Origin of the sequence: Pseudoxanthomonas sp. SGNA-20 (genome assembly GCF_003931635.1) — a bacterium.
Classification (GTDB): domain Bacteria; phylum Pseudomonadota; class Gammaproteobacteria; order Xanthomonadales; family Xanthomonadaceae; genus Pseudoxanthomonas.
On record NZ_RRYK01000002.1, the window covers coordinates 170,350 to 283,747 of the forward strand.

The following is a 113,398-nucleotide window of genomic DNA, read 5'->3' on the forward strand; positions in this document are numbered from 1 at the left end:
GCTGGTCCTGCACCGTCGCCACGTCCTGCTTGCGCGCCTCCAGCAGCTCGTTGAGCCCGTCCAGCTCGGTCTTGCGGGTCTCGTGCTCGATCTGCGCCTGCTCGAAGGCTTCGGCCAGCGATTCGACGTCCAGCCCGGCGCGTTCGGCCTGCAGGGCCTCGCGGCGGCGCTCGGCTTCCAGTGCCTGGCGGTCCAGGTAGTCGACGCGGGTGCGCTCGACCTCGCCTGCGCGCGACGCCTCGGCGGCCTGGCGGCCATGCACTTCCCAGCGCTGCTGCCAGTCGGCCAGCGCCGCCTCGGCCTCGCGCAGGGCCTCCTGGCGGAACACGTCGTCCTCGCGCAGCTGCTCCAGGCGCGGCTCGGCCTCCTCGACCGAGGCCTGCAGCGCCTCCAGCTTCTCGCGGTCGCCGCCGATGTGGCGGTCCAGCTCCTCCAGCGCGGTGGCGGTCTCGTCGCGGGCCTGGTTCAGGCGGTTGGCCAGCTCGCGCTGGTGCTGGATCTGCTGCTCGATCCGGGCCAGCACGCCGCCGACCTTGTAGACCTCGGCCTGGGCGGCGTTGAGCGCCTCGGCAGCCTCCTCGCGACGCACGCGGCCGGTCTCGATCTCGCGCTCGGCCTCGCGCTGGCCGGCGATGATCCGCTCCAGCCTGGTCTCTTCCTGCGCCAGCTTCTCGCGCAGGGCCTGCAGCTGCTGGTCCAGCAGCCGGTACTGCAGCGCCTTCCACTGCGCGTCCTTGACCTTCCGCTCCGCGGCCAGGGCCTGGTACTGCTCGGCCTGGCGCGCCTGGCGGCGCAGGTGTTCGAGCTGCTTGTCGACCTCCTCGCGCAGGTCGTTGAGGCGGTCCAGGTTCTCGCGGGTGTGGCGGATGCGGGTCTCGGTCTCCTTGCGCCGTTCCTTGTACTTGGAGATGCCGGCGGCCTCCTCCAGGTAGACGCGCAGGTCCTCGGGCCGGGCCTCGATGATCTGGCTGATCATGCCCTGCTCGATGATCGAATAGCTGCGCGGGCCCAGGCCGGTGCCGAGGAACAGGTCGGTGATGTCGCGGCGGCGGCACTTGGTGCCGTTGAGGTAGTAGCTGCTCTGGCCGTCGCGGCTGACCGTGCGCTTGACCGAGATCTCGTTGTAGGCGGCGTACTCGCCGGAGATGGTGTGGTCGGAGTTGTCGAAGATCAGCTCGACCGTGGCCTGCGACACCGGCTTGCGCGCGGCCGAGCCGGAGAAGATCACGTCGGTCAGCGAGTCGCCGCGCAGGCGGCTGGCCGAGCTCTCGCCCATCACCCAGCGCACCGCGTCGATGATGTTGGACTTGCCGCACCCGTTGGGACCGACGATGCCGGTCATGTTGGTGGGCAGGTGCAGCGTGGTCGGATCGACGAACGACTTGAATCCGGACAGCTTGATGGTGGACAGGCGCATGCGGCAGTCGCTTCCCGTGGTGGAACCGGGCGCCGCCCTGGCCCCACCGATTGATGTGGTTTATCCGGAACTTCCCCCAAATGGCTGATCCACAATGGCGGAAACGCCGGGAAACCGGCGCCGGACGGGGCAGTATAGCCGCCGCGGCCGGGATCCCTGCAGGCCCTGCGCCCGGTTTGACCAGGATCAGGGCCGGGGCCGCCGGGCCCACCTAGACTCGCGCACGGTCCCTGGCAGGAGAAGCGCATGCAGTACGACGTGGTGATCGTGGGTGCCGGCCCGGTCGGGCTGAGCCTGGCGCGGGCGTTGGCACCGCTGGGCCTGGGCGTGGCCCTGGTCGAGCGCCAGCCGCGGGCGGCGCTGGCCGAGCCGGCCTTCGACGGCCGCGAGATCGCCCTGACCCACGCCTCCATGCGCCTGCTGGGCGAGCTCGGCATCTGGGAGCGGATCCCGGCCGGGCACGTCCACCCGCTGCGCCAGGCCCGGATCATGGACCGCGACCTGGCCGAAGCCATGGTGGTCGACCCCGATCCCGGCCACGACCGCCTCGGCAACCTGGTGGCCAACCACCTGATCCGGCGCGCGGCCTGGGACGCGGTCCAGGCCACGCCGGGCATCGCGCTGCACGACCAGGCCCGGATCGCCGCCCTGCACGCCGGCCCCGACGCGGCCTGGGTGCAGCTGCAGGACGGCCCGCGCCTGCATGCACGCCTGCTGGTGGCGGCCGACAGCCGCTTCTCCGAGACCCGTCGCGCGCTGGGCATCGACGCCGACCTGCACGACTTCGGCAAGAGCATGCTGGTGTGCCGGATGCGGCACGAGCACCCGCACCACCACGCTGCCTGGGAATGGTTCGGCACCGGCGCCACCCGCGCCCTGCTGCCGCTGGACGAGCACCTGGCCTCTGCCGTGCTGACCCTGCCCGGCGAGCAGGCCCGGGCCCTGGCGGCGATGGACGAGGCCGGCTTCAACGCTGCGGTGGAGCGGCTTTACGACGGCCGCCTGGGCAGGATGGAACTGGCCGGCAGCCGCCACGTCTATCCCCTGGTGGCGACCTGGGCACGGCGCTTCGTGGGCCCGCGCCTGGCCCTGGCCGGCGACGCCGCTGTGGGCATGCACCCGGTCACCGCGCACGGCTTCAACCTGGGCCTGGCCGGGGTCGAGCGCCTGGCCGGGGTGCTGCGCACCGCCGTCCGCCAGGGCCGCGACCCGGGCGACCCGGCCCTGCTGGCGTTGTACCAGCGCCGCCATCGCCAGGGCTGCTGGCCGCTGTTCCAGGCCACCCGCGCCGTGGTCGGGCTGTACACCAACGACCGCCCGGCCGCGCGCGTGCTGCGCACCGCAACCCTGCGCGCCGGCGCCGCGCTGGCGCCGTTCCGGCGCCTGGTCGCGGCCTCGCTCACCGACGCCGGCCCGGTGGACGCCAGCCCGCTGCAACGCCTGCGCTCGGGCCTGGCGCAGTTGCTGCCGGGCTGAGCCTCAGCCCTCGCGCTGGCGGTCGATCCAGGCCACGAAGCGGTCGACGAAGTCCTCGAGGAACTCACGGGTATCCGCGCTGGACACCCGGCCGTCTTCCTCGACCAGGCCCTCCTGGAACTGGATGAAGGCCTCCGGCTGCGGCAGCACCGCCATGTCCAGGTAGGAAAGGATGTTGCGCAGGTGCTGCTGCGCCAGCGCGGTGCCGATCGCGCCCGGCGAGGCGCCTATCACCGCCGCCGGCAACCCGGCGAAGGCGCTGTCGCCATAGGGACGCGAGGCCAGGTCGATCGCATTCTTGAGCACCCCCGGCACCGAGCGGTTGTACTCGGGGGTGACGAACAGCACCGCGTCGGCGCCGCGGATCTGCTGCTTGAGCGCGTTGCCCTCGGCCGGGTAGTCGCCGTCGAAGTCCTGGTTGTACAGCGGCAGGTTGCCGATCTGCACATGGTCGAACTGCAGCCGGTCCCCGCCCAGCCGCTCCAGCGCCCGGGCCAGCTTGCGGTTGATCGAATCCTTGCGGAGGCTGCCGACGATGACCGCCACCTTGCGCCTGTTCATGGGCCTGCTCCTGGAAGGGAAGGTCCGATCCTAGGAAGCGCCATGCGTGGCCGGGGTGAAGGCCCGGCGCGGCCTGCCTCAGCCGCCGCGGCTGGCCCGCCAGCAGGCGTGCCAGGCCTGGAACATCAGCACGTTCCACAGGTGCGTGTGCCACTTGCGCTGGCCGCGGCGGAAGCCGCGCCAGATCGCGTCCACCCGCGCCGCGTCGAACAGGCCTTCGCGACGCATCGCCACCGGATCCAGCAGGTCGCCAGCCCATTGCGCCAGGTCCCCGCGCAGCCATTGCCCGACCGGCGCGCCGAAGCCGCGCTTGGGGCGGTCGACCATGGCATCCGGCAGGTAGCCGCGCAGCACCCGCTTGAGCAGGTACTTGCTGGTGTCCCCGCGCAGCTTCATGTGCTGCGGCAGCGACCAGGCCAGCTCCACCACCCGCCAGTCCAGCAGCGGCGCGCGCGCCTCCAGGCCCACCGCCATGCTCGTGCGGTCGACCTTGCACAGCAGGTCGTCAGGCAGGTAGGCCATGAAGTCGGCCAGCATCATCGCCTCGGCCTCGCGCCCGGGCAGGCCCAGCGGATCGGCCTCGTGGTAGATGGTCTGCGGCTCGCGCGCGCCGGTCACCACCGCGGCCGGGTTGCGCCAGCGCGAGACGCGGTTGCGGTAGACGTCGCCGATGCCCTGCACGCCGGACTCGGCCAGCAGGGTCGCCACGCCGCCGGTGCGCGCCGATTCGCCGCGCGCCCCGGGGAGGCGGGCCAGGCCGTGGCGCAGCAGGCGTGGCAGGGTCCGCGCCATGCGCCAGTTGCGCAGCGCGCGCTGGTAGCGGCCATAGCCGAAGAACAGCTCGTCGCCGCCGTCGCCGGAAAGCACCACCGTCACCTCCTGGCGCGCCAGGCGGCTGACCATCGCGGTGGGGATCTGCGAGGCATCGGCGAACGGCTCGTCGAACATCGCCGGCAGCTGCGGCACCACCGCCAGCGCGTCGGCGCCGTCGACCTCGAACTCGGTGTGCGCCGTGCCCAGGTAGTCGGCCACCTCGCGCGCCAGCGGCGCCTCGTCGTGGTCCGAGCCGCGGAAGCCGATGGTGAAGCTGCGCACCGGCTCCGCGCTCTGCGCCTGCATCAGCGCGGCCACGGTGGACGAATCGGTGCCGCCGGACAGGAACACGCCCACCGGCACGTCGGCGACCATGCGCAGGCCCACCGCGTCGCGCAGCACCGCATCCAGCGCCGCGGCGGCTTCGTCGTCGCCGCCGACGAACGGGGTAGCGATGGCCTTGCGCATGCGTTCGCGCGGGTCCCACCAGCGCTGCTGCGCGCGCTGCGGGTCGTGCGCGGCGGCGCCGGCGGCCGCCGCCGCCGCGTCCAGCCGCAGCAGGCTGCCGGGCATCAGCTTGAACGCGCGCTCGTGGATGCAGTACGGCGCCGGGATGTAGTTGAAGCGCAGCAGCAGGGCCAGCGCGTCGCGGTCCACGCCGTTGTCGAAATCCGGGTGTCGCCACAACGCCTTCAGCTCGGAGCCGAACACCAGGGCGTCGCCGGCCCAGCCGTAGTACAGCGGCTTCTTGCCGACCCGGTCGCGGGCCAGCCACAGGCAGCGTTCGCGGCGGTCCCACAGGGCGATGGCGAACATGCCGTTGCAGCGCTGCAGGGCGTCCTCGATGCCCCACTCGGCCACCGCCGCCAGCAGCACCTCGGTGTCCGAGTGACCGCGGAAGCGGTGCCCCACCGCCGCCAGCGCGGCGCGCAGCGGGGCGAAGTTGTAGACCTCGCCGTTGTAGGCCAGCACGTAGCGGCCGTCGGCCGATTCCATCGGCTGGTGGCCCAGCGGCGACAGGTCGAGGATGCTCAGGCGCTGGTGCGCCAGGGCGATGCCGGCCTGGGCATCGACCCAGGTACCGGCGTCGTCCGGTCCGCGGTGCACCAGCGCGCCGCCCATCTCCCGGGCGCGCGCGGCCAGCACGTCGCCGTGCAGCCGCGGCTGCGCCATCAGGAATCCTGCAAGTCCACACATCTCAGCTGTCCAGCTCCGCGGCCGCGGCGACGATGTCGTCCTTGCCCGGGATGACCAGGAACGCGGCGCCTGCCAGCGGAGTGTACGTGTCCGCGCCCACCACGCGGCGGAACGGGCGCGCGCCGAAGCCGCCCTCGATGATCGCGGTGACCACGCCTTCGCCCACGCCGGCGCTGCGCCGGCCCTCGTCCACGACCAGCAGGCGCCTGGCGCTGGCCGCCTGCTCGCGGATGAACTCCTCGTTCAGCGGCACCAGCCAGCGCAGGTCGACCACCCGCACCTTCCAGCCCTGGCGTTCCTCGATCCGGCGCGCGGCGCGCAGGCTCATGGGCACGCCGTTGCCGTAGGTGATGATCACCAGGTCGTCGTTGCCCTCGCCGTAGACCCTGCCCTCGCCCAGCGGCATGGCCCGGCCCTGCTCCGGGTACGGGAACAGCCACTGGCCGTCGCCGGCCTCGTGCAGGTCCTTGGCCATGTACAGCGCGATCGGCTCCAGGAACACGGCCACGCGGCCGTCGACCTTCGCCAGCGCGGCCAGGGTGCGCAGCATCTCCACCGCGTCGTCGCCGCGGCTGGGGCAGCCGACCACCAGGCCGGGGATGTCGCGCAGGGCGGTGATCGAGTTGTCGTTGTGGAAGTGGCCGCCGAAGCCGCGCTGGTAGCCCAGGCCGGCGATGCGCACCAGCATCGGGTTGGCGTACTGGCCGTTGCTGAAGAACTGCAGCGAGCAGGCCTCGCCGCGGACCTGGTCGCAGGCGTTGTGGAAATACGCCAGGTACTGGATCTCCGGGATCGGCAGCATGCCCATGTTGGCGTAGCCCTGGGCCAGGCCGAGGATCATGGTCTCGTCCAGCAGGGTGTTGAACACGCGGTTGCCGCGGAAGGCCTTGTACAGGCCCTTGGTCACCGTGTACACGCCGCCCTTCTGCGCCACGTCCTCGCCGAACAGCAGGCTTTCCGGGTACTTGGCCAGCAGCTCGTGCAGGGCCTGGTTGATCTGGACCGCCAGGTGGCGCGGCGCCTGCTTCTCCGGCAGCCTGTCGGCGCCGCCGTAGGCGGCGATGCGCGCATCTTCCGGCGCCGGGCGCGTGGCCTCGGCCGCCACCGCGTCGGGCGAGTATGGCGCCAGCGGCGCCATCACCTGCTCCAGGCTGGCGAGCTTGGGCCGGCGGTCGGCTTCCTCCGCGGCGGCGAAGCAGCGGCGGCGGATGGACTCGTACAGCTCCAGCAGTTCGTCCTTCGAGTAAAGCCCCGACTCCAGGGCGATGGCCGCGCTGCGCAGCAGCGGATCGCTGGCCTCCACCGCGCAAAGCTCTTCGATGCTGCGCCACTCGATCTCGAAGTCGGTGCCGGCGTGGCCCATGATCCGGGTGGTGCGCAGGTGCAGGAAGGTCGGCCGGCGGGTGCTGCGGCAGTGCTCCACCGCCGCCTGCACCTGGGCGTAGCCTGCGGCCAGGTCGAGGCCGTCGGCGTGGAAGTAGTCCAGGCCCGGCATGTTGCGGAAGCGGTTGCCGATCCAGCCGTCAGGGGTCTTCACCGAGATGCCGATGCCGTTGTCCTCGCACACGAACAGCACCGGCGCCGGCAGCTTCTGGTAGGCGGTCCAGGCCGCGGCGTTGAATGCGGTCTGCGCGGTGGCGTGGTTGGCCGATGCGTCGCCGAAGGAACAGATGGCGATGCTGTCGGCCGGCACCGGCAGGGCGTGGCCGATGCGCCGCGCCTGCTCGATGGCGATGGCCGTGCCCAGCGCCTTGGGCAGGTGCGAGGCGATGGTCGAGGTCTGCGGCAGCACCCACAGTGGCTTGCTGCCCCAGACCTTGTGGCGGCCGCCGGAGGCCGGGTCCTCGGCGCTGGCGGCGAAGCTCAGCGCCGAATCCATCACCGGGTCCATGCCCGGCAGCTTGCGGAAGCGCTCGGCCATGAAGCCGCCGCTGCGGTAGTGCAGGAACGCCGGATCGGTATGGCGGGCCAGCCGCGCGACCATGGCGTTGCCCTCGTGGCCGCTGGAGCCGATGGTGTAGAAGACCTTGTTCTGCACCCGCAGCACGCGCGCCATCAGGTCCAGGTGGCGGCTGACCAGCTGCGACTCGAACAGTTCGCGGAAGCCGCGCGCGTCCAGCGCGCTGCCCGGCAACACCGGTTCGTCGTCGCGCGGGCGCGGCCGCGGGCTGCCCTCCCAGGCGCGCACGGCCTCGGTGAAGTTGCGGTCGCAGATCTCGGCGCGGTTGATGCCCTTCTTCCAGGCGGGAATGGCGGCTGCGTTCATGCGTCGGCGGGTCGGTGTCCTGTGCGGGGCGGCGTGCGCCCCGGTGTTGTCGGGATCCAGCGGCGGCCAGTCCGCGCCCGCGCATGCGCGCGCCGGTGCCGGATGGCCTGGGTAGTGTGGACCGCCTGGGCGCCGGGGGCGGCATCGCGGCGGCGTTCGGGCAAGGCGCGCAAGGGATTCACCCGCGCGCGGCGCGGAACGCGCGCCATTCGTCGCGGGTCTGGCCCCAGATCTCGGCGGTGGCATCCAGCGGCGGCGGCAGCTGCCCCATGCGCAGGTAGCGCGAGCCGAGCTTGGTGGCCACCACCTTCGACCTTTCGTTGGCCGGTTCGATGGTGTGGATCACCTCCTCCCAGCCCAGCACGTCGAATACCCAGTCCATGCACGCGGCCGCCGCTTCCGGCGCATAGCCACGGCCCCAGTGGCTGCGGACGATGCTCCAGCCCACCTCCGGGCCCGGCCAGCCCTCCGGCTGCCACGGGCCGACGCGGCCGATCCACTGCCCGCTGGCCTTCTCGATCACCGAGAACATGGCATGGCCCTGCAGGTGCCAGCAGCCGAGCATCGCCGCCAGCCCGCGCCGGGCCACCGGGCGCGGCTGCACGCCGCCGATATGGCGGGTGGCTTCCTCGTCGGCCACGAACGCCGCCCAGGCCTCGAAGTCTTCCCTGCGCGGCACCCGCAGCAGCAGGCGCGGGGTTTCCAGTTGCAGCCGTTCCAGGTCCATCAGCCAGGCTCCTGTGCGATCGTTCGGGTGGCGGTCCGCGGCGGCCGGGCTCAGGCGACGGCTGCGCGCCGCGCCAGCCATTGCGCGCGGGTCTGGCCCCAGATGTCGATCCGCGCTCCGGCGAAGGGCTCGGGCAACCGGCCGGGTCCCTGGTTGCGCGAACCCAGGCGCTGGGCCACCCGCTGCGAGGGGAGGTTCTCCGGGTCGATGCAATGGATGACATGGTCCCAGCCCAGTTCCGCGAACGCCCAGTCGATCGCCGCGGTGGCCGCCTCGGTGGCGTAGCCCCGGCCCCAGGCCTGGGGATGGAAGCTCCAGCCGACCTCGTTGCCCGGCCAGCCCTCCGGCCGCCACGGGCCGGACTGGCCCAGCCACAGGCCGGTGGCCCTGTCGATCACCGAGAACATGGCGAAACCCTGCACCATCCACGCGCCGGGCATCTGCAGGAACTTGCGCCAGGCCGCGGCGCGGCTGGCGCTGCCGCCGATGAAGCGGCAGGCATGTTCGTCGGCCAGCAGCTCGGCGTAGCGCTCGAAGTCGGCCGCCTGCGGCGGACGCAGGACCAGCCGCTCGGTCTCGATGACGGGGCCCTGCGGCATGCCGGTCAGAACGCGTTGATGCCGGTCAGCTCGCGCCCGATCACCAGCTGGTGCACGGTCTCGGTGCCCTCGTAGGTGATCACCGATTCCAGGTTCAGGGCGTGGCGGATCGCGGCGTGCTCGGTGGTGATGCCGGCGCCGCCCAGCAGGTCGCGGCACTCGCGGGCGATGTCGATGGCCATGCGGCAGTTGTTCCACTTGGCCAGCGAGACCTGCTGCGGCTGCATCCGGCCGGCGTCCTTCAGCCGCCCCAGCTGCAGCACCAGCAGCTGCGCCAGGGTGATGCGGCGGGCCATGTCGGCCAGCTTGATCTGCGCGCTCTGGGTCGCCGCGACCGGGCGGCCGAACAGGATGCGTTCCTTGCTGTAGTTCAGCGCCTCGTCCAGGCAGGCGATGGCGGCGCCGATCGGACCCCAGGTGATGCCGTAGCGGGCCTGGGTCAGGCAGCCCAGCGGACCCTTGAGGCCCTTGACGTTGGGCAGGCGGTTGGCCTCGGGCACGCGCACGTTGTCGAAGTACAGGGCGCTGGTCACCGAGGCGCGCAGGCTCATCTTGTGCTTGATCTCCTGGGCGGTGAAGCCGGGCGTGCCCTTCTCCACGATGAAGCCCTGGATGCCCTCGTCGGTCTGCGCCCAGACGATGGCGATGTCGGCCAGGTTGCCGTTGGTGATCCACATCTTGGAGCCGTTGATCACCCAGTCGCCGCCGTCCTTGCGGGCGTGCGTCTTCATGTTGGCCGGGTCGGAACCACCGTGCGGCTCGGTCAGGCCGAAGCAGCCGATCACCTCGCCGGCGGCCATGCGCGGCAGCCACTGCCGCCGCTGCTCCTCCGAGCCGTAGGCGTAGATCGGGTACATGCACAGCGAGGACTGCACGCTGACGAAGCTGCGCAGGCCGCTGTCGCCGCGCTCCAGCTCCTGGCAGATCAGGCCGTAGCTGACCGCGTTGAGGCCGGCGCAGCCGTACTCCTCAGGCAGCGAGGAACCCAGCAGGCCCAGCGAGGCGATCTCCGGGACCAGCTCCTTCGGGAAGCGGCCCTGGTCGAAGCACTCGCCGATGATCGGCAGCACCCGCTCGTCGGTGAACCGGGCTACCGCCTCCTGCACGGCACGCTCCTCTTCGCTGAGCATGGAACGCACGTCGTACAGGTCGTAGGCGGAAAGGGCCATGGCGGATACCGGTTGGGGAAATGGTTGCGATTGTATCCACCGCCCCCGGTGCGCGGGCAATGCGCAGCGCGGCAAAAAAGAAGGCCGCCCCCGGGGGAGCGGCCTTCGGTGCTGGCAACGGGCCCGCGCTTACTGGCGGTTGGCGCCCTGCGCGCCGACGTCCACGCCGGCGGTGACGATCTTGCCGTCGACCACCGGCAGGCGGTCGGACTGCGGCTCCTGGTCCAGGCGCAGGGTGCCTTCCTGGCCCTGGTAGCGGTAGGTCACGTCGTAGCCGACCACCTTGTCCTCGGTGCCCAGGGCGATGCGCTCGCCGGGCTTCTTGTCCATGCGCTTGGTGCCGGTGGTGCCGTCCGGGTTGCGGAAGGTCACGGTGTAGCCGATCACCCGGCTGGACTCGGAGGTGGCGTACTCGGTGCGGCACTGGCGCTCGGTGCGGCTGACGACCTTGCCGCCGACGTGGCGCTTGTCGACCTGGTTGCCGATCACGCCGCCGGCCACGGCGCCGGCCGCGGTGGCGACCTTCTTGCCCTTGCCGCCGCCGACCTGGTTGCCGATCAGGCCACCGATGACCGCGCCGGCCACGGTGCCGCCGACGTTGCCGTCGCGCTCGGGCAGGCGCTCCTGCACCACCACGTCCTCGCACACTTCATGCGGGACCGACTGGGTGGTGGACTCGCGCACCGGCTCGGTGCCGATCACGGTGGCGTAGCGCTGTTCCTTCTCGGTCACCGGGGTGACGGAAAGGATCTCGGCAAACTCCAGCGCCGGGGTCTCCGGCAGCGCATCGCTGGCGGCGACATCGCCGTCCTGGGCCGGAGCGGTGATGGCAGCGACGTCGGAGCCGCCGTCACGGTTGTTCATGTAGGCGGCAGTGGCGATGCCGCCGACCAGCAGGGCACCTGCTGCGATGAGAACGGTGGTGGCTTGTTTCATGGCCGTTGGCTCCTGCGGGACCCATCCCGCTGTTTGACGGGCGCATTCCATCACGGCGAAGCTGAACAGGACCCCGAACAATTTTCCAACATCGCCACGAGCCGGCGCGGACGCGGCATGCTGGTATCCGGATCTTCCCCACGGAGCCGCCGCCATGGCCAACCCCCTGTTGCTGCCCCTGCTGGAATGGGCGCGCCGGTTGCGCTTCCCGACCCTGTTCAAGCTGACCGCCGCGGTGTTCGTGCTCAGCGTGCTGCTGCCCGATCCGGTGCCGTTCATCGACGAGGTCGCGCTGGGCCTGGGCACCCTGCTGCTGGCCAACTGGAAGCGCCGCAAGGATCCGCTGCCGGCGCGATCGCAGGTGCTGCCACCCGGACGCTGATGGACCTGGTCGACAGCCACTGCCACCTGGACGTACCCGAGTTCGACCCCGACCGCGCGCAGGTGGTCGCGCGCGCGCGCGATGCCGGCGTGCGCCGCCAGGTGGTGCCTGCGATCCATGCCGCCGGCTGGCCCGGCCTGCGCGACACCTGCCGCGCCGCGCCGGGACTGTTCCCGGCCTACGGCCTGCATCCGCTGTTCCTGGCCGAACACCAGCCCGCGCACCTGGAACGCCTGCGCGAATGGGTCGAGCGCGAGCAGCCGGTGGCGGTCGGCGAATGCGGGCTGGATTTCTTCGTCGAGGACCTGGACCGCCAGGCCCAGGCCGGCTACTTCGAGGCGCAGCTGCGCCTGGCGCGCGATGCCGGCCTGCCGGTGATCGTGCACGCGCGGCGCGCGGTGGACGCGGTGATCGCCGCGATCCGCCGCATCGGCGGCGCCAAGTCGGGCCAGCCTTCGCGCCTGCGCGGCGTGATGCACAGCTTCGCCGGCAGCCCCGAGCAGGCGCGCCAGCTGTGGGACCTGGGCTTCCTGGTCGGCCTCGGCGGCCCGGTCACCTACGAGCGCGCGCAGCGCCTGCGCCGGCTGGTGGCGGAGATGCCGCTGGAATTCCTGCTGCTGGAAACCGATGCGCCGGACCAGCCCGATGCCGCGCACCGCGGCCAGCGCAACGAACCGGCGCGGCTGCGCACGGTGCTGGACACCATCGCCATGCTGCGCGACGAGGACCCGGCCGCGATCGCCGCGGCCACCACCGCCAACGCCGAACGCCTGTTCGGCCTGCCGCCGGCCTAGCCGGCCACGGCGCAGGCGAAGCCGGCCGCATCCGCCGACGGCGCCGGCCGCCCCTTGAGCAACATCTCCAGCGCCTTGCCGGCGGCGGCGAAGGCGAACGCGCCGGTGACATGGGTGGCCGCGCCCAGGCCGGTGCCGCAGTCCAGCTTCAGCGCTGCGTCGGCGCCCAGCTTCGGGCGTACGCCGCTGACGCTGCCGTCGAACTGCGGGTACTTCACGTTCTCCAGCGAGTACACCGCCGGCACGCCGAAGAAGCGCTGCGGATTGCGCGGGAAACCGAACTCGGCGCGCAGCTTCTTGCGCACCAGGGCAAGCATGGCGTCGTGCTCGGTGCGCGACAGGTCGCGCACCCGCACCAGGGTCGGGTCGGTGCGGCCGCCGGCCGAACCGACCGTCAGCACCGGCTGCTTGCGCCGCCGGCACCAGGCGATCGCCTCGACCTTGGTGCGGAAGCTGTCACAGGCGTCGACCACCAGGTCGAAGCCCTCGCCCAACAGGCTTTCCAGGTTGCCTGCGGTGAGGAACTGCGCCACCGGGCGCGCCTCCACCCGCGGATTGATCGCGCGGCAGCGCTCGGCCAGGACCTGGGCCTTGCCGCGGCCGTACTGGCCCTCCAGCGCCGGCAGCTGGCGGTTGGTGTTGGACACGCACAGGTCGTCGGCGTCGACCAGCACCAGGGTGCCCACCGCCGAGCGCGCCAGCGCTTCGACCAGCCACGAGCCCACCCCGCCGAGCCCGACCACCGCCACCCGGCGCCCGGCCAGCCATTGCGCCGCGCCCACGCCGTACAGCCGGTCGATGCCGGCAAACCGTTCCTGCAGGAATGCGTCCATGGGCGCGCATTCTACCGGTGCGGCTGCAAGCGTCGCCGCCGGCGCCTTATGATGTGCGCCCTTCCAACGGAGCCCGCCGCATGGCCAGCCAGCCGAACCGCCCCTCGCCCGCCGCCCGCTACCTCGTCGTGTTTGCCATCGGCCTGCTGGCGGGCGTGGTCGCCGCGGTGATGGCGCTGCGCGCGCTGAAGGAGCGGCAGGATCCGTTCCCGGACGCGCTGATGAACGTGATGGCGCGCCAGACCCAGGAACTGAAGGCCACCGCCGCGGCCAACCGCTGCGCCGTGCACGATGCATTGCCGCGCCTGCAGTCGCTGCGGGCGATGGCCAACGACCTGGAAACCGCCTTCCCGGGGCTGCGCGACGACCAGCGCTTCGCCGGTGCGGCCTCCAGCCTGCGCGCCAACCTCGACCAGGCGCTGGCCGCGCCGCCGTCGGACTGCGCGCAGATCACCGCCACGCTGGAGAAGATCGGCGGCGATTGCCGCGCCTGCCACCAGGATTTCCGCTGAACCGCGGCTGATGCCAGCCGCCGGCGTCATGCGCGGGCGGGCGCCGGGTTGCCGCGCCGTTCACGAGCATGGCGCAAGGATGCAGCCACGGAAGCGGCCCGGCCGCATCCGCCGGACCACACTTCAGGAGATGCACGATGAAGTCCCGCCTGCTCTGCGCCGCCGTCCTCGGCTCCCTGGCCCTGGCCGCCTGCAGCACCACCTCGCCCAACTACGGCTATGGCTCGTCCTATCCGTCCGGCGGCAGCTATCCGGCCCCGCAATCGTGCCTGGACTGCGGCATCGTCACCCGTATCGACGTGATCGGCTCCAACCGCAGCGCGCCCGCCGCGACCGGCGCGATCCTGGGCGGCATCGTCGGCGCGGTCGCCGGCCATGAGATCTCCGACAAGACCGGTGGCAGCAAGGGCAACCAGAACGTCTCCGCCGTGGCGGGCGCGGCCGCCGGCGCGATGGCCGGCAACGCCATCCAGGGCCGCGTCACCGGCGATACCTACAACATCCACGTGCGCATGGACGACGGCCGCACCGTGGTGATCAACCAGCGCGACCTCGGCGGCATCCGCGAGAACACCTACGTGCGCGTGGTCAACGGCAAGGTCGTGATCCGCTGATCGCCGCCACGACCGGCAAAAAGAAACGGCCCGCATCGCGGGCCGTTTCCGTTTGTAGCCGATGGCTCTGGATCAGGCGGTCTGCACCGCGTCGGCCTGCAGGCCCTTCTGGCCCTGGACGACGGTGAAGGTGACCTTCTGGCCTTCCTTCAGGCTCTTGAAGCCCTGCATCTGGATGGCGCGGAAGTGGACGAACACGTCCTCGCCATTCTCACGGCTGATGAAGCCAAAGCCCTTGGCATCGTTGAACCATTTGACGGTCCCGGTCTCGCGCTCTGCCATTACTGCTTACTCCTGGAACTTTGCTGGGTGGTGGTTACGCCGTGGCCAACGGCGGCTGGTTGCAAGGAGTACGCGAGGTGTAACGATGTAGCAGACCATCACCAAGGACCTACCGCATCAGGTCACGGTTCACGGTGACCTTGCCAAGCGCAGCGGCCCAAACTTACCGCCGGCCCATGGCGAATGCAATCATGCCCGGGCCGCCCCCAGGAGCCCCCCGCCCCCGATGGATACGACCACCCTGTGGTACCTGCTCGCCGGCCTGCTGATGCTGGTCGGCCTGGCCGGCGTGGTGCTCCCGGCCCTGCCTGGCCTGCCCCTGGTGTTCGCCGGCATGGCGCTGGCCGCCTGGGCGGATGGTTTCATCCGGATCAGTGGCTGGACCCTGGCCGCCCTCGGCCTGCTCACGCTGCTTTCCATCGCGATCGACATCATGGCCGGCGCCTTCGGTGCGCGCCGCTTCGGCGCCGGGCGGATGGCCGTGGCCGGTGCCACCCTGGGCACCATCGTCGGCCTGTTGTTCGGCCTGCCCGGACTGTTGCTGGGCCCGTTCATCGGCGCGATGCTGGGCGAGCTGTGGCATACCCGGCACCCGCCACAAGCCGCGCGGGTGGGCGCGGCCACCTGGGTAGGCCTGCTGCTGGGCGCCGCCTTGAAGCTGGCCCTGGCCTTCGCCATGCTCGGCCTATTCGTGCTGGCGTGGTTTTTCTGAATACGCACCGCCTCCCTGGAGCTCGACTTGAACCGGATGCCCCCCCTGCCCCTGGCGCTGTGCGCCGCGCTCGCCGCCACCGCCCCGGCGCTGGCGGCGCAGGAAATCACCGCGCGCCCGGCCAGCGCCGACGCCTGCCTGGCCATCGCCTCCAACGCCCAGCGCCTGGCCTGCTACGACGCAGCCCTGGGCTATGTCGCGCCCTCGCCGCAGGAAGCGGACCTGGCCGCCGACGTCGCCGAGCGCGCCGCGGAGGAGGCCGCGGGCGAACAGCCCGCCACCGGGCTGTTCCAGCGCGACCTGCAACCGGCCGCGCGCGCGGCGATCGCCAACGCCGGCCGCGGCTCGCTGCTGGACAACCGCTGGGAACTGGCCAAGGACTCCAAGCTGGGCATCTTCCAGCTGCGCGCCTACAAGCCGGTGTACGTGCTGCCTGGCTTCTGGACCAGCCGGACCAACACCGCCCCCAGCTCGCCCAACCCCAACAACACCGTCACCACGCCCGAGCAGCTGGACAGCATCGAGGCCAAGTTCCAGCTGAGCTTCAAGACCAAGGTCGCCGAGGACCTGTTCGGCGACAACGGCGACGTCTGGGTCGGCTACACCCAGAGCTCGCGCTGGCAGGCCTACGCCTCGGAGACCTCGCGCCCGTTCCGCGAGACCAACTACGAGCCGGAGGTGATGCTGGTGTTCCGCAACAACTACAGCCTGTTCGGCTGGAAGGGGCGGATGACCGGGATCAGCCTCAACCACCAGTCCAACGGCCGCAGCGATCCGTTCTCGCGCAGCTGGAACCGGGTGATCCTCAACCTCGGCCTGGACCGCGACAACTGGGCCTTCGTGCTGCGCCCCTGGTACCGGGTCGGCGAAAGCGCGCGCGACGACAACAACCCGGACATCGAGGACTACATCGGCCGCGCTGACGCGCTGCTGGTATACAACCGCAACGGCCACGAGCTGAGCCTGACCGCGCGCCACTCGCTGCGCGGCGGCGACCGCGCGCACGGCTCGCTGCAGCTGGACTGGGGCTTCCCGATCAACAACCTGCTGCGCGGCCACGTCCAGGTGTTCGACGGCTACGGCGAGAGCATGATCGACTACAACCACAAGGCCACCTACATCGGCGTCGGCTTTGCCCTGCTGGAGTGGTTCTGATGCAGCGCGCGACGATCTGGCACAACCCGCGCTGCTCGAAGTCCCGCGCGGTGCTGGAGATCCTGCGCGAACGCGGGATCGAGCCGGTGATGTTCAACTACCTGGCCCATCCACCCGATCGCCAGAGCCTGCGCCGCGTCGCCGAGTCCTGCGGCGGCGTGCGCGTCCTGGTCCGCAGCAGCGAACCGCTCTACGCCGAACTGGGCCTGGATTCGGCCGACGACGAGGCCCTGCTGGACGCGATGATCGCCAACCCGCAGCTGATCAACCGCCCGGTGGTGATCACCCGCCGCGGCGCGCGCCTGTGCCGGCCGCCGGAGGAAGTGGTCGCCCTGCTCGACTGAGCGGCGCCTCAGGTCCAGTCGGTGATGCCCTCGCGGCGGTAGACCTCGGCGAAGCTGGGCAGCGACTTCATCCGCCTGGCGTAGTCCTGCAGCACCGGCCAGCTGTCGGTGGGCCTGGGCATGTTGCGCGACCAGCGCATCAGCATGGTCAGGACGAAATCCACCGCCGTGCGCTGCCCGCCGAGCATGTACGGGCCGCCGTTGCGCTGCAGGTGGTCGGCCACCTGCTGCCACGCCGCCTCCAGCGCGGCGCGGGCGCGTTCCTTCACCGCCTCCACGTGCTCCGGCCCGGCCGGTTCGTCCGGGTAGAACCAGGCGCGGTACTGCGGCATCAGCGTGTACACGCAGAAGCACATCCAGCGGTAGTAGTCGCCGCGCGCCGGCGTGCCCGGCGCCGGCGCCAGCCCGGCCTGCGGATGCAGGTCGGCCAGGTGCATGGCGATGGCGGCCGACTCGGTCAGCACCTGCCCGTCGATCACCAGGGTGGGCACGCGCCCGGCCGGATTGAGCGCCAGGTACTCCGGCGACTTCTGCTCGCGCCGGTCGAAGTCCAGCTGGCGCAGCTCGTGCCCGATGCCCAGCTCGATCAGCAGCCAGTGCACCACCAGCGACGCGGTGCTTTGCGAACCATAGAGGACGACGGACATCGCGCGGCTCCCTGGAATGGACGTGGCGATTATCGCCCTGGCGCGGGGGCAAAAAGAACGGGCCGGCATCGCTGCCGGCCCGCCCGTGTGCCGCGATGGCGCCTGGCTCAGGCTACGACCACCGGGATCTTGCCGATCCGGGCCTGCCACTGCTTCGGGCCGGTCCTGTGCACCGACTCGCCGGTGGAGTCCACGGCGACGGTCACCGGCATGTCCTTGACCTCGAACTCGTAGATCGCCTCCATGCCCAGGTCCTCGAAGGCGACCACGCGGCTGGCCTTGATCGCCTTGGACACCAGGTAGGCCGAACCGCCGACCGCCATCAGGTACACGGCCTTGTTGTCGCGGATGGCCTCGATCGCCGCGTCGCCGCGCTCGGCCTTGCCGACCATGCCCAGCAGGCCGGTCTGCTCCAGCATCTGCCGGGTGAACTTGTCCATGCGGGTGGCGGTGGTCGGACCGGCCGGGCCGACCACCTCGTCGCGCACCGGATCGACCGGACCGACGTAGTAGATGAAGCGGTTGGTGAAGTCCACCGGCAGCTTCTCGCCGCGGCCCAGCATGTCGACCATGCGCTTGTGCGCGGCGTCGCGGCCGGTCAGCAGCTTGCCGTTGAGCAGCAGCACCTCGCCCGGCTTCCAGCTGGCCACTTCCTCGCGGGTGACCGTGTCCAGGTCCACGCGGCGGGCGTTGTGCGGGCTGTAGGTCAGCTTCGGCCAGTCCTCCAGCGAGGGCGGGTCGAGGGCGACCGGGCCGCTGCCGTCCAGGGTGAAGTGCGCGTGGCGGGTGGCGGCGCAGTTGGGGATCATCGCCACCGGCAGGTTGGCGGCGTGGGTCGGATAGTCCTTGATCTTGATGTCCAGCACCGTGGTCAGGCCGCCCAGGCCCTGGGCGCCGATGCCCAGCGCGTTGACCTTCTCGTACAGCTCCAGGCGCAGTTCCTCGATGCGGTTGGACGGGCCGCGGGCGACCAGGTCCTGGATGTCGATCGGCTCCATCAGCGCTTCCTTGGCCAGCAGCATCGCCTTCTCGGCGGTGCCGCCGATGCCGATGCCGAGCATGCCCGGCGGGCACCAGCCGGCGCCCATGGTCGGCACGGTCTTGAGCACCCAGTCGACGATGGAGTCGGAGGGATTGAGCATCACGAACTTGCTCTTGGCCTCCGAGCCGCCGCCCTTGGCCGCGACGATCACGTCCACCTTGTTGCCCGGCACGACCTTGACGTTGACCACGGCCGGGGTGTTGTCGCGGGTGTTCAGGCGCTTGCCGGCCGGGTCGGCCAGGACCGAGGCGCGCAGCTTGTTGTCCGGGTGGTTGTAGGCGCGGCGCACGCCCTCGTTGACCATGTCCTCCACGCCCATGGTCGCGTCGTCCCAGCGCACGTTCATGCCGATCTGCAGGAACACGGTGACGATGCCGGTGTCCTGGCAGATCGGGCGGTGGCCTTCGGCGCACATGCGCGAGTTGATCAGGATCTGCGCCATCGCGTCCTTGGCCGCGGGCGATTCCTCGCGCTCCCAGGCGGCGGCGAGGGTGCGGATGTAGTCGACCGGGTGGTAGTAGCTGATGTACTGCAGCGCGTCGGCGACGGACTGGATCAGGTCCTCCTGGCGGATGGACACCGGGATGTTCGACGGGCTGGACGAAGCGGAAGCGGTCACGGCTGGCTCATGGCAGGCGGAAAACCCGCCCATTTTAGGCCAAAGTGGCGGCGCGGCCGGGGCCCCTGTCACACCGGCAAGCGCTGTTCCGTCCTGGAATCCATGGAACCTGTTGATCATTTCCATCGACACCAGCCGCGCCTGCTGGCCCTGGCCTACCGGCTGCTGGGCAGCCGCGCCGACGCCGAGGACGTGGTCCAGGACACCTGGCTGCGCTGGCACCGGGCGGACCGGGCCGCCATCGCCGACCCGGAGGCCTGGCTGGTGACCACCGCCACCCGGCTGGGCATCGACCGCCTGCGCGCCGCCCGGCGCCGGCGCGAAACCTATCCGGGGCCCTGGCTGCCGGAACCGGCCCGGGTCGATCCCGACGCCCCCACCGCGGCCGCGTCCGAGCCGGCCGACGAGGCGCCCGGACCGGCGCGGGCGCTGGAACGGGCCGAGGAAGTCTCGCTCGCGTTCCTGGCGGTGCTGGAACGGCTCGGGCCCGAGGAGCGCGCGGCGTTCCTGCTGCGGGAAGTGTTCGACCACGACTACGCCGCGATCGCCCGGCTGCTGGAACGCAGCGAGGCGGCCTGCCGGCAGATGGTGCACCGCGCCCGCACGCGCATCGCCGGGGCACGGCCGCGCTTCGGGGTCGATCCGCGCCACCACCGGATCCTGCTGGAGAAGTTCATGCACGCCGCGCGCGAGGGCGACCGCGAGGCGGTGCAAGCCCTGCTGCACGCCGATGCACAGCTGGTTTCCGACGGCGGTGGCAAGGCACTGGCGGCGATCCGCCCGTTGCACGGGGCCGAGCGCATCGCCCGCCTGTTCTGGGCGGTGGCGCGGCGGCGCGATCCGGCGGTGCGCTGGCAGCTTGGCCTGGCCAACGGCGAGCCGGCGATCCTGCGCTACCGCGACGGGCGGCTGGTGGGGGTCACCGTGGCCGCCAGCGCGGACGGCCGCATCACCGCGCTGTACACCGTCGCCAATCCGGACAAGCTGGCTGTCACGGATGCGTCGCCCGGGACGTCCTGGTGGTGAAGGCGGCCATGGTGGCCCGCCGGAGCAGACCCGCATGGACTACCGTCGCGTCGAATATCCCAGGCACGTCCCGGATGCCTTCAAGGCGCTCTACACCGCCAGCAACGCCGTGCACGACGGCGTGCTGGAGCCCCCCCTGGTCGAGCTGGTGTTCCTGCGGGTGTCGCAGATCAACGGTTGCGCGTTCTGCATGGACATGCACGCCACCGCCCTGCGCCAGGCCGGGGTCGACCCGCGCAAGCTCGACACCCTGCCCGGCTGGCGCGACAGCCGCTTCTTCGATGCCCGCGAGCGCGCCGCCCTGGACTGGGCCGAGGCCCTGGCCAGGCTGCCCTCCGGCGCCCCGGCCGACGCCACCTACGAGGCGCTGAAGGCGCACTTCGACGATGCCGGCATCGCCACCCTGACCATGGCCGTGGCCCTGATCAGCGCCTGGAACCGGCTGGGCGTGGGCCTGCAGCCGGAACTGCCCTGAGCGCCGCTCAGGCCCCCGGCGTCGAAGCGCTCGCGCAGGGCCTGGCGGTAGCGCCGGCTGCACGGCAGCACGCTGCCGTCCTTCAGGTGCACGCGGGCATCGCCGCTGTCCAGCGGCTCGATCGAGGCGACCTGGGCCAGGGCGACCATGTAGCTGCGGTGGATCCGCGCGAAGGCGCGCGGGTCCAGCTGCTCCTCCACCCGCGCCAGGGTGCTGCGCAGCGGATAGTCGCGGCCGCCCACGCGCAGGTTCACGTAGTTGCCGGAGGCCTGCAGCCACTCGATCTCGCCGGTCGGGACCAGGAACTCGCGCCCCAGTTTGCGCACCAGGAAGCGCTCCGGGCGCGCGGGCTCGGCGTCCGCCGGCCCGGCGTCCGGCGCCGGCGGCGCCGCTTCCGGCAGGCTGGCCTCGCCCTGCCAGCGGCGCAGCAGGGCGCGGTAGCCCTCCATCACCACCACGATCAGGAAGAAGGCACGGACGTCCTTCAGGTACTCGTACACCAGCCCGCGCAGCCAAGGGCCGAACTGGTAGTCGCTGCCCAGGGCGCGGTAGAGCAGTTCGCGCAGGGCCACCATGGCCAGCACGTGGACCACGCACAGCACCACGCTGGCGGCCGCGTACAGGGCCAGGCGCCGGCGCCACAGGTGCCAGTACAGCGGGAAGCGGCCCGTGAACCAGGCCAGCACCGGCACCAGCAGCAGCAGGACCAGCGCGCTGCTGCCTTCCCACACCAGCGGTTCCCAGGTCGGGATCCCGGCCCCCCGCCGCCACAGCTCCATCAGCTCGGTCAGGCTGTTGCCTGCGAAGTTGCCCAGGATCAGGAGGGTCCACAGGCCAGCTTCGACCCAGGTCTTCCAGGGGGCGTAGCGCTGGTAGGGAAACGGTTCCGGCGGAGTCATCGACGCATTCTAGCCAACGCCACCGTCGCACCGCCCCATCCGTCCCCGCGTGCCCGCGGTTCGTCCCCGCCGGCGTGCCGGTCGTCATCCGGAGCCCCACCGGCGCGGCGTGCCGTGCCAGTTTCCCGGGCCACCGACACGTCCGGAATACGCCATGCCGCGCGACGCCAGCCTACCGCCCGCCTCCACCGCCACCCGCCGCCACGACCTGGACTGGGTCCGGGTCTGCGCCTTCGGCCTGCTGGTCCTGTACCACGTGGGCATGTATTACGTGAGCTGGGACTGGCACGTGAAAAGCCCGCACGCCGGCCCCCTGCTGGAGCCGGCGATGCTGCTCACCGGTCCCTGGCGGCTGTCGCTGCTGTTCCTGGTATCCGGTGTGGCCACCGCGTTCCTGCTGGCGCAGGCCCAGCGCCAGGCCGCGGCCGGGGACGGCCGGGTACGCTTCCTCGGCAACCGCTCCTGGCGGCTGCTGCTGCCGCTGCTGTTCGGCATGGCGGTGGTGGTGCCGCCGCAGTCCTACTATGAGGTGGTCGAGCAGCTGCCCGGCGGCTACCACGACGGCTTCCTGGCTTTCTGGGCGCGCTACCTGCGCGCGGACGGTTCGTTCTGCGATGCCGGTGGCTGCCTGATCCTGCCGACCTGGAACCACCTGTGGTTCGTGGCCTACCTGTAGGTCTACACGGTGGCGCTGTGGCTGCTGTGGCGGCTGGCGCGGCCGCTCCTGGACCGCGCCGGCGGCGCGCTGGAACGCGCCCTGTGCGGCTGGGGGCTGCTGCTGTGGCCGGCGCTGGCCCTGGCCCTGGCGCGGCTGCTGCTGATCGGCCGCTACGGTTCGACCCACGTCCTGGTCGGCGACTGGTACAACCACGTCCAGTACTTCGGGGTGTTCCTGCTCGGCTTCCTGGCCGCGCGCCGCGACGGGTTCTGGGACGCGGCCGTGCGCCTGCGCTGGCCGGCCCTGCTGCTGTGGCTGGGCAGCTGGGCCGTGCTGGCCGGCTACACCGTTTCCTACGCCGGCAGCGAGCCGCCCCAGGCCCTGCGCCTGGCCATGCGCGCGGTGTGGGGCGTGGACCAGTGGTGCGCGATCATCGCCGTGCTCGGCTTTGCCCGGCGGCTGTCGCCGGGCGACGGCCCGCTGCTGCGCTACCTGGTGCCGGCGGTTTTCCCGGTCTACATCCTGCACCAGACCGTCACCGTGGTCGCCGCGCACAACCTGCAACCGCTGGACCTGCATCCGGCGCTGGAGGGGCCGCTGCTGGTGCTGCTGACCTTCGCCACCTGCTTCGCCGCCTATGAGGTGGTCCGGCGGGTGCCACTGCTGCGGCCGCTGTTCGGACTGCAGTACCGCGAGCGGTCCGCGCCGGCCGCCGCTCAGGCCGGGACGGCGTGCTCGACCACCAGCTGCACCGCCGAGCCGCCACGGTAATCGTCCGGCTGCAGGCGGTAGGCCAGATGCAGGTGCGGGGCCGGCGCACTGCCCTGCCAGCCGCCGAAGTGGATTGCCGCCAGCGGCTCACGCCGGTCCGGGTGGCGCAGCCGCAGGCGCAGGTGGCGCTCGCCGACCGGGCGGTAGTCCAGGACCTCGAAGCAACCGTCGAACAGCGGCTCCGGGAAGCCCTGCCCCCACGGCCCGCCGTCGCGCAGCGCCTCGGCGTGGAAGCGGTCGAACTCCTGCGGCAGCAGCTCGCCGTCGCTGAGCAGTTCGGCCTGCAGCAGTGCATCGTCCAGGGTGGCGCGGGCGTGTTCCTGCCAGGCCTGCTCGAACGCCGGCAGCTTGGCCAGTTCCAGGGTCAGGCCGGCGGCCATGGCATGGCCGCCGAAGCGCTGCACCAGTCCCGGATGGCGCGCGTCCACCGCGGCCAGGGCGTCGCGGATGTGGAAGCCGGCGATCGAGCGCGCCGAGCCGCGCAACACCTGCGCGCCGGGCTCGGCCGGAGCGAAGGCCAGCACCGGCCGGTACAGGCGCTCCTTCATCTTCGAGGCCACCAGCCCGACCACGCCCGGATGCCACTCCGGGTCGAACAGGCACGGCGCCAGCGGCGGCGCGCCGTGGTCGACCTGCGCGCGCGCCAGGGCCGCCTCGGCGTCGTCGGTCATCGCCTGCTGCACGGCGCGGCGCTCGGCGTTGATCTCGTTGAGGATGCCGGCCAGTTCGCGCGCGCGCTGCGGGTCGTCGGTGAGCAGGCATTCGATGCCCAGGGCCATGTCCTCCAGGCGCCCGGCGGCGTTGAGCCGCGGGCCCACGGCAAAGCCGATGTCGGCCGCGGTCAGGCAGGCCAGGTCGCGGCCGCAGACCTCGACCAGGGCGCGCAGCCCGGCGCAGGCCTGGCCGGCGCGCAGGCGGCGCAGGCCGGCCGCGGCCAGGGCGCGGTTGTTGGCGTCCAGCGGCACCAGGTCGGCGATGGTGCCGACCGCGACCAGGTCCAGCAGGCTGGACAGGTCCGGTTCGCCGGCCGGGAACGCGCCGGACTGGCGCAGGTGCCGGCGCAGCGCGAGCAGGACGTAGAAGATTACGCCCACGCCGGCCAGGCACTTGCTCGGGAAGGCGTCGCCGGCGCAGTTCGGGTTGACGATGGCGTCGGCCGGCGGCAGCTGCTGGCCCGGCAGGTGGTGGTCGGTGACCAGTACCTGCCAGCCGCGCGCGCGCGCGGCGGCGACGCCGGCATGGCAGGCGATGCCGTGGTCCACGGTGACCAGCAGTTCCGGCTGCAGCGCCGCCAGTTCCTCCACCAGCGCAGGCGACAGGCCGTAGCCGTGGACCATGCGGTTGGGCACCGCGTGCGAGACCCTGCGCGCGCCGAGCATGCGCAGGCCGCGCACGCCCACCGCGCAGGCGGTCGCGCCGTCGCAGTCGAAGTCGCCGACCACCACGATGTGGCGGTCGTCGCGGATGGCCGAGGCCAGCAGTGCGACCGCCGCCGGCAGGCCGCCCAGCGCGTCCGGCGGCAGCAGGTCGGACAGGCGCGGCCGCGCCAGTTCGAAGCGGTCGGCGCCGCGCGCGGCGTACACCCGGCGCAGCAGCGGCGGCACGTGGCCGGGCCAGGCGCCGCCCACTACCACGGGCTCGCGGCGGCGGATCCGGGGAGCGGCGGGACTCATGCGCGCGGCGCGGGAGAGTTCATGCGTCCAGCGAACGCAGCGGGCTGCGCCAGAAGCGCCAGCGCTGGCCGCGGCGCAGGTGCAGGCGGGTGCCGTCCTCGAAGTCCAGCAGCAAGGTGTCGAACTCGTCGCGTGCCATCGAAGCCAGCAGCGGCGGCAGCACCTGGTTGCCCAGCACCTCCAGCGAACGCAGGTGGCGCAGGTCGACCAGGCTGTCGCCCACCGCGCCCGGCGGCGTGTCGGCGGCGGTGGCCGGGGTCGCGGTGGCGGCGCCGGCCTCGCCGGCCAGGGCCTGCACCAGCGGATCGGGGCTGCGCACGTTCATGTAGCTCGACTGCACGCTGTCCGGGGCCACGCCGGCGCCCCAGAACCACAGCGAGTTGACCGCGGGCCGGCCATGGTCGGTGCGCGCGCGGTTCCAGGGGTGGTGGTGCAGCGCGACCTGGACCTCGGTGATCAGCGCGCGCCAGCGCCGCGACACCGGGTCCTCGCCCAGCGGCAGCGCGTTGAACAGGTCGTCGCCGAGCGCGTCCTCGGGCGCGGTGAACTCCGGCAGCGGGGTGCCGGCAGGCAGGCGCAGGTACCAGCGTGCCGGATGCGGCGCATCCAGCTGGTAGCCGGCGTCGCCGAACAGCGGTTTGAGCACCGGCAGCAGCGCCTGCGCGTCCAGGGTGTCCAGGCCCAGGCCTTCGCCCCAGCCGAGCAGGCGCGCGCCGTTGAGGTCCGGCGCCACGTGCGCCGGATCGGCGCGCAGCCACAGTGCGTCGCCGGCATCGCTGCCGGCATCGGCGCGGCGGGTGAGCGCGGCCACCGGCCAGTGGTCCGGGGTCAGGCGGAAGTGGCGGCGCAGCTGGGCGCGGCCGCCGGGCTCGAGCTGCTCGCGGTCGGCGCGCCCGAAGGCGCGCGCGGCCGCCTGCGGCAGGGGCCCGGGCAATCTGTCCCGGGCCGGCAGCAGCAGCGCGATGGCGGTCATCGCCGGCCTCTCAGCCCACGTACTCGACGCTGACGATCTCGTATTCGCGCTTGCCGGCGGGGGCCTCGATCACGATGGTGTCGCCCTCCTCCTTGCCGATCAGCGCGCGGGCCACGGGCGAGGAGATCGCGATCAGGCCCTGCTTGATGTCCGCCTCCAGGTCGCCAACGATCTGGTAGCGGACCTCCTCGTCGGTCTCCACGTCGGCCAGGGTCACGGTGGCGCCGAACACCACCTTGCTGCCGGCATTGAGCTTGGTCACGTCGATAAGGTCGGCGTGCGACAGCTCGCTCTCCAGCTGCTTGATCCGGCCTTCGATGAAGCCCTGCTGCTCGCGCGCGGCGTGGTACTCGGCGTTCTCCTTCAGGTCGCCGTGGCCGCGCGCTTCGGCGATGGCGGCGATCACTTCCGGACGCTTCACCGTCTTGAGGTGCTCCAGCTCCTCGCGCAGGCGCTGGGCGCCTTTAAGGGTCAGGGGGGCTCTCACGATTGCAGCTCCTTGTGCAGCTCCTGCAGGGACCAGACCGGGCCGGTCCCGCGGTATTCAAGCGAATGCACCAGCGCCTTGGCGCCGGCGACGGTAGTCGAGTAGGTCACGCGCTGCTGCAGCGCCTCGCGCCGGATGGAGAACGAGTCGGCGATGGCGGCGCGGCCCTCGGTGGTGTTGACGATGTAGGCGATCTCGCCGTTCTTGATCGCGTCGACGATGTGCGGGCGGCCCTCGGCGACCTTGTTGACCACGGTGCACTCCACGCCGTGGTCCTGCAACCACTGCGCGGTGCCGCGGGTGGCGACGATGCTGAAGCCGCGCTCGACCAGGGCCTTGGCCACCGGCACCACGCGCTTCTTGTCCGGGTCGCGCACCGACACGAACGCCTTGCCCGGCTGCGGCGCGCGGATGCCGCCGGCCTCCTGGGCGCGCGCCATGGCCGCGCCGAAGCTGCGGCCCACGCCCATCACCTCGCCGGTGGAGCGCATCTCCGGGCCGAGGATCGGGTCCACGCCCTGGAACTTGGCGAACGGGAAGATCGCTTCCTTGACCGAGTAGTAGCTGGGCACGACCTCGCGGGTCGCGCCCTGCTCGGCCAGGGTGCGGCCGGTCATGCAGCGGGCGGCGATCTTGGCCAGCTGCACGCCGGTGGCCTTGGACACGAACGGCACCGTGCGCGAGGCGCGCGGGTTCACCTCCAGCAGGTAGACGGTGTCGGTGCCGTCCTCGTTGGACTGGATGGCGAACTGGGTGTTCATCAGGCCGACCACCTTCAGCGCCTTCGCCAGCTCGCGCACCTGCCGGCGCAGCTCGTCCTGGGTGGCCTGCGACAGCGAGTACGGCGGCAGCGAGCAGGACGAGTCGCCGGAATGCACGCCGGCCTCCTCGATGTGCTCCATCACGCCGCCGATCAGGGTGGCGCCGGTGGCGTCGGCGATCAGGTCGACGTCGACCTCGACCGCGTTGTCCAGGAAGCGGTCCAGCAGCACCGGCGAGTCGTTGGACACCTTCACCGCGTCGCGCACGTAGCGGGCCAGGTCGGCCTCGCCGTACACGATCTCCATGGCGCGGCCGCCCAGCACGTAGCTGGGACGCACGACCAGCGGGTAGCCGATCTCGCGGGCCAGGGCCAGCGCCTCGTCGGCGGTGCGCGCGGTGCGGTTCGGCGGCTGCTTCAGGCCCAGCTTCTCGACCAGCTGCTGGAAGCGCTCGCGGTCCTCGGCCAGGTCGATGGAGTCGGGGCTGGTGCCGACCACCGGCACGCCGTTGGCCTCCAGCGCGCGCGCCAGCTTCAGCGGGGTCTGGCCGCCGTACTGCACGATCACGCCCTTGGGCTGCTCCAGCTCGACGATCTCCAGCACGTCCTCGAGGGTGAGCGGCTCGAAGTACAGGCGGTCGGAGGTGTCGTAGTCGGTGGAGACCGTCTCCGGGTTGCAGTTGACCATGATGGTCTCGTAGCCATCCTCGCGCAGGGCAAGGGCGGCGTGGACGCAGCAGTAGTCGAACTCGATGCCCTGGCCGATGCGGTTGGGGCCGCCGCCCAGGATCATGATCTTGTCGCGGTTGCTCGGATTGGCCTCGCACTCGTCCTCGTAGGTCGAGTACAGGTAGGCGGTGCTGGTGGCGAACTCGGCGGCGCAGGAGTCCACGCGCTTGTAAACCGGGCGCACCTTGTGCGCGCGGCGCAGGGCGCGGACCGCGGCCTCGTTGGTGCCGGTCAGCTGCGCCAGGCGCGCGTCGGAGAAGCCGTCGCGCTTGAGCTTGCGCAGGCGCTTGCCGTCCAGCGAATCCAGCCCCTCGGCGGCCACCCGCTTCTCCTCGGCGATGATCTCCTCGATCTGGTCCAGGAACCACGGGTCGATGAACGACAGGGCGTGGATCTCCTCCACGCTCATGCCGGCGCGGAAGGCGTCGGCCACGTAGAACAGGCGCTCCGGGCCGGGAGCCTTGAGCTCGCGGCGCAGGGTCGCCAGGTCCTCCTCGTCCGCCAGGTCCAGGCCGGTCGGGTCGAAGCCCACCTTGCCGGTCTCCAGGCCGCGCAGGGCCTTCTGCACCGACTCGCGGAAGGTGCGGCCCATGGCCATCACCTCGCCCACCGACTTCATCTGGGTGGTCAGGCGCGAATCGGCCTGCGGGAACTTCTCGAAGGCGAAGCGCGGGATCTTGGTGACCACGTAGTCGATCGCCGGCTCGAACGAGGCCGGGGTCTTGCCGCCGGTGATCTCGTTCTTCAGCTCGTCCAGGGTGTAGCCCACCGCCAGCTTGGCCGCGACCTTGGCGATCGGGAAGCCGGTGGCCTTGGAGGCCAGCGCCGAGGAACGCGACACGCGCGGATTCATCTCGATCACCACGACGCGGCCGGTCTGGGCGTTGACGCCGAACTGCACGTTGGAGCCGCCGGTGTCCACGCCGATCTTGCGCAGCACCGCGATGGAGGCGTCGCGCAGGCGCTGGTATTCCTTGTCGGTCAGGGTCTGCGCCGGGGCCACGGTGATCGAGTCGCCGGTGTGCACGCCCATCGGGTCGAGGTTCTCGATCGAGCAGACGATGATGCAGTTGTCCGCCTTGTCGCGGACCACCTCCATCTCGAACTCCTTCCAGCCCAGCACCGACTCCTCGATCAGGACCTCGTGCACCGGCGACAGCTCCAGGCCGCGCTTGACGATCTCCTCGAACTCCTCGCGGTTGTAGGCGATGCCGCCGCCGCTGCCGCCCAGGGTGAAGGACGGGCGGATGATGGTCGGGTAGCCCACCTTGGCCTGGATCCCCACCGCCTGCTCGAAGCTCTTCGCCACCTCGGCCTTCGGGCACTCCAGGCCGATCTCCTGCATGGCCACGCGGAACAGCTCGCGGTCCTCGGCCATGCGGATGGCCTCGCGCGAGGCGCCGATCAGCTCGACGCCGTACTTCTCCAGCACGCCGTGGTCGGCCAGGTCCAGGGCGCAGTTGAGCGCGGTCTGGCCGCCCATGGTCGGCAGCAGCGCGTCCGGGCGCTCCTTGGCGATGATCTTCTCGACCGTCTGCCAGTTGATCGGCTCGATGTACACCGCGTCGGCGGTGTCCGGGTCGGTCATGATCGTGGCCGGGTTGCTGTTGACCAGCACCACCCGGTAGCCCTCCTCGCGCAGCGCCTTGCACGCCTGCGCGCCCGAGTAGTCGAACTCGCAGGCCTGGCCGATGACGATCGGGCCGGCGCCGATGATGAGGATGGTCTTGATGTCGCTGCGCTTGGGCATTTCGTTCTCTGGATTGCGGGGAGCGCGCCTTGGGCTGCGGCTCCCGGGCCGGTGGGCGTGCCGCGGCGGCCGGTCAGGCCGCCATCGAGGCCACGAAACGGTCGAACAGGGGCGCCACGTCGTGCGGGCCCGGCGAGGCTTCCGGATGGCCCTGGAACGAGAACGCCGGGGCGTCGGTCAGCTCGATGCCCTGGTTGGTGCCGTCGAACAGCGAGCGGTGTGTGACGCGCACGTTCGCCGGCAGGCTGGCCTCGTCGACCGCGAAGCCGTGGTTCTGCGAGGTGATCAGCACGCGGCCGCTGCCCAGCTCCTGCACCGGGTGGTTGGCGCCGTGGTGGCCGTTGGCCATCTTGATGGTACGCGCGCCGGCAGCCAGGGCCAGCAGCTGGTGGCCCAGGCAGATGCCGAACAGCGGCACCTTCTTGGCCAGGAACTCGCGGATCGCGGCGATGGCGTAGCCGCACGGCTCCGGGTCGCCCGGGCCATTGGACAGGAACACGCCGTCGGGATTCAGCGCCAGCACCTCGGTGGCCGGGGTCTTCGCCGGCACCACGGTGACCTCGCAGCCGCGCTCGGCGAGCATGCGCAGGATGTTGGTCTTCACGCCGAAGTCATAGGCGACGACGCGGTACTTCTTCTCCGCGCCGACGAAGGCGTTGCGGTCCAGGTCCAGCTGGCCCTCGGTCCAGGCGTAGCGCTCGGTGGTGCTGACCACCTGGGCCAGGTCCATGCCCTTCAGGCCCGGGAACTTGCGCGCCGCTTCCAGCGCGGTGTCCACGTCGATGCCCTCGCCCGCCATCAGCGCGCCGTTCTGGGCGCCGCGCTCGCGCAGCAGGCGGGTCAGCTTGCGGGTGTCGATGCCGGCGATGGCGACCACGCCGCGCACGGCCAGCCAGTCCTGCAGCGGGGCTTCGCTGCGCCAGTTGCTGGGGCGTCGCGGCACGTCGCGCACGATCAGGCCGGCCGACCAGACCTTGCCGGCCTCGTCGTCCTGGCCGGTGCAGCCGGTGTTGCCGATGTGGGGATAGGTCAGGGTGACCAGCTGCCGCGCATAGGACGGGTCGGTCACGATCTCCTGGTAGCCGGTCATGGCGGTGTTGAACACCACTTCGCCGACGGCGAGGCCACTTGCGCCTACGGATTCGCCCTCGAACACGGTGCCGTCTTCGAGGACGAGGATTGCGGGATGGGTCACGTCGTTCGCCTTCAGGTGGAGGAGCCCTGTCGCCGGCCCAGCCAGAGGCGGGCTGCAAAAAACCGCGGACTGGCATCTCTCCGGTCCGGGCATGGGGGTAACAGGCGAGCGGGAATTGTACCGGCGACGCCCCCAAAAGGGAACGCCGCCGTTCACGCGGCGAATGGTTTCGCGCGTCGTTCAGCCCTGGCCGAAAAGCAGGTCGCGCAAGGTGTACAGGCCCGGTGGGCGGCCCGCCAGCGCGGTGGCCGCCTGCAGCGCGCCGCGGGCGAAGATGTCGCGGCTGGTGGCGCGGTGCACGAGTTCGACGCGCTCGCCCTGCCCGGCGAACTGCACCGTGTGCTCGCCGACGATGTCGCCGGCGCGCAGGCTGGCGTACCGCGGCTCGGCGCCGCCGCGGGCGGCCGCCTCGCCCAGGGTCAGGGCGGTGCCCGAGGGGGCATCCTTCTTGTGCACGTGGTGCTGTTCGACGATGTCGCAGTCCCAGCCGGCCAGCGCGCGCGCGGCCTGCTCGACCAGTTCGTTCAGCACCGCCACGCCCACACTGAAGTTGGAGGCCCAAAGCACGGGGATCGTGGCGGCGGCCTGCTCCAGCGCCTGGCGCTGCCCGGCGGAGATGCCGGTGGTGCCCGAGACCAGCGGCCGGCGCCGCTTCACGCACTGCGCCAGCACCGGCTCGAAGCCTTCCGGCAGGCTGAAGTCGATGGCCACGTCGAAATCCGGGACCCCGGACAGTTCGGCCGCGGCGAACTGCGGGATGCCGTCGACCACCCGCTGCAGCGGCGCGCGGCCGGCCACCGCGGCGACCACCTGCCAGCGTTCGGGGGCGTCGGCGGCAAGCCGCAGCAGGGCCCGGCCCATGCGCCCGGAAGCGCCGTGAATGAGGATCCGCAGGGGCTTGTCCATAGGCCTCGCAGGCTAGCCGGGCGGCGGGTCCGCCGGCAAGCGCGGAAGCGGAATGCAGGGTGCGGCGCGGCGGGTGCCGCGCGGCTCACCAGACCAGGTCGTCGGGGACCTGGTAACGCGGGTCGGCGTAGGGATCCTCCTCCGCCGTGGCGTCGGGGTCGACCTTCAGCGCGACCGCCTGCGGGAAGATCTGCTCGGCCTGGGCCAGCACCTGGGCATCCACCAGCAGGTAGCGGCCATTGAGCTGGACCACGCCCAGCTGCCCGGCGTTGAGTTCGCGCAGCTGCGCGGCGGTGACGTAGATGCGCTTGATCTTGCCGCCGTACTCGAAGTGCCGGGCGATGTCGGCCGCCTCGTCGTTGAGGACCTTGTCCTTGAGCAGCTCCTCAAGCTTCGCGCGCGCCTCGCGGCGCTGGCGCGCCTCTTCCTGGCGGCGCTGCTCGGCTTCGATCCGCTCCTGCTTTTCCTGCTGCGCGCGCAGCGCCCAGGCCTTGCCCAGGTCGATCTCGCCCTCGTGGCGGCGCTTCGGCGCGGCCTCGCCCTTGCGCTGCGGGGCACCCTTGCGCGGCGCCCCGCCCTGCGGCGGACGCGGCTTGCCGCCCCCGTCCTTGCGCGGTGGCTGGCGGCGTTCGGGCGCGGGCGCCTTGAACCCTAGGTTGAGGAGCTGGTCGCGGAGGCTGTCGGTCATGGCATCAACGGGCCGCAGGCCCATGGGATCGGTGGCGGCGCGGGAGCGCCGGCGGTCAGTAGTGCGGCGGCGGCGGTTCGCTGCCCGGATCGGCGTAGAGCGCGCCGCGCAGCCCGCGCAGGTCGGCCAGCACCGCCTGCAGGATGGCGTCGGTGCGGGCGCGCTCCAGGCGCGCCTCGGCCAGCGCCTCGCTCAGCTCCGACAGCGCCTGCTCCTGGAACGCCAGGCGCGTTTCCAGCTCGACCAGCCGCTGTTCCAGATCGTCCTGACCGTACTGCATGGTGTTTCGTTCCTTGCCGCAGGGGCGGCACGCGGCGTGGCGGGCCGCCCGCTTCCCGGACGGCGCCGCCGTGCCCTGCCCGCCTCAGCGGGCGATGTCGAGCAGCTCGACGTCGAAGGTCAGGGTCGCATCCGGACCGATCACGCCACCCGGCGCGCCGTTGGCACCGTAGGCCAGGTCGGACGGGATCCAGAAGCGGTACTTGGCGCCCACCGGCATCAGCGACACGCCCTCGGTCCAGCCGGCGATCACGCTGCCCAGCGGGAACTCGGCCGGCTGGCCGCGCTGGTAGGAGCTGTCGAACACGGTGCCGTCCAGCAGCTTGCCCTCGTAGTTGACGCGCACGGTGTCGCTGGGGGTCGGACGCGCGCCGCTGCCCTGGCGCAGGACCATGTACTGCAGGCCCGACGGGGTGGTGATCACGCCCTTCTGCTTCTTGTTCTCGGCCAGGAAGGCGGCACCCTCTGCGCGGTTCTTCTCGGCCACGGCCTGCTGCTTGCGGGCCATGTAGGACTGCAGCGCGGCGCCGGCCTCCTGCTGGTTCAGCAGCGGTGTGCCCTTGGCGAACGCGGTGCGCACGGCCTGCATCAGCACGGCCAGGTCGATGTCGTCCTTGAGCGGGGCCAGCGACGGGCCGATCATGCGGTCGCCGATCAGCAGGCCGACCTGCTCGGCCGGCGGGGCCGGCGGCTCGGCGCCGGGCGCCATGCCCGGGACGCGCTGGCCCTGGCGGGCCGCCAGCGCGGCGCGCAGGGCGGCGTCGGTGGCGCGCGCCTGCTCCTCGGACTGCAGCGGCTGGCCGCCGGCGAAGGCGTTGGCGACGGCACGCTGCATCGCGTCCAGGTCCACGTGCGGGGCCAGCGGCTCGAACGAGCTGGCCACGTCCAGGCCGATCGCGTAGCTGACCTTGTCCTTCTCCGTGGCCAACGAGGCCTTGTCCTGGGCCATCGCCGCGCCGGTCATCACGCTCGCTCCCATCACCAGCGACGCCAGGGCGCCGCGCATGCGGTTGTTCATTCGTTACGGTTCCAATGAGGTGGATCGATCGCCGGCCCGGGGCCGGTCCGCGCGCATTGTCGCATGCGCCGCGGCGGCGGTCAGCGCGTGCCGGCGGCGCGCGGCGCCGGGCGCGCCAGCTCGCGCTCGATCGCCGCCACCAGGGCCGGGTCCAGCGGCTCGACCTTGCTTGGCCAGTTGCCGACCACCCGCCCGTCCCGGGAGACCAGGTACTTGTGGAAGTTCCAGCCCGGCTGCACCCCGGTGGCGGCGGCCAGGCGCCGGTACAGCGGCGTGGCTTCCTCGCCGATCACCTGGACCTTCTCGTACATGGGGAACTTCACTCCGTAGGTCAGGGTGCAGAACTCCTGGATCTGGGCCTCGTCGCCCGGCTCCTGGCCGCGGAAATCGTTCGAGGGGAAACCGATCACCGCGAAGCCGCGCCCGGCGTAACGCTGGTGCAGCGCCTCCAGGCCCTCGTATTGCGGGGTGAAGCCGCACTTGCTGGCGGTGTTGACCACCAGCAGGACCTGGCCGGCATGGCGTTCGGCCAGGTTCACCGGGGTGCGCGAGGCCAGCGGGCGGTACTCCAGATCCAGCAGGTCGCTGCCGACAGCCGCGGCCGGCGCCGCGAGCCCCAGGGAAATACCGATTGCCATCAACCACTTGGATGCTTTCATCATGTTCTCCGGGATTCCGGCCGGGATAGGCCATCAGTTGGGTTGGCGGGGATTTGACATGCCGTGTGCAGGTGTTATAGTTGAATACAACACCAGTCACCCAAAGCAGGACGCCCCATGAACCGGATTACCTACGCAGGCCGCCGCTTCTGGCTGATCGCGTCGGGCCTTGGCATGGCCCTGTGCTTCGTGGCCTGGTTGCCCGCCCAGGAAGGACGCGCGGGGGATTATGGCGCCGCCGAGGCCGCGATGGAGCGGGCCGAGGCGGGCCTGGAGGCGGCGACCGAACGCCCGGCCCACCGGCTGCGGGCCTCGCTGTCCATGCCCTATTTCTCCTTTGCGCACGCGCTGCGCACCCGGAGCTGACCGAATGAGCGACATCCAGTGGAGCGACGGCGCTCCGATCTACCGTCAATTGAAGGAGCGCGTGATCGCCATGATGCTCGACGGAATCCTCAAGCCGGGCGAAGCCCTCCCCTCGGTGCGCCAGGTGGCGGCCGAGTACCAGCTGAACCCGATCACCGTCTCCCGCGCCTACCAGGAGCTGGCGGATGAAGGCCTGGTCGAGAAACGCCGCGGCCTGGGCATGTTCGTGACCGAGGAGGCCTCGCGGAAGCTGCGCAGCAGCGAGCGCGACCGCTTCCTCAACGAGGAATGGCCCGCCGTGGTCGAGCGCATCCGGCGCCTCGGCCTGTCGCTGGAGGAACTGCTGCATGCCCTTGGGAACAACTGACATGACCGCCCTCGCCCCCGAAACCGCCGCCACCCCGGTCGTCACCGCCCGCGGCCTGCGCAAGGCCTACAAGCACAAGCTCGCGGTGGCCGGCGCCGACTTCGACATCGGCCCCGGACGCATCGTCGGCCTGATCGGCCCCAACGGCGCCGGCAAGACCACCGCGCTGAAAGCCATCCTCGGCCTGACCCCGTTCGACGGCCAGCTACGGGTGCTGGGCCTGGACCCGCGCACCCAGCGCGACGAACTGATGAACCAGGTGTGCTTCATCGCCGACGTGGCGGTGCTGCCGCGCTGGATGCGGGTGCGCGAGGCGGTCGACTTCGTGGCCGGGGTGCACCCGCGCTTCGACCGCGCCAAGTGCGAGCGCTTCCTGGCCAACACCCAGCTCAACCCGAAGCTGCGGGTGCGCGAGATGTCCAAGGGCATGATCGTGCAGCTGCACCTGGCCCTGGTGATGGCGATCGATGCGCGCCTGCTGGTGCTGGACGAGCCGACCCTGGGCCTGGACATCCTCTACCGCAAGCAGTTCTACCAGCGCCTGCTGGAGGACTACTTCGACGAGGACAAGACCATCCTGGTCACCACCCACCAGGTCGAGGAGATCGAGCACATCCTCACCGACGTGCTGTTCATCCGCGACGGCCGGATCGTGCTGTCGGCGGAGATGGAGCACCTGGCCGAACGCTACTGCGAGGTGCTGGTCGGCGCCAACCGCGTCGCCGAGGCTCGCGCCCTGGCCCCGGTCGACGAACGCGCCCTGCCCTTCGGCAAGAGCGTCTTCCTGTACGACGGCCTGGCGCCGGAGCGCGCCGCCGCCCTCGGCGAGGTCCGTACCCCCGGCCTGGCCGACCTGTTCGTGGCCCTGATGAAAGGAACCTACGCATGAATGCCCTTGCCGCCAACACCGCCGGCAACCGCTGGACCCGGACCTTCGCCTGGCTGCTGCGCCGCGAGTTCTGGGAAAACCGCGGCGGCTTCCTCTGGGCCCCGGTGATCACCGGCGGCATCGCCGTGGCCATGGCCACGCTGCTGGCCCTGGCCGGCGCCGTGCAGGCCCGCCGCCAGCTCGGCGGCGGCGAAGCCGAATCCATCGACGACCTGGGCGCCTACCTGAGGATCGTCGGCGCCGCCGGCGACGGCCTGCTGATGGCCGGCTGCAGCATGCTCAGCGCGGTGCTCGCCTTCGTGGTGTTCTTCTACGCCCTGGGCAGCCTGTACGACGACCGCCGCGACCGCAGCGTGCTGTTCTGGAAGTCGCTGCCGGTGTCCGATGCGCAGACCGTGCTGTCCAAGGCCGCCTGGGCCCTGCTGCTGGCGCCGCTGCTGTCGGTGCTGGTGGGCCTGGCCGTCGGCATCGCCCTGTGGCTGGTCGCGGCCGTGGCCATGCTGATCGGCGGCCTGCCGCATCCGGGCGCGCTGTTCACCCACAGCCATCCCTTCAGCGTCGCCGGGCGCCTGCTGGCCACCGTCCCGCTGGGCCTGCTGTGGTCGCTGCCGACCGTCGGCTGGCTGATGTTCTGCTCGGCCCTGGTGCGCAGCAAGCCGTTCCTGTGGGCCGCGCTGGTGCCGGTGCTGGGCTGCGTGATGCTCAGCGTGTTCGGCGCGGTGCCCGGCCTGGACCTGCCCTACGGCAAGATCTGGTACGTGGCGGTCTACCGCGGCCTGATGAGCGTGATGCCCGGCTCTTGGAGCGTGCACGGCATGGGCAGCCGGCTGCAGTCCGGCGAGATCCACGATCCGTCGCAGCTGGTCGCCGCGATCCTTGACCAGACCAGCAACTGGCAGCTGTACGCGAGCTGGGACCTGTGGATCGGCGCGGCCGTGGGCGCCGCCCTGGTCGCCGCCGCCATCCCCCTGCGCCGCTGGCGCGACGAAGCCTCGGCCTGAGCCGGGAGGAGCGACATGCGCAACCTGTTCCCGATCCTGCTGGTCCTGGCCGCGCTGCCGGCCGCCGCCGGCGCCGACGAGCGCCGCTGTGCGCACGAAGCCCAGCGCGCGGTGCAACTGGACCTGGACGGCGTCCGCACCGTGCGCCTGGTGACCGGCCAGCACACGGTGCGGGCCAAGGCCGCCGCCGGCGCCAGCCATCGCATCGCCGGGCGCGCCTGCGCATCCAGCGCCGCCCTGCTGCAGCAGCTGGAGCTGGTGCAGGAGAAGCAGGGCGACACCCTGGTGGTGGCCACCCGCGGTCCGGACCAGCGCGGCGGCCTGGGCATGGGCGCCTACGCCCGGCTGGACGTGGCCGGCACCGTGCCCGACGACGTCCTGGTGCAGCTGGTGGTCGGCTCCGGCGACGGCTTCGTCGAGGGCGTGGCCAGCGCCAGCGCCGACGTCGGCTCCGGCGATGCCAGCCTGCGCGGCGTGCGCGGCGCGGTCACCGCCAAGGTCGGCTCGGGCGACCTGGAGGTCGCCGGCAGCGGCCCGCTGAAGCTGCTGTCGCTCGGCTCGGGCGACGTGGTGGCGCGCGACGTGCGCGGCGAGGTCGAGGTCGGGGACATCGGTTCCGGCGACCTGGTCCTGGCCGACGTGCGCGGCGGCGTGCGCATCGACGGCATCGGTTCCGGCAACGCCCGCCTGCAGCGCGTCGGCGGCCCGGTGCGGGTCGGTTCGATCGGCTCCGGCGACCTGGACGTGCGCGGCGTCCCCGCCCTGGAGGTGCGCCACGTCGGCAGCGGCGACATCAGCCACCGCGACGTGGGGCGCGTCGAACTGCCCCGCCGCGATTGACGAAGGAGGACACCATGAACGCACCTGCTTCCCTTGCCCGCCGCACCCGTCCGCTGCTGCTGGCCGCGCTGCTGCCGCTGGCCGCGGTGGCCGCCCCCGCCGGCGGCGGGCCCGACGCCGACCTGGCCTCCGAACTGGCCGGCGCGCGCGCGGAGGTCGAGCGCGAGCTGGCCGCGGCCCGCGCCGAGCTGCAGTCCGGCAACCTCGAGCTGGGCGTCGGTGCGTACGTCGGCCCCAACAAGCACAAGGACGCGCGCAACGACCTGCCGCGCGGCGAAATTACCCCGGCCGGCGACCTGCTGGTCGACGGCAAGGCGGTGGCGATCGACGACGCCCAGCGCGCGCTGCTGCTGGCCTACCGCAGGCAGGCGATCGACGTGGCCGTGGCCGGGATCGAGGTCGGTGAGAAGGCGGCCAACGCCGCGCTGGATGTCGTCGACCGAGGCCTGCTGAGGCTGATGGCCAGTGCCATGACCGGCCGCCTGGAGCGCCAGCTGGAGTCCAGCCTGCGCTCCACCCTGGAACCGGGCATCCTGCAGCTGTGCCGCAACCTGCCCGGGCTGTACGCCTCGCAGCAGGCGCTGGCCGCGGCGGTGCCGGAGTTCCGGCCCTACGCCAGCATGACGCCGGAAGACGTCCACAACTGCGAAGCGGAAGTGCGGCGCGAATTCGCCCGACTCTGAGGAGCCCCAGCATGCGCATCCACGCCCCCATCCTCGCCCTCTCCCTGGCCGCGCTGCTGCCGCTGGCCGGTTGCAACAAGGAAGCACCCGCGCCGGCGGACGACGATCCGGCCAGCGCCGCGCCGGGCGAGTCGTTCGTCACCCGCAGCGTGCGCGCGGCGATGGACCGCGCCGCGCGCCGGCTGGAGGAGGAGAACATCAGCATCGGCGGCCGCCACCGCAACTGGGTGCAGTACGGCAAGGACACCAGCGACCTGCCGCGCGCCGAGATTACCCCGGCCGGCGACCTGCTGATCGAAGGCAAGGCGGTGGCCATCGACGAGACCCAGCGCCAGCTGCTGCTGGCGCACCGCCGGCAGCTGGTCTCCGTCGCCCAGGCCGGCCTGGCCCTGGGCTCGCGCGGCGCCGAATTGGGGGTGCGCGCCGCGACCGGCGCGGTCAAGGCCGCCCTCACCGGCAAGACCGGGGAACTGGAGAAGCGCATGGAGGCCGAGGGCAAGCGCATCGAGGCCGAAGCCAGCGCACTGGTGTGCGGGCGCCTGCCGGGCCTGCTCGCCACCCAGCAGGCGCTGGCCGCGGCGCTGCCCGAGTTCCGGCCCTATGCGCGGCTGGAGCCGGAGGACGTGGAGACCTGCGGCCAGGACGGCCAGCGCAAGCGCAAGCTGCAGGTGCAGGCCGGGCTGGTCGGCGTCGGCGCCGAGATGAGCGCCGGCGGCGACGATCCGGCAGGCTTCGAGCTGGATGCCGCCGCCGAGGCGGACGCCGCCGCACGCGACGCCTCCTTGCGGATGTAATCCTCACGTCGCGGCCGGCGCCGCGGCGATTCCAGGGCCGCCCGCGCGGCCCTCTTTTTTTAGCCGCCGCCCCCGCCGGGTTTGCCGTGGATGCCGCCGCGCGCCAGCAGCGCCGGATCCAGCAGCGGGGCCAGGGTCTTCTCCGGCAGCCCGGTGACCTTCATCGCCACCTCCAGCACCGGACGGCCTTCCTTGTAGGCCTGCTTGGCGATGGCCGCGCCCTTCTCGTAGCCGATCACCGGGTTGAGCGCGGTGACCAGGATCGGGTTGCGGTCCAGCGCCTGCTTCACCACGTCGGTGCGCACCCTGAGGCCGGCGATGCAACGGTCGGCCAGCAGCCGCGACACGTTCGACAGCAGCTGCACGGATTCGAGCAGGTTGGCCGCGACCAGCGGCAGGGTCACGTTGAGCTGGAAGTTGCCGGTCTGGCCGGCCACGGTAATGGCGGTGTGGTGGCCGATCACCTGCGCGGCGGCCATCACCGTGGCCTCCGGGATCACCGGGTTGACCTTACCCGGCATGATCGAGCTGCCCGGCTGCAGCGCCGGCAGCTCCACCTCGCCCAGGCCGGCCAGCGGCCCGGAGTTCATCCAGCGCAGGTCGTTGGCGATCTTGATCAGGGCCACCGCCAGCGCGTTGAGCTGGCCGGACAGTTCCACCGCGTCGTCCTGGGAGGCCAGGCCCTCGAACTTGTCGGCCGCGCTCTCGAAGCGGGTGCCGGCCAGGCGCGACAGCGCGCGCGCGGCACGTTCGCCGAAGCGCGGGTCGGCGTTGATGCCGCTGCCGATCGCGGTGCCGCCCAGCGGCAGCCGGCGCAAGCGCTTGAGCGCGTCCTCCAGGCGGCCTTCGGCGGAGGCCAGCTGCGAGGCCCAGGCCCCGAATTCCTGGCCGAAGGTGAGCGGCATCGCATCCATCAGGTGGGTGCGGCCGGTCTTGACCACCTTGCGCAGTTCGCGGGCGCGTTTCTCGATGGTGCGGCGCAGGTGGCGGATCGCCGGCAGCAGGTCCTCGACCACCGCCAGCTGGGCGGACACGCGGATCGCGGTGGGCACCACGTCGTTGGAACTCTGCCCCAGGTTGACGTGGTCGTTGGGATGCACGGCGCGCTTGCCGGCCTTGCCCGAGGCATTGGCCAGGCTGGCGATCACCTCGTTGGCATTCATGTTGGACGAGGTGCCCGAGCCGGTCTGGTAGATGTCCACCGGGAAGTGGGCGTCGTGCAGGCCTTCGGCCACCTCCAGCGCCGCTGCGCGGATCGCGCCGGCCACGTTCTTGGGCAGCAGGCCCAGGCCGGCGTTGACCTCGGCCGCGGCGGCCTTGACCAGGCCGAGGGCGCGGATGAAGCCGCGTGGCATCGGCCGCCCGGACACCGGGAAGTTCTGCACCGCGCGCTGGGTCTGCGCGCCCCACAGGGCGTCGGCGGGAACCTGCAGCTCGCCCATGCTGTCGTGCTCGACCCGGGTGCGCCGGGCCGGCGCGGTGGTATCGGGCCGCGCCGGGGACTTCCTGGCGCGGGGGGAACGTGCGGGGGATGGACTCATGGCCGTCTCCGGCGTTTGGGGATCGCGGCGAGCATACCCCCGCCGGTGTCCATGGCTGTCGCCACTCCGCGGCCCCGGTCTGTTCCGGTCATGCAACTGTGCTGCGTACTCCCCGCGGCACGGACAAGCGAAGCGCCCAAAGCGGGCGCGATCGCCTGGGTGGTGGCGTGCATGCCCCCAGGACTCCGGCCGCTTGCCGTGGCGGGCTCCGGTCGGAGCCGCGACCCGGACGTGCCCGAAGACGCGGTGGTGCGTGGGTGCGGCGCAAGCAGGCCATGGATGGCCTGCGGTCGCGCGTTGGAGCCAGGATGGCGGAGTCGCGCGATGCGCCGCACCCACGGAGCGCCGCGGCTCCGCCCGAAGCCGGCCACCTGGCCGAGGGGCCCCAACCAGGCCAGGTTCTCGCCCCAATGCGCTGTGCTGCGCCAGAATCGCCGGCGCGTGGCGACGCGCCAGGTGCCCCGCCCGGCACGTCCCGCGTGCACGCCTTAAACTATGCGGCCCTGTTTCCCAGCCAGCCGCCTTCCAATGACGGATTCCGCCCTGCTCGCCCTGTCCCCGCTCGACGGCCGCTACGCCGGCAAGGTCGACGCCCTGCGCCCGATCTTTTCCGAGTACGGCCTGATCCGCGCCCGCGTGCGGGTGGAGATCGAGTGGCTGCTGGCCCTGGCCGCCGAGCCGGGCATCGCCGAGCTGCCGGCGTTCTCCGAAGGCGCGCGCCAGCGCCTGCGCGCACTGGCCGACGGCTTCTCGGTGGCCCATGCCGCGCGGGTCAAGGAAATCGAGCGCACCACCAACCACGACGTCAAGGCGGTGGAGTACTTCATCAAGGAGCAGCTGCGCGACGACGCCGAGCTGGGCCCGGCACTGGAGTTCGTGCACTTCGCCTGCACCAGCGAGGACATCAACAACCTGTCCTACGCCCTGATGCTGCGCCAGGCGCGCGACGAGGTGCTGCTGCCGGCGCTGGACGGCGTCACCGCCACCCTGCGCAAGCTGGCCCACGAGCAGGCCGGCCAGCCGATGCTGTCGCGCACCCACGGCCAGACCGCCTCGCCCACCACCCTGGGCAAGGAGATCGCCAACGTGGTCGCGCGCCTGGAACGCCAGCGCAGGCAGATCGCCGCGGTCGAGCTGAGCGGCAAGATCAACGGCGCGGTCGGCAACTACAACGCCCACGCCATCAGCTACCCGGACGTGGACTGGCCGGCCTTCGCCCGCCGCTTCGTCGAGTCGCTGGGCCTGCCGTTCAACCCCTACACCACCCAGATCGAGCCGCACGACAACGTCGCCGAGCTGGGCGACGCGGTGCGCCGCGCCAACACCGTGCTGGTCGACCTGGCCCGCGACATCTGGGGCTACATCTCGCTGGGCTACTTCAAGCAGAAGCTCAAGGAAGGCGAGATCGGCTCCTCGACCATGCCGCACAAGGTCAACCCGATCGACTTCGAGAACGCCGAGGGCAACTTCGGCATCGCCAACGCCCTGTTCGAGCACTTCTCGGCCAAGCTGCCGATCAGCCGCTGGCAGCGCGACCTCACCGACTCCACCGTGCTGCGCGCCCTGGGCACCGCCTTCGGCCACACCCAGGTGGCCCTGGACTCGCTGGCCAAGGGCCTGGGCAAGCTGGAAGTGAACCCGCAGCGCCTGCAGGCCGACCTGGACGCGGCCTGGGAAGTGCTGGCCGAGGCCGTGCAGACGGTGATGCGGCGCCACGGCCTGCCCAACCCGTACGAGCAGCTCAAGGCCCTGACCCGCGGCCATGGCATCGACGCGGAGGCCATGCGCGCCTTCATCGCCTCGCTGGACCTGCCGGAGGAGGCCCGCGCCCGCCTGGCCGCGCTGACCCCGGCCGGCTACACCGGCCTGGCCGAACGCCTGGCGCGCGAGATCTGATCCACCCTCCCGGCCCGCAACAGCGGGCCGGGCCTTTTCCGGGGGCGCCCCACATCCGCTTGAGCCTGCTCAAGGCCGGCTCCGCCCCCTGCGCTATCCTGCCGGCCGAGGCCACCGCCCGCCCGTGCCGCGGCCCCGGGCTGCGCGCCAAGCCGATTCCATGCCCACCCACATCGACGTCGCCGCACCGCACCGCGCAAGCGCCTACGCGCGCCGCGGCCCCCGCGTGCCCGACCGGAACACCCCATGACCTCCAAGCACCCCGCGAAATCCCCCAAGACCACCAAGGCCAGCAAGACCACGAAAGCCGCCAAGGCTGCCCGGACCATCAAGCCCGCCAGGAGTGCCCGGGCGGCCAGGGTCGCCACTCCGGCCCGCCCCGCACGCAAGCCGGCCGCCAAGGCCGCCCCGCGCGCCCGCACCCTGCCGTTCGAGGTCGATGCCACCGCCAACCAGCCACTGGGCATGTCGCCGCAGGCCTTCCTGCGCGACTACTGGCACAAGCGTCCGCTGCTGGTCCGCAACGCCTTCCCCGGCTTCCAGACCCCGGTGATGCCCGAGGACCTGGCCGGACTGGCCTGCGAGGAAGGCGTGCTGGCGCGGCTGATCAGCCACGACCGCGGCAACGACGCCTGGGACGTGCGCCACGGCCCCTTCCAGGAGGAGGACTTCCCGGGCATGCCCGACCACGACTGGACCCTGCTGGTCCAGGACGTGGACAAGTGGGACCCGGACGTGGCCGCCCTGCTGGAGCACTTCCGCTTCCTGCCGCGCTGGCGCATCGACGACATCATGATCAGCTTCGCCGCCACCGGCGGCTCGGTCGGCGCCCACGTCGACCACTACGACGTGTTCCTGCTGCAGGCCCACGGCCACCGCCGCTGGATGATCGACGCTTCGGTGGCGATGGGCCGCCCGGCGCCGGACCTGTCCTTCCGCGAGGACGTGGCGATCAAGCTGCTGCGCCAGTTCAACCCGACCCACGACTGGGTGCTGGCCCCGGGCGACATGCTCTACCTGCCGCCGCTGGTGCCGCACCACGGCGTGGCCGAGGATCCCTGCCTGACCTTCTCGGTGGGCATGCGCGCCCCCTCGGCCGCCGAGCTGATGGGCGACTGGCTGGACGAGGTGCTGCTGGGCGCCGACGAGGCGATCCGCTACCACGACGAGGACCTGGCCCTGCCGGCCGACCCCAACGAGATCGACGTGGCTGCGATGAACCGCGTGGTCGAGGCGCTCAACGCCATCCGCATGAACGACCCGGACCGGCTCGGCGACTGGTTCGGCCGCTTCATCACCACCTACCGTGCCGCCGGCGAGGTCATGCCCTCCGGCCGCGAACTGCCACGCGAAGGCGTGGAGGAAGTGCTGGCCCAGGGCGGCACCCTGCACCGCCACCCGGCTTCGCGCCTGGCCTGGCGCCGCCGCCACGACGGCGGCAACGCCAGCCTGTACTGCAGCGGCCAGACCCTGGAGCTGCCGCTGGCCGACGCCCGCTACCTGGCCGACGCCGGCATGCTGGACCTGGGCGCCTGGCAGCGCCTGTCGGCCGCCGGCCGCGATGCCGCCTTCGCCCTGTACCAGGCCGGCCATTACGGCCTGGACACCGGTGCCGGCGGGGACGACGCCGGGGACGAGGCCGAAGGCGAATGAGCCCGGCCGCCGTCGCCCTGGCCGACTACGCCCGCGAGCACGCCGCCGTGCACGCGGTGCGCACCACGGTGTTCGTGGAAGGCCAGGGCGTGCTGGTGGAACTGGAGCGCGACGCGCTGGACCCGGTCAGCATCCACGTCCTGGCCCGGGACGCCGACGGCACCCCGGTCGGCACCGCGCGCCTGACCCCGGACCGCCGCATCGGCCGCATGGCGGTGCTGCCCGGCCACCGCGGCCGCGGCATCGGCGAGGCCATGCTGGCAGCCCTGGTCGCCCATGCCCGTGCCCAGGGCTGGGCCGAGGTGGGCCTGCACGCGCAGCTGCACGCCCTGGCGTTCTACGCCCGCGCCGGCTTCGTGCCCTGCGGGCCGGTATTCACCGAAGCCGGGATCGAGCACCGGCGCATGGCCCGGCGCCTGCCCGGGGCCAGTCCGGTGGAAGACGCCGAGGCCGCCGCCGCGGTCCTGCTCGGCCTGGCCGCCCATGCCCGCCGCGGGCTGGGCATCTACAGCCGCGCCCTCGACCCCGGCCTGCTGGACCGGCGCGAGGTGGTCGACGCCCTGCGCCGCTTCGCCACCCGCCCCGGTCGCCGCCAGGTGCGGATCCTGCTGCAGGATGCCGCCGCCCCGCAGCGCGAGGACGCGCCGCTGCTGGCCTTGGCCCAGCGCCTGCCCAGCGTGTTCGAGCTGCGCGAGGTCGCCGACCCGGTGGACGCGCGCTATCCCTCGGCCTATGCCTTCAACGACGCCGGCGGCGCGCTGTTCCGGCCGCTGGGGCAGCGCTTCGAGGGCGAAGGCGGGATCGATGACGGCCCGGCCGCACGCCGCCTGGCCCATGCCTTCGCACCGGTGTGGGAGCGCTCGCGGCCGTGCACCGAACTGCGCGCGCTGGGCTGACCGGCACGTAACCGGTTCCAGCGCGGCGCCCGTGCGCGGCGTCACGTTGCGGTGCAGGCAGCCGGCCGGCGTCGCATCCGGCGAGTGTGAACAGGACCAGACGATACACAGCTGGAACAGGCCATCCACCCTTTGGATAAGGCCCCCCGCGAATGAATGGGGGTTATACTTTTGCGGCTTTCCGGGCCGGCCAAGGGGCCAGGTTCCGGGGTCAGCGGCGCGCCCGCCCATCCTCCAGACGCGACATATCGTGGACAACCTACTCAAGCAGTTTGCGCAGTCTTCGCAGCTCGGCAGCAATGCCGCCTTCATCGAGGACCTGTACGAGCAGTACCTGGTCTCCCCCGACAGCGTGGACCCGAAGTGGAAGGCCTACTTCGACGGGTTCAAGGGACGCGAAGCCGGAGACGTGCCGCACTCGGCGGTCATCGCCCACGTGGCCGAGGCCGCCCGCAACGCCGCCAATGCCGCGCCGGTGGCGCAGGGTGCCGGCGACGAGCGCGAGCGCAACGTCGGCCGCCTGATCACCGCCTACCGTTCCCGCGGCCACCTCGGCGCCAGGCTCGATCCGCTGGGCCTGACCCCGCCGATGAACCCGCCGGACCTGGGCCTGGAGTTCCACAACCTGTCCGAGCGCGACCTGGACGCCGAGTTCAGCACCGGTGGCCTGGCCGGCCAGCCGCGGATGAAGCTGCGCGACCTGCTGGCGCGCCTGAAGGCGACCTACACCGGCTCGATCGGCGCCGAGTTCATGCACATGGCCGAGGTCGAGCAGCGCCAGTGGCTGTACCAGCGCCTGGAGCTGGCCGGCGGCGACTACAACCTCAGCGCCGAGACCCGCAAGCGCGTGCTGGAGCGGCTGACCGCCGCCGAGGGCCTGGAGCGCTACCTGCACACCAAGTACGTCGGCCAGAAGCGCTTCTCGCTGGAAGGCGGCGAATCGCTGATCCCGCTGCTGGACACCGTGGTCCGCCAGGCCGGCGTCGACAAGGTCAAGGACATCGTCATCGGCATGGCCCACCGCGGCCGCCTGAACGTCCTGGTCAACACCCTCGGCAAGAACCCGCGCAAGCTGTTCGACGAGTTCGAGGGCAAGTTCGAGCACGACGCCGTGGCCCACGCCGGCGACGTGAAGTACCACATGGGCTTCTCGGCCGACATCGCCACCCCGGGCGACCCGGTCCACCTGGCCCTGGCCTTCAACCCCTCGCACCTGGAGATCGTCGACCCGGTGGTCGCCGGCTCCGCCCGCTCGCGCCAGGAGCGCCGCGGCGACACCGAGCGCAGCAAGGTCCTGCCGGTCCTGATCCACGGCGACGCCGCGTTCGCCGGCCAGGGCGTGGTGATGGAGCTGTTCCAGATGTCGCAGGCGCGCGGCTTCGCCGTCGGCGGCACCGTGCACATCGTGGTCAACAACCAGGTCGGCTTCACTACCAGCAACAAGGAAGACGCCCGCTCCACGCTGTACTGCACCGACGTGGCCAAGATGGTCGGCGCCCCGGTGTTCCACGTGAACGGCGACGACCCGGAGGCGGTGGTGTTCGTGGCCAAGCTGGCCTACGAGTTCCGCCAGAAGTTCAAGAAGGACGTGGTCATCGACCTGGTCTGCTACCGCCGCCACGGCCACAACGAGGCCGACGAGCCGGCGGCGACCCAGCCGGTGATGTACCAGACCATCCGCAAGCACCCGACCACCCGCGAGCTGTACGCCAGCAAGCTGGAGAAGGAAGGCGTGATCGCCCCCGACGAGGGCAAGGTGCTGGTCGACGGCTACCGCAACAAGCTCGACGCCGGCGAGGTCACCACCGAGCTGGCGCCCTCCAAGCCCGAGGACTACGAGCTGACCATCGACTGGTCCAAGTACCTGTCGGGCAAGGTTTCCGATCCGGTCGATACCCGGGTCAAGAAGGGCACGCTGCAGCAGCTGGCCAAGCTGATCAACACCATCCCGCAGGGCGTGGTGCTGCACCCGCGCGTGGCCAAGATCTACGACGACCGCCTCAAAATGAGCGCCGGCGAGCTGCCGGGCGACTGGGGCTTCGCCGAGAACCTGGCTTACGCCACCCTGCTGGCCGAGGGCCATGGCCTGCGCCTGGTCGGCCAGGACGCCGGCCGCGGCACCTTCTTCCACCGCCACGCGATCCTGCACGACCAGAAGACCGACGCGTACTACATGCCGCTGCGGCAGCTGGTCGAAAGCCCCGAGCGCTGCACCGTGATCGACTCGCTGCTGAGCGAGGAGGCGGTGATGGCGTTCGAGTACGGTTTCTCCACCACCGACCCGAACACCCTGGACATCTGGGAAGCCCAGTTCGGCGACTTCGCCAACGGCGCCCAGGTGGTGATCGACCAGTTCATCGCCGCCGGCGAGGCCAAGTGGGGCCGCATCTCCGGCCTGACCCTGCTGCTGCCGCACGGCTACGAAGGCCAGGGCCCGGAGCACAGCTCCGCGCGCCTGGAGCGCTTCCTGCAGCTGTGCGCGCTGGAGAACATGCTGGTCTGCGTGCCCACCACCCCGGCCCAGTGCTTCCACATGCTGCGCCGGCAGATGAAGATGAGCACCCGCAAGCCGCTGGTGGTCATGTCGCCGAAGTCGCTGCTGCGCCACAAGCTGGCCGTGTCCACCCTGGACGAGCTGGCCAACGGCGAGTTCCAGCACCTGATCCCGGACGCCTCCGCCGACCCCAAGAAGGTCAAGCGCGTGGTGCTGTGCTCGGGCAAGGTCTACTACGACCTGCTGGAGGACGCACAGAAGCGCGGCCAGGACGACGTGGCCATCATCCGCGTCGAGCAGCTGTACCCGTTCCCGCGCGCCCTGCTGTCGGCCGAACTGCAGAAGTACGGCAAGGCCGCCGACGTCATCTGGTGCCAGGAAGAACCGCAGAACCAGGGCGCCTGGTACCAGATCAAGCACCACCTGCAGGCCTGCCTGGCCAAGGGCCAGGCGCTCAGCTACGCCGGCCGCAGCCGCTCGCCCTCGCCCGCCGTCGGCCATTTCGCCGACCACGTGGCCGAGCAGCAGCAGCTGGTCGCCGACGCGCTGGTCAACCCGCCCGGCAGCCAGATCGTCGCCGAATAATCGGCGGCACCACAAAACACCGCCTTTCCGCCCTACCGACATACGCCCCAAGGACGCCCCATGGCCACCGAAGTCAAAGTTCCGGTCCTCCCCGAATCCGTCTCCGACGCCACCATCGCCAGCTGGCACAAGAAGGCCGGTGACTCGGTCAAGCGCGACGAGAACCTCGTGGACCTGGAGACCGACAAGGTCGTGCTCGAGGTCCCCTCGCCGGTCGACGGCGTGCTGAAGGAGATCAAGTTCTCCGAGGGCGACACGGTGACCAGCCAGCAGGTGCTGGCGATCATCGAGGAAGGCGCGGTGGCCGCCGCGGCCCCGGCGGAAGAGAAGAAGGCGGAAGAGCCCAAGGCCGAGGCCCCGAAGGCCGAAGCCCCGGCCAAGGCGGCGGCCCCGGCCCCGGCCGCCAAGGCCGCCGGCGGCGAACTGCCCCCGGGCGCCCGCGCCACCGCCATCCGCGAGGGCGTGGACCCGTCGCAGGTCGAGGGCACCGGTCGCCGCGGCGCGGTGACCAAGGAGGACATCCTCAACTACGCCCGCACCGGCGGCGCCGGCAAGGCCGGCGGCGCGCGCCCCGAGGAGCGCGTGCCGATGACCCGCATCCGCAAGCGCATCGCCGAGCGCCTGATGCAGTCCAAGGACTCCATCGCCATGCTGACCTCGTTCAACGAGGTCAACCTGGCCAAGGTCTCGGCCGCGCGCAAGGAACTGCAGGAGGACTTCCAGAAGACCCACGGCATCAAGCTGGGCTTCATGAGCTTCTTCGTGAAGGCCGCCGCCAACGCCCTGCAGCGCTTCCCGATCATCAACGCCTCGGTCGACGGCGACGACATCATCTACCACGGCTACTCGGACATCTCGATCGCCGTGTCCACCGACAAGGGCCTGGTCACCCCGGTGCTGCGCAACGTCGAGCGCATGTCCTTCGCCGACATCGAGAAGGGCATCGCCGAGTACGCCAAGAAGGCGCGCGACGGCAAGCTGGGCCTGGAGGACCTCCAGGGCGGCACCTTCACCATCACCAACGGCGGCACCTTCGGCTCGCTGATGTCGACCCCGATCGTCAACCCGCCGCAGAGCGCCATCCTGGGCATGCACGCCATCAAGGAGCGCCCGATCGCCGAGAACGGCCAGGTCGTGATCGCGCCGATGATGTACATCGCCCTGTCCTACGACCACCGCATCATCGACGGCAAGGACGCGGTGCAGTTCCTGGTGGACATCAAGAACCAGCTCGAGAATCCGAACCGCATCCTGTTCGGTCTGTAAGAGCCGAGAGTCGGGATTCGGGATTCGGGACCGGCGGCGCCGCTGCGCGCCGCTTCCCGCTTTTCGAATCACTAATCACCAATCCCGAATCACAGAGCGAATCAAATGAGCGAACAGTTCGACGTCGTCGTCATCGGTGCCGGCCCCGCCGGCTACCACGCCGCGATCCGCGCCGCGCAGCTGGGCCTGAAGACCGCCTGCATCGACGCCGCGCTGGGCAAGGACGGCAAGCCGGCCCTGGGCGGCACCTGCCTGCGCGTGGGTTGCGTCCCGTCCAAGGCGCTGCTGGACTCGACCCACCAGTACGAGAACATGCTGCACAAGTTCGACCAGCACGGCATCAGCTTCAAGGACGCCGCGATCGACGTGCCGAAGATGATCGCCCGCAAGGACGGCATCGTTAAGCAGTTCACCGGCGGCATCGCCATGCTGTTCAAGGCCAACAAGGTCGCCCCGTACTACGGCTTCGCCCAGCTGCAGCCGGGCAACGTGGTCAAGGTCAAGCAGCACGACGGTTCCGAGGTCGAACTCAAGGGCAGCAACGTGATCCTGGCCGCCGGCTCGGATTCGATCGAGCTGCCGTTCGCGAAGTTCGACGGCGAGAACATCGTCGACAACGTCGGCGCGCTGGACTTCACCGAGGTCCCGAAGCGGCTGGCCGTGATCGGCGCCGGCGTCATCGGCCTGGAACTGGGCAGCGTGTGGAAGCGCCTGGGCGCCGAGGTCACCATCCTCGAGGCGATGCCGGAGTTCCTGCCGGCCGCCGACGCCGAGGTCTCCAAGCTGGCCGCGCGCGAGTTCAAGAAGCAGGGCCTGGACATCAAGCTGGGCGCCAAGGTCTCCAAGGCCGAGGTCACCGGCAAGGGCAAGAAGAAGGAAGTCGCCATCACCTTCGCCGACGACAAGGGCGAGCAGACCCTGGTGGTCGACAAGCTGCTGGTGGCCGTGGGCCGCCGTGCCGCCACCCGCGGCCTGCTGGCCGAGGGCACCGGCGTGCAGGTCAACGAGCGCGGCCAGATCGTGGTGGACGAGCACTGCCACACCGGCGTGGACGGCGTCTGGGCGGTCGGTGACTGCGTGCGCGGCCCGATGCTGGCGCACAAGGGCTTCGAGGAAGGCATCGCCGTGGCCGAGCTGATCGCCGGCCTGCCGGGCCACGTCAACTTCGACACCATCCCCTACGTGATCTACACCTCGCCGGAGATCGCCTGGGTCGGCAAGACCGAGCAGCAGCTCAAGGCCGAGGGCGTGCCCTACAAGGCCGGCAGCTTCCCGTTCGCCGCCGTCGGCCGCGCCGTGGCCATGGCCGAGGCCACGGGCTTCGTGAAGGTACTGGCCCACGCCGAGACCGACCGCGTGCTGGGCCTGCACATCATCGGCCCGAACGCCTCCGAGCTGGTGCACGAGGGCGTGCTGACCATGGAGTTCAGCGGCTCGGCCGAGGACCTGGCGCGCATCTGCCACGCCCACCCGACCCTGTCGGAGGCGATCCACGATGCCGCCATGGCGGTGGACAAGCGCGCCATCCACAAGGCGAACTGAGCTCGCCTCGTGGATGCAGGCATCCGCGCGGCGGATGCCTGCATGCGTACTGCCATCCCGCCGTTCCGCGCCGTTGGCGCGGGCCGCCCCCAACCTGGGGCTACGGCACGACGCCGGGCTGCCTCGGGCAGCCACGGCGCCAGCCAGGCTCTCCCGAGCCATGGCACGAAGCCGGGCCAATGCCCGGCTTCGCGTTTTTCCGGTTCCGGCCAAACCAGGAGCTGAGCGATGGAAAACAAGGGACTTCCACCCCGCGCCACCGCCGCCCTGTACGGCGCCGCCGGCGTGCTCTTCATCCTCGGCGCCGTCCATGGGGGACGCCCCGGCTTCAGCGCCGTCGGCGTGGCCTGCCTCGCCCTGGTCGTCCTGGTCTGGCTGCGCCGCGACCGCGGCAACGGCTGAACAGCGCCCCATGCGCCCCGGCATTCCCCCATCCCTCCCCCAACGGAACTGATCCATGCGTTCTATCTGCGTCTATTGCGGCTCCAATGCCGGTTCCAAGCCCGCCTACGCCGAGCGCGCCATCGCCCTGGGCGAGCGCATCGCCCGCGACGGCCTGCGCCTGGTCTACGGCGGCGGCAACGTCGGCCTGATGGGCACCGTCGCCAACGCGGTGCTGGCCGCCGGCGGCGAGGTCACCGGCGTGATCCCCCGGCAGCTGGCCGACTGGGAAGTGGCCCACCGCGGCCTGACCGAGCTGGAGATCGTCGGCTCCATGCACGAGCGCAAGATGCGCATGTTCGAGCTCTCCGACGCCTTCGTCGCCCTGCCCGGCGGCTTCGGCACCATGGAGGAGATCTTCGAGATGCTGACCTGGCGCCAGCTGGGCATCGGCAACAAGCCCTGCGCCTTCCTCGACATCGAGGGCTTCTACGCCCCGCTGATCGGCATGATCGACCGCATGGTCCAGGAGCGCTTCCTGCACCCGGACCAGCGCGCCGACCTGTGGTACGGCAGCGACATCGACCAGATGCTGGCGTGGATGCGGGATTACCAGCCGGCGCAGGCGAGCAAGTGGATCGACGAGAAGCGCCGCAGCGTCATGAAGTAAACCGCCGTGATGGCGGCCAGGCCGCTGGCGCGTGGCGACGCGCCACACGTCGCCAGCGCCTTGGCGCTTTCCCGGCGCGGATCGACGGGAAGCGCCGCAGCGTCATGAAGTAAACCGTCGCGCCTCGCCGCGCACGCTGCCTGCAGTGCATGGATGGGCCTGTGCTCCCATGCCACGCCCCGGCCACGGCGCCGCTTTGCTTTCACGCGTCCGCTCGCGAAAATCCGGGGACTGGTCCCGGCGGCACCGGGACGACGGAGGACCAACCATGTCGCTTGCCGCTCCCTTCCCCGCGTTCCGCATCCACAACGACGAGGCCGGCTACCGCAGCGGCATCGAGCAGGTCACGCTCGACGACCTGTCCCCGGGCGAGGTCGTGGTCAAGGCCGCCTGGTCCTCGGTCAACTACAAGGACGCGCTGGCCGGCACCGGCAAGGGCAAGATCCTGCGCCGCTTCCCGCTGGTGGGCGGGATCGACGTGGCCGGCCACGTGGTTGCCTCCACCGATCCGAAGTTCCGCGAGGGCGACGAGGTGCTGGTCACCGGCTGCGGCCTCAGTGAGACCCGCGATGGCGGCTACTCGGCCTACGTGCGGCTGCCGGCCGAATGGGTGGTCGCCCTGCCCCGCGGCCTGGACCTGCGCCAGAGCATGGTCCTGGGCACGGCCGGCTTCACCGCGGCCCTGGCCTTGTACCGCATGCGCGAGAACCGCCAGCGCCCGGAGCTGGGCCCGCTGGCGGTGACCGGCGCCACCGGCGGCGTCGGTTCGATGGCGGTGGCGATCTTCAGCAAGGCCGGCTACGAGGTGCACGCGGTCAGCGGCAAGGCCGACCAGGCCGGATACCTGAGGTCGCTGGGCGCCAGCCAGGTGCTGGGCCGCGAGGCGCTGGAGGCCAGCCGTCCGCTGGAGTCGGTGCGCTTCGGCGGCGGCCTGGACAACGTCGGCGGGCCGATGCTGGTCAGCCTGCTGGCGCAGACCCCGCCCTACGGCAACGTTGCCGCCGCCGGCCTGGCCGCCAGCCCGGGGCTGGACGCGCTGACGGTGATGCCCTTCATCCTGCGCGGGGTGTCGCTGCTGGGCATCGGTTCGGCAGGCACGGCGCGCGACATCCGCGACGACATCTGGGCGCTGCTGGCGGACGAGTGGAAGCCGGCACGGCTGGACGCCATCGCCACCGCCGAGGTCACCCTGGAGGAGCTGCCGCAGGTGTTCGGACGCATGCTGGCCGGGCAGTCGCTGGGCCGCACGGTGGTGCGGATCGGGTAAGGGCGCGGCGCGGGCGCCCGGTGCGCTACCCGCCGCGCCGGACGGCCTCCGGCGGCCGGCGCCGGGACCCGCCAGGCCCCAGCGCCGCGCCGCGGGCCTACTGCGGCGCATCCTCCAGCGGGTAGACCCGCACGTAGTCCACCTCCAGCCAGATCGGGAAGGCGGCATCGTCCACGCCCTGCACGCCGCCCCAGTTGCCGCCCACGGCCAGGTTCATCACCAGGTGGAAGCGCTGGTCGAACGGCCAGGCGTCCGGGCCGGTGCCCTCGTTGGCGAACTCGAACACCTTCTCGTCGTCGATGTAGCCGTGGATGTAGTCCGGGGTCCAGTCGACCCGGTAGCGGTGGAACCTGGTGTCCACCTCTTCCACCCGCTTCTGCGCCGCCCGCTGCGTGCCCTTGGTGTGGTTGTAGGCCTGGGTGTGCACGGTCTGGTGGACCACGCCGCGGTCGAAGCCGACGTGCTCCATGACGTCGATCTCGCCCGAGCGCGGCCAGTTGCCGTACTTGTTGTCGGTCGGCAGCATCCACAGCGCCGGCCAGCTGCCGCGCGCCACCGGCAACCGCGCGCGGAACTCGATCCGGCCATAGCGGAAATCGCCCTTGCCGCGCGAGACCAGGCGCGCGGAGGTGTAGCGCAGCTTCCCGGCGCGCTGCTTGCGGGCCACGATCGTGAGCAGGCCGTCGGCGACGAAGGCGTTGGCCAGCTGGTCGGTGTAGTACTGCAGTTCGTTGTTGCCCCAGCCGTGGCCGCCGATGTCGAAGCTCCAGCGCGCCGGGTCCGGCGGGCCTTCACCTTCGAACTCGTCCTGCCACACCGGCGTGCTGCCGAAACGCCACTGCCGGGCGCCGGCGGCGTCCGGTTCCTGCGCGGCCGCCGCGGCGGCTGCAAGCGGGAAAACCAACAGCATGGCGCAGGCGGCCCGCGCCAGGGTCATGCGGATCGTTGCCATTCCTTCCCTCCCCGAAAGGTCCGGCCGCCGGCTGCGGCCGGTCGCCGATTCTAGGCCCGGCCCAGCCCGCACGCGCTACCGCCCGTCCGGCGGCGGCTTCCGACAGGGGCCACCACCGACTACACTCGCCGGCAAAGGGGAAAACAACGGGGATTCCGCATGGCCCGCATCCTGATCGTGGACGATTCGCCCTCCCAGCTCCTGGGCATCCAGCGGATCGTCGAGAAGCTAGGCCACCAGACGCTCACCGCCGAGGACGGCGCTGCCGGGGTGGAAGTGGCCAAGGCCGAACTGCCGGACCTGATCCTGATGGACGTGGTCATGCCCAACCTCAACGGCTTCCAGGCCACCCGCACCCTGTCGCGCGAGGCTTCGACCCGCGACATCCCGGTGGTGCTGGTCACCACCAAGGACCAGGACACCGACCGCATGTGGGGCATGCGCCAGGGCGCGCGCGCCTACCTGACCAAGCCGTTCTCCGAGGCCGAGCTGGCCGAGGTCATCAACCGGCTGCTGGGCCAGGGTGCCGCCGCGCCGGCACAGCCTTCCGACGGCACGGCCTGACCCGCCTGGTCGCCGGCGTTGCCCGCGCCGGCCTGCCGCCGTCGTGCCGCGCAAGCGGAGCAGTGACGTTCACACCCGCGACGACACGCACCCCCCGGGGCGGGACGAGCCGCCGGGAGCCTGCGGCCTCGGCACCGGCGGCGGTGGAAAGCTGGAGGCGCCCCCTTCCGCGGACGGCGGGCATGGATGCGCGGCGCGCCGGGGCCGCGCCCGTTACTCCCCGAACGCGCGGCCCAGGTCGCGGTAGGCCTTGCGCTGGGCCTCGGTGGTCGGCGCCGGCGCCTGCACTTCCAGCTCCACGATCTGGTCGCCCGGCGGGGTGCCCGGCAGGCCGCGGCCGCGCAGGCGCAGCTTGCGCCCGCTGTCCGAATCCGGCGGCACGCGCAGTTCCACCGGGCCGCCCAGGGTCGGCACCGTGACCGTGGTGCCCAGCGCCGCCTGCCACGGCGGCAGCGGCAGGGTGTAGAGGATGTTGCGCCCGTCCACCTCGAACTGCGGGTGGGCCTGGTATTCGATCTCCAGCAGCAGGTTGCCGCCGCCGTTGCCCTGGCCGGCCAGCCGGATCGACTGCCCGGCGCGGATGCCCCTGGGCACCTTCACGTCCAGCTGGCGGCCGTTGAGGGTGATGCGCACGCTGTCGCCGCGGTAGACCGCCTCCAGCGGCACCGCCAGCTTGGCGCGGGTATCGCCGCGCGGCTGCGCGCCACCGGCCGCGCCGGGGCCGCGCGCACCGGCACGCTGGCGCGCGAACAGGCTCTCGAAGAAATCGCTGAAGCCGCCGCCGGGGCGGCCGCCGATGTCGCCGAAGATCTCGTCGAAGTCGAAGCCGGCGCCGTCGAAGCCGCCCGGCGGCGGATGGAACTCCTGGCCGGGGCGGTAGCCGCGCGCGCGCAGCTGGTCGTAGGCCGCGCGCTTCTGCGGGTCGCGCAGCGCCTCGTAGGCCTCGCCCACGGCCTTGAACTTCTCCTCCGCGTCCGGCTCCTTGCTCACGTCCGGGTGGTACTTGCGGGCCAGCCGGCGGTAGGCCGAGCGGATCTCGGCCTCGCCCGCGCCGGGCTCGACCCCGAGGATCGCGTAGTAATCCTTGAACTCCATGCAACTACCCTGCTGGCGCCCCGGCGTCGCCCGGGGCTGGAAACACGACGGCCCGCGGCGCGGACGCCACGGGCCGGAATTCTAAGGCCTGCCGTCGCCGCGCCGCGGCGCGGCGACCGGACGCCGCTCCCGGTTCCGTCCGCCCGCGCGGGCGGACGGCCGGGGCGCGGCCTCAGTTCACCTCGATGCGGCGCGGCGTGGTCTCCGGGCGCTTGGGGATGTCGATGCGCAGCACGCCGTTGCGGCCGGTGGCGGTGATGCCGTCGGGATCGGCGCTGTCCGGCAGCGCGAAGCGGCGGTAGAAGCTGCCCCACGCGCGCTCGCGGCGGGTGTAGCGCTCGTTCCCGTCCTCCTGCTCGCTGGCGCGCTCGCCCTTGAGGGTGAGCATGCCGCGGTCCATCTGCACCTCGATGTCCTTCGGGTCCACGCCGGGGATGTCGGCGAAGATCACGAAGCGGTCGTGTTCTTCCTTGATGTCCACGCGCGGCGCCCACTGGCTAGTCACCACGTCGGACTGGTCGCCGGCCACGTCGCCGAAGAAGCGCTCGAAGACCTGCTTGAACTCCTCCTGCAGGTTGCGCGCCGGCAGGGCGTTGAGGGTGTTGTAGCGAACGATGGTCATGTCGTCACTCTCCTGTCTGCGGGGCCGCCTGGCGGCCATGCCCGCAAGATGGGAGCCGCGGCCGCGGTTTCAACACCCGTGCACGGACGCCCCACCCGCGTGCGGCTAGACTGCGTTCAGCCACCGCATCCGCCCCGCGCGAGGAACCACGATGACCATCCAGATCGGCGACCCCATCCCCGAAGTCGTGCTCAAGCGCATCCGCGAAGGCGTGGAGAACATCGACACGCCTTCCCTGTTCGAGGGCCGCAAGGTGGTGCTGTTCGCGGTGCCGGGGGCGTTCACCCCGACCTGCTCGGAAAAGCACCTGCCCGGCTTCATCAAGCGCTTCGACGACTTCCGCAGCCGCGGCATCGAGGTGGTGTGCATGGCGGTCAACGACCCGTTCGTGATGCAGGCCTGGGGCCGCACCCTGGACGCGCCGGAAGGGCTGCAGCTGGTGTCCGACGGCAACGCCGACCTGACCCGCGCCCTGGGCCTGGAGATGGACGCCAGCGGCTACGGCATGGGCCTGCGCGCACGCCGCTTCGCGCTGTACGCGGAGGACGGCGTGGTCCGGGCGCTGTTCGTGGAGGCGCCGGGCGAGTTCAAGGTGTCCTCGGCCGACTACGTGCTCGAGCACCTGCCCGGCTGAGCGCGGCCGCTACTGCGCCGCGGCGGGCGCGCGCCCGTCCTCCAGCCCCGCGATGCGGAACCGCACCTGCGCCCAGGCGCCGTTGTCGGCCAGGGCCGAAAGCACGTGCGTGCCCGCGCCGGCGCGGGCGAAGTCGTAGGCGAACGGGCGCCCGCCCCCGCTGCGCCCGATCCAGCGTCCGTCCAGCAGCCACTGCACCGGCGCCTCGGTGCCGAGCGCGCGCAGCTGCAGTTCCAGGCGGCCGCCGCCGCCCGGCGCGGGGGCCAGGGTGGCGCGGTCGGCGATGCCTTCCACGTGCAGGCCCGCGACCGCCTCGCGGCCGTCGTCGGCGCAGTCCGGCGCCAGCGGCGGCAGCGCCGAGGCCCGGCGCTGGGCCGCGCTGAGCCAGGGCGAGAGCAGCGCCGGCCAGCGTGCGATCTCGGCCTCGCGGGCCACGTGCGGCAGCCGGCAACTGGCCGACAGGCGCTGGCCGCTGCGTGCGTCGACCAGGAAGCGCTCGCGGCCCGGGCTCCACAGCCGTGCCCCGCGCTCGGGGAAGGTCGGCGGCACCGCTCCGTCCAGGGTCCAGGCGCGCAGCCGGCGCTGGCACAGCGGCCCGGGGGTCTCGGCCGCGGCCAGGCCCAGCGGCCAGCACACCTCCACCGCGGCCACCGTGTCCGGGCGTGGCAGCGGGTCGGCGTCGCCGGGCTGGTGCGGCAAGCCGTCGAGGGTGTCCAGCAGCAACGGCAGCGCGGTCACCGCCCCGTACTGGCCCGGCAGCGGCGTTCCGTCCGGCCGCCCTACCCACACCCCCACGGTATAGCGGCGGGTGCCACCGATCGCCCAGGCGTCGCGGAAGCCGTAGCTGGTGCCGGTCTTCCACGCCACCGGCGGGGTGCGCGAGCCGAACGCGCCGCTGGCATGGCCCGGGCGCGGCGCCGCCTGCAGCACCTCGCGCACGATCCAGGCCGCGCCGGGCGAGAGCAGGCGGCGCTGCAGCAATGGATCCTCCTCGCGGTAGCGCACCTGCCCGGCCACGCCGCCGCGCTGCAGGGCGGCGTAGGCGCCGACCAGGTCCTCCAGCCGCGCCGAGGTGCCGCCGAGGATCAGCGGCAACCCGGGCCGGCTGCCGCGCGGGAAGCGCAGCGGCAGCCCGGCGTGCTCCAGGCGCGCGGCAAAGCGCGCCGGACCGACCCGGTCCAGCAGGTCCACCGCCGGCACGTTGAGCGACAGGCGCAGCGCCGCGGCCGCGCCGACCGGGCCATTGAAGGCCTCGCCGAAGTTGCCCGGGCGGTAGCCGGCGAAGTCCTGCGGCGCGTCCACCAGCAGGCTCTCCGAATGGATCAGGCCATCGTCCAGGGCCATGCCGTACAGGAACGGCTTGAGCGTGGAACCGGGCGAGCGCCAGGCGCGGACCATGTCGACGTGGCCCAGGCGCTCGGCATCGCCCAGCCCGGCCGAGCCGACGTAGGCCAAAGCCTTGAGGCTGGCGTTGTCCACCACCAGCACGGCGGCGGAGGTGCGCGGCGGCAGCGCCGCCAGCCAGGCGGCGACGCGCTCCTCCAGGGCACGCTGCAGGTTGGCGTCCACCGTGGTGGCCAGGCGGTGCGCACGCGGATGCTGCTGGCGCAGGCGCTGCGCCAGCAGGGCCGCGTGCTGCGGCACCCGCAGCGAGCGCGCCACCACCGGCTCGATCCTGGCGTCCTCCACCTGCTGCGGGGTCCAGCGCCCCAGCGCCTGCATCCGCTCCAGGACCTTGTCGCGCGCCGCGCGCGCGGCTTCCGGGTGGCGGTCCGGGCGCAGCCGGCTGGGTGCCTGCGGCAACACCGCCAGCAGCGCCGCCTCGGCCGGCGACAGCGCCGCGGCCGGCTTGCCCAGGTAGGCCCAGCTGGCCGCCTCCACGCCCTCGATGGTGCCGCCGAACGGCGCCCGCTCCAGGTAGATCCGCAGGATCTGGTCCTTGGACAGGCGCGCCTCCAGCTGCAGCGCGCGCGCCATCTGCCGCAGCTTGCCCAGGCCGCTACGGGTGTCGTGGCCGTCGAGGATGCGCGCCACCTGCATGCTCAGGGTCGAGCCGCCGGAGACGATGCGGCCGCTGCGCAGCCACTGCCAGGCGGCGCGCGCCAGCGCCACCGGATTGATCCCGGGGTGGTAGCGGAACCAGCGGTCCTCGTAGGTCAGCAGCGCCTCCAGGTACAGCGGCGAGACCGACTCCGGCGTGGCCGGATGGCGCCAGATGCCGTCGCGGTCGGCGAAGGCGCGCAGCGGCGTGCCGTCGGCGGCGGTGACCACGGTGGCGACGCCGGCCGCGCCGGGCAGCGGCGGCGGGAAGAGCAGGTCCAGCAGCAGCAGGGCGACGAGCACGGCGGCCAGGCCCCAGCGCAGGCACGCCAGTACGCGCCCGGTACGGCGCGGTGCTGCTGCGTTTGCGTCGGGCTGCCCCATCGTCCTTCCTGCCCCTCGGCCTGCCATTTGAAGCGATCCGGACGCCGCGCGGAAGCACGCGGGCCATCCGTGCAAAGCAAAGGGGCCGGTTGCCCGCCCCCCCTGGGGTGTCGCCTCGCTGGCCGTGGATCAGCGCAGGCCGGTCTCGCTGCGCGCGATGACCAGGCGCTGGATCTCCGAGGTGCCCTCGTAGATCTCGGTGATCTTGGCGTCGCGGAAGTACCGCTCCAGCGGCATCTCCTTGGAGTAGCCCATGCCACCGTGGATCTGCACCGCCTGGTGGGTGATCCACATCGCCGCCTCGGAGGCGACCAGCTTGGCCATCGAGGCCTCGGCCGAGAACGGCTTGCCCTGGCTCTTCAGCCACGCCGCGCGCAGTGTCAGCAGCAACGCCGAGTCCAGCTTGCACTTCATGTCGGCGATCTTGGCCTGGGTCATCTGGAAGGCGCCGATCGGCGAGCCGAAGGCCTTGCGCTCCTTCACGTACTCGATGGTCTTCTCGTACGCGGCGCGGGCGATGCCGATGGCCTGCGAGGCGATGCCGATGCGGCCGGCATCCAGCACGCTCATGGCGATCTTGAAGCCCTGGCCTTCCTCGCCCACCACTTCCTCCGGGCGCGCCACGTAGTCGGCGAACTCGATCTCGCAGGTGGCCGAGGCGCGGATGCCCAGCTTCGGCTCGGTCTTGCCGCGGTGGAAGCCCTCGCGGCTGGTGTCGACCATGAACGCGGTGATGCCGCGCGCGCCCTTTTCCGGGTCGGTGACCGCGAACAGGATGATGTAGCGGGCGACCGGGCCGGAAGTGATCCAGCTCTTCTTGCCGTTGATCACGTAGGTGCCGTCGGCCTGGCGCACGGCGCGGCAGCGCATGTTCGAGGCGTCGGAGCCGGACTGTGGCTCGGTCAGGGCGAAGGCGCCGATCTCGCGGCCCTCGGCGATGGCGCGCACGTACTTCTGCTTCTGCTCCTCGTTGCCGTTCTTGAGGATGCCGGTGCAGAACAGCGAGTTGTTGACCGACATGATGGTCGAGTGCGCGGCGTCGCCGGCGGCAATCTCGATCATGGCCAGGGCGTAGGCGATGGGGTCCATGCCGGCGCCGCCGTACTCGGCCGGCACCTCGATGCCCATCAGGCCGTTCTCGCCGAGCAGGCGGATGTTCTCCAGCGGGAACTCGCCGGTGCGGTCGAAATGCTCGGCGCTGGGCGCAATCACTTCCTGGGCGATGCGGCGCGCCACGTCCTGCAGCATCAGTTGTTCTTCGGTGAAGCTGAAATCCACGGGGGACCCCTCCGGTCGGTATTTGTCGCGATTGTAACCACTACGCCATTCGCTGGCGTATGCCGGACGCCCTGCTGACCCGGGTCCGTGGCCGCGGTTGACCGCGGCACCCCGTCGCGCGGACAATTATCGCTATATCGCGATAGGAAGATATTTATGGATCTGGAGGACTGGTCGGCCCGGCTGAAGGTGTTCGCGGACGCCACCCGGGTACGCCTGCTGGCCCTGCTGGAACTGGAAGAACTGACCGTGGCCGAGCTTTCGGCCATCACCCGCCTGGCGCAGCCGCGCGTGTCCACCCACCTGGCACGGCTCAAGGAGGCCGGCCTGGTGCGCGACCGCCGCGCCGGCGTGTCCGCCTACTACCGCTTCGACGAGGCCAGCCTGGACCCGGCGCAGCGCGCATTGTGGCAGGCCTTGAGCACCGGAAGCGACGACCCGCTGCTGCGCCAGGACGCCGAGCGCCTGCCGGCGGTGCTGGCCGCGCGCGCGGCCGACCAGAACTGGGCCGACTCGGTGGCCGGCGACATGGAGCGCCACTACTCCCCCGGCCGCACCTGGGAAGCACTGGCGCGCAGCGCGCTGCCGCTGCTGCACACCGGCGACGTGCTGGACATCGCCTCCGGCGACGGCGTGCTGGCGGAGCTGCTGGCGCCGCACTCGCGCCGCTACGTGTGCGTGGACACCAGCGCGCGGGTGGTGGCCGCCGCCAGCGAACGCCTGCGCCGGCTGGAGAACGTCGAGGTGCGCGAGGGCGACATGCACGCCCTGCCCTTCGGCGCCGGCAGCTTCGACCTGGTGGTGCTGATGCACGCCCTGACCTACGCCAACCGCCCGGCGGTGGCGGTGGCCGAGGCCGCGCGCGTGCTGCGCCCCGGCGGCCGCCTGCTGCTGACCAGCCTGGCCCGCCACGAACACAAGGCCGTGGTCGAGACCTACGGCCACGTGAACCTCGGGTTCACCGCCCGCGAGCTGCGCAAGTTCGCCGAGAAGTCCGGGCTGGTGGTCACCAGCCTGGAGACGGTGACCCGCGAACGCCGCCCCCCGCATTTCGAAGTGATCTCGCTGATCGCGCACAAGCCCTGAGGCCGACCATGTCCCGCTCCCTCCCCTGGCTCCATCCCGAACGCGTCGCCCTGCTCGAACAGGCCCTGCGCGAACGCATCCTGGTGATCGACGGCGCCATGGGCACCATGATCCAGCGCCACGGCCTGGACGAGGCCGACTACCGCGGCGAGCGCTTCGCCGAGGGCTACGACCGCCAGCACCACCCCCAGCACGAGGGCCACGGCCCGCATTGCGGCCACGACCTGAAGGGCAACAACGACCTGCTGCTGCTGACCCGGCCGGAGGTGATCGAGGGCATCCACCGCGCCTACCTGGAGGCAGGCGCCGACCTGGTGGAGACCAACACCTTCAACGCCACCGCGATCAGCCAGGCCGACTACCACCTCGAGCACCTGGTGTACGAGCTCAACCGCGCCGGCGCCGCGCTGGCGCGCAAGGCCTGCGACGCGGTGGAGGCCGCCACCCCGGGCAAGCCGCGCTTCGTGATCGGCGTGCTCGGCCCGACCAGCCGCACCGCCTCGATCAGCCCGGACGTCAACGACCCCGGCTTCCGCAACACCAGCTTCGACGAGCTGCGCGCGACCTACCGCGAGGCGGTCGAGGGCCTGGTCGACGGCGGCGCCGACACGCTGATGATCGAGACCATCTTCGACACGCTCAACGCCAAGGCCGCGCTGTTCGCGATCGAGGAGGTGTTCGAGGCGCGCGGGGCGCGCCTGCCGGTGATGATCTCCGGCACCATCACCGACGCTTCCGGCCGCACCCTGTCCGGGCAGACCGCCGAGGCCTTCCACACCTCGCTGGCGCATGCCAGGCCGCTGTCGATCGGGCTGAACTGCGCGCTGGGCGCGCGCGACCTGCGCCCGCACATCGAGGCCCTGGCGCGGGTGTCGCCGTACTACGTCAGCGCCCATCCCAACGCCGGCCTGCCCAATGCCTTCGGCGGCTACGACGAGACCCCGGAGGAGATGGCCGAGGTGCTGCGCGGCTTCGCCCGCGACGGCCTGCTCAACCTGGTCGGCGGTTGCTGCGGCACCAGCCCGGACCATATCCGCGCCATCGCCGAGGCGGTGCGCGGGCTGCCGCCGCGCGTGCCCGCCGGCGCGCTGGAGCAGGCCGCGTGAGCGCCGCCGCCGATCGTTCCGCCGTCCAGGCCGGACGCGTTCCCCATGCCCACTGACCACGCCGCCATGTCCGCACCGCTTCCCCGCTACACCCGACTGTCGGGCCTGGAACCGCTGGTCATCACCCCCGAGCTGCTGTTCGTCAACATCGGCGAGCGCACCAACGTCACCGGCAGCGCCCAGTTCCGCAAGCTGATCAAGGAAGAGCGCTACGCCGAAGCGGTCGAGGTTGCGCGCCAGCAGGTGGAGAACGGCGCGCAGATCCTCGACGTGAACATGGACGAGGGCCTGATCGACTCGGAAAAGGCGATGACCCGGTTCCTCAACCTGATCGCCGCCGAGCCGGACATCGCCCGCATCCCGATCATGGTCGACTCCTCGAAGTGGAGCGTGATCGAAGCCGGCCTGAAGTGCCTGCAGGGCAAGGGCGTGGTCAACTCGATCTCGCTCAAGGAAGGCGAGGAGGTGTTCGTCGAGCACGCGCGCAAGGTGCTGCGCTACGGCGCGGCGGTGGTGGTGATGGCCTTCGACGAGCAGGGCCAGGCCGATACCTGCGCGCGCAAGGTCGAGATCTGCACCCGCGCCTACCGCATCCTGGTGGACGAGGTCGGGTTCCCGCCCGAGGACATCATCTTCGACCCCAACATCTTCGCCATCGCCACCGGCATCGAGGAGCACGACAACTACGCGGTGGACTTCATCGAGGCCACCCGCATCATCCGCCAGACCCTGCCGCACTGCCACGTGTCCGGCGGTGTGTCCAACGTGTCGTTCTCCTTCCGCGGCAACGAGACCGTGCGCGGGGCGATCCACTCGGTGTTCCTGTACCACGCCATCCGCGCCGGCATGGACATGGGCATCGTCAACGCCGGCGCGCTGCCGGTGTACGACGAGCTGGACCCGGAGCTGCGCGAGCGGGTCGAGGACGTGGTCCTCAACCGCCGCCGCGACGCCACCGAGCGCCTGCTGGAGATCGCCGAGCGCTACAAGGGCAGGAAGGGCGAGAAGAAGGCCGAGGACCTGGCCTGGCGGCAGAAGCCGGTGCGCGAGCGCCTGGCCCATGCCCTGGTCCATGGCATCGATGCCTACGTCGAGCAGGACACCGAGGAGGCGCGCCAGCAGGCCGGCCGCCCGCTGGACGTGATCGAAGGCCCGCTGATGGACGGCATGAACGTGGTCGGCGACCTGTTCGGCGCCGGCAAGATGTTCCTGCCGCAGGTGGTCAAGTCCGCGCGGGTCATGAAGAAGGCGGTGGCCTACCTGCTGCCCTTCATCGAGGCGGAGAAGGCGCGCACCGGCGACGCCGGCAAGCCCAACGGCCGGATCGTCATGGCCACGGTCAAGGGCGACGTGCACGACATCGGCAAGAACATCGTCGGCGTGGTCCTGGCCTGCAACAACTTCGAGGTGATCGACCTGGGGGTGATGGTGCCGGCGCAGAAGATCCTCGACGCGGCGCGCGAGGCCAACGCCGACCTGATCGGCCTGTCCGGCCTGATCACGCCCTCGCTGGAGGAGATGGGCCACGTGGCGCGCGAGCTGCAGCGCCAGGGCTTCGCCACCCCGCTGATGATCGGCGGCGCCACCACCTCGCGCGCGCACACCGCGCTGAAGATCGACCCGCACTACCAGGCCCCGGTGGTCTGGGTGAAGGATGCATCGCGCGCGGTGGGCGTGGCCCAGTCGCTGATCTCGCCGGAACTTCGCGGCCCGTTCGTGGCCGCCAACGAGGCCGACTACGCCGAGATCCGCGCCCGCCATGCCAACCGCGGCGGCGCCAAGCGCCTGGTATCCCTGGAGAAGGCGCGCGGCCAGCGTTTCGACGGCGGCTGGGGCAGCTATGCGCCGCCGGCGCCGAACCGCCCTGGCGTGCACGCCTTCGACTGGCCGCTGGAAGACCTGCTGCCCTGCATCGACTGGACCCCGTTCTTCCAGGCCTGGGAGCTTGCCGGCAAGTACCCGGCAATCCTGCAGGACCCGGTGGTCGGCCCCCAGGCCAGCGAGTTGTTCCGCGACGCCCAGGCGATGCTTGCGCGCATCGTGGCGGAGAAGTGGCTGGCCGCGCGCGCGGTCTACGGGCTGTGGCCGGCCGCCAGCCATGGCGACGACGTGGTGCTGCAGCACGCCGATGGCCCGGCCACCCTGCATTTCCTGCGGCAGCAGGTGGACAAGCCGGCCGACCGCCCGGACTTCTGCCTGGCCGACTTCATCGCCCCGGCCGGCAGCGGCGTGCAGGACTGGATCGGCGCCTTCGCGGTGACCGCCGGCATCGGCATCGACGCGCACGTGGCCCGCTTCGAGGCCACGCACGACGACTACAACGCAATCCTGCTCAAGTCGCTGGCCGACCGCCTGGCCGAGGCCCTGGCCGAGCGCCTGCACCAGCGCGTGCGCACCGAATTCTGGGGCTACGCGGCGGACGAGGCGCTGGACAACGAAGCGCTGATCGCCGAACGCTACCGCGGCATCCGCCCGGCCCCGGGCTATCCGGCCTGCCCGGACCACAGCGAGAAGGCCACCCTGTTCCGCCTGCTGGACGCGCCGGGCAATGCCGGCATGACGCTGACCGAGAGCTTCGCCATGCTGCCCACCGCGGCGGTGTCCGGTTACTACTTCAGCCACCCGGGCAGCCAGTACTTCGTGGTCGGCCGGGTCGGCAAGGACCAGGTGGCCGACTACGCCCGGCGCAAGGGCGTGGACAAGGCCCAGGTGGAGCGCTGGCTGGCCTCCAACCTGGACTACGACCCGGAGTAACCGCAGCGGGCCGCGGCTGCGCCCGGCCCACGCAGGCGCGCAAGCGGCGCCGTGCCCGTGCCCGGACGCGCCGCGTCGCGGTGCGGCACGTGCGCCCCCGGCTGCACCGGGGGCCAGCCAGCCCCTACAATGCCGCCCCTGCCCTGCTTCGGAGTCCCGCATGCAAGCCGATCACGTCCGCGCCGTCGTCACCGGCGGCGTCTCCGGCCTCGGCCTGGCCGTGGCCCAGCGCATCGTCGCCGATGGCGGCAAGGTCGCCCTGCTCGACGTCAACGACGACAAGGGCGCGGCCGCGGTCGCGGCGCTGGGTGCCGGCAACGCGCGCTACTTCCGCGCCGACGTCAGCGACGAGGCCGGCGTGGCCGCCACCCTGGAAGCTGCGCGCGAGTTCCTCGGCGGGCTCAACGTGGCGGTCAACTGCGCCGGCATCCTCGGCGCCGGCCGCGTGCTGGGCAAGGAAGGCCCGATGCCGCTGGACGGCTTCACCCGCACGGTGATGGTCAACCTGGTCGGCAGCTTCAACGTGGCCAAGGCCGCGGCGGCGCTGATGCAGCACAACGAACCGGGCGAGGACGGCGAGCGCGGCGTGATCGTCAACACCGCCTCGGTCGCCGCCTACGAAGGCCAGATCGGCCAGGCCGCGTACTCGGCCTCCAAGGGCGGCGTGGTCGGCATGACCCTGCCGATGGCGCGCGAACTGGCGCGCTTCGGCATCCGGGTCATGACCATCGCCCCGGGCGTGTTCTGGACCCCGATGGTCGACGGCATGCCGGAAAGCGTGCAGCAGTCCCTGGCCGCGACCATCCCGTTCCCGGCGCGCCTGGGCCAGCCGGCCGAATTCGCCGACACCGTGGCCTTCATCCTGCGCACCCGCTACCTCAACGGCGAGACCATCCGCCTCGACGGCGCGACACGGTTGGCGCCGAAGTGAGGCCGTGATTGGTGATTGGTGATTCGTAATTGGCAAAAGCCACGGCCGCGACCACCTCATGCCGAAGCGCCAACCATCGAATCACGAATGACAAATCACGCCCCTTACGAATCACCAATCACGAATCACGGATTCACCCATGAAAGCCAGCGAAATCAAGAAGGGCAACGTCGTCGAGTACAACAACGGGGTCTACCAGGTCCGCGACATCGAGCGCAGCTCGCCGCAGGGCCGCGGCGGCAACGTGCGCTACCGCTTCATCATGTACTCGGTGCCCGGCGGCACCAAGCTGGACGCCAGCTTCGACGCCGAGGACAACCTGGTCGAGGTCGAGCTGCTGCGCCGCCAGGCCAGCTTCTCGTACAAGGACGGCGACGCCTTCGTGTTCCTCGACGACGAGGACTACACCCCCTACACCCTCGACCCGGACGCGCTGGGCGACGCGGTCGGCTACATCACCGAGGGCCTGACCGGCTGCTACGTGCAGGTGATCGACGAGCAGCCGGTGGCCGTGCAGCTGCCGCAGCACGTGGTCCTGGAAGTGGTGGAGACCCCGCCGGAACTGAAGGGCGGCACCGCGACCAAGCGCCCGAAGCCGGCCAAGCTCAGCACCGGGATCGAGATCATGGTCCCGGAGTACATCGCCAACGGCGAGAAGATCCTGGTCAACACCACCACCGGCGAGTTCGGCGGGCGGGCCGATTGAGGGGGCCCTTCCCGGCCGCGCGCAGGCGCGGCCGGGAAGGCGGGATTCGGGATTCGGGATTGGTGATTCGCAAGAGCGGACACGGGTCCCGCGTTCACCGGGCGGCCTTCGCGTAGCCCGCAGCCGAGCGCTTCCGGGATGCCGCGCCCCACGGATCCGGGTTGCCCCGGGACGCAGCCAACCCCGGATGCGGCCTCATGCGGGCTACGAGCCTGCGCCCGCCAGCTCCCGCAGCCGCTCCCCGAGCCGCGCGACATTCGCCTCGGCCCCGTCCAGGGCCTCGCGCCGCGCGGCGGGCAGCAGCGCCCTGATCTTCGCTTCCAGTGCCCGTGCGTCGGTCCTGCGGCCTTCGGCCGACGCGACCGCGGTGGCCTCCAGCCTCCCGCGCTCTTCCCGCTGCGGCAGGCCATAGCCGTCCACGCCCTGCAGCCATGCCGCCGGGCGGCTGAAGGCGTCGCCCACTTCCAGGAACAGGCGCACATCGCCGGCGACGCCGGCATCGGCAGCAGCGATGCGGCCCAGCCAGCGGCGCTTGAGCTGGTCACGGGCCAGCGCCTCCTCGCGCCGCAGCGCGGCCGATTCCAGCACCAGCAACGCCGCCGCGCCCTTCAGCCCGGCCTGTTCCAGCGCCGGCCGGCGCCGCGCCGGCGGCAGCGCGATCCATTCGCGGGCATCGCGCGCCTGCAGGCCCAGTTCGTCGCGGGCGACCGCGTACATGGCCTGGTAATGGGTGCTGGCGGCCTCGAAGCGGAAGCCCAGGCGCACCTGCTCCACCGGATCGGCCGGCACCGCCGGCACGTCGACCACGCCGTGCCGGCGCAGGCGCCGCGCCAGCCCGTTCGGGAACACGGTGCGCAGCGGCAGTGCCGCCAGCCGTGGCACCGCGTCGTGCAGCAGCTTCCAGGTCTCCACCGCGCAGTTGTTGCCGAGGAACAGGTAGCGGCCGTCGTAACTCCAGTGCAGCTGCGCCGCGCGCGTGGCCACCGCCTGCACCTCCTGCGGCGACAGCGCCAGCGGGATCGCATGCAGGTCGCGCAGCTCCACCCGGGTGTATTCGTCCACCACCTGCTCCAGCGGCAGGGCGAACAGGCGCGAGGGATAGCCACCCGTGAGGCCGCGCCAGCTGGAGATCTGCAGGTCGTCGACGAAGGCGCGGAAGGACAGCACCAGGTGGTGCTGCAGGTCCAGGCGGCAATCCGGCCCGGGTTCGCGCCCGGGCGCGCAGACCACCAGGCGCAGCATGGCGTGGCCCCAGCGGCTGGCGAGGCCATCGCCGTCCCCGGCCAGCAGGTAGTCCACCGCGTACACGCGTTCCGGCGCGAGCAGGCGCAGCGGCTCGGCGCCGGCGGCCGGGTCCTGGACGAAGGCCAGGCCATGGGCGCAGTCGCTCCCGCCGCCGCGTTCCTCGCCGAACCGGTGGTCGAAATACTCCGCCAGCGCCGGGCGCCGGCAGGCGTAGTCCGGGTCCAGCAGGTAATGCTCGAGGTTGACCGCCACGTACTCGCGCGGGGAGGCCAGTTCGTAGGGGTCGGGGCTGCGGTCGCGGAAATCGTTGCGGCCGCGCCGGCCCGGGTGCAACGCCGAGCGCTGCCAGCCGGCGAGGTCGAGCAGGCGCGGATCGCGCGACAGGCCGCCGGCGGCGGTGCGGTCGTACAGGTGCGCCAGTTCGTGCAGCAGCGCGGCCAGCGCCGCCCTGGCGGCGGCGGGTTCCTGTGCGCGCCGCTTCCAGTCCTCCAGCAGGCGCCGCTGCAGCAGGATGCGCCAGTGGCGGGCACGGCCGTGCACCTGCTGCGGCAGGTCGTCGCGCCATTCCAGCGTGATCGGCCGTTCCAGCGCGGACGCCCAGGGCCGTGGCAGCCGCGCCGTGGCCGCGTCAAGCAGTTCGCGCGTGGCCGCTGCGTCGGCGTGGTCCAGGCCCGGGGGAAGTTCGAAGCGCGGAGCCGCGGAGGCCGCGGCGCTGGCCAGCAGCAGGGCCGCCAGCGCCAGCGGGCGGATCATCCGGCGGCGAGGATCTTCCGCGCCAGCTCCAGGTCGCTGGCCTGGCGCGCGGCGGCGTCGCGCTCGCGCAGCACGCGCAGGGCCGCCTCCAGGCGAGCGCTGCGCACCCGGCCCTCGCTGGCGACGAAGCCAGCGGCATCCTCGCGCGCGGCCTGGACCAGCTTGTCGTCGCCGGAGGTGCTGCCGGAGGACGCCGAGCTACCGGCCGAGGAGGCGCCGGCCGAGGTGCCGGCGAAGCTCGAGGCCTGGGCCGGCAGGGCGCAGGCGAACAGCAGGGCGGCGAGGGTCAGGGAGGAATGCTTCATGGGCAGGTGGCGGGCGTGGTCAGGAATACGTGAAGCCTACCCTGCCGCCCGCCCCGCCTGCACCTGCCGCCGGCAACCGGTCAGGCGTCGAACAGCTTGCCCGGGTTGAGGATGCCGTTGGGGTCGAACGCCTGCTTGATCCCGCGCATCAGCGCGATCTCGGCCTCGCTGCGGGTGCTGGACAGGTAGGGCTTCTTGACCAGGCCGATGCCGTGCTCGGCGGAGATGCTGCCGCCGCATTCCTGCAGCGCCTGGGCCAGCAGCTTGGTCACGTGCTCGCACTGGCCGACGAAGTCGGCGTCGGAGGTATCGTCCGGCTTGAGCACGTTGATGTGCAGGTTGCCGTCGCCGATATGGCCGAACCAGACCACGTCGAAGTGCGGATAGGCCTGCCCCAGCAGCGCCTGGGTCTTCGCCAGGAACGCCGGCATGGCGGAGATGCGCACCGAAACGTCGTTCTTGTACGGCTTGTACCTGGCCACCGATTCGGTGATGCCCTCGCGCAGGCGCCAGATCTGCTGGGCCTGGGCCTCGGACTGGCTGATCACGCCGTCGGCCACCCAGCCCTGCTCCATGCAGTGCTCGAACGCGGCCATGGCCGCGGCCTCGGTGGCCTCGTCGTCGCTGGCGAACTCGGTGACCACGTAGAACGGGTACTCGTCCTCCAGCGGCTTCTGCGCGCCGTGGGCCACCACGTGGCGCAGGGCGCGGTCGGTGAAGAACTCGAACGCCTCCAGGCGCAGGCGGCCGCGGAACTCGGCGAACACGTCCATCAGCACCTCGAACGAGGGCAGCGCCAGCAGCATCACGTTGGTCGGCGGCGGCGGGTCGGTCAGGCGCAGGATGGCCTCCACCACGATGCCCAGGGTGCCCTCCGAGCCGATCATCAGCTGGCGCAGGTCGTAGCCGCTGGAGTTCTTCACCAGGCCGCGGTTGAGGTGCAGCACCTCGCCCGCACCGGTGACCACGGTCAGGCCGGCGATCCATTCGCGGGTATTGCCGTAGCGGATCACGCGGATGCCGCCGGCGTTGGTGGCGATGTTGCCGCCGATCGAGCACGAGCCGCGCGCGGCGAAGTCCACCGGATAGATGAGGCCGTGCTCGGCCGCCGCGTTGTGCACCGCCTCCAGCGGCATGCCGGCCTGCACGGCCAGGGTGCGGTCGACGCGGTTGAACTCCAGCACCTTGTTCATCCGCTCCAGGCTCAGCACCAGCTCGCCGTTGGCGGCCACCGCGCCGCCGGACAGGCCGGTGCGGCCGCCGGAGGGCACGATCGCCACCCTGTGGCGGTTGGCCCAGCGCACGATGGCCTGGACTTCCTCCACCGTGCCCGGCAGGGCAATGGCCAGCGGCGCCGGGGTCCAGCGGCGGGTCCAGTCGCGGCCGTAGTGCTCCAGGTCGGCGGCGTCGGTCTTCAGGCGCAGGTCGGGCACCGACGCGAGCAGGTCGGCAAGGCGGGGATCGGTCATGGGAACGGTGCGGGCAAGGCGGAGCGGGAGCGGGCAAGCGTGCCAGCCCCGGGGCGGTCGCGTCCAGCGCGGGACGCGCCCTGCCCCGGCGGCCCGCCGCCGCGGACAAGCCCTTGTTTCATCGGCAACTTTGCACGCGTGCAACTGCCACCACCACGGGCACGCGGTGTTGCGCGCAAACCGGGCAAATGCCAATGACGCGGTGCGGAAAACAGGGGGCGCTTCTGGCATAGTTGGCGGCTCCCGCCACACCCGAACCGGAAGCCGCGCGCATGTCGCCCAAGAAGACCTCCTTCCCGAAATCGGACATCCGCGTGCTGCTGCTGGAGGGCGTCAGCCAGACCGCGGTGGAGACCTTCCGCGCCGCCGGCTACACCCAGATCGAGTTCCACGACAAGTCGCTGCCGGAGGACGAGCTGAAGGCGCGCATCGCCGAGGCCCACATCATCGGCATCCGCTCGCGCACCCAGCTCACCGCCGACGTGCTGGCCCATGCCAAGCGCCTGATCGCGGCGGGCTGTTTCTGCATCGGCACCAACCAGGTCGACCTGGACACCGCCGAGCTGGCCGGCATCCCGGTGTTCAACGCGCCCTACTCCAACACCCGCTCGGTGGCCGAACTGGTGGTGGCCGAGGCGGTGATGCTGATGCGCGGCATCCCGCAGAAGAATGCGCAGTGCCACCGCGGCGGCTGGTCCAAGTCCGCCGCCGGCAGCCGCGAGGTGCGCGGCAAGACCCTGGGCATCGTCGGCTACGGCCACATCGGCACCCAGGTCGGCGTGCTCGCCGAGGCGCTGGGCATGAACGTGGTCTTCCACGACATCGAGACCAAGCTGTCGCTGGGCAATGCGCGCGCCGCGCAAAGCCTGGAGGACCTGCTGGCGCACGCGGACGTGGTCACCCTGCACGTGCCGGAGACCCCGGCGACGAAGAACATGATCGGCGCTGCCCAGATCGCGGCGATGAAGCGCGGCGCGCACCTGATCAACGCCTCGCGCGGCACCGTGGTCGACATCGACGCGCTGGCCGCGGCGCTGGAATCGGGCCATGTCGGCGGCGCGGCGGTGGACGTGTTCCCGCTCGAGCCCAAGGGCAACAGCGAACCATTCGTCTCGCCGCTGACCCGCTTCGACAACGTGATCCTGACCCCGCACATCGGCGGCAGCACGCTAGAGGCGCAGGAGAACATCGGCGTGGAGGTGGCGGCCAAGCTGGTGCGCTACAGCGACAACGGCAGCACCCTGTCCGCGGTCAACTTCCCCGAGGTCACCCTGCCCGAGCACGAGGGCAGCCTGCGGTTGCTGCACATCCACCGCAACGTGCCGGGCGTGCTGTCGAAGGTCAACGAGATCTTCAGCCGCCACGCGGTCAACATCGACGGCCAGTTCCTGCGCACCGACCCCAAGGTCGGCTACGTGGTGATCGACGTGGCCGCCGACGAGGCCAAGGTCAGCCAGCTGCGCGAGGAACTGGCCGCGATCCCGGGCACCCTGCGCACCCGCGTCCTGTACTGAGCCGGCGCAGGCCTGCGCCTGGCCATGCGACGGGCCGGCATCGCCGGCCCGTCGCGTTTCCGGCGCTCAACCCCGCGCGGCCAGCCAGCGCGCGGCCATGCGCCGCATCGAGGGGTCGCAGCGCGGGTCGTCCACCAGTTCGTCGATCCGGCGCCAGGCCAGGGCGTGGGATTCGGCGCTGACCACGAAACGCTCGTCCGCGCCGGCGCGCACCACGTAACGCACGTCGTAGTGCCAGTGTCCCGGGACCTCGCCGCGCTCCGGGATCCAGTGCCGGTCCAGGTCGAAGATGCGGCCGTCCTCCAGGCGCAGGCCCGGCACCCCGGTTTCCTCCTCCGCTTCCTTCAAGGCCACCTGCGCCAGGTCGCGCTCGCCGTCGGCATGGCCGCCCGGCTGCAGCCAGCGGTCGAGCTTGCGGTGGTGGGTCAGCAGGGTGCGCTGGCCATCGGCGCTGACCACCCAGGCCGAGCCGGTGAAATGCCCCTCCAGGCGCTGGCGGATGAACGGGTCAGCCGCATCCTCCAGCAGGGCCAGGAAGGCATCGGCCAGTCCCGCCTGCATCGGCTCGCGCGTGCGGTATTCGGCCAGCTGGGCGGCCAATGCCTGCACTTGCACCATGGTGGTTCCCGTCGTCATGGATTGGCACCCGGATTATGCACGGGCCTTGCTGCAGTGCGGCACCGCATTGCCAAGCGACCCGGGCATTTGGCAAGGTACGGCGCTCATGTGGCCTCCGGTGGCCGCTCTTCATACCCGGCGCTCGAAGCCACCAGGGGGAACGTCATATGTCCAGCCGTCTATTCAGCACCAAGCCCATGGAACCGGCACCGCACGTGGATGCCGGCGAGCCGGTGGAAGGCTCACTCCAGGGCGAGGCAACCCTGCGCCGCACCCTCACCGCCCGCCAGCTGATCCTGCTGGGCGTGGGCGCGGTGATCGGCGCCGGCATCTTCGTGCTGACCGGCCAGGCCGCGGCCAACCACGCCGGCCCGGCGATCATGCTCAGCTTCGTCCTGGCCGGCTTCGCCTGCGCCATGGCCGGCCTGTGCTACGCCGAATTCGCCTCGATGATGCCGGTCTCCGGCAGCGCCTATTCCTATGCCTACGCCACCCTCGGCGAGGGCGTGGCCTGGTTCATCGGCTGGTGCCTGGTGCTGGAGTACCTGTTCGCCTCGGCCACCGTGGCCGTGGGCTGGTCCGGCTACCTCACCAGCTTCCTGACCACCACCCTGCACCTGCCCTTCCCCGCCGAGCTGGCCGCCGCGCCACTGGCCTGGAACGGCACCGAGTTCGTGGCCACCTCCGGCATCGTCAACCTGCCGGCGATCCTGATCGTGGCCGCGGTCAGCGCCCTTTGCTACGTCGGCATCACCCAGTCGGCCTTCGCCAACGCGATCGTGGTGGCGATCAAGATCGCGGTGATCGCGGCCTTCCTCGGCTTCGGCATCCAGTACATCGATCCGGGCAACTGGACCCCGTTCGTCCCCGAGAACGCCGGGCCGGGCAAGTTCGGCATGGAAGGCGTGTTCCGCGCCGCGACCATCGTGTTCTTCGCCTACATCGGCTTCGACGCGGTCTCCACCGCCGCCGGCGAGGCGAAGAACCCGCAGCGCGACATGCCGATCGGCATCCTCGGCTCGCTGGCGATCTGTACCCTGGTCTACATCGCCGTGTGCGCGGTGCTGACCGGCATGACCCACTACTCGCTGCTCAACACCGCCAAGCCGGTGGCCACCGCGCTGGAGGAAGTGCTCAAGGCCGACCCCACCGCCAACGTAACCTGGCTCAAGACCGCGGTGGAGATCGGCGCCATCGCCGGCCTGTCCTCGGTGATCCTGGTGATGCTGATGGCGCAGCCGCGCATCTTCTATTCGATGTCGCGCGACGGGCTGATGCCGCGCCTGTTCGGCAAGGTCCACCCGCGCTACCAGACCCCGCACGTGGGCACGGTCATCGTCGGCGTGATCGCCTGCCTGCTGGCCGGCTTCATGCCGCTGAGCGTGCTCGGCGAGCTGGTTTCGATGGGCACCCTGCTGGCCTTCGCCACCGTGTGCCTGGGCGTGTTCGTGCTGCGCTTCAGGCGCCCGGACCTGCCGCGCCCGTTCCGGGTGCCGTTCTTCTGGCTGATCTGCCCGCTGGGCTTCATCGCCTGCCTGGGCCTGTTCTGGCAGTCGTTCGCCGAGCACTGGAAGGTATTCGTGGGCTGGACGGTGCTGGGGCAGGTGATCTATTTCGCCTACGGCTACCGCCACAGCAAGCTGCGCCAGCGCGGCTGATCCCCCTCCCGATCGCGGCCGGCCATGTGCCGGCCGCTCCAGTTTCCTTTTCCAGGATCGGCGCATGAGCGCAAGCGTTCCCCGCAAGATCGGGCCGGTGCTGGCGACCTTCGTGGTTGCCAACAACATGATCGGCTCGGGTTTCTTCCTGTTGCCCGCCACCCTGGCCAAGTCCGGCGGCGTGACCGCGTTGAGCTGGCTGCTGGGCACGGTGCTGGCGATGATGCTCGGCGGCGCCTTCGCCCGGCTGGCGCGCCACCATCCGGACCTGGAGTCGCAGGACGACTACGTGCGCCCCTCGCTGGGCCGCGACGCCTCGTTCCTCGCGACCACCATGTACTGGGTGTCCTCCTGGATCGGCAACAACGCCATCGCCGTGGCCGCGTTCGGCTACCTGGTGATCCTGTTGCCGATCGAGGACAGCACCGGGGTGCGCCTGGCCGGGCAGGTCGCGCTGATCTGGCTGATGTTCGCCCTGAACCTGATGGGCCCGCGCCCGATCGCCCGCTTCCAGTCGATGTGCGTGGTGCTGGGCCTGCTGCCGGTGGCGGCGATCCTCACCGCCGGCTGGGCGTACTTCGACCCGGAGGTGTACCGCACCGCCTGGAACGTGTCGGGCACCTCGGACACCGCGGTGGTGCTGCAGTCGCTGGCCCCGATCTTCTGGGCTTTCGTCGGCCTGGAGACCGGCGCGATGGTCGCCGGCGTGGTCGACGACCCGGACCGCAACGTGCCGCGCGCGACGCTCGGCGGCATCGCCATCGCCGGCGTGGTGTACCTGACCTCCTCGGTGCTGATGATGGGCATCGTGCCGGCCTCGCAGCTGGCCCAGTCCAGCGCCCCGTTCGCTATGGTCGCCGGCGAGATGTTCGGCCCGTGGGCGGTACCGGTGATCGCCGCGGCGGCCGCGCTGAAGGCCACCGGCACCCTCGGCGGCTGGATGCTGGTGAGCGGCGAGTCCGGTGCGCGCGCGGCCCAGCGCGGCTTCCTGCCGGCCGTGTTCGGTCGCCTGCAGCCCAATGGCTCGGCCCGCACCGGCCTGTTCATCATCGCCCTGTCGATGACCCTGCTGGCCGTGCTGACCCTGTCGCCGACCGTGTCCGGGCAGTTCGAGGTCCTGATCGAGATGGTCGTGGTGCTGGTGGTGATGGCCTACGCCGCCGCCGGCCTGAGCCTGCTGCTGGGCACGCCGGAACGCGCGCCGACCCCGCGCGAGCGGCTGCTGGGCATGGGTGCGCTGGTCGCCTGCGGCCTGCTGGTGTACTCCACGCCGGTCCGGACCCTGGTCGGCGGGCTGGTGATCGCCGGCCTGGCCTGGGCCGCCTACCGCGGCTTCGGGCACCGGAGCCAGGTGCCTGCACGGTAGACTTCGCGCATGGATAACACCGAGCTCCCCTACGACCCGGCGCTGCTGCGCGAACGGGCCCAGTCCCTGATCTCCAACGTGCGCGAGCTGGCCCAGCTGGGCTGGACCCCGGCCACCAGCAGCAACTTCTCCGAGCGCCTGGACCAGGCGCATGCGGCCATCACCGTGTCCGGCCGCGACAAGGGCCGCCTGGCCGAGGACGACATCATGGTCGTGGACCTGGAGGGCCGCGCGGTCGGGCGCCAGCTGCGGCCCTCGGCCGAGACCCTGCTGCACACCCGGCTGTACCGGCGCTTCCCGGAAGTCGGCTGCGTGCTGCACACCCACTCCCTGACCCAGACCGTGGCCTCGCGCCTTTACGCGCGCCAGGGGCGGATCCGCCTGGAGGGCTACGAGCTGCTCAAGGCGTTCGAGGGCAACAGCACCCACGAGACCGCGATCGAGGTCCCGGTGTTCGCCAATACCCAGGACATGACCGTCCTGGCGGCGCAGGTGGACGAGGTCCTGGACCGGCAGCCGCTGTGGGGCTACCTGATCGACGGCCATGGCCTGTACGCCTGGGGCCGGACCATGGCCGACGCCCGCCGCCACCTGGAAGCGTTCGAGTTCCTGCTCGGCTGCGAACTGGAGCTGCGCCGGCTCGGCGCCTGAGCCTCATTCCGTCCCCGTCGCGCCTGGAAACCGGGTGTCATGAGCGCCGCGGCGCACAGCTGGTAATCTTTCCGGTCCACGCGGTTTCCCGCGGCTTGAGCAAAAGGTGACCCCCATGAGCCGACTGCGCATCTTCGAAGAGAACCGCCCCGAACAGCCGCTGTTCGAGAGCACCGACGGCAATGCCATCGCCGCCGAGCTGGCGCGCATCGGCGTGACCTTCGAGCGCTGGCACGCGACCAAGCCGATCGAACCCGGCGCCAGCCCCGAGGAGGTGATGGAGGCCTACCGCGCCGACATCGACCGCCTGGTGGCCGAGCGCGGCTTCAGGACCGTGGACGTGGTCAGCATCGCCCCGGACAACCCCAACCGCGAGGAGATGCGCAGGAAGTTCCTCGACGAGCACTTCCACAAGGAGGACGAGGTGCGCTTCTTCGTCGCCGGCTCGGGCCTGTTCACCCTGCACGTGGACGACAAGGTCTACGAGGTGGAGTGCGTGAAGGACGACCTGATCGCCGTGCCGGACGGCACCCGCCACTGGTTCGACATGGGCCCGCAGCCGAACTTCGTCGCCATCCGCTTCTTCACCGAGCCGGACGGCTGGGTCGGCCACTTCACCGGCACCGACATCGCCCAGCGGTTCCCGCGCTACGAACCGCAGGTGCACTGAAAGCCCGCCGGCACGTCCCGCCGCCCCTCGCCCGCGCGAGGGGCGCTCCGTTTCAAGGATCCCGAATGACCCGCGCCATCGTCACCGACATCGAAGGCACCACCAGCAGCATCTCGTTCGTGCGCGACGTGCTGTTCCCGTACGCCCGCCGCGCCCTGCCCGGCTTCGTCGCCACGCATGGCCACGAGCCGGAGGTGCGGCGCTGGCTGGACGCGGTGGCGGTGGAAGCCGGAGGCCTGTGCCAGGACGCGATGATCGTGGAAACGCTGCAGGGCTGGATCGACCAGGACCGCAAGCACACCGCGCTCAAGGCGCTGCAGGGCATGGTCTGGGAGGCCGGCTACCGCAACGCCGACTTCACCGCGCCGATCTATCCCGACGCGGCCCAGGCGCTGCAGCGCTGGCACGACCTGGAGCTGCCGCTGTACGTGTACTCGTCCGGCTCGGTGCCGGCGCAGAAGCTGTTCTTCGGCCACAGCGACGCCGGCGACCTCACCGGCCTGTTCTCCGGCTGGTTCGACACCGAGATCGGCGGCAAGCGCGAGGCCACCAGCTACGCCAGGATCGCCGAGGCGATCGGCCTGGCGCCGCGCGAGATCCTGTTCCTGTCCGACGTGGTCGAGGAGCTGGACGCGGCCCGTGCCGCCGGCCTGCACACGGTGCTGGTGGATCGCCCGGAGGATTACCCGGAGCCGCGGCTGGAGGATGCCGCGCACGGGCACACCCGGGTCACCGGCTTCCAGGAAATCGCGCTACCGCGCTGAAGCCGGGCAGGCCCGGGCCAAGGCGGTTTTGCCGTTGCTTTCCCCTGCCGTTGGCGCGAATCGGGCACCGCGGGGCCAGTCTTCCCTTGCACGAAGCAGGCAAGGGGCAAAGGCAGCAGCGCCGTAGTCCCGGCTCAGGGCCGTGCTTCCTCCAGCCGGTAGCGCGTGGAAGCCAGCACCTCGCCCTGCCAGCGGTCGAACGCCCGCACCTCCACGGTGTGCTCGCCCGGCGCCAGGCCCGTGTCCAGCGCGCCGCGCCACAGGTGGGTGGACGCGGTCGCCTCGGGCGAGCGGTCGTAGCCGCGCAGCGACCCGGCCAGGTCGTCGGCCGCGTTCTCCACCAGCAGCCGCGGATCGGCGCGCTCGACGCGCCGCATCGGCTTCCACGGACCGCCGTCGATGCGGTATTCCACCCGGGTTTCCGCGTCGCCCATGAACACGTTGGCGAACACGCCCCAGGCCGGGTAGGCGCCCCGGCGCAGCACCTTCGGCGCGTGCAGCGCCATGGCCCGCGTGAATGCCGGATCGGCGCCATTGGCGCGCGCCGGGCGGTAGTCCAGCGCGTAGTTGCCATCGGGCTCCACGGTCAGCAGCGCGTGGCCGATCGGGGTGCCGTCGCTCATGGTCGCATCCGGGATGCCGCGCGCATCCGGCACCCCTGACCAGAAGGCGCCGCAGACCGCGCCGACGTTGTACTCGTGCAGCGGCGCCGGACCATGCCAGCCATCGGCCGGGCCATGCCAGTAGTGCTGCTGGTTATGGCTGTGCCCGCTTAGCACCAGCACCCGCGGGTGCCGGCGCAGCAGCGCGAACAGGCGCTCGCGGTCGGCGGCGCGGAAGGCGCCGCGGCCGCGGTCGAACAGCGGGATGTGCATGCCCAGCACCAGCAGGCGCTCGCGCGGCAGCTGCGCCAGGTAGGCCTCGATGAAGCGGAACTGGTCCTCGCGCAGGCCGCCGGCGTAGCCGGCGCCCTGGCCGGGCGTGGCCACCACGTCGTCCAGCAGCACGAACGCGGCCGCGCCCTCCTCCACCGCATAGGTGTCCGGTCCGTAGATGCGTTCCCAGGCACCGAGCGAGGCCTCGTCCGAGGCCGGGGCGTGGTCGAGGTCGTGGTTGCCGGGGACATGGAACCACGGCACGCCGAGCTGCGTGGTCACCGCGTTGAGCGCCGGGTAGAGGTCGGTGCGGTCGTCGACCAGGTCACCCAGGGTCACGCCCAGCGCCGCGTCCGGCCGGCCCAGCGGTTGGACCACGGCACGCCGGTAGTAGTCGATGTCGCGCTCGTTCTTGACCTGGGTGTCGGTGAACACCAGGGCCTGGAACGCCCCCTCGCGCGGTGCCGCCGGCGCCAGCGCGAAGTCGGCGCGGAAGCGCGCGCCCCGGGCCGGCACCCGCGCCCAGAACGCCGGCAGGCCGTCGTCGCCGGCCAGGAAGCGGTGCCCGGCAGGCTTGACCACGAACACCGCCCTGCCCGGCCGCGCCTGCAGGCGGTAGCGGCCCTGCGCGTCGGTGCGCACGAGCTGCTCGCCGTCGGATACCAGCACGCCTGCCAGGCCGGGCTCGCCGCCGCCGCGGCCGGGACGCCCGTCCTGCTCCTGGTAGACCACGCCGGTTACCTCGACCGCGGCCCGCGCCTGGACCGCCGTGCAGCCCAGCGCGGATACGCAGGCCAGCAGCCATGCGGCGCAATGCTTGGACATCGCCCTGCCTCTTCCGGGGAAAACCGGGGATTCTAGGGCAAGGCCCGGCTCAGCCGCCGGCGCGCTGGGCGTGGCGCTCCTCCAGCACCGCCACCGCGTCGGCCAGCGAGAGGCGCCGGGCATGCAGCAGCACGGTGGTGTGGTAGACCAGGTCGGCCACCTCGCCGAGCAGCTGCTCGTCGTTCTGGGCGACACCCGCCAGTGCCGTCTCCACGCCTTCCTCGCCCACCTTCTGCGCGATCCGGCGCACGCCGGCCTCGAACAGCTTCGTGGTGTAGCTGCCTTGCGGCCGCTCGCGTTCGCGCCGGGCCACCAGCTCGTCGAGCTGGGCCAGGAAGCCGATGTCCGGTTCCAGCGTGCGCGGCGGCGGCACCGCGGCGGCATGCGGGGCCGCCTCGAAGCAGCTGGGACGCTGCAGGTGGCAGGTCGGCCCGTGCGGCCGCGCCAGCACCAGCAGCGCGTCGGCGTCGCAATCGGCCTGGATGTCGACCAGCTCCAGCACGTGGCCGGAGGTCTCGCCCTTGGTCCACAGGCGCTGCTTGCTGCGGCTGTAGAACGTGACCAGGCGGCGCGACAGGGTGGCCTGCAGCGCGTCGCGGTCCATGTAGCCGAGCATCAGCACACGCAGGTTGTCGGCGTCCTGGACGACGACCGGCAGCAGGCCGCCGGACTTGTCCCAGTCCAGGGCCTCGGGGAACACGCCGATGCGGCCTACCGCCGCGGCGCCGGGATCTTCAGACATCACGCACCTCGACCTGCCTTTGCCGCAGGTATTTCTTCAGTTCGGGAATGGCGATCGCGCCGCTGTGGAACACGCTGGCCGCCAGCGCGCCGTCCACGTCGGCACGCTCGAAGGCCTCGGCGAAGTGCTCCGGCGCACCGGCGCCGCCGGAGGCCACCAGCGGCACCCGGCACAGCGCGCGCGCCTGGCGCAGCTGGACGATGTCGTAGCCGCGGCGCACGCCGTCGCTGTCCATGCAGTTGAGCACGATCTCGCCGGCACCCAGGCGCTGGGCCTCGACGATCCAGTCCAGCGTGCGCACGCCCAGCGCCCGGGTCTTGCCGGGGTCGCCGGTGTTGGTGCGCACCCGCCACTGGCCGTCGGCCTCGCGGATGGAGTCGATGCCGACCACCACGCACTGCACGCCGAAGGCGTCGGCCAGCTCGGAGACCAGCTGCGGGCGCTCCAGCGCCGGCGAATTGACCGAGATCTTGTCGGCGCCGGCATGCAGCACCCGGCGCGCGGTCTCCACGTCGCGGATGCCGCCGGCCACGCAGAACGGGATGTCGATCAGCCGCGCCACCCGCTCGACCCAGGCGTAGTCGACCGAACGCCCTTCGGGGCTGGCGCTGATGTCGTAGAACACCAGTTCGTCGGCGCCCTGGTCGCGGTAGCGCAGGGCCAGCTCGACGATGTCGCCCATGTCGACGTGGTCGCGGAAGCGCACGCCCTTGACCACGCGGCCCTCGCGCACGTCCAGGCAGGGAATGATGCGGCGGCTCAGCATGGCACGGCCTCCTCCACCGCCAGCGCATCGGCCAGCTGCAGGCGGCCTTCCAGCAGCGCCCGGCCCAGCACCGCGCCGGCGCAACCTGCCTGGCGCGCGCCGGCCACGTCGGCCGCGTCGCGCACGCCGCCGGAAGCCTGCACCGCCACGCCCGGGGCCAGCCGTGCCAGGTGCGCGTACAGCTCCAGGTTCGGGCCGGACAGCATGCCGTCGCGGGCGATGTCGGTGCACAGCAGGTGGCGCAGCCCGGCCTCGACGAAGCGCGGCAGCAGCTGGTCCAGGGTGACGCCGGCGTCCTCGGTCCAGCCGTGCACCGGCAGCTGCCAGGTGCCGGCTTCGTCTTGGCGGGTGTCCAGGGCCACGGTGATGCGCTCGCCGCCAAACTCGGCAAGCCAGCCGATCACCGTCTCCGGCTGGCGCACCGAAAGCGAGCCGACCACCACCCGCGCGGCGCCGGCATCGAGGATCCGGGCCACGTCGTCGCGGCCGCGCACGCCGCCGCCGGTCTGCACCTGCAGGCCGGTCTCGCGCGCGATCCGCCCCAGCAGCGGCGCCAGGGTGTAACCGCCGGCCTTGGCCGCGTCCAGATCGACCAGGTGCATCCAGCGCGCACCGGCCTGGGCGAAGGCCGCCGCGCGCGGCAGCGGATCGTCGCCGTACCGGGTCTCGCGCGCGTAGTCGCCCTGGGCCAGGCGCACGACGCGCCCGCCGCGGATGTCCAGCGCCGGATAGACGGTGAAGCCCATCAGAAGTCCATCTCCAGGAAATTGCGGAGGATGCGCGCGCCGGTGCCGGCCGAGCGCTCAGGGTGGAACTGGGCGCCGCAGCGCAGGCCGTCGTGCACGACCGCGGTGAACAGGCTGCCGTGGTCGGTGGCGGCCACCGTGGCGGCGGTGATCGGCGCGGCGTAGCTGTGCACGAAGTAGGCCTTCGCCCCCTCCGCCACCCCGTCCAGCAGCGGCGATTCGCGCAGCTTGCGCAGCCCGTTCCAGCCCATGTGCGGCACCCGGATGCAGGAGACCTGCGGCAGGTGGTGGACCACGCCAGGCAGCAGGCCCAGGCATTCCACGTCGCCCTCGTCCGAGCGTTCGTACAGCAGCTGCATGCCCAGGCAGATGCCCATCAGCGGTACCTGCAGCCGCCGCAGCGGCTCGACCAGGCCCTGCGCATGCAGGCGGCGCATGCCTTCAGGGGCGGCGCCGACGCCCGGCAGGATCACCCGGTCGGCGCGTTCCAGGCCGGCGGCGCCGTCGACCACCTGCGGCTGCATGCCCAGGCGTTCCAGCGCGTAGCAGACCGAGCCGAGGTTGGCGCCGCCGGCATCGATGACGACGACGCGTTTGCCGGCCGCGCTCACAGCACCCCCTTGGTCGACGGCAGGGCGTCGCCCTCGCGGCGGATGGCCTGGCGCAGCGCGCGCGCCAGCGCCTTGAAGCTCGCCTCGATCTTGTGGTGGTCGTTGTCGCCGCTCACGCTGATGTGCAGGTTCAGGCCCGCCGCGTCGCACAGCGAGCGGAAGAAGTGCGGCACCAGCTCGGTCGGCATGTCGCCCACCCGCTCGCGGGCGAAGCTGCCCTGGTAGACCAGGTACGGGCGCCCGCTGAAGTCCAGCGCCGCGCTGGCGTGGGTTTCGTCCATCGGCAGGGTGAAGCCATAGCGGCCGATGCCGCGCTTGTCGCCCAGCGCCTCGCGCAGCGCCTGGCCCAGGGCCAGCGCGGTGTCCTCGATGGTGTGGTGCTCGTCGATGTGCAGGTCGCCCTCGGCCTCGATCTCCAGGGCGAAGCCGCCGTGCTTGCCGATCTGTTCCAGCATGTGGTCGTAGAACGGCAGGCCGGTGTGGATCTTCGGATCGGCCGCGCGGTCCAGGTCGACCGCGACGCGGATCTTCGTTTCCCTGGTGTCGCGCTGGACCACGGCGCGCCGCGGCGCGTCGGCCAGCTCGTGGGCGATGCCGGCCCAGTCCCACTCGCCGCCGAACTGCGGGGTCTTCAACTGGAACGCACGGATGCCGAGGTTGGCGGCGAACTCGTTGTCGGTCGGGCGGTCGCCGACCATCGCCGAGCGCTTCCAGTCGATCGAGCGGTCCTGGATGTAGGGCAGCACCAGGCCGATGCCCGGCTTGCGCGTGGGCTTGTTCTCGTGCGGCCAGCTGGTGTCGATAAGCACGTCGCGGAAGCGGATGCCCTGGCTCTCGAACACCTGCATCATCAGGTTGTGCGGGCCCTCGAAGCTCTCCCGCGGATACTTGTCCGTGCCCAGGCCATCCTGGTTGGAGACCATCACGAACTGGTAGCCGGCGTCGCGCAGCTTCAGCAGGGCCGGGATCACGCCTTCGACGAAGCGCAGCTTCTCGTAGGCGTCGATCTGGAAATCTTCCGGCTCCTCGATCAGGGTGCCGTCGCGGTCGATGAAAAGGATCGGGGTCATGCAGCGGCTTCCAGTGCGGCCAGGATGGCCAGCACGCGTTGGTTCTGTTCGGGGGTGCCGACGGTGATGCGCAGGGCGTCGCCCAGCTGCGGCGCGGCACGCTGGTCGCGCACCACCACGCCGGCGGCCAGCAGGCCGTCGAACGCGGCCTGGGCGTCGTCGAAGCGCACCAGCAGGTAGTTGCCGGAGGACGGATAGACCCGGCGCACGCCCGGCGCGGAGGCCAGCGCCGCGGCCAGCCGCGTACGCTCGCTGCGCACCACCGCCACGCGCTCGGCGGTACGCGCCAGCGCCTCCGGCGACAGGCCGGCGACGGCCAGCTCGGCGCACGGCGTCGGGATCGGATATGGCGCCTGGCAGGCACGCAGCACGCGGATGAGCGAGGGATCGGCGATCAGCGTGCCGATCCGCGCGGCCGCCAGCGCATGCGCCTTGGACAGCGTGCGCAGCACGGCGATGTTGCGGTGGCCGCCCATCAGCGTGGTCGCCGAAGGCTGGTCGGAGAACTCGCCGTAGGCCTCGTCCACCACCACCAGTGCGCGCCCGGCCAGGCGCCCGGCCAGCGCGGCGATGCCTTCAAGCGGCACGTCGCCGCCGGTGGGATTGGACGGGCTGCACAGGAAGACCAGCTTGGCATTGCCCTGCTCCGCCGCCGCGGCCACTGCCTCGAGGTCGACGATGAAGCCATCGGGGCCATCGACCAGCGGCACCTCGCGCAGAGGTGCGTTCTGAAGCCGGGCGCTGACCGCGTACATGCCGAACACCGGCGGCGTGGCCACCACCGCGTCGCGCTGCGGCACGCACAGCGCGCGCACCAGCAGGTCGATGGCCTCGTCGCTGCCGCGGCCCACCAGAACCTGCGACGCCTCGCAGCCGTAAAGTCGCGCCAGCGCCTGCACCAGCGCGGCCGGCTGCGGGTCGGGATAGCGGCGGCAGCTGCTGCGCGGATCGGCCGGGTTGGCCCAGGGGCTTTCGTTGGCGTTGAGCCAGATCTCGCCATCCAGCGCGTGGCTGCGCGCGGAACTGTAGCCGCCGAAGCCGCGCAGGTCTTCGCGGACCAGGGAAAGCAGGTCGTCGCTCATGCCGCCGCCCCCTCCAGGCGCAGGGCCACGGCATTGGCGTGGGCATCGAGCCGCTCGGCGCGGGCCATGGTCACCGCGCAGTCGCCGATGGCGAGGATGCCCTCGCGGCTGGCCGCCTGCACGCTGACGAAGTTCTGGAAGCTGGCCACGCTCACCCCGCTCCAGGCACGCGCGGCGCCATTGGTCGGCAGGACATGGTTGGTGCCGCTGCAGTAGTCGCCCAGTGCCTCCGGCGTCCAGTCGCCGAGGAACACCGAACCGGCGGCCTCGACCCGGTCCAGCCACTCGCGGGGCTGGCGCAGAGCAAGGATCAGGTGCTCGGGCGCGTAGGTGTTGCTGATGGCGAAGGCCTGGTCAAGCGAATCGACCAGGACCAGGCGCGAGGAGGCCAGCGCCTTGCGCGCGATCTCCGCCCGCGGCAGCGCCTCCAGCTGGCTCGCAAGCTCGGCCTCGACGCGGTCGATCAGGCCGGCGCTGTCGGACAGCAGCAGCACCTGCGAGTCCGGCCCGTGCTCGGCCTGCGACAGCAGGTCCGAGGCCACATAGGCCGGGTTGGCGCCGTCGTCGGCGATCACCAGCACCTCGGAGGGACCGGCCGGCATGTCGATCGCCGCCGCGCCGCACTGGGCGACCTGGCGCTTGGCCTCGTCCACGTAGCTGTTGCCGGGGCCGAAGATCTTGTCGACCTTGGGTACGCTGGCGGTGCCGAAGGCCAGCGCGGCAATCGCCTGGGCGCCGCCGAGCTTGAACACGCGGTCCACGCCGGCCAGGCGCGCGGCCACCAGCACCGCCGGGTCGGCCGTGCCATCGGCGCGCGGCGGCGTGCACAGCACCACCTGGCGGCAACGCGCCAGCGCGGCCGGCACGCAAAGCATCAGCGCGGTCGAAGGCAGCGGCGCGCTGCCGGCGGGAACGTACAGGCCGACGCGCGGCACCGGGCGGATGATGCGTTCGCAGACCACGCCCGGCGCGGTCTCGACGCTGTAGCCCTTGCCCATGCCGGCACGGTGGAAGGCCTCGATGCGCGAGGCGGCATCGGCCATGGCCCGGCGCAGTTCCGGCGACACGGCGGCTTCGGCCGCGGCGAATTCCTCGGCGCTGACCTCGAAACGCTCCAGTTCGACCTTGTCGAAGCGCGCGGTCAGTTCGCGCAGTGCCTCGTCGCCGCGGCTGCGCACTGACTCGAGCACGGCGGCCACGGCCTGGCGGGTGGCGTCGGCCACGACCTGCACCGGACGGGTCAGCGCGCGGGCGCGCCCGGCCTCGTCCAGCGCGGACCACTGCAGCCGGTTCCAGGCCGGCTGCGCGGGGGTGTTCTGCACGGCGCTCATGCCAGCGACCTCTCCACGCCCAGGACCATCAGCTGGCGCGCACCGGCGCGCTCGAGCTCCTCCAGCTGCTGCCAGCTGATCGTACCTTCGCACATGGTCTGCAGGGTCAGGGCGCCATTGGCCGAGGGCAGCTGCACCAGCGGGCCGGCGTCGGCCAGCAGCCGTTCCAGCGCCGGCAGCGCCTCGCGGTCGGCGTTGAACATCAGCAGCTTGCGCTCGCGCACCTGGAGCACGCCGTCCATGCGCCGCAGCAACATCTGCGCCAGCGCGGCGCGGGCGTCGTCGAAGCCACCGACCGGGCCGGCCAGCACCGCCTCGCTTTCCAGCAGGGTTTCCACCGGCTTGAGCTGGTTGGCCTTGAGGGTGGCGCCGCTGGAGACCAGGTCGCAGATCAGCTCGGCCGTGCCCAGGCGCGGGGCGATCTCGACCGAGCCGGACAGCTCCACCACCTGGGCGTCGATCTGCTGTTCCTGCAGCCAGCGCGAGAGGATGGACGGATAGCTGGTGGCGATGCGCAGGCCGCGGCCGCGCAGCTGCGCGGGGCCGGTCCAGTCCCAGTCCTCCGGCACCGCCAGCATCAGCCGGCACTGGCCAAAGCCCAGGCCGCGCAGTTCGCGGTAGGCCTGCGGCAGGCCAACCTGCGCGCGCGCGCCGGCCTGCTCGTCCAGCTCGTTGCGGCCGACCACGCCCAGGTCGCAGACGCCGTCGGCGATCAGGCCGGGGATGTCGTCGTCGCGGACCAGCAGCAGGTCGACCGGGAGGGATTCGCCGTAGCAGAACAGCTTGTCGCGGCTCTCGCGCCAGCTCAGGCCGCAGGCAGCCAGCAGCTTGCGGGCCGGCTCGGCCAGGCGGCCGCTCTTCTGGATGGCGATGCGGAGGCGGTCGCGGGTGGCCGCACCCAGGGGGGGACTCATGGGGATGCTCTCTCGCTGGTGGAAGCGCGCAGGGCGACGGCCCGCGCATAACCGCCGGCACCGCGCTCCAGCGTGCGTGCGACCCGGCCGATGGTGGTGACGCTGACCCCGGTCAGCTCGTAGATCTCGCGATAAGGCACGCCTTGCTGCAGCAGCGGCACCACGTGCCAGCGGTCGGTCATGGCCTCCAGCTCCGCCGGAGTGCACAGGTCCAGCAGGAAGGCACGGACGGCCTCCGGCTCGTCCAGCCGGGCAAGGATCGCCGACAACTGCGCCAGACGCTCCTCGAACCCTTCTTCCCCGCCCTTGACCCGCCGTTTCATTCCGAACCAATGTATTAACGCGTTAGCACATTAGAACACGCGGCCCGGACCCAGGTCAAACCGCCTGGCTGGCTGCAAGTCGACCGGGGATGCGGGGAGGCGCCGCGCGCGATACGGGACAGGCCTCGCCCCGCCGGGAAGGCCCGGAATGCAAGGATTCCGGCAAGTCGCCCCTACCCGCTCCCGGAAGAGCAGGAAGACCCGGGCGGCGGGGCGTGCAAGGGTCGCCGCCGGTGCGGCTCAGCCGGCCAGCGCCTCCAGCAGCGCGCCGGAAGCCACCAGCTGGACCATGGTGGCGACCTCGCCGTCCAGCGCGCGATCGCGGTCCAGGAACGGCACCGCCTCGCGGATGCGGGCATGGGCCCGGGCCACCGCCGTGCCGGGGTGGAAGGCGTCGGCCGCGGCCAGCTGCGCGCGCAGTTCCTCGACCTCGGCCAGGAAGCGCGCGCGCAGCGGCGCATCCGGCTCCGGGCCACCCTGCACCTTGGCCGCCAGTGCCTGGGCATCGGCGCGCCGGGCCAGCGCGCGGGCGGCGTTGATCATGTCCCGGCGCAGGTCCAGCGCCTGGGCCGCGGTGTACAGCTCCAGCGCCAGCACCTTGCCCAGGCCCTCAACCATGGCCAGCACGTGGCGCGCCTCGTTGGCACCCATCGACACATGGTCCTCGGCATTGGCGCTGGTCGGCACCGAGTACACCGAGGCCGGGTGGGCGCGGCTGGCCAGGTCGTTGACGATCGCCGCGGCGGTGTACTGCACGATCATGTGGCCGGATTCGGTGCCGTCCTCGTTGCCGATCAGGAACGCCGGCAGGCCGTCGTTGGTGGCCGGATCGACCAGCTTGTTCAGCCGGCGCTCGGAGATCGAAGCCAGGGCCGGGATCGCCGCCTTGAGGTAGCTGAGCGCCAGCGCCAGCGGCATGCCGTGGAAGTGGCCGGCGGAGATCACCTGCTCCTCCACGTGCGCCGCGTCGGCCTTGTCCGGGAACACCAGCGGGTTGTCGGTGACCGCGTTGAGCTCGATGTCGAGCACCCGCGCCGCCTGCGCGGCGGCATCGCGCACCGCGCCGTGCACCTGGGGGATGCAGCGCAGCGAATAGCTGTCCTGCGGCTGGTGCTTCTTGCCGCCGCGGAACGGCAGGAAGCGCTGGTAGAACTTCTCGCGCCCGTGGCGCTGGTCGGCCGGCACCCAGTCCCAGCCGATATCGAAACGCAGGCCGCGCGACTCCTCCGTGTCCCAGCTCGATGGCAGCCACGGCCGGAACTTCGGCACCAGGTGGTACGGGATGTCGGCCAGGGTCGAGCCGGAAAGCAGGCGCCGCAGGTTGGCCGCCACCTGCACCTGGCCCGGGTGCGGGCGCAGCGCGTGCACCTCCTCGGCGAACGCGCCCAGGCGCCCGGCGAAGGCGTCGATGGTCATGGCCGCGGCCAGGTCGGCCGTGTCCAGCATCAGCTCCAGCCGGTGCAGCGCCAGCACGCCCATGGCCAGCATCTGCGCGGTGCCGTTGTTCAGCGCCAGGCCTTCCTTGTACGACAGCGACACCGGCTCCAGCCCGGCGCGGCGCAGCGCCTCGGCGCCCGGCATGCGCCGCCCCTCGAAGAACGCCTCGCCACCGCCCAGCAGGACGATGGCCAGGTGCGACAGCGGCGCCAGGTCGCCGGAGGCGCCGACCGAACCCAGCTGCGGCACCACCGGCACGATGCCGGCGTTGAGCATGGCCGCCATCGCCTCCAGGGTCTGCACCCGGATGCCGGAATGGCCCTTGAGCAGGGTGTTGAGGCGGATGCACAGCATCGCCCGCACCACGTCGGCGGCCATCGGTTCGCCCACGCACACGGCGTGGGTCACGATCAGGTTGCGCTGCAGCTCCTCGTGCAGGGAGCGCCCCGAAGGCGCCGCGCCGGGCAGCTCGTCGCGCAGCGGATGCGCGCCCAGCAGCTTGTCGGCATTGCTGCCGAAGCCGGTGGACACGCCGTAGATCGGCTCCTCGCGGCGCACCTGCTCGGCGAGGAACCCGGCCGCGCGCGCCACCGCCTCCAGTGCGTCAGGATCCAGCGCGACCTTCGCGCCTTGGGCCACGGCGACCAGCTGGTCGCGGGTCAGGGATTGCCCGTCGAGACGGATCGTCGTCATGCGCCTGCCTGTTGCGTTATGCGGAACGGAAGGCGCCGGCGTGCCCGGCGCCGGGAGCACCGGCCCGCGCGAGCGCGGGTCGGGCGGATGGATCAGCGGCCCGCCAGGGCGCGGGCCTGTTCCAGTTCGACCTTCAGGGTTTCGGCCAGTTCGCCGCGCGGCACGTCGAACTGCTGCTCGCGCACCAGGTCCTTGACCGCGACCACGCCACGCTCCAGCTCGTCCGGGCCGGCCAGTACCACGAAGCGGATGCCGGCGCGCGAGGCGTACTGGAACTGCTTGCCGATCTTGCGCGGCTCCATCTGCACCTCGGTGTTGATCCCGCCCAGGCGCAGGTGGCGGGCGATGTCCAGGGCGTCGGCCAGCTGGTTCTCGTCCATCAGCGCGACCATGGCCTGCACGCTGCTCTCGGCGATGCCCTCGATCAGCCCGGCCTCGCGCAGCTGCCAGAACAGGCGGGTCAGGCCGATGGAGATGCCCACGCCCGGCAGCTTCGACTTGGTGTAGTGGCTGGCCAGGTCCTCGTAGCGGCCGCCGGAGCAGATCGAGCCGATGCCCGGGTGCTCGACCAGCTGGGTCTCGTAGACGGTACCGGTGTAGTAGTCCAGGCCCCGGGCGATGGAGAAATTCAGGCAGTACGCCGACTCCGGCACGCCCATCGCGCGCACCAGCTCCAGCACCTCGCGCAGTTCGGCGGCGCCGGCGCGCAGCACCTCGCTGGCGCCCTCGCCGGCCTCGGCCAGCACCGCTTCGATCTTCGCCAGTGCGTCGGCGTGCGAGTCCGAACGCACCTCGACGAACGCCAGGATCCGGTCCACGGCCGCGGCCGGCAGGCCGAAGCCCGGGCCGGTCAGGGTCTGGCGCACGTACTCGGGGCCGCGCTTGTCGAGCTTGTCGACCTCGCGCAGGACCAGCGCCTGCTGCTGCGGGTCGGCCACGCCCTGGGCCTCGAAGAAGCCGCGCATCAGCTTGCGGTTGTTGAGCTGCACGCGGAACGCGCCGATCCCCAGCTCGGAAAACACGGCGTGGATCACCGCCAGCACCTCGGCGTCGTAGCGGATGCTCAGCGTGTCCTTGCCGATGACGTCGATGTCGCACTGGTAGAACTCGCGGAAGCGCCCGCGCTGGGCGCGTTCGCCGCGGTACACGCGCTGCATCTGGTAGCGGCGGAACGGGAAGCTCAGCTCGTGCTCGTGCTCGGCCACGTAGCGCGCCAGCGGCACGGTCAGGTCGAAGCGCAGCGCCATCTCCGGCAGCCCGGCCGCCGCGCCCTCGGCCGCGGCGTTGGCCAGCGCGCCGGTGGACTGGACGAAATACACCTGCCGCTCGGTCTCGCCACCGGACTTGGTGAGCAGCACGTCGGACAGTTCGAACACCGGCGTCTCCACCGGCAGGAAGCCGAAGCGTTCATAGTTGCGGCGGATGACGTCGAGCATGCGCTGGAAGGCGATCTGCTCGCGCGGCAGCAGCTCCATGACGCCGGCCGGGGTACGGGGCCTGATCAAGCGGAAAAACTCCTGTGCCAGGGCACGGACGGGATTTGCGATTCTACCGTGTCGGCGGTGCCTGCTGGCGGCGCGTGGATCACCCCGGCGGGGTACAATGGCGCGCACCCTGTCCTGCGTGCCCGTAATGGCCTGGCCTCCGTTTGATAGTCCCTGCCTCACCCCGCCTCCCGACGAGGCAGGACCGCTGGGCCCCTGCGCGCACTGCCAGGTGCGCCACCTCGCCGTGTGCTCGGTCCTCACCCACGAGGAGATGCACGCGCTGGACGCAGAGGCCAGCAGCCAGCTGCTGGGCCCTGGCGCGGTGCTGGCCCGGCAGGGCGATCCGCGCCGGCACGTGTTCACCGTGGTCCGCGGCGCGCTGCGCATGGTGCGGCTGGCCGCCGACGGCCGCCGCCAGGTGGCCGGCTTCGCCCTGCCGGGCGATTTCGTCGGCCTCAGCGGTTCGCCGACCTACCGCCACGACGTGGAGGCGCTGGGCGAGACCGAGCTGTGCCGCTTCGGCATCGACGCGATGCGGCGCCTGGGCGAGCGCTATCCGCAGCTGCGCGAGAAGCTGTTCGAGCGCGCCTGCGTGGAGCTGGACTCGGCCCGCGACCAGATGATGGCCCTGGCGCGCATGAACCCGATCGAGCGCATGGCCGACTTCCTGCTCAAGCTGGCCGCGCGCGAGGCGCGCGCCGGCAACCCCGGCCCGATGGTGGCGCTGCCGATGCCGCGCGCCGACATCGCCGACCACCTGGGCCTGACCGTGGAAACGGTCAGCCGCTGCCTTACCACCCTGCGCGGCAAGGGCCTGATCGCGGTGCCGGAGACCTACCGCATCGAGATCCTGGATTTCGCCGGGCTCGAGTCCCTGCGCGCGGCCTGATCCGGCGCCGCGCAACCCGCGCTACACCTCCTGCAAGCGCCCCTGCTCCAGCCGCAGCCGCCGCCACGGCAGCGCGGCCGGCACCGGCGCGTGCGAGACCAGCAGCAGGCTGCGCCGCCCCAGCGCCCGCTCCAGGTCCAGCAGCAGGGCTTCGGCGGCGTCCACGTCCAGGCCTTCCAGCGGTTCGTCCAGCAGCAACAGCGGCCCGGGCCTGAGCAGGGCGCGGGCCAGCGCCAGCCGCCGCGCCTCGCCGCCGGACAACAGCGCCCCGCCCTCGCCGGCCTCGCAGTCCAGCCCGCCGGCGGCGCGCACCCGTGCGTCCAGGCGCAGGGCTTCGAGCGCGCGCCACATCGCCGCCTCGCCGGCCTGCGGATCGCCCATCCGCAGGTTGGCGCGCACGCTGCCGGCGAACACCGGCGCGTCCTGCGGCGCCCAGGCCAGGCGCGCATGCCAGTCGGCCTGGTGGAACCGGCGCAGGTCGATCCCGGCCCAGGCGATACGCCCGGCCTGCGGCTCGAGTACGCGCAATACCAGGGCCAGCAGGGTGCTCTTGCCGCTGCCGCTGTCGCCGGCCACCACCACCCGCTCCCCGGGGCGCAGGCGCAGGTCCAGCCCGTCCAGCAGGGCGCGCCCGTCCGGATGGGCGAAACACACCTCTTCCAGGTGCAGCGCGCCGCGCTCCGGCACTGGCACCGGCCGCGGCGGATCGCCCACCGCCGGCGGCTGCGCGACCAGCGCGTGCAGGCGGCGCGCCGAGGCCTGCCCGGCCAGCAACGCCTGCCAGGCCAGGCCGGCACCGGCCCAGGTTTCCAGCAGGGCCAGGGTGGCGAAGCCCAGGGCGGCCGCCTCGACCGCCCCGATCCGCCCCGCGTGCGCGGCCTGCAGCGACAGCGCGAGCATCGCCAGCAAGGTGGCCGCGCCAACCAGCGACATGCCCATTGCGGCGGCGGAAACGCGACGCTGGCGCTGGCGTCCGGCCCGTGCCAGGCGCGCGGCCGCCGCGTCCACCCGCGCCGCCCAGGCCCGGGTGGCGCCCATCGCAGCCAGGTCCGCGGCCCCCTCGATGCCCTCGTGCACCCGCACCCGCAGGCGCTCCTGCAGGCGCATGTCGCGCGCCTCGCGGCGCAACCCGTCCCAGGCCACCGGCAGGGCCGAAGCCGGCCCCAGCAGCAGCATCGCCGCGGCCAGCACCAGGCCGGCTTCCGGCAGGATCCAGGCCGCCCAGGCGACCGCCGCCAGGCCGAGGCCGAGCATTGCCAGCAGCGGCCCCAGCGCGCGTACCAGCCGCCCTTCCACCTGCGCGATGTCGTCCAGCAACCGCGCCATCAGCGCGCCGGTACGCATCCGTCCCAGCCGCGCAGGGGCCAGCGGCAGGGCGCGGCGGAAGAACCAGCCGCGCAGGTCGCGCGCCAGGCGCAGCATGGCGTCGTGGCCGAGCAGCTTCTCGAAGTAGCGCGAGGCGATGCGGGCGAAGGTCAGCGCGCGGATCCCGGCCGAGGGCGAGAAGAAGTTGAAGCCGCTGGCGGCCCCCGCGGCCAGCGCGCAGGCGGTGATGAAGCCGCCGGCCAGGCCCAGCAGCGCGGTGCCGGCCAGCATGGTCGCCAGCAGCACGGCGACCACCGCGGCCATGCGCGCCCGCCGCCCCGGTGGGAACGGCTGCAGCGGGTCCTCGTGCCGGCTCATGGCGCCACCCCCAGCGCCGGGCGGATGCGCCCGGACGGCAGATCCAGCACGCGCCCGGCCCAGCGCATCACCCGCGGGCTATGGGTGGCCACCAGCACCGCGCAGCCGGGCGCATGGCGCGCCAGCGCTTCCAGCAGGGCCGCTTCGGTGCCCGGGTCGAGGAACGCGGTCGGCTCGTCCAGCAACAGCAGTTGCGGCCGCCGCAGCAGCGCCCGCGCCAGGGCCACGCGCCGCGCCTCGCCGCCGGACAGGCCGTAGCCGCGCTCGCCGACCGGCGTGTCCAGCCCGCGCGGCAACTGCCGGGCAAAGCGCAGCACCTGGGCAGCCTCGGCCGCGGCGTGCAGTTCGCCCGCATCCTGCGCAGCGGCCAGGCGCAGGTTGCCGGCCAGGCTGTCCTGGAACAGCCAGGGTCGCTGCCCGGCATGGCCGCAACGCACGCCCCCGGCGATCGCGATGCTGCCCTCCAGCGGCGCGACCCAGCCGGCGATGGCCTCCAGCAGCAGGCTCTTGCCGCAGCCGCTGGGCCCGGCGAGGGCCAGCCGTTCGCCGGGCCGCAGCTCGAATTCCAGACCCTCGAACAGCGGCGCGGCCCCGGGCTCGGGTGCCAGGGCCAACGCATGCACCCGCAACAGCGGCGCTGGCCGGGCGCCGGTCGCTGGAGGCTCCGGCGCCGGTTCCGGCGCGTGCGCAGGGGCGGCCACGCCCGGCAACCGGCCAAGCACGTCCTCCACTTCCGCCGCCGCGGCCAGGGCGGCGGCGCGATCGTGGTAATGCGTGCCCAGCCGGCGCATCGGGGCGAAGAAATCCGGCGCCAGCAGCAGGCAGAACAGGCCGGTGCGCAGGTCCGGGGCCAGCTCCAGCGGCAACATGCCCAGGTAGCCGAGGCCGAAATACAGCGCCACGATCGCCACGCTCAGCGAGGCGAAGAATTCCAGCACCGCCGAGGACAGGAAGGCGATGCGCAGCACGCGCATGCTGCGCTCGCGCAGGCCCTCCGCCGCGGCGGCGATGCCGCCCAGTTCCGCCTCGCCGCGGCCGTACAGCCGGATCAGGCCCAGCCCGCGCAGGCGGTCGGCGAAATGCCCGCCCATCCGTGCCAGCTCGGCCAGCTGCGCGCGGCTGGCGGATTCGGCGCCCCACCCGACCAGCGCCATCGAGACCGGCAGCAGCGGCGCGGCGAACAGCAGCAGCAGGCCCGGCACGAGGTCGGCGGCGGCCACCGCCAGCAGCAGGACCGGCGGCACCCACGCGACCTCGGCGCGTGCCAGGCGGTACCCGGCGTGGTAGTCGCCGGCCGCCTCGGCATGCGACAGCACCAGTTCGGCCAGCGCCCCGCTGCGCTGGCGGCGCAACCAGCGCGGGCCGCGCGCATGCAGCGCCGCCCATGCGCACCGGCGCAGTTCCTGGCGCACGCCTTCGGCCAGGTCGCCGGCGGCAATGCCGGCGCGCCAGGCCAGCACCGCGCGCGTAGCCAGGCAGCCCCCCAGCAGCAGGAACAGCGGCAGCGTCCCGTCCAGGCCCCGGCCCCGCGCCAGCACCGCATCCAGCAGCACGGCGATCGCCCAGGCCTGCGGCAACAGCAGCCAGCCGCCGGCCACGGTGCAGGCCACCGCCAGCCGCCGCGCGCCGCGAGCGGCGTCGCCCAGTCCGTCCAGCCAGCGCTCGCGCCGGACGCGGGCGTCCTGGTCGTCGGTTGCGGCTGGATCGGCGGTCACGGCCAACGGCGGTCCCTCGCTCCCGGAATTCCGGCAGTCTAGGGCCGATGGCGTGACCGCAAACGCAAAGAGCGGGCCGTAGCCCGCTCCTTGCGCGTATCCGGCGATGTGGCGGCGCTTACTGCGCCACGCCCTCGCCTTCCTCGACGGCCTTGATCGACAGGCGGATGCGGCCCTGCTTGTCGACTTCCAGCACCTTGACCTTGACCACGTCGCCTTCCTTGAGCTTGTCGGAGACCTTCTCCACGCGCTCGCTGGAGATCTGCGAGACGTGCACCAGGCCGTCCTTGCCCGGCAGGATGGTCACGAACGCGCCGAAGTCCATGATCTTGGCGACCTTGCCCTCGTAGATCCGGCCCGGCTCCACGTCCGAGGTGATCTGCTCGATGCGGGCCTTGGCGGCCTGGGCGGCGGCGGCGTTGACCGAGGCGATGACGATGGTGCCGTCGTCCTGGATGTCGATCTGGGTGCCGGTCTCCTTGGTGATGCCCTGGATGGTGGCGCCACCCTTGCCGATCACCTCGCGGATCTTGTCCGGGTGGATCTTGATGGTCAGCAGGCGCGGCGCGAACTCCGACAGCTCGGCGCGCGGCGCGGTGATGGCCTTGGCCATCTCGCCGAGGATGTGCAGGCGGCCGGCCTTGGCCTGCTCCAGGGCCTGCTTCATGATCTCCTCGGTGATGCCCTCGATCTTGATGTCCATCTGCAGGGCGGACACGCCGTCGGCGGTGCCGGCGACCTTGAAGTCCATGTCGCCCAGGTGGTCCTCGTCGCCGAGGATGTCCGACAGCACCACGAAGCGGTCGCCTTCCTTCACCAGGCCCATGGCGATGCCCGCCACCGGGGCCTTCACCGGCACGCCGGCGTCCATCAGCGCCAGCGAGCTGCCGCAGACCGAGGCCATGGACGAGGAACCGTTGGACTCGGTGATCTCCGAGACCACGCGCACGGTGTACGGGAACTCCTCGAGGGTCGGCATCACCGCCAGCACGCCGCGCTTGGCCAGGCGGCCGTGGCCGATCTCGCGGCGCTTGGGCGCGCCGAAGCGGCCGCACTCGCCCACCGAGTACGGCGGGAAGTTGTAGTGGAACAGGAAGTTCTCGCGGTACTCGCCGCTGACGGCGTCGATGATCTGGCCGTCGCGGGCGGTGCCCAGGGTGGTGACCACGATGGCCTGGGTCTCGCCGCGGGTGAACATGGCCGAGCCGTGGGTACGCGGCAGCACGCCGGTCTTCACGGTGATCGGGCGCACGGTGTCCAGGGCGCGGCCGTCGATGCGGAGCTTGGTCTCCAGGACCGCGTCGCGCATGGTGCGGTACTCCAGCTCGCCGAACTCCTTGGCCACCTCGGCCGGGTCCCAGCCCTCGGCCGCCACGCGCTCGGCCAGCTGCTCGCTGACATCCTTCTTGATCGCGGCGATGGCGTCGCGGCGCTCCAGCTTGTCGCGGATCTTGAAAGCCTCGGCCAGGCGGTTGCCGACGGCCTGCTTCAGCGCGGCGACCAGCGCCTCGTTCTTCGCCGGCGGCACCCAGTCGCTGGGCTTGACGCCGGCCTCGGCGACCAGCTCGTTGATCGCGTTGATGACCTTCTGCATCTCGCGGTGGCCGAAGGTGACCGCGCCGAGCATCACTTCCTCGCTCAGCAGCTGGGCCTCGGACTCGACCATCAGCACGGCGTTGGCGGTGCCGGCGACGACCAGCTCCAGCTTGGACTCGGCCAGCTCGGAGGTGGTCGGGTTGAGGATGTACTGGCCGTCCTTGTAGCCGACCTTGGCGGCGCCGATCGGGCCCTTGAACGGGGTGCCGGCCAGCGACAGCGCCGCGGAGGCGCCGATCAGGGCCGGGATGTCGCCGTCGATCTCCGGGTTCAGCGACATCACCGTGGCGATGATCTGGACCTCGTTCTTGTATTCCTCGGGGAACAGCGGGCGGATCGGGCGGTCGATCAGGCGCGAAACCAGCGTTTCCTTCTCGGTCGGACGGCCTTCGCGCTTGAAGAAGCCGCCGGGGATGCGGCCGCCGGCGTAGAACTTCTCCTGGTAGTCAACGGTGAGCGGGAAGAAGTCCTGGCCTTCACGCGCGCTCTTGGCGGCGACGGCGGTGACCAGCAGTACGGTGTCGTCCATCTTGACGATGACGGCGCCACTGGCCTGGCGGGCGACCTCGCCCGTTTCCAGGGTCACGGTGTGTTTGCCGTACTGGAAGGTTTTGGTGATTTTTGCCACGTCGGTTCCTTGGGGAATCTGCTTGCGATTGACCGGTGACGGCCCTTGCCGGCAACGGGTGGCCGGAGAAGCCCGGCCGCTTGCGGGTGTTGCGCCCCGGTGGTCCCGGGGACGGGCGCCCGCGGTGCTTTGCCGGCGCCCAAATGCAAACCGCGGCGCATCTCTGCGCCGCGGCGGGAAGGTACGTCAGCGACGCAGGCCGAGCTTCTCGATCAGGGCCTTGTAGCGCTCGTTGTCCTTGCGCTTGAGGTAGTCGAGCAGGCTGCGGCGGCGGTTGACCAGCTGCAGCAGGCCACGGCGGCTGTGGTGGTCCTTCTTGTGGATCTTGAAGTGCTCGGTCAGCTGCTCGATGCGGGCGGTCAGCAGGGCGACCTGGACTTCCGGGGAGCCGGTGTCGTTGGCGCCGCGCGCGTTGTCGGCGATGATCTTCTGGGTGTCGATGGACATGGTTTCTCTCTTGGATGCGAGGCTGGCAGGAACGCGCTGGTGCGCACCGCCTGGCCCGCCGCTTGCCTGAAGGCCGCCCTTGGAACCGGCGGGAATGATTGCCCGGGAAAAAAGGCGCGCGAATTGTAACCCCCCGCCGGGGGCCGAACAAGGCAAAACCGGTTCCGCCGGGCGGCCGCCTCAGGCCCCGGCGGTGTTCCTGAACAGCCGTTGCGGCGCCAGCAGCCCGCCCGGCTCCACCCGTCCCAGCCCCAGCGCCTTGCCGTCGGGGCCGTGGACCGCCACCGGGTCGGCCGCGGCCCAGGGCCCGCGCAGGCGCTGGCCCTGGCCCAGGCGCGCGGCCTGGGCGGCATCCAGGTCGACCCGCGGGAAGCCCGCCAGGCCCGCCTCCAGCGGCAGCAGGCAGGCCTCGAGCGCGGCTTCGCCGCCCTCCTCCGCGAGCTGCTGCAGCTGCTCCAGGGTGAACATGGCCGGCGCGGTGAAGGGCTCCACCCACAGCCGGCGCAGGCTGGCGATGTGCGCGCCGCAGCCCAGGACCTCGCCCAGGTCGCGGGCCAGGCTGCGGATGTAGGTGCCCGTGCCGCAGGTCACGCGCAGGCGCAGGAAGGCCGGCTGCATCTCCAGCAGCTCGATGGCGTGGACCTGCACCTGGCGCACCGGGGCCTCGATCACCTCGCCGCGGCGGGCGCGGGCGTACAGCGGCTCGCCGCCCTGCTTGAGCGCCGAGTACACCGGGGCGCGCTGCTGCAGGGTGCCGACGAAGCCGGCCAGCGCGCCCACGACCGCGGCATGGTCCAGCCCGGGGACCGGCCGCTGGCGCAGCACCTGGCCGTCGGCATCGTCGGTGTCGGTGGTGGTGCCGAGCACGATCCCGGCCTCGTAGGCCTTGTCCGAGCCCAGCAGCAGGCCGGCCAGCTTGGTGGCCTCGCCGAAGCACAGCGGCAGCAGGCCGGTGGCCAGCGGGTCGAGGCTGCCGGTATGGCCGCCCTTCTCGGCACGGAACAGGCGGCGGGCCGCCTGCAGGGCGGCGTTGGAACTCATCCCCGCGGGCTTGTCCAGCAGCAGGATGCCGTCGAGCGGACGGAACTTGGTCTTGGTGCGGGTCATCGGGGAACGTCCTGGCGGCCGGGTGGCCGGCCCGGGAGGCCGGCGCCGGCCGGGACGGCGTGGATGCTTACTCGTCGGCCGGGGCCGGCGGATTTTCCTTCAGCAGGATCTCGATGCGCTCGCCGCGGTCGACCGAATCGTCGTAATGGAAGTGCAGCTCCGGCACGTGGCGCAGCTTGACCCGGCGGGCCAGCTCCATGCGCAGCTCGCGCGCCATCTCCTTGAGCGCCTTGACCGCCTCGGCCGAACGGTCCGGCAGCAGCGCGGTGACGAACACCTTGGCATGGGCCAGGTCGCGGGTGACTTCCACGTCGGACACGCTCACCGACGGCAGCCCGTGCTCGCGCACGGCCTCGTGCACCAGGGTGCCCAGTTCGCGGCGCAGCTGCGCCGAGACGCGGTCGGTTCGATGGAAGGATTTGGTCGGCATCTGCGGACTCCTTGCCGGGCGCGGCGCCCGGTCTTGCCTGCGGGCCGGCGGCCCGCCACTGCAGGCCGCCAGGTGGCGGCCCGGAAACGGCGGGACGGCCGCGAGGGCCGTCCCGTCGTCGCGGGCGCCGGCACGGCCTCCATGGCCGCCGGCGCCGCGCAGGTCACAGCGTGCGCTGGACCTCGATGCGCTCGAAGCACTCGATCTGGTCGCCCGGCTTGACGTCGTTGTACTCCTTCACGCCGATGCCGCACTCGGTGCCGCTGCGCACCTCGTCCACGTTCTCCTTGAAGCGGCGCAGCGATTCCAGCTCGCCCTCGAAGATGACCGTGTTGTCGCGCAGCACGCGGATCGGCTTGTTCCGCTTGACCACGCCCTCCACGACCATGCAGCCGGCGACCGCGCCGAACTTGGAGCTGCGGAAGACCTCGCGCACCTCGGCGATGCCGATGATCTCCTCGCGGATCTCCACGCCCAGCAGGCCCGAAGCCACCTGCTTCACCTGGTCGATCACGTCGTAGATGATCGAGAAGTAGCGCAGGTCCACGCCGTTGGCCTCGATGATCTTGCGGGCCGAGGCGTCGGCGCGGACGTTGAAGCCGATCACGGTGGCCTTGGTGGTCACGGCGATGTTGGCGTCGGACTCGGTGATGCCGCCCACGCCGGAGCTGATCACGTTGATCCGGATCTCGTCGTTGGACAGCGCGGTGAGCGACTGCTTGAGCGCCTCCACCGAGCCCTGGACATCGGCCTTGACCAGCAGGTTGAGGACCTGCTGGCCCTCGCCCTTGCCCATCTGCGCCATGATGTCTTCCATGCGGTTGCCCGCGGCCTGGACCAGGCGCGACTCGCGGCGCTTGGCGTCGCGCTGCTGCGCCACGTCCTTGGCCAGGCGCTCGTCCTTGACCACCACGAAGTCGTCGCCGGCGTCCGGCACGCCGGACAGGCCCAGGACCTGCACCGGGATCGACGGGCCGGCCGAGTTCGGCTGGCCGCCGGTCTCGTCGAACAGGGCGCGGACGCGGCCGTAGTGCACGCCGCACACCAGGTAGTCGCCCTTCTTCAGCTGGCCCTGCTGGACCAGCACGGTGGCGACCGGGCCGCGGCCCTTGTCCAGCGCCGACTCGATGACCACGCCGCTGGCGTTGCCGTCCGGCACCGCCTTCAGCTCCAGCAGTTCGGCCTGCAGCGAGATGGCGTCGAGCAGGTCGTCCACGCCCATGCCGGTCTTGGCCGACAGCTCCACCATCTGGGTGTCGCCACCGAAGTCCTCGGCCACGACCTGCTCGTTGAGCAGTTCGTTCTTGACCCGCATCGGGTCGGCCGTGGACTTGTCGATCTTGTTGATCGCCACGATCAGCGGCACGCCGGCCGCCTTCGCGTGCTGGATCGCCTCCTTGGTCTGCGGCATGACGCCGTCGTCGGCCGCGACCACCAGGACCACGATGTCGGTGATCTTGGCGCCGCGCGCGCGCATCGAGGTGAACGCGGCGTGGCCCGGGGTATCCAGGAAGCTGATCACGCCCTTGGGCGTTTCGACGTGGTAGGCGCCGATGTGCTGGGTGATGCCGCCGGCCTCGCCCGAGGCGACCTTGGTGCGGCGGATGTAGTCCAGCAGCGAGGTCTTGCCGTGGTCGACGTGGCCCATGATGGTGACCACCGGCGGACGCGGCGCCGGCTCGCCCTGGGCGCGCTCGACCTGCGCCAGCAGCTCGCTCTCGGCGTCGTCGGTCTCGGCGCGCACGGCCTTGTGGCCCAGCTCTTCGGTGACCAGCACCGCGGTGTCATGGTCGATGGACTGGTTGATGGTGGCCATCACGCCCATCTTGAACAGCGCCTTGACCACGTCGCCGCCCTTCATGGCCAGCTTCTGCGCCAGGTCGGCCACGGTGATCGAGTCGCCGATGGCGACCTCGCGCACCACCGGCGCGGTCGGGCGCTCGAAGCCGCCCACGCCGCCGCCGTTGCCGCCGCCGCGGCTGTCCTGGCGGCGCTGCGGCTTGCCGCCGCGCCCGCCCGGGCGGGCGGTGGAACGGCGTGCGCGGTCGGCGGCCGACAGGTGCAGCTGGCCGGCGAAGCGCGCCGGGGTGTCGTCGTCGTCGGCGATGGCGTGCCCGCCGCGGCCCTTGTGCTTGGGCGCGGCACGGCTGTCCTCGGCCGCGCGCGGCGCCGGGCGCGCCGGACGGGCCGGCGCCGGCTCGGCCGGCTCCGGCTCGGGCGCGGCCTCGCGCTCCTGCTGCCGGGCCGCCCCCTCGGCTGCCTTGCGCTCCTCTTCCTGGCGCTTGCGCTCGGCCTCTTCCTCCTGGCGCTTGCGCTCGGCTTCCTCGGCGCGCTGGCGGTCCAGCTCGGCCAGGCGCTGCTGCTCGGCGAGGTTGCGCTGGCGGGATTCCTCCAGCTTGCGCAGCACCTCGGCGCGCTCGTCGTCCACCGGCGCCTCGGGGGGAGCCGCCTCGGTGGCCTTGATGTAGGTGCGCTTCTGGCGGACCTCGACGGCGACGGTGGTCTTGCTGCGGCCGCCGCCGACGGTCAGTTCCTGCACCTTGCGCCGGGCCAGGGTGATCTTCTTCGGCGCAGCGATCTCTTCGGCCGGAGCCGCCGAGCCCTTGCCGTGGGTACGGCGCAGGAAGCCGAGCAGCTTGATCTTCTCGGCACTGGTCACGACCTGGTCGGGACCGCTGAACTTCATGCCGGCCTCGGCCAGCTGCTCCAGCAGCTTCTCGACCGGGGTGTTGACCAGCTCGGCGAGCTTGCGAATGGTGGTTTGCTGCGACATTCGGATCCTATGCTCTGTTTGGCGCCCCCTCGCCAGAAAGAGCAAGGGAAACGCGGATTCTAAGCCCTGGCGGGTGCAGGGCGGTGTTCATCGCCGGCTCATGCGCCATGCTCCGGGTGCCTGGCGGGGGCGCCGGTGGGGCGTCCCGGCCGTGCCAGCGACATGCTCATGCGCCACGCTCCAGGCGGGCGATCTCCTCGGCGCGGGCCGCCAGGATCAACGCCGCGGCGCGCTCCTCGTCCAGGCCCTCGATGCCGAACTCGACCACCTCGTCGGCGGCCAGGTCGGACAGGTCCTCGGCGGTGCGCACGCCATGGGCGGCCAGGGCGAAGGCGGTGTCCTCGTCCATGCCCTCCAGCGCCAGCAGGTCCTCGGCCGGGGCGTCCCCGGCCTCCTGCTCCTCCACCGCCAGGGCTTCGTTGAGCAGGGCGTCGCGGGCGCGGGCGCGCAGTTCCTCGACGATGTCCTCGTCGAAGCCCTCCACCGCCAGCAGCTCGCCGACCGGGACGTAGGCGATCTCCTCGACCGTGCTGAAGCCCTCGGCCACCAGGATGCCGGCGATCTCCTCGTCGACCTCCAGCTTGTCCATGAACAGCTGGCGGGCCACGGCCTGCTCGGCCTCGCTCTTGGCCTGCACCTGCTCGGCGGTCATCACGTTGAGCTGCCAGCCGGTGAGGCGGCTGGCCAGGCGCACGTTCTGGCCACCCTTGCCGATGGCCTGGGCCAGGCGGTCCTCGGCCACGGCCAGGTCCATCGAGTGCTTCTCTTCGTCGACGATGATCGACTGCACCTCGGCCGGCGCCATCGCGTTGATGACGAAGTTGGCCGGGTTCTCGTTCCACAGCACGATGTCCACGCGCTCGCCGTTGAGCTCGTTGGACACGGCCTGCACGCGCGAGCCGCGCATGCCGATGCACGCGCCGATCGGATCGGTGCGGTTGTCGTGGGCGATCACCGCGATCTTGGCGCGGTCGCCCGGGTCGCGGGCGCAGGCCTTGATCTCGACCAGGCCCTGGCCGACTTCCGGCACCTCGAGCTTGAACAGCTCGATCATGAACTCCGGCGCGGCGCGGCTGATGAACAGCTGCGGGCCGCGGGGCTCGCTGCGGACCTCGTACAGGTAGCCGCGGACGCGGTCGCCGGCGCGCAGCACGTCGCGCGGGATGCCCTTGTCCTTCGGGATGAAGCCCTCGGCGTTGCCGCCCAGGTCGACGTAGACGTTGCCGCGCTCCACGCGCTTGACCACGCCGGTCACCAGCTCGCCGACGCGGTCCTTCCAGGCGTCCACGACCTGCTGGCGCTCGGCCTCGCGCACGCGCTGCACGATCACCTGCTTGGCGGCCTGCGCGGCGATGCGGCCGAACTCGGGGTTCTCGATCTGCTCCTCGATGTAGTCGCCGACCTCGACGCCGTCGGCCTCGTCGACCGCGTCCATCAGGCGGATCTGCCGGTCCGGCGACTCCATCACCACGTCGTCGGCCACCACTTCCCAGCGGCGGAAGGTCTCGTAGCTGCCGTCCTTGCGGTCGATCGAAACGCGGGTCAGCACGTCCTGGTCGACGTAGCGCTTCTTGGCGGCCGAAGCCAGGGCCGCCTCGAGCGCCTCGAAGATCACTTCGCGCGGCACGCCCTTTTCGTTGGCGACCGCGTCAACTACCAGCAGAAGTTCCTTGCTCATCTGTTTACTCCGCGTGCGGCTTGCCGGCCGCCGGCTTGTTGGAATGCTTGCCCGAATTGCCGCCCTTGCCGGGCTTCTTGCCTGGCGCCAGGCCCAGCGCCTCCCAGTCGGGCACCAGGCGGGCCTTGTCGATGTTGTCCAGCTCCACCACGAACTCCGCGCCGTCCAGGGCGAAGGCCACCTGGCCATTTTCCACCCTCAGGATCGTGCCTTGCAGCCTGCGGCGGCCTTCCTGCGGCAGCTTCAGCCCGACCTTGGCCTGCTGGCCGGCGAAACGGGCGAAATGCGCGGCGGTGAACAGCGGCCGGTCCATGCCCGGCGAGGACACCTCGAGGGTGTAGTTGCCGGAGATCGGGTCGGCCACGTCCAGCTGCGCGGACACCTCGCGGCTGACCGCCTCGCAGTCGTCGATGGTGACGGTGCGCTCCGGCTCGCCGCCGTCGGCGGCCGGCACGTCGATGTACAGGCGCAGGGTCGCGCCGCCCGGTGCCGGGAGGTATTCGACGCCCAGCAGCTCCAGCCCGAGCGACTCCACGGTCGGGGCGAGCAACTGGACGATTTCGCTGGTCTTTTCGCTCATCTTCGGCGGCAACTCCAACGCGGTGTGGCGGGGCACGGCCTGCCGGCCGCATAAACGACAAGAGGCCCTTGCGGGCCTCTTGTGCTCGAGAGCCCTGTCGGGCTTCTCATCCGATGGTGCTGGAATCGGCGCAACGGCGGGAACATGCGCCGTTGCAAGCCCAGTCTTGAGGATCCCGCAGCCCTGGAAACCCAGGAACACCGCACAACCTCGAAACATGGTAGCGGGGGCAGGATTTGAACCTGCGACCTTCGGGTTATGAGCCCGACGAGCTGCCAGACTGCTCCACCCCGCATCAGAAGCGGAATTATGCCGGCTATCGCGCCTTGATGCAAGGCCCTTGCCGCATCTTCCGGAGCCTGCCCCGTGCCGGCGGCCTGCTCACCGGAGCCGGCCGCGCGGCCGGCCCGGAACGCGGAGATTATACATGAACGAGCCGCGCGAATGGCCAGTCCGCGCACCTGGAAGACGCGGCGCGGCATCGCGCCCGCCTGCCCTGCAACGCAAAAGCCCCCGGAAAACCGGGGGCTTTTGCGTGTTCCGCGCGGAGCGGCGCGTCCTCACATGAAGGCGCGCTGGCACCACACCATGATCGGATCCCAGGCCAGGCCGAGGGCGAACAGGCCCACCGCGTTGACGCCCAGCACCACGCCAAGCACGCGGTCGTTGTGCGCCGCCAGCGGGGCGCCGGCCGGCTCGTCGAAGAACATGACCTTGATCACGCGCAGGTAGTAGTACGCGCCGACCACCGCCGCGACCACGCCGAGGATGGCCAGCCACAGCATGCCGCCCTCCAGCGCCGCGCGCAGCACGGCCAGCTTGGTCCAGAAGCCCAGCAGCGGCGGCACGCCGGCCAGCGAGGCCATCACCAGCAGCATCAGCAGCGCCATCCACGGGCTGCGCGCGGCCAGGCCCTTGAAGTCGTCGATGTTGTCCGCCTCGAAGCCCTTGCGCGACAGCGCGATGATCACGCCGAAGGCCGCGGCCGACATGATCGCGTAGCCGATGGTGTAGAACAGCGCCGCGGTGTAGCCGACCTGGTCGCCGCCGGCCAGGCCCATCAGCAGGTAGCCGATGTGCGAGACCGTCGAATAGGCCAGCATGCGCTTGATGTTGGTCTGGGCCAGCGCCATCAGGTTGCCGACCACCAGCGACACCGCCGACAGGCCGGCCAGCAGCCACTTCCATTCCGGCGCCAGCGGGCCCACGCCCATCTCCAGCAGGCGCCAGGCCATGCCGAAGGCGGCCAGCTTGGGCGCGGTGCTGACGAACAGCGCGACCGGGGCGGTGGCGCCCTGGTAGACGTCCGGCAGCCACATGTGGAACGGGGCGGCGCCCAGCTTGAAGGCCACGCCGGCGACCATGAACGCGGTGCCGGTCAGCAGCAGCGTGCGCTCGTCGCTGCCCTCGATCGAGGCGCGGATGGCGTCCAGGTGCAGGGTGCCGGTGGCGCCGTAGACCAGCGACATGCCGTACAGCAGCAGGCCGGAGGCCAGCGAGCCGAGCACGATGTACTTCATCGCCGCCTCGGTGGCGCGGCCGTTGTCGCGGTCGGCGGCGACCAGGGCGTACGAGCTCAGCGCCAGCAGCTCCAGGCCCAGGTAGACGACCACCAGGCTGCCGGCCGAGACCAGCATCATCATGCCGGCGGTGGCGAACAGCACCAGCACCGGCAGCTCGCCCTGGTACAGGTTGCGCTCGCGCAGGTAGCTCCAGCCGTAGACCAGGGTCAGGCCGCTCATCAGCACGATGGCGAGCTTCATGACGTCGGCGGCGGTGTCGCGCACGAACATGCCGGACATCACTTCGCCCTGCCCGCCCACGCCGGTGGCCAGCATCGCCAGCACCACGGCCAGCACCAGCACCGACAGGAAGTGCGTCCACACCTTGTGGCGCGCGTTGATGAACAGGTCGACGATCAACAGGGCGAAGGCACCGCCGATCAGCACCAGCTCGGGCAGCAACGGCACCAGCTCGGCGGCGGACGGCATCGCGAGGGACGTGGTCATCTTCGAAGAATCCTTACAGCTTGCTGGTGGCGATCTGGGTCGCCAGGTGCGCGATCGACGGTTCCATCAGGTCGGTCAGCGGCTTGGGCCACAGGCCGAACAGCAGGGTGCCGGCGGCGAACACGCCCAGCACCAGCACTTCGCGTGCGTTGATGTCCTTCAGCTCGGCCACGTGCGCATTGGCGACCTCGCCGAAGAACACGCGGCGGTACAGCCACAGGGTGTAGGCGGCCGCGGTGATCAGGGTCGTGGCCGCCAGCAGCGCCACCACCGGGTGCTTCTGGAAGCTGGCCAGCACCACCATGAACTCGCCGACGAAGCCGCTGGTGCCCGGCAGGCCCGCGTTGGCCATGAAGAACAGCATGGCGAAGGTGGCGAACCACGGCATCACGTTGGCCACGCCGCCGTAGTCGGCGATGCGGCGGGTGTGCATGCGGTCGTACAGCACGCCGATGCAGGAGAACATCGCGCCGGAGACGAAGCCGTGCGAGATCATCTGCATCATCGCGCCCTGCAGGCCCAGGCGGGCGGCGTCGACCGAGCCGAAGTCGCGCACCAGGGTGAAGGCGATGAAGCTGCCCAGGGTGACGAAGCCCATGTGCGCCACGGAGGAATACGCCACCAGCTTCTTCATGTCGTCCTGGACCAGGGCGACCAGGCCGACGTAGATCACCGCGATCAGCGACAGGGCGATGATCAGCCAGGCCCACTCGTGGCCGGCGTCCGGGGTGATCGGCAGGTTGAAGCGCAGGAAACCGTAGCCGCCGATCTTCAGCGCGATCGCGGCCAGGATCACCGAACCGGCGGTCGGCGCCTCCACGTGCGCGTCCGGCAGCCAGGTGTGCACCGGGAACATCGGCACCTTCACCGCGAAGGCGATGGCGAAGGCGAAGAAGATCCAGGTCTGCTCCTTCGCGCTCAGCGGCAGCGCGTACAGGTCGGCCAGCTGGAAGCTGCCGCCCTTGATGTACAGGTAGATCAGCGCCACCAGCATCAGCACCGAGCCGAGGAAGGTGTACAGGAAGAACTTCATCGCCGCGTAGATGCGGCGCGGACCACCCCAGACGCCGATGATCAGGAACATCGGGATCAGCATGGCCTCGAAGAACACGTAGAACAGGATCGCGTCGGTGGCGGCGAAGATGCCGACCGTCACGCCCTCCAGGATCAGGAACGAGGCCACGTACTGGTTGACCCGCTTCTGGATCGACTCCCAGGCACCGATCAGCGCCAGCGGGGTGACGATGGTCGTCAGCAGGATCAGGGCGACGGCGATGCCGTCGGCGCCCAGGTTGTAGTGGATGTCGTAGGCCGGGATCCAGGCATGGCTCTCGACGAACTGCAGCCCGGGGGCGGCATAGTCGAACCCGGTCACCAGGCCCACGCTCAGGACCAGGGTCAGCAGGGCCACGCCCAGCGCGGACCAGCGTGCGGCCGCGGGCCGGTCGCCCAGCGCCAGCACCAGCGCACCGCCGATGATCGGCAGCCAGATCAGGACACTCAACAGGTGGTTCGCCACGTCGTGTTCTTCCGTGCAGTCAGTTCATTGCCAGTAACGCATGAGCACGGCCAGCAGTGCGATGAGGCCGATGATCATGGCGAAGGCATAGTGGTAGAGGTAACCGGACTGGGTGCGGCGCAGCAGCGCGGCGGCCAGGCCGATCACGCGGGCGCTGCCGTTGACGAACAGGCCGTCCACGATCTTGCTGTCGATCCAGCGCGACACGCGGCCCAGCGCCAGGCCGCCGCCGGCGAAGCCCTTGATCCACAGGTGGTCGAAGCCGTACTTCTCCTCCAGCACGCGCACCAGCGGGTGCAGCGAGCGGCGCAGGCGGCCCGGGACGTCCGGCTTCCACAGGTACAGCACCGCGGCGAGCACGAAGCCGGCGACGGTCAGCCAGAAGGCCGGCATCAGCATGCCGTGCAGCGCGTAGGCCACCGGGCCGTGCCAGTACTCGCGGCCGACCGCGGCGACGGTGTCGCGCGCCGGATCCAGGAAGTCGATCACGCCGGTGAAGAAGTTCACGGCCTGGCCCGGGACCAGCGCCTCGGCGTGGTGGCCGCGCCAGTCGGTGCCGAACAGCATCGGGCCGATGGTGAAGAAGCCGATCAGGATCGACGGGATCGCCAGCAGGACCAGCGGCACGGTCACCACCCACGGCGACTCGTGCGGCTCGTGCGCGCCGTGGTGGCCGTGGTCGTCGTGGCCATGGCCGTCGGCACGCGCGTCGTGGCCGCCCTGGGCCTCGGCGTCGGCGTGCGCGGCCGCGCCATGGGCGTGCTCGTCGTGGTGGGCGACGGCGTCGCGGAAGCGCTCCGGGCCATGGAAGGTCAGGAACAGCAGGCGGAAGCTGTAGAAGCTGGTGACGACCACGCCGCCGATCACCGCCCAGTAGCCGTAGGTGGCCACCCAGGAGCCGGCCTCGTGGGCGTGGTGCGCCGCGGCCTCGATGATGGTGTCCTTGGAGTAGAAGCCCGAGAAGAACGGGGTGCCGACCAGGGCCAGGGTGCCGATCACGCTGGTCCAGTAGGTGACGGGCATGTACTTGCGCAGGCCGCCCATCTTGCGCATGTCCTGCTCGTGGTGCATGCCGATGATCACCGAGCCGGCGGCCAGGAACAGCAGCGCCTTGAAGAAGGCGTGGGTCATCAGGTGGAACACCGCCGCCGAGTAGGCCGACACGCCCAGGGCGACGGTCATGTAGCCCAGCTGCGACAGGGTCGAGTACGCGACCACGCGCTTGATGTCGTTCTGCACGATGCCGATCAGGCCGGTGAAGAACGCGGTGGTGGCGCCCACGAACAGGACGAAGTCCAGGGTCGCCTGCGACAGCTCGAACAGCGGCGACATGCGCGCCACCATGAAGATGCCGGCGGTCACCATGGTCGCGGCGTGGATCAGGGCCGAGATCGGGGTCGGGCCTTCCATCGAGTCCGGCAGCCACACGTGCAGCGGCACCTGCGCCGACTTGCCCATGGCGCCGATGAACAGGCACACGCAGATGATGGTGGCCACGCCCCAGGAATGGCCCTCGATGACCTGCACTTCCATGCCCTGCAGCATCGGCGCGCGGGCGAACACGGTGGCGTAGTCCAGGGTGCCGAACCACCACAGGATCGCGGCGATGCCCAGCAGGAAGCCGAAGTCGCCGACGCGGTTGACGATGAACGCCTTCATGTTGGCGAACACCGCGCTCGGGCGCTTGAACCAGAAGCCGATCAGCAGGTACGAGACCAGGCCCACCGCTTCCCAGCCGAAGAACAGCTGCAGGAAGTTGTTGCCCATGACCAGCATGAGCATCGAGAAGGTGAACAGCGAGATGTAGCTGAAGAAGCGCTGGTAGCCGGGGTCGTCGGCCATGTAGCCGATGGTGTACACGTGCACCAGCAGCGAGACGAAGGTGACGACCACCATCATCATCGCGGTCAGGCGGTCGACCATGAAGCCGACGTGGGCCGAGTAGCCGCCGACGTCGAAGAAGGTGTAGACGTTCTCGTTGAACGGCGCGGCGCCGCCGGCGACCAGCTGGTACAGGACCCAGCACGAGAGCGCGCAGCTGACCGCCACGCCCAGGATGGTCGCCGACTGCGCGCCCCTGCGGCCGACCTGGCGCCCGAACAGACCCGCGATGATGCTGCCCAGCAACGGGGCCAGGACGATCAGCAGCAGGTGGGTTTTGGAGATGATCATGGTTGCCGTCTAAGTTCCAGTACGTGCCGTTCGTGCCGTGATGCCGGTGGATCGAGCCGCCGGCCGCGCATGCCGCCACTTCCAATTCCGCCCGGCCTGGGCCGGGTCGGGCGCCGCCGGGGCGGCGCCCTGCGTGTGTTGCCCGCCGCGACGCGGCGTCCCTCTCCGCCCCGGGAGCGGCCAGCCTCGCGGCCCGACCGCATCCGGGACGTGCCCGCGGGCATCAGCCCTTGAGCGAATCCACCTCGCCGACGTTGATGGTGCCGCGGGTACGGAACAGCGCCACCAGGATCGCCAGGCCGATCGCCGCTTCCGCGGCCGCGACCGTCAGGATGAAGAACACGAAGAGCTGCCCCGCCGCATCGCCCAGCTCGCGCGAGAACGCGATGAAGTTGATGTTGACCGACAGCAGCATCAGCTCGATCGACATCAGCAGGACGATGATGTTCTTGCGGTTGAGGAAGATGCCCGCGAGGCTGATGCAGAACAGCACCGCGCCCAGCGCCAGCATGTGTCCGAGGGTGATCATGCCTGGCCCTCCCCTTCGGCCTTGGGTGCAAGCGGCGCCGGCTTCTCCGCCGGCATGGACACCATGCGCAGGCGGTCGGCGGCCCGGACCCGCGACTGCTCGGAGGCGTTCTGGGTCTTGATGCCGGTGCGCTTGCGCAGGGTGATCATCACCGCCGCGATCACCGCCACGGTCAGGATCACCGCGGCGAACTCGAACGGCAGGATGTACTCGGTGAACAGGGTCTCGGCCAGCCAGCGGGTGTTGGAGGTCTCGGCCGCCAGCGCCGCGGCGTTGTCCGCCGGGAACGGGCTGGCCGAACGGGCCTTGACGCCGATCAGCGCCAGCACCTGCACCAGCATCACCACCGCGACCACCAGGCCGACCGGCAGGAACCGGACCCAGCCCTCCCGGATCGCGGCGACGTCGATGTCCAGCATCATCACCACGAACAGGAACAGCACCATCACCGCGCCGACATACACCAGGATCAGGGCCACGCCGAGGAACTCGGCACCGACCAGCAGCCAGGTGCAGGCCACGGAGAAGAAGGTGAGGATCAGGCACAGCACCGCGTTGACCGGGTTGCGCACGCTGATCACGGCGCCGGCCGAGGCCACGGCCACGGCGGCGAAGGCATAGAAAGCGATCTTGATCCAGTCCATCGTGGCCTCAGCGGTAGGCGGCGTCGGCGGCGCGACGCTCGGCGATCTCCGCCTCGAGGCGGTCGCCGATGGCGAGCAGCTGCGGCTTGGTGACGATGTTCTCGCCGCGCTTCTCGAAGTGGTATTCCATCACGTGCGTCTCCACGATCGAATCCACCGGGCAGCTTTCCTCGCAGAAGCCGCAGTAGATGCACTTGAACAGGTCGATGTCGTAGCGCGTGGTGCGGCGGGTGCCGTCCTCGCGCCGCGCGGAGTCGATGGTGATGGCCAGCGCCGGGCACACCGCCTCGCACAGCTTGCAGGCGATGCAGCGCTCCTCGCCGTTCGGGTAGCGGCGCAGCGCGTGCAGGCCGCGGAAGCGCGGCGACTGCGGGAACTTCTCCATCGGGTACATCATCGTGTACTTGGGACGGAACAGGTACCGCAGGGTCAGCCCCAGGCCCTGGATCAGCTCCAGCAGCAGCAGGCTCTTGAAGTAGTGGACGACTTTGTTCATCGGATCAGGCGCCCTTCTCGAACACGCCAAAGAACACCAGCAGAGCGGTCACCGCGATCCAGAAGATCGTCAACGGGATGAAGACCTTCCAGCCCAGACGCATGATCTGGTCGTAGCGGTAGCGCGGGAAGCTGGCGCGGAACCAGATGTATGCGCTGGCGAAGAACACCACCTTGGCCAGCAGCCACGGCCAGCCGCCCTTCCAGACCCAGTCGATCCACGGCGAAACGTCCGCCGTGACCCAGCCCTGGATCGGGCTCAGCCAGCCGCCGAGGAAGAAGATCGAGATCAGGAAGCTGACCAGGATCATGTTGGCGTACTCGGCCAGGAAGAACAGCGCGAACGCCGAACCGGAGTACTCCACCATGTGGCCGGCCACGATCTCCGACTCGCCCTCGACCACGTCGAACGGCGCGCGGTTGGTCTCGGCCACGCCGGACACCCAGTACACGACGAACAGCGGCAGCAGCGGCAGCCAGAACCACTCGAAGAAGCCGGCGTTGCCCGACTGCGCCATGACGATGTCGGTCAGGTTGAGGCTGCCGGCGGCGATCAGCACGCCCACCAGGGCGAAGCCCATGGCGATCTCGTAGCTGACCACCTGGGCGGCCGAGCGCATCGCGCCGAGGAAGGCGTACTTCGAGTTGGAGGCCCAGCCGGCGATGATGATGCCGTACACGCCCATCGAGGTCATCGCCAGCAGGTACAGCAGGCCGGCGTTGGCGTTGGACAGGACCAGCTGGTAGTCGAACGGCACCACCGCCCAGGCGGCGAAGGCCGGCGCCAGTACGATCAACGGCGCGATGACGTACATCACCTTGTGCGCGTTGGCCGGACGGATGACCTCCTTGAACAGCAGCTTGAAGACGTCCGCGAACGCCTGGAAGATGCCCATGCCCACGTACATGGGCCCGTGGCGCACGTGCATCCAGCCGATTAGCTTGCGCTCCCAGACCACGTAGAACGCCACGGCGATGATCACCGGCATGGCGATGGTCAGGACCTTCAGCACGATCCACAGCGCCGGGCCCAGTTCGCCCAGGCCGTAGAACCACTCGCGCAGCGGACCGACCGCGTTGATCAGCAGCTCGTTCATGCCTTCACCACCTCGACCCGGCCAGCGCCCAGCGGCGCGGTGGCGCCGTGGCCACCTTCAATCCATGCCGCACCCGCGGCCACCCGCGCATCGACCACGGCCGGCAGGGTGGCCGTGCCATGCGCGCCCTTGACCTTGACCACCGCGCCGGACTCGATGCCGGCGG

The 113,398-nt window shown here is 71.4% G+C and carries 102 protein-coding genes, 1 tRNA gene and 1 pseudogene (2 of these 104 running past the window's edge); 41 read left to right on the forward strand and 63 right to left on the reverse strand.

The annotated features are described in order from the left end of the window. Positions 1-1,417: the 5' portion of a chromosome segregation protein SMC gene (gene smc / locus EIM48_RS06075; RefSeq protein ID WP_125111294.1), read on the reverse strand. The gene continues 2,087 nt to the left of window position 1, outside the view; only the first 1,417 of its 3,504 coding nucleotides appear in the window; its start codon is at positions 1,415-1,417; its stop codon lies beyond the left edge, outside the window. Positions 1,418-1,663: 246 nt separating this feature from the next. On the opposite strand from smc, the gene ubiM reads away from it, so the two are divergent. Then, positions 1,664-2,893: a 5-demethoxyubiquinol-8 5-hydroxylase UbiM gene (gene ubiM / locus EIM48_RS06080; RefSeq protein WP_125111295.1), complete on the forward strand. Its 1,230-nt coding sequence runs from the start codon at positions 1,664-1,666 to the stop codon at positions 2,891-2,893. 3 nt (positions 2,894-2,896) lie between these two features. On the opposite strand, the gene EIM48_RS06085 is transcribed toward ubiM, so the two are convergent. From EIM48_RS06085 to EIM48_RS06115, 7 genes are all read right to left on the reverse strand, one after another. Further along, positions 2,897-3,454, reverse strand: a complete 558-nt coding sequence (locus EIM48_RS06085) for an NAD(P)H-dependent oxidoreductase (RefSeq protein ID WP_125076288.1) — start codon at positions 3,452-3,454, stop codon at positions 2,897-2,899. Positions 3,455-3,532: 78 nt separating this feature from the next. Beyond that, on the reverse strand, positions 3,533-5,464 hold the full coding sequence (gene asnB, locus EIM48_RS06090; RefSeq protein WP_125111296.1) for an asparagine synthase (glutamine-hydrolyzing): 1,932 nt from the start codon (positions 5,462-5,464) through the stop codon (positions 3,533-3,535). A gap of 1 nt (position 5,465) precedes the next feature. Next, positions 5,466-7,730 (reverse strand): thiamine pyrophosphate-dependent enzyme, encoded by a 2,265-nt coding sequence (locus tag EIM48_RS06095; protein WP_125111297.1) that lies wholly within the window; start codon positions 7,728-7,730, stop codon positions 5,466-5,468. A 178-nt stretch (positions 7,731-7,908) separates the two neighbouring features. Next, the gene (locus EIM48_RS06100; protein ID WP_199728394.1) at positions 7,909-8,457 is read right to left on the reverse strand and encodes a GNAT family N-acetyltransferase; all 549 of its coding nucleotides are present in this window, start codon (positions 8,455-8,457) and stop codon (positions 7,909-7,911) included. Positions 8,458-8,507: 50 nt separating this feature from the next. Next, positions 8,508-9,056, reverse strand: coding sequence for a GNAT family N-acetyltransferase (locus EIM48_RS06105; protein ID WP_019397094.1), 549 nt, complete (start codon positions 9,054-9,056; stop codon positions 8,508-8,510). Between the two features lie 5 nt (positions 9,057-9,061). Continuing rightward, positions 9,062-10,225 carry an acyl-CoA dehydrogenase family protein gene (locus EIM48_RS06110; protein ID WP_125108665.1) on the reverse strand — a complete coding sequence of 388 codons (1,164 nt, stop codon included), beginning with the start codon at positions 10,223-10,225 and terminating at the stop codon, positions 9,062-9,064. Between the two features lie 129 nt (positions 10,226-10,354). Continuing rightward, positions 10,355-11,161, reverse strand: coding sequence for a glycine zipper 2TM domain-containing protein (locus EIM48_RS06115; protein ID WP_019397092.1), 807 nt, complete (start codon positions 11,159-11,161; stop codon positions 10,355-10,357). A 154-nt stretch (positions 11,162-11,315) separates the two neighbouring features. Here EIM48_RS06115 and EIM48_RS06120 point away from each other — a divergent pair, with 154 nt between their 5' ends. Further along, entirely contained in the window at positions 11,316-11,543 is a 228-nt protein-coding gene (locus EIM48_RS06120) for a DUF6116 family protein (protein WP_019397091.1), read from the forward strand. After that, positions 11,543-12,337: a TatD family hydrolase gene (locus EIM48_RS06125; RefSeq protein WP_125111299.1), complete on the forward strand. Its 795-nt coding sequence runs from the start codon at positions 11,543-11,545 to the stop codon at positions 12,335-12,337. Before EIM48_RS06120 ends, EIM48_RS06125 begins: the two co-directional genes overlap by 1 nt. Here EIM48_RS06125 and EIM48_RS06130 read toward each other — a convergent pair. Next, a complete protein-coding gene (locus tag EIM48_RS06130) occupies positions 12,334-13,170 on the reverse strand; it encodes a tRNA threonylcarbamoyladenosine dehydratase (protein WP_028914660.1) in 837 nt (278 codons plus the stop codon). The genes EIM48_RS06125 and EIM48_RS06130 overlap by 4 nt on opposite strands. A gap of 80 nt (positions 13,171-13,250) precedes the next feature. Between EIM48_RS06130 and EIM48_RS06135 the strand changes: the two genes are divergently transcribed. Together EIM48_RS06135 and EIM48_RS06140 are read left to right on the forward strand one after the other, a co-directional pair. Beyond that, complete coding sequence (locus EIM48_RS06135) at positions 13,251-13,682, forward strand: cytochrome c (protein ID WP_125111300.1); 432 nt, start codon at positions 13,251-13,253, stop codon at positions 13,680-13,682. 137 nt (positions 13,683-13,819) lie between these two features. Then, on the forward strand, positions 13,820-14,296 hold the full coding sequence (locus EIM48_RS06140) for a glycine zipper 2TM domain-containing protein (RefSeq protein ID WP_125076283.1): 477 nt from the start codon (positions 13,820-13,822) through the stop codon (positions 14,294-14,296). Positions 14,297-14,368: 72 nt separating this feature from the next. Here EIM48_RS06140 and EIM48_RS06145 read toward each other — a convergent pair whose 3' ends face one another. Next, a complete protein-coding gene (locus tag EIM48_RS06145) occupies positions 14,369-14,578 on the reverse strand; it encodes a cold-shock protein (RefSeq protein ID WP_019397805.1) in 210 nt (69 codons plus the stop codon). 226 nt (positions 14,579-14,804) lie between these two features. On the opposite strand from EIM48_RS06145, the gene EIM48_RS06150 reads away from it, so the two are divergent. The 3 genes from EIM48_RS06150 to arsC are packed head-to-tail and all read left to right on the forward strand — an operon-like array spanning position 14,805 to position 16,789. Then, entirely contained in the window at positions 14,805-15,290 is a 486-nt protein-coding gene (locus tag EIM48_RS06150) for a DUF456 family protein (RefSeq protein WP_125111301.1), read from the forward strand. A gap of 36 nt (positions 15,291-15,326) precedes the next feature. Continuing rightward, complete coding sequence (locus tag EIM48_RS06155) at positions 15,327-16,445, forward strand: phospholipase A (protein WP_125111302.1); 1,119 nt, start codon at positions 15,327-15,329, stop codon at positions 16,443-16,445. Beyond that, positions 16,445-16,789: an arsenate reductase (glutaredoxin) gene (gene arsC, locus EIM48_RS06160; protein ID WP_125111303.1), complete on the forward strand. Its 345-nt coding sequence runs from the start codon at positions 16,445-16,447 to the stop codon at positions 16,787-16,789. The genes EIM48_RS06155 and arsC overlap by 1 nt, the downstream gene beginning before the upstream one ends. An 8-nt stretch (positions 16,790-16,797) precedes the next feature. Here the strand turns inward: arsC and EIM48_RS06165 are convergent, their stop codons facing one another. Beyond that, positions 16,798-17,436, reverse strand: a complete 639-nt coding sequence (locus tag EIM48_RS06165) for a glutathione S-transferase family protein (RefSeq protein ID WP_019397809.1) — start codon at positions 17,434-17,436, stop codon at positions 16,798-16,800. A gap of 107 nt (positions 17,437-17,543) precedes the next feature. Beyond that, on the reverse strand, positions 17,544-19,058 hold the full coding sequence (locus EIM48_RS06170; protein ID WP_125111368.1) for a fumarate hydratase: 1,515 nt from the start codon (positions 19,056-19,058) through the stop codon (positions 17,544-17,546). Positions 19,059-19,199: 141 nt separating this feature from the next. Between EIM48_RS06170 and EIM48_RS06175 the strand changes: the two genes are divergently transcribed. Together EIM48_RS06175 and EIM48_RS06180 are read left to right on the forward strand one after the other, a co-directional pair. Then, entirely contained in the window at positions 19,200-20,123 is a 924-nt protein-coding gene (locus EIM48_RS06175; protein ID WP_019397811.1) for an RNA polymerase sigma-70 factor, read from the forward strand. 34 nt (positions 20,124-20,157) lie between these two features. After that, a complete protein-coding gene (locus EIM48_RS06180; RefSeq protein ID WP_125111304.1) occupies positions 20,158-20,598 on the forward strand; it encodes a carboxymuconolactone decarboxylase family protein in 441 nt (146 codons plus the stop codon). Here the strand turns inward: EIM48_RS06180 and EIM48_RS06185 are convergent. Continuing rightward, positions 20,481-21,497, reverse strand: a complete 1,017-nt coding sequence (locus tag EIM48_RS06185; protein WP_233581646.1) for a LytTR family DNA-binding domain-containing protein — start codon at positions 21,495-21,497, stop codon at positions 20,481-20,483. The two genes, EIM48_RS06180 and EIM48_RS06185, sit on opposite strands and share 118 nt — an antisense overlap. 154 nt (positions 21,498-21,651) lie before the next feature. Between EIM48_RS06185 and EIM48_RS15745 the strand changes: the two are divergent. Beyond that, positions 21,652-22,926, forward strand: a pseudogene (locus tag EIM48_RS15745) (acyltransferase family protein). On the opposite strand, the gene recJ reads toward EIM48_RS15745, so the two are convergent. From recJ to EIM48_RS06240, 10 genes are all read right to left on the reverse strand, one after another. Next, complete coding sequence (recJ, locus tag EIM48_RS06195; RefSeq protein WP_028914671.1) at positions 22,872-24,599, reverse strand: single-stranded-DNA-specific exonuclease RecJ; 1,728 nt, start codon at positions 24,597-24,599, stop codon at positions 22,872-22,874. The pseudogene EIM48_RS15745 and the gene recJ overlap by 55 nt on opposite strands. 19 nt (positions 24,600-24,618) lie before the next feature. Continuing rightward, positions 24,619-25,572, reverse strand: a complete 954-nt coding sequence (locus EIM48_RS06200) for a phosphoglycerate mutase (protein ID WP_028914672.1) — start codon at positions 25,570-25,572, stop codon at positions 24,619-24,621. A 10-nt stretch (positions 25,573-25,582) separates the two neighbouring features. Continuing rightward, positions 25,583-26,059: a transcription elongation factor GreA gene (gene greA / locus EIM48_RS06205; RefSeq protein ID WP_026010350.1), complete on the reverse strand. Its 477-nt coding sequence runs from the start codon at positions 26,057-26,059 to the stop codon at positions 25,583-25,585. Then, positions 26,056-29,298 carry a carbamoyl-phosphate synthase large subunit gene (gene carB / locus EIM48_RS06210; RefSeq protein ID WP_125111305.1) on the reverse strand — a complete coding sequence of 1,081 codons (3,243 nt, stop codon included), beginning with the start codon at positions 29,296-29,298 and terminating at the stop codon, positions 26,056-26,058. The genes greA and carB overlap by 4 nt, the downstream gene beginning before the upstream one ends. 73 nt (positions 29,299-29,371) lie before the next feature. Next, on the reverse strand, positions 29,372-30,493 hold the full coding sequence (carA, locus tag EIM48_RS06215) for a glutamine-hydrolyzing carbamoyl-phosphate synthase small subunit (RefSeq protein ID WP_125076273.1): 1,122 nt from the start codon (positions 30,491-30,493) through the stop codon (positions 29,372-29,374). Between the two features lie 180 nt (positions 30,494-30,673). Further along, positions 30,674-31,399 carry a 4-hydroxy-tetrahydrodipicolinate reductase gene (gene dapB / locus EIM48_RS06220; RefSeq protein ID WP_125111306.1) on the reverse strand — a complete coding sequence of 242 codons (726 nt, stop codon included), beginning with the start codon at positions 31,397-31,399 and terminating at the stop codon, positions 30,674-30,676. A gap of 85 nt (positions 31,400-31,484) precedes the next feature. Continuing rightward, a complete protein-coding gene (locus tag EIM48_RS06225) occupies positions 31,485-32,087 on the reverse strand; it encodes a DUF2058 family protein (protein ID WP_019397821.1) in 603 nt (200 codons plus the stop codon). A 55-nt stretch (positions 32,088-32,142) separates the two neighbouring features. Then, entirely contained in the window at positions 32,143-32,367 is a 225-nt protein-coding gene (locus tag EIM48_RS06230) for a SlyX family protein (protein WP_019397822.1), read from the reverse strand. Between the two features lie 84 nt (positions 32,368-32,451). Next, a complete protein-coding gene (locus tag EIM48_RS06235) occupies positions 32,452-33,384 on the reverse strand; it encodes an FKBP-type peptidyl-prolyl cis-trans isomerase (protein ID WP_019397823.1) in 933 nt (310 codons plus the stop codon). Positions 33,385-33,464: 80 nt separating this feature from the next. Then, positions 33,465-34,043, reverse strand: a complete 579-nt coding sequence (locus EIM48_RS06240; protein WP_125111307.1) for a glutathione peroxidase — start codon at positions 34,041-34,043, stop codon at positions 33,465-33,467. 117 nt (positions 34,044-34,160) lie between these two features. Between EIM48_RS06240 and EIM48_RS06245 the strand changes: the two genes are divergently transcribed. Genes EIM48_RS06245 through EIM48_RS06275 form a run of 7 tightly spaced genes read left to right on the forward strand, consistent with a single transcriptional unit; the run spans position 34,161 to position 38,983 of the window. Further along, positions 34,161-34,409 (forward strand): hypothetical protein, encoded by a 249-nt coding sequence (locus EIM48_RS06245; protein WP_019397825.1) that lies wholly within the window; start codon positions 34,161-34,163, stop codon positions 34,407-34,409. 4 nt (positions 34,410-34,413) lie between these two features. Next, entirely contained in the window at positions 34,414-34,776 is a 363-nt protein-coding gene (locus EIM48_RS06250; RefSeq protein ID WP_026010354.1) for a GntR family transcriptional regulator, read from the forward strand. A gap of 1 nt (position 34,777) precedes the next feature. Further along, positions 34,778-35,665, forward strand: coding sequence for an ABC transporter ATP-binding protein (locus EIM48_RS06255; RefSeq protein ID WP_125111308.1), 888 nt, complete (start codon positions 34,778-34,780; stop codon positions 35,663-35,665). After that, positions 35,662-36,666 (forward strand): ABC transporter permease, encoded by a 1,005-nt coding sequence (locus tag EIM48_RS06260; protein WP_125111309.1) that lies wholly within the window; start codon positions 35,662-35,664, stop codon positions 36,664-36,666. Before EIM48_RS06255 ends, EIM48_RS06260 begins: the two co-directional genes overlap by 4 nt. Positions 36,667-36,681: 15 nt before the next feature. Further along, on the forward strand, positions 36,682-37,506 hold the full coding sequence (locus EIM48_RS06265; RefSeq protein WP_125111310.1) for a hypothetical protein: 825 nt from the start codon (positions 36,682-36,684) through the stop codon (positions 37,504-37,506). A gap of 14 nt (positions 37,507-37,520) precedes the next feature. Continuing rightward, positions 37,521-38,189, forward strand: coding sequence for a hypothetical protein (locus tag EIM48_RS06270; RefSeq protein WP_051403636.1), 669 nt, complete (start codon positions 37,521-37,523; stop codon positions 38,187-38,189). 11 nt (positions 38,190-38,200) lie between these two features. Continuing rightward, positions 38,201-38,983, forward strand: coding sequence for a hypothetical protein (locus tag EIM48_RS06275; RefSeq protein ID WP_125111311.1), 783 nt, complete (start codon positions 38,201-38,203; stop codon positions 38,981-38,983). 59 nt (positions 38,984-39,042) lie between these two features. Here EIM48_RS06275 and EIM48_RS06280 read toward each other — a convergent pair whose 3' ends face one another. After that, the gene (locus tag EIM48_RS06280) at positions 39,043-40,524 is read right to left on the reverse strand and encodes a class II fumarate hydratase (protein ID WP_125111312.1); all 1,482 of its coding nucleotides are present in this window, start codon (positions 40,522-40,524) and stop codon (positions 39,043-39,045) included. A gap of 528 nt (positions 40,525-41,052) precedes the next feature. Here EIM48_RS06280 and purB point away from each other — a divergent pair. The 9 genes from purB to EIM48_RS06325 all read left to right on the forward strand — a co-directional run bounded on the left by purB (position 41,053) and on the right by EIM48_RS06325 (position 53,174). After that, complete coding sequence (gene purB, locus EIM48_RS06285; RefSeq protein WP_019399748.1) at positions 41,053-42,420, forward strand: adenylosuccinate lyase; 1,368 nt, start codon at positions 41,053-41,055, stop codon at positions 42,418-42,420. Between the two features lie 246 nt (positions 42,421-42,666). Next, entirely contained in the window at positions 42,667-44,073 is a 1,407-nt protein-coding gene (locus tag EIM48_RS06290) for a cupin domain-containing protein (protein WP_125111313.1), read from the forward strand. After that, positions 44,070-44,969, forward strand: a complete 900-nt coding sequence (locus EIM48_RS06295) for a GNAT family N-acetyltransferase (protein WP_125111314.1) — start codon at positions 44,070-44,072, stop codon at positions 44,967-44,969. Before EIM48_RS06290 ends, EIM48_RS06295 begins: the two co-directional genes overlap by 4 nt. Before the next feature lie 250 nt (positions 44,970-45,219). Beyond that, positions 45,220-48,048 (forward strand): 2-oxoglutarate dehydrogenase E1 component, encoded by a 2,829-nt coding sequence (locus EIM48_RS06300; protein ID WP_019399745.1) that lies wholly within the window; start codon positions 45,220-45,222, stop codon positions 48,046-48,048. A gap of 60 nt (positions 48,049-48,108) precedes the next feature. Further along, positions 48,109-49,314: a dihydrolipoyllysine-residue succinyltransferase gene (sucB, locus tag EIM48_RS06305; protein WP_028914683.1), complete on the forward strand. Its 1,206-nt coding sequence runs from the start codon at positions 48,109-48,111 to the stop codon at positions 49,312-49,314. Between the two features lie 105 nt (positions 49,315-49,419). Then, positions 49,420-50,856 carry a dihydrolipoyl dehydrogenase gene (gene lpdA / locus EIM48_RS06310; protein WP_019399743.1) on the forward strand — a complete coding sequence of 479 codons (1,437 nt, stop codon included), beginning with the start codon at positions 49,420-49,422 and terminating at the stop codon, positions 50,854-50,856. Between the two features lie 228 nt (positions 50,857-51,084). Continuing rightward, positions 51,085-51,258 (forward strand): MFS transporter, encoded by a 174-nt coding sequence (locus EIM48_RS06315; protein WP_125111315.1) that lies wholly within the window; start codon positions 51,085-51,087, stop codon positions 51,256-51,258. A gap of 55 nt (positions 51,259-51,313) precedes the next feature. Continuing rightward, on the forward strand, positions 51,314-51,907 hold the full coding sequence (locus EIM48_RS06320) for a TIGR00730 family Rossman fold protein (protein ID WP_019399741.1): 594 nt from the start codon (positions 51,314-51,316) through the stop codon (positions 51,905-51,907). Between the two features lie 268 nt (positions 51,908-52,175). Continuing rightward, positions 52,176-53,174 carry a YhdH/YhfP family quinone oxidoreductase gene (locus EIM48_RS06325; protein ID WP_125111316.1) on the forward strand — a complete coding sequence of 333 codons (999 nt, stop codon included), beginning with the start codon at positions 52,176-52,178 and terminating at the stop codon, positions 53,172-53,174. Between the two features lie 97 nt (positions 53,175-53,271). Here the strand turns inward: EIM48_RS06325 and EIM48_RS06330 are convergent, their stop codons facing one another. Then, positions 53,272-54,126 (reverse strand): glycoside hydrolase family 16 protein, encoded by an 855-nt coding sequence (locus EIM48_RS06330; RefSeq protein WP_028914684.1) that lies wholly within the window; start codon positions 54,124-54,126, stop codon positions 53,272-53,274. 159 nt (positions 54,127-54,285) lie between these two features. On the opposite strand from EIM48_RS06330, the gene pilH reads away from it, so the two are divergent. Further along, the gene (pilH, locus tag EIM48_RS06335) at positions 54,286-54,690 is read left to right on the forward strand and encodes a twitching motility response regulator PilH (protein ID WP_028914685.1); all 405 of its coding nucleotides are present in this window, start codon (positions 54,286-54,288) and stop codon (positions 54,688-54,690) included. Between the two features lie 213 nt (positions 54,691-54,903). Here pilH and EIM48_RS06340 read toward each other — a convergent pair whose 3' ends face one another. Beyond that, positions 54,904-55,785 (reverse strand): DnaJ C-terminal domain-containing protein, encoded by an 882-nt coding sequence (locus EIM48_RS06340; protein ID WP_019399737.1) that lies wholly within the window; start codon positions 55,783-55,785, stop codon positions 54,904-54,906. A 172-nt stretch (positions 55,786-55,957) separates the two neighbouring features. Next, positions 55,958-56,407 carry an Hsp20/alpha crystallin family protein gene (locus EIM48_RS06345; RefSeq protein WP_019399736.1) on the reverse strand — a complete coding sequence of 150 codons (450 nt, stop codon included), beginning with the start codon at positions 56,405-56,407 and terminating at the stop codon, positions 55,958-55,960. A 151-nt stretch (positions 56,408-56,558) separates the two neighbouring features. Between EIM48_RS06345 and EIM48_RS06350 the strand changes: the two genes are divergently transcribed. Next, positions 56,559-57,041, forward strand: a complete 483-nt coding sequence (locus EIM48_RS06350) for a peroxiredoxin (protein WP_019399735.1) — start codon at positions 56,559-56,561, stop codon at positions 57,039-57,041. A gap of 9 nt (positions 57,042-57,050) precedes the next feature. Here EIM48_RS06350 and pbpC read toward each other — a convergent pair whose 3' ends face one another. Both pbpC and EIM48_RS06360 read right to left on the reverse strand, forming a co-directional pair. Next, on the reverse strand, positions 57,051-59,465 hold the full coding sequence (gene pbpC, locus EIM48_RS06355; RefSeq protein WP_125111317.1) for a penicillin-binding protein 1C: 2,415 nt from the start codon (positions 59,463-59,465) through the stop codon (positions 57,051-57,053). A gap of 129 nt (positions 59,466-59,594) precedes the next feature. Then, positions 59,595-60,743, reverse strand: coding sequence for an acyl-CoA dehydrogenase family protein (locus EIM48_RS06360; protein WP_028914687.1), 1,149 nt, complete (start codon positions 60,741-60,743; stop codon positions 59,595-59,597). 156 nt (positions 60,744-60,899) lie between these two features. Between EIM48_RS06360 and EIM48_RS06365 the strand changes: the two genes are divergently transcribed. The 5 genes from EIM48_RS06365 to yeiP all read left to right on the forward strand — a co-directional run bounded on the left by EIM48_RS06365 (position 60,900) and on the right by yeiP (position 67,326). Continuing rightward, positions 60,900-61,829 (forward strand): metalloregulator ArsR/SmtB family transcription factor, encoded by a 930-nt coding sequence (locus EIM48_RS06365; RefSeq protein ID WP_028914688.1) that lies wholly within the window; start codon positions 60,900-60,902, stop codon positions 61,827-61,829. An 8-nt stretch (positions 61,830-61,837) separates the two neighbouring features. Then, positions 61,838-62,935: a homocysteine S-methyltransferase family protein gene (locus EIM48_RS06370; protein ID WP_125111318.1), complete on the forward strand. Its 1,098-nt coding sequence runs from the start codon at positions 61,838-61,840 to the stop codon at positions 62,933-62,935. A 66-nt stretch (positions 62,936-63,001) separates the two neighbouring features. Beyond that, the gene (gene metH / locus EIM48_RS06375; RefSeq protein WP_125111369.1) at positions 63,002-65,689 is read left to right on the forward strand and encodes a methionine synthase; all 2,688 of its coding nucleotides are present in this window, start codon (positions 63,002-63,004) and stop codon (positions 65,687-65,689) included. Between the two features lie 160 nt (positions 65,690-65,849). Further along, positions 65,850-66,620, forward strand: a complete 771-nt coding sequence (locus EIM48_RS06380) for an SDR family NAD(P)-dependent oxidoreductase (protein ID WP_019399729.1) — start codon at positions 65,850-65,852, stop codon at positions 66,618-66,620. A gap of 139 nt (positions 66,621-66,759) precedes the next feature. Then, a complete protein-coding gene (gene yeiP, locus EIM48_RS06385) occupies positions 66,760-67,326 on the forward strand; it encodes an elongation factor P-like protein YeiP (protein WP_019399728.1) in 567 nt (188 codons plus the stop codon). Positions 67,327-67,530: 204 nt separating this feature from the next. Here yeiP and EIM48_RS06390 read toward each other — a convergent pair whose 3' ends face one another. The 3 genes from EIM48_RS06390 to EIM48_RS06400 all read right to left on the reverse strand — a co-directional run bounded on the left by EIM48_RS06390 (position 67,531) and on the right by EIM48_RS06400 (position 71,098). Further along, entirely contained in the window at positions 67,531-69,324 is a 1,794-nt protein-coding gene (locus tag EIM48_RS06390; protein WP_125111319.1) for a DUF4105 domain-containing protein, read from the reverse strand. Further along, complete coding sequence (locus EIM48_RS06395; RefSeq protein WP_019399726.1) at positions 69,321-69,629, reverse strand: DUF2388 domain-containing protein; 309 nt, start codon at positions 69,627-69,629, stop codon at positions 69,321-69,323. The genes EIM48_RS06390 and EIM48_RS06395 overlap by 4 nt, the downstream gene beginning before the upstream one ends. 80 nt (positions 69,630-69,709) lie before the next feature. Next, positions 69,710-71,098 (reverse strand): FAD-binding oxidoreductase, encoded by a 1,389-nt coding sequence (locus EIM48_RS06400; RefSeq protein WP_019399725.1) that lies wholly within the window; start codon positions 71,096-71,098, stop codon positions 69,710-69,712. A gap of 272 nt (positions 71,099-71,370) precedes the next feature. On the opposite strand from EIM48_RS06400, the gene serA reads away from it, so the two are divergent. After that, positions 71,371-72,612: a phosphoglycerate dehydrogenase gene (gene serA, locus EIM48_RS06405; protein WP_125111320.1), complete on the forward strand. Its 1,242-nt coding sequence runs from the start codon at positions 71,371-71,373 to the stop codon at positions 72,610-72,612. A gap of 66 nt (positions 72,613-72,678) precedes the next feature. Here serA and EIM48_RS06410 read toward each other — a convergent pair whose 3' ends face one another. Beyond that, complete coding sequence (locus EIM48_RS06410; RefSeq protein WP_019399723.1) at positions 72,679-73,230, reverse strand: NUDIX hydrolase; 552 nt, start codon at positions 73,228-73,230, stop codon at positions 72,679-72,681. 167 nt (positions 73,231-73,397) lie between these two features. Between EIM48_RS06410 and EIM48_RS06415 the strand changes: the two genes are divergently transcribed. From EIM48_RS06415 to mtnC, 5 genes are all read left to right on the forward strand, one after another. Continuing rightward, positions 73,398-74,888 carry an amino acid permease gene (locus EIM48_RS06415; RefSeq protein ID WP_125111321.1) on the forward strand — a complete coding sequence of 497 codons (1,491 nt, stop codon included), beginning with the start codon at positions 73,398-73,400 and terminating at the stop codon, positions 74,886-74,888. 64 nt (positions 74,889-74,952) lie between these two features. Beyond that, a complete protein-coding gene (locus EIM48_RS06420) occupies positions 74,953-76,254 on the forward strand; it encodes an amino acid permease (protein ID WP_125076258.1) in 1,302 nt (433 codons plus the stop codon). 9 nt (positions 76,255-76,263) lie between these two features. Continuing rightward, positions 76,264-76,905, forward strand: coding sequence for a methylthioribulose 1-phosphate dehydratase (locus EIM48_RS06425; RefSeq protein WP_125111322.1), 642 nt, complete (start codon positions 76,264-76,266; stop codon positions 76,903-76,905). Between the two features lie 115 nt (positions 76,906-77,020). Beyond that, positions 77,021-77,575: an acireductone dioxygenase gene (locus EIM48_RS06430; protein WP_019399719.1), complete on the forward strand. Its 555-nt coding sequence runs from the start codon at positions 77,021-77,023 to the stop codon at positions 77,573-77,575. Positions 77,576-77,640: 65 nt separating this feature from the next. Next, entirely contained in the window at positions 77,641-78,339 is a 699-nt protein-coding gene (gene mtnC, locus EIM48_RS06435) for an acireductone synthase (protein WP_019399718.1), read from the forward strand. A gap of 134 nt (positions 78,340-78,473) precedes the next feature. Here the strand turns inward: mtnC and EIM48_RS06440 are convergent, their stop codons facing one another. The 12 genes from EIM48_RS06440 to hisS form a co-directional block, all read right to left on the reverse strand. Continuing rightward, positions 78,474-80,039 (reverse strand): calcineurin-like phosphoesterase family protein, encoded by a 1,566-nt coding sequence (locus EIM48_RS06440; RefSeq protein ID WP_019399717.1) that lies wholly within the window; start codon positions 80,037-80,039, stop codon positions 78,474-78,476. A 49-nt stretch (positions 80,040-80,088) separates the two neighbouring features. After that, positions 80,089-80,781, reverse strand: a complete 693-nt coding sequence (hisIE, locus tag EIM48_RS06445; RefSeq protein WP_051403638.1) for a bifunctional phosphoribosyl-AMP cyclohydrolase/phosphoribosyl-ATP diphosphatase HisIE — start codon at positions 80,779-80,781, stop codon at positions 80,089-80,091. Beyond that, complete coding sequence (hisF, locus tag EIM48_RS06450) at positions 80,774-81,547, reverse strand: imidazole glycerol phosphate synthase subunit HisF (RefSeq protein ID WP_019399715.1); 774 nt, start codon at positions 81,545-81,547, stop codon at positions 80,774-80,776. The genes hisIE and hisF overlap by 8 nt, the downstream gene beginning before the upstream one ends. After that, a complete protein-coding gene (hisA, locus tag EIM48_RS06455; RefSeq protein WP_028914698.1) occupies positions 81,541-82,293 on the reverse strand; it encodes a 1-(5-phosphoribosyl)-5-[(5-phosphoribosylamino)methylideneamino]imidazole-4-carboxamide isomerase in 753 nt (250 codons plus the stop codon). Before hisA ends, hisF begins: the two co-directional genes overlap by 7 nt. Further along, on the reverse strand, positions 82,293-82,904 hold the full coding sequence (hisH, locus tag EIM48_RS06460) for an imidazole glycerol phosphate synthase subunit HisH (protein ID WP_028914699.1): 612 nt from the start codon (positions 82,902-82,904) through the stop codon (positions 82,293-82,295). The genes hisA and hisH overlap by 1 nt, the downstream gene beginning before the upstream one ends. Next, a complete protein-coding gene (hisB, locus tag EIM48_RS06465; RefSeq protein ID WP_019399712.1) occupies positions 82,901-83,974 on the reverse strand; it encodes a bifunctional histidinol-phosphatase/imidazoleglycerol-phosphate dehydratase HisB in 1,074 nt (357 codons plus the stop codon). Before hisB ends, hisH begins: the two co-directional genes overlap by 4 nt. After that, the gene (hisC, locus tag EIM48_RS06470) at positions 83,971-85,056 is read right to left on the reverse strand and encodes a histidinol-phosphate transaminase (protein WP_028914700.1); all 1,086 of its coding nucleotides are present in this window, start codon (positions 85,054-85,056) and stop codon (positions 83,971-83,973) included. The genes hisB and hisC overlap by 4 nt, the downstream gene beginning before the upstream one ends. Continuing rightward, entirely contained in the window at positions 85,053-86,387 is a 1,335-nt protein-coding gene (hisD, locus tag EIM48_RS06475) for a histidinol dehydrogenase (RefSeq protein WP_037034446.1), read from the reverse strand. Before hisD ends, hisC begins: the two co-directional genes overlap by 4 nt. Continuing rightward, positions 86,384-87,301, reverse strand: a complete 918-nt coding sequence (gene hisG / locus EIM48_RS06480; protein WP_125111323.1) for an ATP phosphoribosyltransferase — start codon at positions 87,299-87,301, stop codon at positions 86,384-86,386. Before hisG ends, hisD begins: the two co-directional genes overlap by 4 nt. Continuing rightward, complete coding sequence (locus tag EIM48_RS06485; RefSeq protein ID WP_019399708.1) at positions 87,298-87,570, reverse strand: YerC/YecD family TrpR-related protein; 273 nt, start codon at positions 87,568-87,570, stop codon at positions 87,298-87,300. The genes hisG and EIM48_RS06485 overlap by 4 nt, the downstream gene beginning before the upstream one ends. Positions 87,571-87,864: 294 nt before the next feature. Then, on the reverse strand, positions 87,865-89,754 hold the full coding sequence (locus EIM48_RS06490) for an aromatic amino acid lyase (protein ID WP_125111324.1): 1,890 nt from the start codon (positions 89,752-89,754) through the stop codon (positions 87,865-87,867). Between the two features lie 92 nt (positions 89,755-89,846). Next, positions 89,847-91,259 (reverse strand): histidine--tRNA ligase, encoded by a 1,413-nt coding sequence (gene hisS, locus EIM48_RS06495; protein WP_125111325.1) that lies wholly within the window; start codon positions 91,257-91,259, stop codon positions 89,847-89,849. A gap of 211 nt (positions 91,260-91,470) precedes the next feature. Here hisS and EIM48_RS06500 point away from each other — a divergent pair, with 211 nt between their 5' ends. Next, on the forward strand, positions 91,471-92,130 hold the full coding sequence (locus tag EIM48_RS06500) for a helix-turn-helix domain-containing protein (RefSeq protein WP_019399705.1): 660 nt from the start codon (positions 91,471-91,473) through the stop codon (positions 92,128-92,130). A 21-nt stretch (positions 92,131-92,151) separates the two neighbouring features. On the opposite strand, the gene cydC is transcribed toward EIM48_RS06500, so the two are convergent. From cydC to nuoG, 18 genes are all read right to left on the reverse strand, one after another. Beyond that, positions 92,152-93,813 (reverse strand): thiol reductant ABC exporter subunit CydC, encoded by a 1,662-nt coding sequence (gene cydC, locus EIM48_RS06505; protein WP_125111326.1) that lies wholly within the window; start codon positions 93,811-93,813, stop codon positions 92,152-92,154. Beyond that, positions 93,810-95,534 carry a thiol reductant ABC exporter subunit CydD gene (cydD, locus tag EIM48_RS06510; RefSeq protein WP_125111327.1) on the reverse strand — a complete coding sequence of 575 codons (1,725 nt, stop codon included), beginning with the start codon at positions 95,532-95,534 and terminating at the stop codon, positions 93,810-93,812. Before cydD ends, cydC begins: the two co-directional genes overlap by 4 nt. A gap of 112 nt (positions 95,535-95,646) precedes the next feature. Then, positions 95,647-97,752: a polyribonucleotide nucleotidyltransferase gene (pnp, locus tag EIM48_RS06515; RefSeq protein ID WP_125111328.1), complete on the reverse strand. Its 2,106-nt coding sequence runs from the start codon at positions 97,750-97,752 to the stop codon at positions 95,647-95,649. Positions 97,753-97,938: 186 nt separating this feature from the next. After that, positions 97,939-98,199, reverse strand: a complete 261-nt coding sequence (rpsO, locus tag EIM48_RS06520) for a 30S ribosomal protein S15 (RefSeq protein ID WP_019399701.1) — start codon at positions 98,197-98,199, stop codon at positions 97,939-97,941. 180 nt (positions 98,200-98,379) lie between these two features. After that, positions 98,380-99,306 (reverse strand): tRNA pseudouridine(55) synthase TruB, encoded by a 927-nt coding sequence (gene truB / locus EIM48_RS06525; protein WP_019399700.1) that lies wholly within the window; start codon positions 99,304-99,306, stop codon positions 98,380-98,382. 67 nt (positions 99,307-99,373) lie between these two features. After that, positions 99,374-99,736, reverse strand: coding sequence for a 30S ribosome-binding factor RbfA (gene rbfA, locus EIM48_RS06530; RefSeq protein WP_019399699.1), 363 nt, complete (start codon positions 99,734-99,736; stop codon positions 99,374-99,376). A gap of 163 nt (positions 99,737-99,899) precedes the next feature. Next, entirely contained in the window at positions 99,900-102,509 is a 2,610-nt protein-coding gene (gene infB / locus EIM48_RS06535) for a translation initiation factor IF-2 (protein WP_125111329.1), read from the reverse strand. A 166-nt stretch (positions 102,510-102,675) separates the two neighbouring features. Then, positions 102,676-104,187 (reverse strand): transcription termination factor NusA, encoded by a 1,512-nt coding sequence (gene nusA, locus EIM48_RS06540; protein ID WP_019398054.1) that lies wholly within the window; start codon positions 104,185-104,187, stop codon positions 102,676-102,678. Between the two features lie 4 nt (positions 104,188-104,191). Beyond that, positions 104,192-104,767, reverse strand: coding sequence for a ribosome maturation factor RimP (gene rimP, locus EIM48_RS06545; RefSeq protein ID WP_158675197.1), 576 nt, complete (start codon positions 104,765-104,767; stop codon positions 104,192-104,194). Between the two features lie 218 nt (positions 104,768-104,985). Further along, a tRNA-Met gene (locus EIM48_RS06550) sits at positions 104,986-105,062 on the reverse strand. Positions 105,063-105,327: 265 nt separating this feature from the next. Beyond that, positions 105,328-106,776, reverse strand: a complete 1,449-nt coding sequence (nuoN, locus tag EIM48_RS06555) for an NADH-quinone oxidoreductase subunit NuoN (RefSeq protein ID WP_125111331.1) — start codon at positions 106,774-106,776, stop codon at positions 105,328-105,330. 13 nt (positions 106,777-106,789) lie between these two features. Next, the gene (locus EIM48_RS06560) at positions 106,790-108,295 is read right to left on the reverse strand and encodes an NADH-quinone oxidoreductase subunit M (protein WP_019398057.1); all 1,506 of its coding nucleotides are present in this window, start codon (positions 108,293-108,295) and stop codon (positions 106,790-106,792) included. 24 nt (positions 108,296-108,319) lie between these two features. Continuing rightward, positions 108,320-110,467 (reverse strand): NADH-quinone oxidoreductase subunit L, encoded by a 2,148-nt coding sequence (nuoL, locus tag EIM48_RS06565; RefSeq protein ID WP_019398058.1) that lies wholly within the window; start codon positions 110,465-110,467, stop codon positions 108,320-108,322. 223 nt (positions 110,468-110,690) lie between these two features. Next, positions 110,691-110,996, reverse strand: coding sequence for an NADH-quinone oxidoreductase subunit NuoK (nuoK, locus tag EIM48_RS06570; RefSeq protein ID WP_019398059.1), 306 nt, complete (start codon positions 110,994-110,996; stop codon positions 110,691-110,693). Then, positions 110,993-111,640 (reverse strand): NADH-quinone oxidoreductase subunit J, encoded by a 648-nt coding sequence (locus EIM48_RS06575; RefSeq protein WP_019398060.1) that lies wholly within the window; start codon positions 111,638-111,640, stop codon positions 110,993-110,995. Before EIM48_RS06575 ends, nuoK begins: the two co-directional genes overlap by 4 nt. Positions 111,641-111,647: 7 nt before the next feature. Beyond that, positions 111,648-112,136 (reverse strand): NADH-quinone oxidoreductase subunit NuoI, encoded by a 489-nt coding sequence (nuoI, locus tag EIM48_RS06580; RefSeq protein ID WP_028914712.1) that lies wholly within the window; start codon positions 112,134-112,136, stop codon positions 111,648-111,650. Positions 112,137-112,140: 4 nt separating this feature from the next. Further along, positions 112,141-113,232, reverse strand: coding sequence for an NADH-quinone oxidoreductase subunit NuoH (gene nuoH / locus EIM48_RS06585; RefSeq protein ID WP_019398062.1), 1,092 nt, complete (start codon positions 113,230-113,232; stop codon positions 112,141-112,143). Next, positions 113,229-113,398: the final stretch of an NADH-quinone oxidoreductase subunit NuoG gene (nuoG, locus tag EIM48_RS06590; protein WP_028914713.1), read on the reverse strand. Its footprint extends 2,074 nt past the window's final position; only the last 170 of its 2,244 coding nucleotides appear in the window; its start codon lies off the right edge, out of view — the gene reads right to left on this strand; the stop codon is at positions 113,229-113,231. The genes nuoH and nuoG overlap by 4 nt, the downstream gene beginning before the upstream one ends.

Coding starts and splice junctions, on each gene's coding strand:
- ubiM (WP_125111295.1), top strand. CDS start 1,664: ATGCAGTACGACGTGGTGATCGTGGGTGCCGGCCCGGTCGGGCTGAGC.
- EIM48_RS06085 (WP_125076288.1), bottom strand. CDS start 3,454: ATGAACAGGCGCAAGGTGGCGGTCATCGTCGGCAGCCTCCGCAAGGAT.
- asnB (WP_125111296.1), bottom strand. CDS start 5,464: ATGTGTGGACTTGCAGGATTCCTGATGGCGCAGCCGCGGCTGCACGGC.
- EIM48_RS06095 (WP_125111297.1), bottom strand. CDS start 7,730: ATGAACGCAGCCGCCATTCCCGCCTGGAAGAAGGGCATCAACCGCGCC.
- EIM48_RS06100 (WP_199728394.1), bottom strand. CDS start 8,457: ATGGACCTGGAACGGCTGCAACTGGAAACCCCGCGCCTGCTGCTGCGG.
- EIM48_RS06105 (WP_019397094.1), bottom strand. CDS start 9,056: ATGCCGCAGGGCCCCGTCATCGAGACCGAGCGGCTGGTCCTGCGTCCG.
- EIM48_RS06110 (WP_125108665.1), bottom strand. CDS start 10,225: ATGGCCCTTTCCGCCTACGACCTGTACGACGTGCGTTCCATGCTCAGC.
- EIM48_RS06115 (WP_019397092.1), bottom strand. CDS start 11,161: ATGAAACAAGCCACCACCGTTCTCATCGCAGCAGGTGCCCTGCTGGTC.
- EIM48_RS06120 (WP_019397091.1), top strand. CDS start 11,316: ATGGCCAACCCCCTGTTGCTGCCCCTGCTGGAATGGGCGCGCCGGTTG.
- EIM48_RS06125 (WP_125111299.1), top strand. CDS start 11,543: ATGGACCTGGTCGACAGCCACTGCCACCTGGACGTACCCGAGTTCGAC.
- EIM48_RS06130 (WP_028914660.1), bottom strand. CDS start 13,170: ATGGACGCATTCCTGCAGGAACGGTTTGCCGGCATCGACCGGCTGTAC.
- EIM48_RS06135 (WP_125111300.1), top strand. CDS start 13,251: ATGGCCAGCCAGCCGAACCGCCCCTCGCCCGCCGCCCGCTACCTCGTC.
- EIM48_RS06140 (WP_125076283.1), top strand. CDS start 13,820: ATGAAGTCCCGCCTGCTCTGCGCCGCCGTCCTCGGCTCCCTGGCCCTG.
- EIM48_RS06145 (WP_019397805.1), bottom strand. CDS start 14,578: ATGGCAGAGCGCGAGACCGGGACCGTCAAATGGTTCAACGATGCCAAG.
- EIM48_RS06150 (WP_125111301.1), top strand. CDS start 14,805: ATGGATACGACCACCCTGTGGTACCTGCTCGCCGGCCTGCTGATGCTG.
- EIM48_RS06155 (WP_125111302.1), top strand. CDS start 15,327: ATGCCCCCCCTGCCCCTGGCGCTGTGCGCCGCGCTCGCCGCCACCGCC.
- arsC (WP_125111303.1), top strand. CDS start 16,445: ATGCAGCGCGCGACGATCTGGCACAACCCGCGCTGCTCGAAGTCCCGC.
- EIM48_RS06165 (WP_019397809.1), bottom strand. CDS start 17,436: ATGTCCGTCGTCCTCTATGGTTCGCAAAGCACCGCGTCGCTGGTGGTG.
- EIM48_RS06175 (WP_019397811.1), top strand. CDS start 19,200: ATGGAACCTGTTGATCATTTCCATCGACACCAGCCGCGCCTGCTGGCC.
- EIM48_RS06180 (WP_125111304.1), top strand. CDS start 20,158: ATGGACTACCGTCGCGTCGAATATCCCAGGCACGTCCCGGATGCCTTC.
- EIM48_RS06185 (WP_233581646.1), bottom strand. CDS start 21,497: ATGACTCCGCCGGAACCGTTTCCCTACCAGCGCTACGCCCCCTGGAAG.
- recJ (WP_028914671.1), bottom strand. CDS start 24,599: ATGAGTCCCGCCGCTCCCCGGATCCGCCGCCGCGAGCCCGTGGTAGTG.
- EIM48_RS06200 (WP_028914672.1), bottom strand. CDS start 25,572: ATGACCGCCATCGCGCTGCTGCTGCCGGCCCGGGACAGATTGCCCGGG.
- carB (WP_125111305.1), bottom strand. CDS start 29,298: ATGCCCAAGCGCAGCGACATCAAGACCATCCTCATCATCGGCGCCGGC.
- dapB (WP_125111306.1), bottom strand. CDS start 31,399: ATGGACAAGCCCCTGCGGATCCTCATTCACGGCGCTTCCGGGCGCATG.
- EIM48_RS06225 (WP_019397821.1), bottom strand. CDS start 32,087: ATGACCGACAGCCTCCGCGACCAGCTCCTCAACCTAGGGTTCAAGGCG.
- EIM48_RS06230 (WP_019397822.1), bottom strand. CDS start 32,367: ATGCAGTACGGTCAGGACGATCTGGAACAGCGGCTGGTCGAGCTGGAA.
- EIM48_RS06235 (WP_019397823.1), bottom strand. CDS start 33,384: ATGAACAACCGCATGCGCGGCGCCCTGGCGTCGCTGGTGATGGGAGCG.
- EIM48_RS06240 (WP_125111307.1), bottom strand. CDS start 34,043: ATGAAAGCATCCAAGTGGTTGATGGCAATCGGTATTTCCCTGGGGCTC.
- EIM48_RS06245 (WP_019397825.1), top strand. CDS start 34,161: ATGAACCGGATTACCTACGCAGGCCGCCGCTTCTGGCTGATCGCGTCG.
- EIM48_RS06250 (WP_026010354.1), top strand. CDS start 34,414: ATGAGCGACATCCAGTGGAGCGACGGCGCTCCGATCTACCGTCAATTG.
- EIM48_RS06255 (WP_125111308.1), top strand. CDS start 34,778: ATGACCGCCCTCGCCCCCGAAACCGCCGCCACCCCGGTCGTCACCGCC.
- EIM48_RS06260 (WP_125111309.1), top strand. CDS start 35,662: ATGAATGCCCTTGCCGCCAACACCGCCGGCAACCGCTGGACCCGGACC.
- EIM48_RS06265 (WP_125111310.1), top strand. CDS start 36,682: ATGCGCAACCTGTTCCCGATCCTGCTGGTCCTGGCCGCGCTGCCGGCC.
- EIM48_RS06270 (WP_051403636.1), top strand. CDS start 37,521: ATGAACGCACCTGCTTCCCTTGCCCGCCGCACCCGTCCGCTGCTGCTG.
- EIM48_RS06275 (WP_125111311.1), top strand. CDS start 38,201: ATGCGCATCCACGCCCCCATCCTCGCCCTCTCCCTGGCCGCGCTGCTG.
- EIM48_RS06280 (WP_125111312.1), bottom strand. CDS start 40,524: ATGAGTCCATCCCCCGCACGTTCCCCCCGCGCCAGGAAGTCCCCGGCG.
- purB (WP_019399748.1), top strand. CDS start 41,053: ATGACGGATTCCGCCCTGCTCGCCCTGTCCCCGCTCGACGGCCGCTAC.
- EIM48_RS06290 (WP_125111313.1), top strand. CDS start 42,667: ATGACCTCCAAGCACCCCGCGAAATCCCCCAAGACCACCAAGGCCAGC.
- EIM48_RS06295 (WP_125111314.1), top strand. CDS start 44,070: ATGAGCCCGGCCGCCGTCGCCCTGGCCGACTACGCCCGCGAGCACGCC.
- sucB (WP_028914683.1), top strand. CDS start 48,109: ATGGCCACCGAAGTCAAAGTTCCGGTCCTCCCCGAATCCGTCTCCGAC.
- lpdA (WP_019399743.1), top strand. CDS start 49,420: ATGAGCGAACAGTTCGACGTCGTCGTCATCGGTGCCGGCCCCGCCGGC.
- EIM48_RS06315 (WP_125111315.1), top strand. CDS start 51,085: ATGGAAAACAAGGGACTTCCACCCCGCGCCACCGCCGCCCTGTACGGC.
- EIM48_RS06320 (WP_019399741.1), top strand. CDS start 51,314: ATGCGTTCTATCTGCGTCTATTGCGGCTCCAATGCCGGTTCCAAGCCC.
- EIM48_RS06325 (WP_125111316.1), top strand. CDS start 52,176: ATGTCGCTTGCCGCTCCCTTCCCCGCGTTCCGCATCCACAACGACGAG.
- EIM48_RS06330 (WP_028914684.1), bottom strand. CDS start 54,126: ATGGCAACGATCCGCATGACCCTGGCGCGGGCCGCCTGCGCCATGCTG.
- pilH (WP_028914685.1), top strand. CDS start 54,286: ATGGCCCGCATCCTGATCGTGGACGATTCGCCCTCCCAGCTCCTGGGC.
- EIM48_RS06340 (WP_019399737.1), bottom strand. CDS start 55,785: ATGGAGTTCAAGGATTACTACGCGATCCTCGGGGTCGAGCCCGGCGCG.
- EIM48_RS06345 (WP_019399736.1), bottom strand. CDS start 56,407: ATGACCATCGTTCGCTACAACACCCTCAACGCCCTGCCGGCGCGCAAC.
- EIM48_RS06350 (WP_019399735.1), top strand. CDS start 56,559: ATGACCATCCAGATCGGCGACCCCATCCCCGAAGTCGTGCTCAAGCGC.
- pbpC (WP_125111317.1), bottom strand. CDS start 59,465: ATGGGGCAGCCCGACGCAAACGCAGCAGCACCGCGCCGTACCGGGCGC.
- EIM48_RS06365 (WP_028914688.1), top strand. CDS start 60,900: ATGGATCTGGAGGACTGGTCGGCCCGGCTGAAGGTGTTCGCGGACGCC.
- EIM48_RS06370 (WP_125111318.1), top strand. CDS start 61,838: ATGTCCCGCTCCCTCCCCTGGCTCCATCCCGAACGCGTCGCCCTGCTC.
- metH (WP_125111369.1), top strand. CDS start 63,002: ATGTCCGCACCGCTTCCCCGCTACACCCGACTGTCGGGCCTGGAACCG.
- EIM48_RS06380 (WP_019399729.1), top strand. CDS start 65,850: ATGCAAGCCGATCACGTCCGCGCCGTCGTCACCGGCGGCGTCTCCGGC.
- yeiP (WP_019399728.1), top strand. CDS start 66,760: ATGAAAGCCAGCGAAATCAAGAAGGGCAACGTCGTCGAGTACAACAAC.
- EIM48_RS06390 (WP_125111319.1), bottom strand. CDS start 69,324: ATGATCCGCCCGCTGGCGCTGGCGGCCCTGCTGCTGGCCAGCGCCGCG.
- EIM48_RS06395 (WP_019399726.1), bottom strand. CDS start 69,629: ATGAAGCATTCCTCCCTGACCCTCGCCGCCCTGCTGTTCGCCTGCGCC.
- EIM48_RS06400 (WP_019399725.1), bottom strand. CDS start 71,098: ATGACCGATCCCCGCCTTGCCGACCTGCTCGCGTCGGTGCCCGACCTG.
- serA (WP_125111320.1), top strand. CDS start 71,371: ATGTCGCCCAAGAAGACCTCCTTCCCGAAATCGGACATCCGCGTGCTG.
- EIM48_RS06410 (WP_019399723.1), bottom strand. CDS start 73,230: ATGGTGCAAGTGCAGGCATTGGCCGCCCAGCTGGCCGAATACCGCACG.
- EIM48_RS06415 (WP_125111321.1), top strand. CDS start 73,398: ATGTCCAGCCGTCTATTCAGCACCAAGCCCATGGAACCGGCACCGCAC.
- EIM48_RS06420 (WP_125076258.1), top strand. CDS start 74,953: ATGAGCGCAAGCGTTCCCCGCAAGATCGGGCCGGTGCTGGCGACCTTC.
- EIM48_RS06425 (WP_125111322.1), top strand. CDS start 76,264: ATGGATAACACCGAGCTCCCCTACGACCCGGCGCTGCTGCGCGAACGG.
- EIM48_RS06430 (WP_019399719.1), top strand. CDS start 77,021: ATGAGCCGACTGCGCATCTTCGAAGAGAACCGCCCCGAACAGCCGCTG.
- mtnC (WP_019399718.1), top strand. CDS start 77,641: ATGACCCGCGCCATCGTCACCGACATCGAAGGCACCACCAGCAGCATC.
- EIM48_RS06440 (WP_019399717.1), bottom strand. CDS start 80,039: ATGTCCAAGCATTGCGCCGCATGGCTGCTGGCCTGCGTATCCGCGCTG.
- hisIE (WP_051403638.1), bottom strand. CDS start 80,781: ATGTCTGAAGATCCCGGCGCCGCGGCGGTAGGCCGCATCGGCGTGTTC.
- hisF (WP_019399715.1), bottom strand. CDS start 81,547: ATGCTGAGCCGCCGCATCATTCCCTGCCTGGACGTGCGCGAGGGCCGC.
- hisA (WP_028914698.1), bottom strand. CDS start 82,293: ATGGGCTTCACCGTCTATCCGGCGCTGGACATCCGCGGCGGGCGCGTC.
- hisB (WP_019399712.1), bottom strand. CDS start 83,974: ATGACCCCGATCCTTTTCATCGACCGCGACGGCACCCTGATCGAGGAG.
- hisC (WP_028914700.1), bottom strand. CDS start 85,056: ATGAGCGACGACCTGCTTTCCCTGGTCCGCGAAGACCTGCGCGGCTTC.
- hisD (WP_037034446.1), bottom strand. CDS start 86,387: ATGAGCGCCGTGCAGAACACCCCCGCGCAGCCGGCCTGGAACCGGCTG.
- hisG (WP_125111323.1), bottom strand. CDS start 87,301: ATGAGTCCCCCCCTGGGTGCGGCCACCCGCGACCGCCTCCGCATCGCC.
- EIM48_RS06490 (WP_125111324.1), bottom strand. CDS start 89,754: ATGACGACGATCCGTCTCGACGGGCAATCCCTGACCCGCGACCAGCTG.
- cydC (WP_125111326.1), bottom strand. CDS start 93,813: ATGAGCCGGCACGAGGACCCGCTGCAGCCGTTCCCACCGGGGCGGCGG.
- rpsO (WP_019399701.1), bottom strand. CDS start 98,199: ATGTCCATCGACACCCAGAAGATCATCGCCGACAACGCGCGCGGCGCC.
- truB (WP_019399700.1), bottom strand. CDS start 99,306: ATGACCCGCACCAAGACCAAGTTCCGTCCGCTCGACGGCATCCTGCTG.
- rbfA (WP_019399699.1), bottom strand. CDS start 99,736: ATGCCGACCAAATCCTTCCATCGAACCGACCGCGTCTCGGCGCAGCTG.
- infB (WP_125111329.1), bottom strand. CDS start 102,509: ATGTCGCAGCAAACCACCATTCGCAAGCTCGCCGAGCTGGTCAACACC.
- nusA (WP_019398054.1), bottom strand. CDS start 104,187: ATGAGCAAGGAACTTCTGCTGGTAGTTGACGCGGTCGCCAACGAAAAG.
- rimP (WP_158675197.1), bottom strand. CDS start 104,767: ATGAGCGAAAAGACCAGCGAAATCGTCCAGTTGCTCGCCCCGACCGTG.
- nuoN (WP_125111331.1), bottom strand. CDS start 106,776: ATGACCACGTCCCTCGCGATGCCGTCCGCCGCCGAGCTGGTGCCGTTG.
- nuoL (WP_019398058.1), bottom strand. CDS start 110,467: ATGATCATCTCCAAAACCCACCTGCTGCTGATCGTCCTGGCCCCGTTG.
- nuoK (WP_019398059.1), bottom strand. CDS start 110,996: ATGATCACCCTCGGACACATGCTGGCGCTGGGCGCGGTGCTGTTCTGC.
- EIM48_RS06575 (WP_019398060.1), bottom strand. CDS start 111,640: ATGGACTGGATCAAGATCGCTTTCTATGCCTTCGCCGCCGTGGCCGTG.
- nuoI (WP_028914712.1), bottom strand. CDS start 112,136: ATGAACAAAGTCGTCCACTACTTCAAGAGCCTGCTGCTGCTGGAGCTG.
- nuoH (WP_019398062.1), bottom strand. CDS start 113,232: ATGAACGAGCTGCTGATCAACGCGGTCGGTCCGCTGCGCGAGTGGTTC.